The sequence below is a fragment of the Thermoclostridium stercorarium subsp. stercorarium DSM 8532 genome, assembly GCF_000331995.1.
Classification (GTDB): Bacteria; Bacillota; Clostridia; order DSM-8532; family DSM-8532; genus Thermoclostridium; species Thermoclostridium stercorarium.
The window spans coordinates 2,420,334-2,535,676 of record NC_020134.1 but is presented as its reverse complement, the minus strand read 5'-3'; the positions used below and the strand labels follow the sequence as shown (position 1 = coordinate 2,535,676).

The 115,343-nt window shown below is 42.2% G+C and carries 111 protein-coding genes and 3 riboswitches (1 of these 114 only partly in view); of the genes, 83 read left to right on the top strand and 28 right to left on the bottom strand.

Features of this window, described 5'->3' with window-relative positions; genetic code table 11:
• Positions 1-178: 178 nt before the first annotated feature.
• The gene (locus CST_RS10965) at positions 179-892 is read right to left on the bottom strand and encodes a DUF434 domain-containing protein (RefSeq protein WP_015359980.1); all 714 of its coding nucleotides are present in this window, start codon (positions 890-892) and stop codon (positions 179-181) included.
• A 427-nt stretch (positions 893-1,319) separates the two neighbouring features.
• Between CST_RS10965 and CST_RS10960 the strand changes: the two genes are divergently transcribed.
• The 5 genes from CST_RS10960 (at position 1,320) to metK (ending at position 6,651) form a co-directional block, all read left to right on the top strand.
• Entirely contained in the window at positions 1,320-1,604 is a 285-nt protein-coding gene (locus tag CST_RS10960; RefSeq protein WP_015359979.1) for a co-chaperone GroES, read from the top strand.
• Between the two features lie 17 nt (positions 1,605-1,621).
• On the top strand, positions 1,622-3,232 hold the full coding sequence (gene groL, locus CST_RS10955) for a chaperonin GroEL (RefSeq protein ID WP_015359978.1): 1,611 nt from the start codon (positions 1,622-1,624) through the stop codon (positions 3,230-3,232).
• Between the two features lie 149 nt (positions 3,233-3,381).
• The gene (locus CST_RS10950) at positions 3,382-3,969 is read left to right on the top strand and encodes a TetR/AcrR family transcriptional regulator (RefSeq protein WP_015359977.1); all 588 of its coding nucleotides are present in this window, start codon (positions 3,382-3,384) and stop codon (positions 3,967-3,969) included.
• A 131-nt stretch (positions 3,970-4,100) separates the two neighbouring features.
• The gene (locus tag CST_RS10945) at positions 4,101-5,483 is read left to right on the top strand and encodes a radical SAM protein (RefSeq protein ID WP_015359976.1); all 1,383 of its coding nucleotides are present in this window, start codon (positions 4,101-4,103) and stop codon (positions 5,481-5,483) included.
• A 13-nt stretch (positions 5,484-5,496) separates the two neighbouring features.
• Positions 5,497-6,651: a methionine adenosyltransferase gene (metK, locus tag CST_RS10940; RefSeq protein WP_015359975.1), complete on the top strand. Its 1,155-nt coding sequence runs from the start codon at positions 5,497-5,499 to the stop codon at positions 6,649-6,651.
• A gap of 357 nt (positions 6,652-7,008) precedes the next feature.
• On the opposite strand, the gene CST_RS10935 is transcribed toward metK, so the two are convergent.
• Positions 7,009-8,235, bottom strand: a complete 1,227-nt coding sequence (locus tag CST_RS10935; protein ID WP_015358103.1) for an IS256 family transposase — start codon at positions 8,233-8,235, stop codon at positions 7,009-7,011.
• An 888-nt stretch (positions 8,236-9,123) separates the two neighbouring features.
• On the opposite strand from CST_RS10935, the gene CST_RS10930 reads away from it, so the two are divergent.
• The 3 genes from CST_RS10930 to thiC all read left to right on the top strand — a co-directional run bounded on the left by CST_RS10930 (position 9,124) and on the right by thiC (position 13,725).
• On the top strand, positions 9,124-11,013 hold the full coding sequence (locus CST_RS10930; protein ID WP_015359973.1) for a putative Ig domain-containing protein: 1,890 nt from the start codon (positions 9,124-9,126) through the stop codon (positions 11,011-11,013).
• A gap of 239 nt (positions 11,014-11,252) precedes the next feature.
• Positions 11,253-12,143: a nucleoside hydrolase gene (locus CST_RS10925; RefSeq protein WP_015359972.1), complete on the top strand. Its 891-nt coding sequence runs from the start codon at positions 11,253-11,255 to the stop codon at positions 12,141-12,143.
• Between the two features lie 73 nt (positions 12,144-12,216).
• Positions 12,217-12,322, top strand: a riboswitch (TPP riboswitch).
• A gap of 104 nt (positions 12,323-12,426) precedes the next feature.
• A complete protein-coding gene (gene thiC, locus CST_RS10920) occupies positions 12,427-13,725 on the top strand; it encodes a phosphomethylpyrimidine synthase ThiC (protein WP_015359971.1) in 1,299 nt (432 codons plus the stop codon).
• A 20-nt stretch (positions 13,726-13,745) separates the two neighbouring features.
• On the opposite strand, the gene CST_RS10915 is transcribed toward thiC, so the two are convergent.
• On the bottom strand, positions 13,746-14,693 hold the full coding sequence (locus CST_RS10915) for a DUF1848 domain-containing protein (protein WP_015359970.1): 948 nt from the start codon (positions 14,691-14,693) through the stop codon (positions 13,746-13,748).
• Between the two features lie 136 nt (positions 14,694-14,829).
• Positions 14,830-16,593 carry a pyruvate kinase gene (pyk, locus tag CST_RS10910; protein ID WP_015359969.1) on the bottom strand — a complete coding sequence of 588 codons (1,764 nt, stop codon included), beginning with the start codon at positions 16,591-16,593 and terminating at the stop codon, positions 14,830-14,832.
• A gap of 313 nt (positions 16,594-16,906) precedes the next feature.
• Between pyk and CST_RS13570 the strand changes: the two genes are divergently transcribed.
• Complete coding sequence (locus CST_RS13570; protein ID WP_015359968.1) at positions 16,907-17,047, top strand: hypothetical protein; 141 nt, start codon at positions 16,907-16,909, stop codon at positions 17,045-17,047.
• 234 nt (positions 17,048-17,281) lie between these two features.
• The gene (locus CST_RS10905) at positions 17,282-17,989 is read left to right on the top strand and encodes a M48 family metallopeptidase (RefSeq protein ID WP_015359967.1); all 708 of its coding nucleotides are present in this window, start codon (positions 17,282-17,284) and stop codon (positions 17,987-17,989) included.
• On the opposite strand, the gene CST_RS10900 is transcribed toward CST_RS10905, so the two are convergent.
• Positions 17,976-18,467: a helix-turn-helix domain-containing protein gene (locus tag CST_RS10900; protein WP_015359966.1), complete on the bottom strand. Its 492-nt coding sequence runs from the start codon at positions 18,465-18,467 to the stop codon at positions 17,976-17,978. The two genes, CST_RS10905 and CST_RS10900, sit on opposite strands and share 14 nt — an antisense overlap.
• A gap of 100 nt (positions 18,468-18,567) precedes the next feature.
• On the opposite strand from CST_RS10900, the gene CST_RS10895 reads away from it, so the two are divergent.
• Positions 18,568-19,167, top strand: coding sequence for a vWA domain-containing protein (locus CST_RS10895; protein ID WP_015359965.1), 600 nt, complete (start codon positions 18,568-18,570; stop codon positions 19,165-19,167).
• Positions 19,168-19,280: 113 nt separating this feature from the next.
• Here CST_RS10895 and speE read toward each other — a convergent pair whose 3' ends face one another.
• Entirely contained in the window at positions 19,281-20,141 is an 861-nt protein-coding gene (gene speE / locus CST_RS10890) for a polyamine aminopropyltransferase (protein ID WP_015359964.1), read from the bottom strand.
• 29 nt (positions 20,142-20,170) lie between these two features.
• The gene (gene speD / locus CST_RS10885) at positions 20,171-20,926 is read right to left on the bottom strand and encodes an adenosylmethionine decarboxylase (RefSeq protein ID WP_015359963.1); all 756 of its coding nucleotides are present in this window, start codon (positions 20,924-20,926) and stop codon (positions 20,171-20,173) included.
• A 456-nt stretch (positions 20,927-21,382) separates the two neighbouring features.
• On the opposite strand from speD, the gene CST_RS13855 reads away from it, so the two are divergent.
• The 4 genes from CST_RS13855 to CST_RS10875 are packed head-to-tail and all read left to right on the top strand — an operon-like array spanning position 21,383 to position 23,182.
• Positions 21,383-21,505 (top strand): hypothetical protein, encoded by a 123-nt coding sequence (locus CST_RS13855; protein WP_015359961.1) that lies wholly within the window; start codon positions 21,383-21,385, stop codon positions 21,503-21,505.
• Positions 21,506-21,554: 49 nt separating this feature from the next.
• On the top strand, positions 21,555-21,695 hold the full coding sequence (locus CST_RS13850; RefSeq protein WP_081594899.1) for a Type 1 glutamine amidotransferase-like domain-containing protein: 141 nt from the start codon (positions 21,555-21,557) through the stop codon (positions 21,693-21,695).
• A gap of 28 nt (positions 21,696-21,723) precedes the next feature.
• Positions 21,724-22,077, top strand: a complete 354-nt coding sequence (locus tag CST_RS10880) for a Type 1 glutamine amidotransferase-like domain-containing protein (protein ID WP_144050608.1) — start codon at positions 21,724-21,726, stop codon at positions 22,075-22,077.
• A 1-nt stretch (position 22,078) separates the two neighbouring features.
• Positions 22,079-23,182 (top strand): prephenate dehydrogenase, encoded by a 1,104-nt coding sequence (locus CST_RS10875; RefSeq protein ID WP_015359959.1) that lies wholly within the window; start codon positions 22,079-22,081, stop codon positions 23,180-23,182.
• Between the two features lie 12 nt (positions 23,183-23,194).
• On the opposite strand, the gene CST_RS10870 is transcribed toward CST_RS10875, so the two are convergent.
• Genes CST_RS10870 through CST_RS10860 form a run of 3 tightly spaced genes read right to left on the bottom strand, consistent with a single transcriptional unit; the run spans position 23,195 to position 25,879 of the window.
• Positions 23,195-24,064: a cell division protein FtsX gene (locus tag CST_RS10870; RefSeq protein ID WP_015359958.1), complete on the bottom strand. Its 870-nt coding sequence runs from the start codon at positions 24,062-24,064 to the stop codon at positions 23,195-23,197.
• Positions 24,061-24,738 (bottom strand): cell division ATP-binding protein FtsE, encoded by a 678-nt coding sequence (locus tag CST_RS10865; protein WP_015359957.1) that lies wholly within the window; start codon positions 24,736-24,738, stop codon positions 24,061-24,063. The genes CST_RS10870 and CST_RS10865 overlap by 4 nt, the downstream gene beginning before the upstream one ends.
• Before the next feature lie 22 nt (positions 24,739-24,760).
• Positions 24,761-25,879 (bottom strand): coiled-coil domain-containing protein, encoded by a 1,119-nt coding sequence (locus tag CST_RS10860; protein WP_015359956.1) that lies wholly within the window; start codon positions 25,877-25,879, stop codon positions 24,761-24,763.
• A 291-nt stretch (positions 25,880-26,170) separates the two neighbouring features.
• On the opposite strand from CST_RS10860, the gene CST_RS10855 reads away from it, so the two are divergent.
• The 3 genes from CST_RS10855 to CST_RS10845 are packed head-to-tail and all read left to right on the top strand — an operon-like array spanning position 26,171 to position 29,834.
• Positions 26,171-26,674 carry a nitroreductase family protein gene (locus CST_RS10855; protein WP_015359955.1) on the top strand — a complete coding sequence of 168 codons (504 nt, stop codon included), beginning with the start codon at positions 26,171-26,173 and terminating at the stop codon, positions 26,672-26,674.
• A 46-nt stretch (positions 26,675-26,720) separates the two neighbouring features.
• Positions 26,721-29,198, top strand: a complete 2,478-nt coding sequence (locus CST_RS10850) for a glycosylhydrolase-like jelly roll fold domain-containing protein (protein ID WP_041746676.1) — start codon at positions 26,721-26,723, stop codon at positions 29,196-29,198.
• A 33-nt stretch (positions 29,199-29,231) separates the two neighbouring features.
• The gene (locus CST_RS10845; RefSeq protein ID WP_015359953.1) at positions 29,232-29,834 is read left to right on the top strand and encodes a DNA-3-methyladenine glycosylase family protein; all 603 of its coding nucleotides are present in this window, start codon (positions 29,232-29,234) and stop codon (positions 29,832-29,834) included.
• Here the strand turns inward: CST_RS10845 and CST_RS10840 are convergent.
• A complete protein-coding gene (locus CST_RS10840; RefSeq protein WP_015359952.1) occupies positions 29,829-30,527 on the bottom strand; it encodes a PrsW family intramembrane metalloprotease in 699 nt (232 codons plus the stop codon). The genes CST_RS10845 and CST_RS10840 overlap by 6 nt on opposite strands.
• A 163-nt stretch (positions 30,528-30,690) precedes the next feature.
• Here CST_RS10840 and CST_RS10835 point away from each other — a divergent pair, with 163 nt between their 5' ends.
• Genes CST_RS10835 through CST_RS10825 form a run of 3 tightly spaced genes read left to right on the top strand, consistent with a single transcriptional unit; the run spans position 30,691 to position 33,452 of the window.
• Positions 30,691-31,737 carry a DNA-deoxyinosine glycosylase gene (locus tag CST_RS10835; protein ID WP_015359951.1) on the top strand — a complete coding sequence of 349 codons (1,047 nt, stop codon included), beginning with the start codon at positions 30,691-30,693 and terminating at the stop codon, positions 31,735-31,737.
• A 55-nt stretch (positions 31,738-31,792) separates the two neighbouring features.
• Positions 31,793-32,710, top strand: a complete 918-nt coding sequence (hslO, locus tag CST_RS10830; protein WP_015485128.1) for an Hsp33 family molecular chaperone HslO — start codon at positions 31,793-31,795, stop codon at positions 32,708-32,710.
• Between the two features lie 4 nt (positions 32,711-32,714).
• Positions 32,715-33,452: a TIGR03915 family putative DNA repair protein gene (locus tag CST_RS10825; RefSeq protein ID WP_015359949.1), complete on the top strand. Its 738-nt coding sequence runs from the start codon at positions 32,715-32,717 to the stop codon at positions 33,450-33,452.
• A gap of 12 nt (positions 33,453-33,464) precedes the next feature.
• Here the strand turns inward: CST_RS10825 and CST_RS10820 are convergent, their stop codons facing one another.
• A complete protein-coding gene (locus tag CST_RS10820; protein ID WP_015359948.1) occupies positions 33,465-34,169 on the bottom strand; it encodes a TlpA family protein disulfide reductase in 705 nt (234 codons plus the stop codon).
• A 31-nt stretch (positions 34,170-34,200) separates the two neighbouring features.
• The gene (locus CST_RS10815) at positions 34,201-34,872 is read right to left on the bottom strand and encodes a cytochrome c biogenesis CcdA family protein (RefSeq protein ID WP_015359947.1); all 672 of its coding nucleotides are present in this window, start codon (positions 34,870-34,872) and stop codon (positions 34,201-34,203) included.
• 287 nt (positions 34,873-35,159) lie between these two features.
• Here CST_RS10815 and CST_RS10810 point away from each other — a divergent pair, with 287 nt between their 5' ends.
• From CST_RS10810 to CST_RS10795, 3 genes are all read left to right on the top strand, one after another.
• A complete protein-coding gene (locus CST_RS10810) occupies positions 35,160-36,449 on the top strand; it encodes a class II aldolase/adducin family protein (RefSeq protein ID WP_015359946.1) in 1,290 nt (429 codons plus the stop codon).
• A gap of 313 nt (positions 36,450-36,762) precedes the next feature.
• Positions 36,763-37,530: an imidazole glycerol phosphate synthase subunit HisF gene (hisF, locus tag CST_RS10800; protein WP_015359944.1), complete on the top strand. Its 768-nt coding sequence runs from the start codon at positions 36,763-36,765 to the stop codon at positions 37,528-37,530.
• 199 nt (positions 37,531-37,729) lie between these two features.
• On the top strand, positions 37,730-38,389 hold the full coding sequence (locus CST_RS10795) for a redox-sensing transcriptional repressor Rex (RefSeq protein ID WP_015485126.1): 660 nt from the start codon (positions 37,730-37,732) through the stop codon (positions 38,387-38,389).
• Positions 38,390-38,410: 21 nt separating this feature from the next.
• On the opposite strand, the gene CST_RS10790 is transcribed toward CST_RS10795, so the two are convergent.
• The 3 genes from CST_RS10790 to ispF all read right to left on the bottom strand — a co-directional run bounded on the left by CST_RS10790 (position 38,411) and on the right by ispF (position 41,272).
• Positions 38,411-40,015, bottom strand: a complete 1,605-nt coding sequence (locus CST_RS10790) for an ABC transporter permease (RefSeq protein ID WP_015359942.1) — start codon at positions 40,013-40,015, stop codon at positions 38,411-38,413.
• Positions 40,016-40,018: 3 nt separating this feature from the next.
• Positions 40,019-40,726, bottom strand: a complete 708-nt coding sequence (locus CST_RS10785) for an ABC transporter ATP-binding protein (RefSeq protein ID WP_015359941.1) — start codon at positions 40,724-40,726, stop codon at positions 40,019-40,021.
• Positions 40,727-40,798: 72 nt separating this feature from the next.
• Positions 40,799-41,272: a 2-C-methyl-D-erythritol 2,4-cyclodiphosphate synthase gene (gene ispF, locus CST_RS10780; RefSeq protein WP_015359940.1), complete on the bottom strand. Its 474-nt coding sequence runs from the start codon at positions 41,270-41,272 to the stop codon at positions 40,799-40,801.
• Positions 41,273-41,572: 300 nt separating this feature from the next.
• Here ispF and metG point away from each other — a divergent pair, with 300 nt between their 5' ends.
• From metG to CST_RS10720, 12 genes are all read left to right on the top strand, one after another.
• Positions 41,573-43,528 carry a methionine--tRNA ligase gene (gene metG, locus CST_RS10775; protein WP_015359939.1) on the top strand — a complete coding sequence of 652 codons (1,956 nt, stop codon included), beginning with the start codon at positions 41,573-41,575 and terminating at the stop codon, positions 43,526-43,528.
• Between the two features lie 54 nt (positions 43,529-43,582).
• Positions 43,583-44,353, top strand: a complete 771-nt coding sequence (locus tag CST_RS10770) for a TatD family hydrolase (protein WP_015359938.1) — start codon at positions 43,583-43,585, stop codon at positions 44,351-44,353.
• Between the two features lie 56 nt (positions 44,354-44,409).
• Complete coding sequence (locus CST_RS10765) at positions 44,410-45,162, top strand: hypothetical protein (protein WP_015359937.1); 753 nt, start codon at positions 44,410-44,412, stop codon at positions 45,160-45,162.
• A 218-nt stretch (positions 45,163-45,380) separates the two neighbouring features.
• A complete protein-coding gene (locus CST_RS10760) occupies positions 45,381-46,568 on the top strand; it encodes a 3D domain-containing protein (protein ID WP_015485124.1) in 1,188 nt (395 codons plus the stop codon).
• A 111-nt stretch (positions 46,569-46,679) separates the two neighbouring features.
• On the top strand, positions 46,680-47,537 hold the full coding sequence (gene rsmA, locus CST_RS10755; RefSeq protein ID WP_015485123.1) for a 16S rRNA (adenine(1518)-N(6)/adenine(1519)-N(6))-dimethyltransferase RsmA: 858 nt from the start codon (positions 46,680-46,682) through the stop codon (positions 47,535-47,537).
• An 84-nt stretch (positions 47,538-47,621) separates the two neighbouring features.
• On the top strand, positions 47,622-48,608 hold the full coding sequence (locus tag CST_RS10750) for a hypothetical protein (RefSeq protein ID WP_015359934.1): 987 nt from the start codon (positions 47,622-47,624) through the stop codon (positions 48,606-48,608).
• A gap of 202 nt (positions 48,609-48,810) precedes the next feature.
• Entirely contained in the window at positions 48,811-49,386 is a 576-nt protein-coding gene (locus CST_RS10745) for an ECF-type riboflavin transporter substrate-binding protein (RefSeq protein WP_015359933.1), read from the top strand.
• 27 nt (positions 49,387-49,413) lie between these two features.
• Positions 49,414-51,132 (top strand): ABC transporter ATP-binding protein, encoded by a 1,719-nt coding sequence (locus CST_RS10740; RefSeq protein ID WP_015359932.1) that lies wholly within the window; start codon positions 49,414-49,416, stop codon positions 51,130-51,132.
• On the top strand, positions 51,122-51,955 hold the full coding sequence (locus CST_RS10735) for an energy-coupling factor transporter transmembrane component T family protein (protein ID WP_015359931.1): 834 nt from the start codon (positions 51,122-51,124) through the stop codon (positions 51,953-51,955). The genes CST_RS10740 and CST_RS10735 overlap by 11 nt, the downstream gene beginning before the upstream one ends.
• A 52-nt stretch (positions 51,956-52,007) precedes the next feature.
• Positions 52,008-52,850, top strand: a complete 843-nt coding sequence (locus tag CST_RS10730) for an SAM hydrolase/SAM-dependent halogenase family protein (protein WP_015359930.1) — start codon at positions 52,008-52,010, stop codon at positions 52,848-52,850.
• Between the two features lie 32 nt (positions 52,851-52,882).
• Complete coding sequence (locus CST_RS10725) at positions 52,883-53,725, top strand: SAM hydrolase/SAM-dependent halogenase family protein (RefSeq protein WP_015359929.1); 843 nt, start codon at positions 52,883-52,885, stop codon at positions 53,723-53,725.
• Positions 53,726-53,892: 167 nt separating this feature from the next.
• Entirely contained in the window at positions 53,893-55,989 is a 2,097-nt protein-coding gene (locus CST_RS10720; RefSeq protein WP_015359928.1) for a glutamine synthetase III family protein, read from the top strand.
• A 6-nt stretch (positions 55,990-55,995) separates the two neighbouring features.
• Here the strand turns inward: CST_RS10720 and CST_RS10715 are convergent, their stop codons facing one another.
• Positions 55,996-56,838 carry an AraC family transcriptional regulator gene (locus tag CST_RS10715; RefSeq protein ID WP_015485122.1) on the bottom strand — a complete coding sequence of 281 codons (843 nt, stop codon included), beginning with the start codon at positions 56,836-56,838 and terminating at the stop codon, positions 55,996-55,998.
• A gap of 172 nt (positions 56,839-57,010) precedes the next feature.
• Here CST_RS10715 and galT point away from each other — a divergent pair, with 172 nt between their 5' ends.
• The 8 genes from galT (at position 57,011) to CST_RS10670 (ending at position 65,031) form a co-directional block, all read left to right on the top strand.
• Entirely contained in the window at positions 57,011-57,982 is a 972-nt protein-coding gene (gene galT, locus CST_RS10710) for a galactose-1-phosphate uridylyltransferase (protein ID WP_015359926.1), read from the top strand.
• A gap of 94 nt (positions 57,983-58,076) precedes the next feature.
• Entirely contained in the window at positions 58,077-59,261 is a 1,185-nt protein-coding gene (locus tag CST_RS10705; RefSeq protein WP_015359925.1) for a galactokinase, read from the top strand.
• A 1-nt stretch (position 59,262) separates the two neighbouring features.
• Entirely contained in the window at positions 59,263-60,249 is a 987-nt protein-coding gene (galE, locus tag CST_RS10700) for a UDP-glucose 4-epimerase GalE (RefSeq protein ID WP_015359924.1), read from the top strand.
• Positions 60,250-60,361: 112 nt separating this feature from the next.
• Positions 60,362-60,562, top strand: coding sequence for a 50S ribosomal protein L31 (rpmE, locus tag CST_RS10695; protein ID WP_015359923.1), 201 nt, complete (start codon positions 60,362-60,364; stop codon positions 60,560-60,562).
• A 169-nt stretch (positions 60,563-60,731) separates the two neighbouring features.
• Positions 60,732-61,646: a YitT family protein gene (locus CST_RS10690; protein WP_242823552.1), complete on the top strand. Its 915-nt coding sequence runs from the start codon at positions 60,732-60,734 to the stop codon at positions 61,644-61,646.
• Positions 61,647-61,854: 208 nt separating this feature from the next.
• Positions 61,855-62,712, top strand: coding sequence for a transketolase (locus CST_RS10685; RefSeq protein WP_015359920.1), 858 nt, complete (start codon positions 61,855-61,857; stop codon positions 62,710-62,712).
• A 44-nt stretch (positions 62,713-62,756) separates the two neighbouring features.
• Positions 62,757-63,689 (top strand): transketolase family protein, encoded by a 933-nt coding sequence (locus tag CST_RS10680; protein ID WP_015359919.1) that lies wholly within the window; start codon positions 62,757-62,759, stop codon positions 63,687-63,689.
• Positions 63,690-63,924: 235 nt separating this feature from the next.
• Positions 63,925-65,031, top strand: a complete 1,107-nt coding sequence (locus CST_RS10670) for an RtcB family protein (protein ID WP_015359917.1) — start codon at positions 63,925-63,927, stop codon at positions 65,029-65,031.
• A gap of 1 nt (position 65,032) precedes the next feature.
• Here the strand turns inward: CST_RS10670 and CST_RS10665 are convergent, their stop codons facing one another.
• The gene (locus CST_RS10665; RefSeq protein ID WP_015359916.1) at positions 65,033-65,701 is read right to left on the bottom strand and encodes a GTP pyrophosphokinase; all 669 of its coding nucleotides are present in this window, start codon (positions 65,699-65,701) and stop codon (positions 65,033-65,035) included.
• Positions 65,702-65,885: 184 nt separating this feature from the next.
• On the opposite strand from CST_RS10665, the gene CST_RS10660 reads away from it, so the two are divergent.
• Positions 65,886-66,233, top strand: a complete 348-nt coding sequence (locus tag CST_RS10660; protein WP_242823551.1) for a YcxB family protein — start codon at positions 65,886-65,888, stop codon at positions 66,231-66,233.
• Positions 66,234-66,369: 136 nt separating this feature from the next.
• On the opposite strand, the gene CST_RS10655 is transcribed toward CST_RS10660, so the two are convergent.
• Entirely contained in the window at positions 66,370-67,074 is a 705-nt protein-coding gene (locus tag CST_RS10655) for a histidine phosphatase family protein (protein WP_015359914.1), read from the bottom strand.
• Positions 67,075-67,141: 67 nt separating this feature from the next.
• Positions 67,142-67,990 carry a helix-turn-helix domain-containing protein gene (locus tag CST_RS10650; protein WP_015359913.1) on the bottom strand — a complete coding sequence of 283 codons (849 nt, stop codon included), beginning with the start codon at positions 67,988-67,990 and terminating at the stop codon, positions 67,142-67,144.
• 185 nt (positions 67,991-68,175) lie between these two features.
• Here CST_RS10650 and CST_RS10645 point away from each other — a divergent pair, with 185 nt between their 5' ends.
• Entirely contained in the window at positions 68,176-71,481 is a 3,306-nt protein-coding gene (locus tag CST_RS10645; RefSeq protein ID WP_015359912.1) for a DUF5107 domain-containing protein, read from the top strand.
• 59 nt (positions 71,482-71,540) lie between these two features.
• Positions 71,541-73,871 (top strand): beta-galactosidase, encoded by a 2,331-nt coding sequence (locus CST_RS10640; RefSeq protein ID WP_015359911.1) that lies wholly within the window; start codon positions 71,541-71,543, stop codon positions 73,869-73,871.
• Positions 73,872-73,939: 68 nt separating this feature from the next.
• Here CST_RS10640 and CST_RS10635 read toward each other — a convergent pair whose 3' ends face one another.
• The 3 genes from CST_RS10635 to argF all read right to left on the bottom strand — a co-directional run bounded on the left by CST_RS10635 (position 73,940) and on the right by argF (position 77,005).
• A complete protein-coding gene (locus CST_RS10635) occupies positions 73,940-75,193 on the bottom strand; it encodes an HD-GYP domain-containing protein (protein ID WP_015359910.1) in 1,254 nt (417 codons plus the stop codon).
• 339 nt (positions 75,194-75,532) lie between these two features.
• Complete coding sequence (locus tag CST_RS10630) at positions 75,533-76,063, bottom strand: GNAT family N-acetyltransferase (protein WP_015359909.1); 531 nt, start codon at positions 76,061-76,063, stop codon at positions 75,533-75,535.
• Positions 76,064-76,075: 12 nt separating this feature from the next.
• Positions 76,076-77,005, bottom strand: coding sequence for an ornithine carbamoyltransferase (gene argF, locus CST_RS10625; RefSeq protein ID WP_015359908.1), 930 nt, complete (start codon positions 77,003-77,005; stop codon positions 76,076-76,078).
• 265 nt (positions 77,006-77,270) lie between these two features.
• Here argF and CST_RS10620 point away from each other — a divergent pair, with 265 nt between their 5' ends.
• The 3 genes from CST_RS10620 (at position 77,271) to CST_RS13565 (ending at position 79,191) form a co-directional block, all read left to right on the top strand.
• Complete coding sequence (locus CST_RS10620; protein WP_015359907.1) at positions 77,271-78,077, top strand: motility protein A; 807 nt, start codon at positions 77,271-77,273, stop codon at positions 78,075-78,077.
• Between the two features lie 20 nt (positions 78,078-78,097).
• Complete coding sequence (locus tag CST_RS10615) at positions 78,098-78,883, top strand: OmpA/MotB family protein (protein ID WP_015359906.1); 786 nt, start codon at positions 78,098-78,100, stop codon at positions 78,881-78,883.
• A 140-nt stretch (positions 78,884-79,023) separates the two neighbouring features.
• Positions 79,024-79,191 carry a hypothetical protein gene (locus tag CST_RS13565; protein WP_015359905.1) on the top strand — a complete coding sequence of 56 codons (168 nt, stop codon included), beginning with the start codon at positions 79,024-79,026 and terminating at the stop codon, positions 79,189-79,191.
• 63 nt (positions 79,192-79,254) lie between these two features.
• Here CST_RS13565 and CST_RS10610 read toward each other — a convergent pair whose 3' ends face one another.
• Complete coding sequence (locus CST_RS10610; RefSeq protein WP_015359904.1) at positions 79,255-79,461, bottom strand: DUF378 domain-containing protein; 207 nt, start codon at positions 79,459-79,461, stop codon at positions 79,255-79,257.
• Positions 79,462-79,752: 291 nt separating this feature from the next.
• Here CST_RS10610 and CST_RS10605 point away from each other — a divergent pair, with 291 nt between their 5' ends.
• From CST_RS10605 to CST_RS10595, 3 genes are all read left to right on the top strand, one after another.
• Positions 79,753-79,980 (top strand): transcriptional coactivator p15/PC4 family protein, encoded by a 228-nt coding sequence (locus tag CST_RS10605; protein ID WP_015359903.1) that lies wholly within the window; start codon positions 79,753-79,755, stop codon positions 79,978-79,980.
• 112 nt (positions 79,981-80,092) lie between these two features.
• Positions 80,093-80,857 carry a DUF6873 family GME fold protein gene (locus tag CST_RS10600; RefSeq protein ID WP_015359902.1) on the top strand — a complete coding sequence of 255 codons (765 nt, stop codon included), beginning with the start codon at positions 80,093-80,095 and terminating at the stop codon, positions 80,855-80,857.
• Positions 80,858-80,873: 16 nt separating this feature from the next.
• Positions 80,874-81,263 carry a hypothetical protein gene (locus CST_RS10595; RefSeq protein ID WP_015359901.1) on the top strand — a complete coding sequence of 130 codons (390 nt, stop codon included), beginning with the start codon at positions 80,874-80,876 and terminating at the stop codon, positions 81,261-81,263.
• On the opposite strand, the gene CST_RS10590 is transcribed toward CST_RS10595, so the two are convergent.
• On the bottom strand, positions 81,264-81,752 hold the full coding sequence (locus tag CST_RS10590) for a DUF2752 domain-containing protein (protein WP_015485120.1): 489 nt from the start codon (positions 81,750-81,752) through the stop codon (positions 81,264-81,266).
• Positions 81,724-82,218: a CD225/dispanin family protein gene (locus tag CST_RS10585; RefSeq protein ID WP_015359900.1), complete on the bottom strand. Its 495-nt coding sequence runs from the start codon at positions 82,216-82,218 to the stop codon at positions 81,724-81,726. The genes CST_RS10590 and CST_RS10585 overlap by 29 nt, the downstream gene beginning before the upstream one ends.
• A 365-nt stretch (positions 82,219-82,583) precedes the next feature.
• Between CST_RS10585 and CST_RS10580 the strand changes: the two genes are divergently transcribed.
• The 7 genes from CST_RS10580 (at position 82,584) to CST_RS10555 (ending at position 89,743) form a co-directional block, all read left to right on the top strand.
• Complete coding sequence (locus tag CST_RS10580) at positions 82,584-83,375, top strand: alpha/beta hydrolase (RefSeq protein WP_015359899.1); 792 nt, start codon at positions 82,584-82,586, stop codon at positions 83,373-83,375.
• A gap of 342 nt (positions 83,376-83,717) precedes the next feature.
• Positions 83,718-84,680 carry an adenylyl-sulfate kinase gene (locus CST_RS10575; protein WP_015359898.1) on the top strand — a complete coding sequence of 321 codons (963 nt, stop codon included), beginning with the start codon at positions 83,718-83,720 and terminating at the stop codon, positions 84,678-84,680.
• Positions 84,677-86,389, top strand: a complete 1,713-nt coding sequence (locus CST_RS10570; RefSeq protein WP_015359897.1) for an alpha-amylase family glycosyl hydrolase — start codon at positions 84,677-84,679, stop codon at positions 86,387-86,389. Before CST_RS10575 ends, CST_RS10570 begins: the two co-directional genes overlap by 4 nt.
• A 188-nt stretch (positions 86,390-86,577) precedes the next feature.
• Positions 86,578-86,829, top strand: coding sequence for a hypothetical protein (locus CST_RS13135; RefSeq protein ID WP_052327935.1), 252 nt, complete (start codon positions 86,578-86,580; stop codon positions 86,827-86,829).
• The gene (locus tag CST_RS10565) at positions 86,790-87,950 is read left to right on the top strand and encodes an ABC transporter substrate-binding protein (protein ID WP_148290582.1); all 1,161 of its coding nucleotides are present in this window, start codon (positions 86,790-86,792) and stop codon (positions 87,948-87,950) included. The genes CST_RS13135 and CST_RS10565 overlap by 40 nt, the downstream gene beginning before the upstream one ends.
• Before the next feature lie 81 nt (positions 87,951-88,031).
• Positions 88,032-88,916: a carbohydrate ABC transporter permease gene (locus tag CST_RS10560; RefSeq protein WP_015359895.1), complete on the top strand. Its 885-nt coding sequence runs from the start codon at positions 88,032-88,034 to the stop codon at positions 88,914-88,916.
• Positions 88,916-89,743, top strand: a complete 828-nt coding sequence (locus CST_RS10555) for a carbohydrate ABC transporter permease (RefSeq protein ID WP_015359894.1) — start codon at positions 88,916-88,918, stop codon at positions 89,741-89,743. The genes CST_RS10560 and CST_RS10555 overlap by 1 nt, the downstream gene beginning before the upstream one ends.
• 34 nt (positions 89,744-89,777) lie before the next feature.
• Here the strand turns inward: CST_RS10555 and CST_RS10550 are convergent, their stop codons facing one another.
• Positions 89,778-90,431 (bottom strand): substrate-binding domain-containing protein, encoded by a 654-nt coding sequence (locus tag CST_RS10550; RefSeq protein ID WP_015359893.1) that lies wholly within the window; start codon positions 90,429-90,431, stop codon positions 89,778-89,780.
• Entirely contained in the window at positions 90,425-90,757 is a 333-nt protein-coding gene (locus CST_RS10545) for a LacI family DNA-binding transcriptional regulator (protein WP_015359892.1), read from the bottom strand. Before CST_RS10545 ends, CST_RS10550 begins: the two co-directional genes overlap by 7 nt.
• A gap of 304 nt (positions 90,758-91,061) precedes the next feature.
• Here CST_RS10545 and nusB point away from each other — a divergent pair, with 304 nt between their 5' ends.
• The 23 genes from nusB to CST_RS10430 form a co-directional block, all read left to right on the top strand.
• Complete coding sequence (gene nusB / locus CST_RS10540; protein WP_015359891.1) at positions 91,062-91,481, top strand: transcription antitermination factor NusB; 420 nt, start codon at positions 91,062-91,064, stop codon at positions 91,479-91,481.
• Between the two features lie 2 nt (positions 91,482-91,483).
• On the top strand, positions 91,484-92,680 hold the full coding sequence (gene xseA / locus CST_RS10535) for an exodeoxyribonuclease VII large subunit (protein ID WP_015359890.1): 1,197 nt from the start codon (positions 91,484-91,486) through the stop codon (positions 92,678-92,680).
• A gap of 24 nt (positions 92,681-92,704) precedes the next feature.
• The gene (xseB, locus tag CST_RS10530; protein WP_015359889.1) at positions 92,705-92,938 is read left to right on the top strand and encodes an exodeoxyribonuclease VII small subunit; all 234 of its coding nucleotides are present in this window, start codon (positions 92,705-92,707) and stop codon (positions 92,936-92,938) included.
• Complete coding sequence (locus tag CST_RS10525; RefSeq protein ID WP_015359888.1) at positions 92,935-93,831, top strand: polyprenyl synthetase family protein; 897 nt, start codon at positions 92,935-92,937, stop codon at positions 93,829-93,831. The genes xseB and CST_RS10525 overlap by 4 nt, the downstream gene beginning before the upstream one ends.
• Positions 93,832-93,847: 16 nt before the next feature.
• Entirely contained in the window at positions 93,848-94,288 is a 441-nt protein-coding gene (locus CST_RS10520; protein ID WP_015359887.1) for a divergent PAP2 family protein, read from the top strand.
• A 177-nt stretch (positions 94,289-94,465) separates the two neighbouring features.
• Entirely contained in the window at positions 94,466-96,367 is a 1,902-nt protein-coding gene (gene dxs / locus CST_RS10515) for a 1-deoxy-D-xylulose-5-phosphate synthase (RefSeq protein ID WP_015359886.1), read from the top strand.
• Positions 96,368-97,165: a TlyA family RNA methyltransferase gene (locus CST_RS10510; RefSeq protein ID WP_015359885.1), complete on the top strand. Its 798-nt coding sequence runs from the start codon at positions 96,368-96,370 to the stop codon at positions 97,163-97,165.
• 76 nt (positions 97,166-97,241) lie between these two features.
• Positions 97,242-98,117 (top strand): NAD(+)/NADH kinase, encoded by an 876-nt coding sequence (locus CST_RS10505; RefSeq protein WP_015359884.1) that lies wholly within the window; start codon positions 97,242-97,244, stop codon positions 98,115-98,117.
• A gap of 77 nt (positions 98,118-98,194) precedes the next feature.
• Positions 98,195-98,653, top strand: coding sequence for an arginine repressor (locus tag CST_RS10500; RefSeq protein ID WP_015359883.1), 459 nt, complete (start codon positions 98,195-98,197; stop codon positions 98,651-98,653).
• A gap of 3 nt (positions 98,654-98,656) precedes the next feature.
• Positions 98,657-100,363: a DNA repair protein RecN gene (recN, locus tag CST_RS10495; protein WP_015359882.1), complete on the top strand. Its 1,707-nt coding sequence runs from the start codon at positions 98,657-98,659 to the stop codon at positions 100,361-100,363.
• A gap of 26 nt (positions 100,364-100,389) precedes the next feature.
• Positions 100,390-100,977: a ribosome biogenesis GTP-binding protein YihA/YsxC gene (gene yihA / locus CST_RS10490; protein WP_015359881.1), complete on the top strand. Its 588-nt coding sequence runs from the start codon at positions 100,390-100,392 to the stop codon at positions 100,975-100,977.
• Positions 100,978-101,015: 38 nt separating this feature from the next.
• Positions 101,016-102,260 carry a competence/damage-inducible protein A gene (locus tag CST_RS10485; protein WP_015359880.1) on the top strand — a complete coding sequence of 415 codons (1,245 nt, stop codon included), beginning with the start codon at positions 101,016-101,018 and terminating at the stop codon, positions 102,258-102,260.
• A 16-nt stretch (positions 102,261-102,276) separates the two neighbouring features.
• Positions 102,277-103,920, top strand: coding sequence for a murein biosynthesis integral membrane protein MurJ (murJ, locus tag CST_RS10480; protein WP_015359879.1), 1,644 nt, complete (start codon positions 102,277-102,279; stop codon positions 103,918-103,920).
• 214 nt (positions 103,921-104,134) lie between these two features.
• Positions 104,135-105,973 (top strand): sensor histidine kinase, encoded by a 1,839-nt coding sequence (locus CST_RS10475; RefSeq protein ID WP_015359878.1) that lies wholly within the window; start codon positions 104,135-104,137, stop codon positions 105,971-105,973.
• A complete protein-coding gene (locus CST_RS10470) occupies positions 105,951-107,516 on the top strand; it encodes a response regulator transcription factor (RefSeq protein ID WP_015359877.1) in 1,566 nt (521 codons plus the stop codon). The genes CST_RS10475 and CST_RS10470 overlap by 23 nt, the downstream gene beginning before the upstream one ends.
• A 187-nt stretch (positions 107,517-107,703) precedes the next feature.
• Positions 107,704-109,068, top strand: coding sequence for an ABC transporter substrate-binding protein (locus CST_RS10465; RefSeq protein ID WP_015359876.1), 1,365 nt, complete (start codon positions 107,704-107,706; stop codon positions 109,066-109,068).
• Positions 109,069-109,217: 149 nt separating this feature from the next.
• Positions 109,218-110,150: a carbohydrate ABC transporter permease gene (locus CST_RS10460; protein WP_015359875.1), complete on the top strand. Its 933-nt coding sequence runs from the start codon at positions 109,218-109,220 to the stop codon at positions 110,148-110,150.
• The gene (locus tag CST_RS10455; protein WP_015359874.1) at positions 110,150-110,998 is read left to right on the top strand and encodes a carbohydrate ABC transporter permease; all 849 of its coding nucleotides are present in this window, start codon (positions 110,150-110,152) and stop codon (positions 110,996-110,998) included. The genes CST_RS10460 and CST_RS10455 overlap by 1 nt, the downstream gene beginning before the upstream one ends.
• Before the next feature lie 213 nt (positions 110,999-111,211).
• Positions 111,212-112,249, top strand: coding sequence for a recombinase RecA (gene recA, locus CST_RS10450; RefSeq protein WP_015359873.1), 1,038 nt, complete (start codon positions 111,212-111,214; stop codon positions 112,247-112,249).
• An 87-nt stretch (positions 112,250-112,336) separates the two neighbouring features.
• Positions 112,337-113,020, top strand: a complete 684-nt coding sequence (locus CST_RS10445; protein WP_015359872.1) for a regulatory protein RecX — start codon at positions 112,337-112,339, stop codon at positions 113,018-113,020.
• A 158-nt stretch (positions 113,021-113,178) separates the two neighbouring features.
• A riboswitch (THF riboswitch) is annotated at positions 113,179-113,279 on the top strand.
• Positions 113,280-113,383: 104 nt separating this feature from the next.
• Positions 113,384-113,923, top strand: coding sequence for a folate family ECF transporter S component (locus CST_RS10440; protein WP_015359871.1), 540 nt, complete (start codon positions 113,384-113,386; stop codon positions 113,921-113,923).
• 42 nt (positions 113,924-113,965) lie between these two features.
• Positions 113,966-114,367 (top strand): putative signal transducing protein, encoded by a 402-nt coding sequence (locus CST_RS10435; protein ID WP_015359870.1) that lies wholly within the window; start codon positions 113,966-113,968, stop codon positions 114,365-114,367.
• 76 nt (positions 114,368-114,443) lie between these two features.
• Positions 114,444-114,621, top strand: a riboswitch (cobalamin riboswitch).
• 129 nt (positions 114,622-114,750) lie between these two features.
• Positions 114,751-115,343, top strand: partial view of an ABC transporter substrate-binding protein gene (locus tag CST_RS10430; protein ID WP_015359869.1) — the 5' portion only. It continues 397 nt past the right edge of the window; only the first 593 of its 990 coding nucleotides appear in the window; the start codon lies at positions 114,751-114,753; the stop codon falls past the right edge of the window.

The following is a 115,343-nucleotide window of genomic DNA, read 5'->3' as shown; positions in this document are numbered from 1 at the left end:
AATTCCAAAAGGACGGTCTTTTTTTGGAAAGACAAAGAAGAGAAATAAGTTAAAATAATACTTCCACAGCTTTATTTTGAGAAACAAAACTGAATTTGCGCGACAAAACGCAGTTTGCACTTTTATATTTTAATAATAGCGTTGCACCGACCAGAAAGCCCGTAACCGACGGCATATTTTAAGTCAGGTCTACAATCCATGTATTACTTATATAATTCTCTATTATTTCCCTTGCCAGGTTAAACCATCCCGTGCAGGAATCCAGGATTATAGCGTCAGACGTGACAACCCTGTTCATTTTCGAAAGCACCGTATCGGCATTCGGTACAAGTTCAACATCGACAGGAATATTCCAGTCATAAGAACATTCAATTATTTTTCTCCCAAGACGTCCGGAGTTTGAAACAGGGGCATCAAGATAAAAAATCGCTGCCTGTACCGAAAGGGCATTCAGACTTTTTCCAATCAGTTTCAGTGCCGTATCGGTCTTGTCTATTATCCTGTATGTTCCGTGAAGACCGGCAAGATCCCTCATAACTCCGTCCCTTCCCAGAATCACCGGACTTCCGGAAAGCGCAACTTCTAGCGTTATAATCAAATTAAATCCATCAATATAAATGCAGCCGTCTTTTGCGGTTTCAAGTGGGAGCATTGATTTTTTCCTTTTTTCAAATTTAACCGAGCTGGAAACAGATCTCTGAAGGGCAAGCCTTTGTCTTGCCGAAAAAAGGTAATGATTGGATACAAAAGGCAGCACCGTATCAAATTTGTAGCCTCTGTCAAGAAGCCACTGAATTTCATCCTGGGCTTTTTTAAGTTTTTCAACGGCTTCGTCTGAAAACCATCTGAAGTCGTTGGGATCAAATCCTCTTCTGGTTGTTTTTTTGCCCAAATTCATTTTCTCCTGATTTATTCAGAAAACATACCGGTTATAAATATAACATTTTAATTTTAAGTATAACTTAGTAGCCATTATTTAAGCAACTATGATGAATTGAACACTTAGAAAATTTTGCATAAATGGCATAGCATTATTTAGAAATCAAAAGATTTTTAAAAAAATCCCCAGATATTTAGGATAAATCCCCAATTTTCAGGTCCATTATTTATTGACTATGGGAGTTTAAAAAATACAATTATAGTTGTTAGCACTCGTTATGAGTGAGTGCTAAAAATTATAAAATTATCCGAATAAGTCCTTCTAATCCTCCTTTAAGGTTTTCCCCGTCTGTTTTATGAAAGGGGCGTTCAGTGTCTTATAGCAGCGAGGTAATACCTCACTCATAACAATAATAAGTTAAGAAGGAGTTGATTGGATTATGACCTTAAAGCCTTTGGGAACAAGGGTTGTATTAAAGGAGACAGAAGCCGAAGAAACCACAAAAAGCGGAATTGTTCTCCCCTCTAAGGCAAAGGAAAAAACATATATTGCAGAGGTAATTGCGGTAGGTCCCGGGGAGGTTAAGGACGGCAAAGAAATCAAAATGCAGGTGAAAGTCGGAGACAAAGTTCTTTACAGTAAATACGCGGGAACCGAAGTAAAAATTGATGACGAGGAATATTTGATTGTCAAACAGGATGATATTTTGGCAATTATAGAATAAAGGGAAGGTGACTTAATATGGCGAAAATCATAACATTTGATCTTGAAGCAAGAAAGGCTATAGAAGCCGGTGTAAATAAACTTGCAAATACCGTTAAGGTAACACTTGGGCCTAAGGGAAGAAACGTAGTTTTGGAAAAGAAATACGGAAGCCCTGTTATCACAAATGACGGTGTTACAATTGCCAAGGAGATTGAACTGGAAGATCCCTATGAAAATATGGGGGCTCAGCTTGTAAAGGAAGTAGCAAGCAAAACCAACGATATTGCCGGTGACGGAACCACAACGGCTACTTTACTTGCTCAGGCAATTGTAAGGGAAGGAATGAAAAACCTTGCTGCCGGTGCAAATCCGATTATTCTGAAGAGAGGAATTGACAAGGCAACCGAAAAGACCGTGGAGGTACTGAAGAACAACAGCAGAAAAATACAGGGCAGAAATGACATGGCTTATGTAGCTACAATTTCTTCCGGCGATCCTGAAATCGGAAACCTTATTGCAGAGGCAATGGAAAAGGTTACGGCAGACGGGGTTATTACAATAGAAGAATCCAAGACATCCGAAACATACATTGAATATGTAGAGGGAATGTCTTTTGACAGAGGCTACATTTCCCACTACATGGTGACCGACAGTGAAAAAATGGAAGCAGTAATTGACGATCCTTACATTCTGATAACCGACAAAAAAATCAGCAGTGCCCAGGATTTGCTGCCTGCGCTCGAGCTGATTGTTAAAAACGGCGGAAAACTCCTGATAATTGCCGAAGATGTAGAAGGAGACGCTCTGGCGACACTTATTGTCAACAAGTTAAGGGGTACATTTACCTGCGTTGCCGTAAAAGCTCCGGGCTACGGCGACAGAAGAAAGGAAATGCTACAGGATATTGCAATTTTGACAGGCGGACAGGTAATATCCGACGAACTTGGTTTGTCGTTAAAGGACATTAAGCTTGAATGGTTTGGTAAGGCAAAATCAGTAAAAGTTCAGAAAGAAAACACAATTATAGTTGACGGTGCAGGAGATCCGAAGAAGATTAAAGACAGAATTGAATCCATCAGAAAACAAATTGAGGAAACAACTTCCGAATATGATAAAGAGAAACTGAGCGAAAGACTGGCTAAACTTGCCGGCGGTGTTGCTGTAATCCGTGTAGGTGCCGCAACCGAAACAGAAATGAAGGAAAAGAAGTACAGGGTTGAAGATGCTCTTAACGCAACAAGAGCTGCAGTGGAGGAAGGTATTGTAGCCGGCGGCGGAACGGCACTTATAGATGCAATCCCTGAAGTTGAAAAATTTGTCAATACTCTTGAAGGTGACGAAAAGACAGGTGCAATGATTATTCTGAAGGCTCTTGAGGAACCCCTCCGTCAGATAGCTACAAATGCTGGGTTGGACGGTTCGGTTATTGTTGAGAGGGTTAAGAAGAGCGAAAAAGGCGTCGGCTTTGACGCAGTAAAAGAAGAATTCGTTAATATGTTTGATGCTGGAATTATAGACCCAGCTAAAGTTACCCGCAGCGCTTTGCAAAATGCTTCTTCAATCGCATCCATGATTCTGACAACCGAAAGCGCTGTTGCCGACAAACCCGAACCAAAGAATACAACTCCGGCAATGCCCGAAGAATAATGTATAGCACCTCCATAAATTGAGGCCTTGTTATTATAGTGGCAGGTTTTGCTTCGGCAAAACCTGCTATATCTACAATATGAGATTGTTCATACGAGGAAATTTGGTTTTTATTTAAAGAAGGTATTACCCGGTTCAGGAGAAAGATAATGGCGCGGTTTACACGGAAAGCAATAATACAGACGTTCCGTGAAATGCTTGAAAAAAGTCCGCTGGACAAAATCACGGTAACAAATATAATAGAGAGATGCGGAATCAATAGAAATACGTTCTATTACTATTTCCGTGATATATATGATCTGCTTGACTCTTTTTTCAAAGAGGAACTGGAAAAGGTTATAGAGGCAAATGCAAATGAGCCCCTGCAGAATTTGCTCAAGGCTGTTATGGAAATGGTAAGAGAAAACCGGCAGATTGTGTATCATATATTCAATTCACTGAACCGTGACCAGCTGGAACGTTATTTGTTTGATTCGACGAACAGACACATGTACGATCTGGTAAAAAAGGAAGCAGAGGGCCTGAATGTAACCGACGAAGATATCAGATACGTGGCCGAGTTTTATCAGTTTGCTTTTATGGGGCTGTTTCTCAAATATCTGTGGAATGATATGAAGCCCGATGTAGACGAGTACATAGACAAATTAAGTACAATTATGGAAGGAAATATACGGCGTGCCCTTGAGAACTGTTCAGACAAAAATAAGAATTTGTCTGAAAATCAGACAGAACTGTAAAAATGTTTAAAGTTTATTCAAAAGGGGAATTTTGTTCGATTTTTGAACAAAATTCCTCTTTTGTCTGTTGAGGGAGCAATCTTTAGCGGTTTAAACTTTATTTAGAGAAAATATATCAGGGAGGTACTGGTATGAATTTATCCGAAAAAGCGATAAAATTGGGCATGAAGGCAGTTTATAGTTATCTTGACAGAGATCCTACCGCAAATATTCCGAAAATATTGGACTGGCTTCTGGAACATGATATAGGCAAGGGAGTCACGAAACAGGTTGTCGCAGTCAAGGAAGCCATCGCCGATCCCAACAGCAACTGGTCAAAATTAATTAAAAGCCTGTGGACGGATATTGATGCCGGGCAACGCAAGGTACTTTTCGAAAATTTTGTGGTCAACGGTTCAATGATAGGCACGCCAATTCAGACTAAAGTTTCAGAGCAATATGATTGCAATGTTCCGTGGGCAATTCTGATGGATCCAACCTCGGCATGTAACCTTAAATGCACCGGATGCTGGGCCGCCCAGTATGGAAACAAAATGAATCTTTCCTTTGACGAGCTGGACAATATAATTAATCAGGGAAAAGCGCATGGTACATATGTTTATCTCTATTCCGGCGGCGAGCCGCTTATTCGAAAAGACGATATAATTAAATTGTGCGAAAAACATAATGATTGTGCATTTCTGGCGTTTACAAACGGAACACTGATTGACGAAGAATTTGCAAAAGAAATGCTTCGGGTTAAAAACTTCGTACCATGCATAAGTGTTGAGGGATTTGAAGACGCAACTGACTTCAGGCGCGGAAAAGGCACATATCAGAAAATAATCCGAGCGATGGACATACTGAGGGAACACAAGCTGGCATTTGGTATTTCTTGCTGCTACACGAGCAAGAACGTAGATGTTATCGGCAGCGAAGAGTATTTTGATGAAATGATTAAACGAGGCGCGAAATTTGCATGGTTCTTTACATATATGCCGATAGGTGCCGATGCAGTACCTGAATTGATGGTTACTCCCGAGCAGCGTAAGTTCATGTATCACCAGATTCGTAAATTCAGAAAAGAAAAACCCATATTTACTCTTGATTTCTGGAATGACGGCCAGTTCGTAGGCGGATGCATTGCAGCGGGAAGAGCATATATTCACATTAACGCAAATGGCGACATTGAGCCCTGTGCCTTTGTACACTACTCTGATTCCAATATCAGAGAAAAAACACTGCTTGAAGCTTATCAGTCACCTCTGTTTAAGGCATATCGCGCAAGGCAGCCGTTCAATGACAATATGCTGAGGCCTTGCCCTGTTCTGGACAATTATGGCCGATTGGCCGAAATGGTTGAAGAGACCGGAGCGAAATCCACTGATCTGAAATGTCCTGAAAATGCCCGGGATTATTGTGATAAATGTAAAACTGCCGCGGAAAAATGGGCTCCCGTTGCGGATGAATTATGGAAGGAGATTGATTACAAACCGATTACCAGCGGAAAACTGAAACCGCATAAGGTCATGTGAGGCAGGGAGCACCATGAAAACGTACTTTACCTCCGAGTCAGTAACAAGAGGGCATCCGGATAAAATTTGCGACCAGATAGCCGATCGCATACTGGACGAAATTCTTATCTATGATCCGGACGCCCATGTAGCCTGCGAAGTTACCTGCACAACCGATCAGGTGCATATTTTCGGTGAAATTACCACAACGGCCAGGGTTGATTACGAGGAAATTGCCAGGCAGGTTATAAGGGAAATAGGTTATACTGAACAGGGGCGCGGTTTTGACGCCGACACGTGTAAAATATATGTCAATTTGCATGAACAGTCCCCGGACATTGCAAAATGCGTAATCAGAAAACAGGATGAGCTGGATATGGGGGCAGGGGACCAGGGTATGATGTTCGGTTTTGCCTGCCGTGATACGGAGTGCTTTATGCCTCTGCCCATCGAGCTGGCCCATGCTCTTACAAAACGACTTGAACAGGTACGTAAAACCGGAGATTTACCGTATCTGTTGCCCGACGGAAAGGCCCAGGTAACCGTTCAATACAGAAACGGCATTCCTGCAAGAGTTGCGGCAATTGTACTGTCATGTCAGCACAGGGAAGAGGCAAAAACAGAAACTTTGCGCAATGATGTGCTTAATCGCGTAATTTATCCTGCTCTTCCTGAAGAGCTGATTGATGATGATACACAGATATTTATAAATCCTGGAGGAAGATTTGTAATAGGCGGACCTGCGGCCGACTCGGGTCTTACCGGAAGAAAAACGATTGTAGATACATACGGCGGATTTTCACGGTTTGGCGGAGGTGCGCTTTCAGGTAAGGATGCATCAAAGGTTGATCGCAGCGGAGCGTATATGGCCAGGTACCTGGCAAAAAATATTGTGGCGGCAGGTCTTGCAGATAAATGCGAAGTCCAGTTAAGTTATGCCATCGGGCTTACCGAGCCCATCTCTGTTATGGTGGATACTTTCGGTACAGGTAAGGTATCCGATGAAGAACTGTGTAATTACATTATACACAATATTGATCTCCGTCCTGCGGTGATTATCAGAAAGTTTGGACTGAATAACCCTATATTTTCAAAAGTTTCATGTTACGGACATTTTGGCAGTAATGCGATTAACATGCCGTGGGAACGTGTTGATCTTGCAGAAACGCTGAGAAGGAATCTTTCATAAAATAGCGGGTATTAATAAGAAGTGGTAGGAGCGCGAAGGTGGTTTTCCTGAGTTACATTACGGACGGAAAACCACCCTTGTGCTTTTTTTGTTTTTAATGCCGGAGAGCGCTTTCCCTTTACATTTCAATTACCATTGTTTTTATTCAGAGCTTCTGAATGCCTATAATCCCATCTATTGACTAATATACGGATTTCAGAGGCAATGTGGTAGAATATTCATACGACACTGTTGGAAACTTAATTGCGTTAACCTATCCTGGTGGAAGGATTGTAAGGTACGAATATAATGAGATCAATAAACTGGTAAAAGTTACAGACTGGAATAACAGGATAACAAGATATGAATAGAGAGTTGTCAAGAATTTTGTGTCTGATTAAAGTAACGTAACTGGAAAATTTGTTGTATTTCATAAATGTGAGCATTTATCATTGGTACCGCTTTTTTCCATTTTGTCCGCCTCAAGTTCTCCCTCTGTAAATATATGTTAATTTCCAATACTTCGACAGAGTTAAAGTAACCACCCGATCTTATCCGAATTTTTTCAACTAGACTGTTGATACTCTCTACACTGTTGGTAGTATAAACATGCTTCCTCAAGGATTCGGGGTATTTAATGAAAGCCATATAATGTTCTGCTTTCTCCATGAGAATGTTCATATATCGGCTATATTTACTCTTAAATTTACTGCAAAGGTCATAAAACTTTTGAACAGCTTCATCAAAGGAAGAAGCAAATTTTATTTTATCGAGTTCTTTATTGAATTCTGCGGCATCAGCTTTGGTCATGTATTTGCGGATATTTCTCTGAAGGTGTACAAAACAGAGCTGATGATCAGCATATGGATATACAGCTTTGACGGTCTCGATAATACCTGGGAAATCATCACTTACAACCACTAAAACTCGTTTAAGACCGCGGTTTATCAAGTCTTCAAAGACCTTGTTCCAATCGGCTCTGTTTTCTTTGCCGAAGAAGGTGTAAAGGCCAAAGATGTCTTTCTTACCTTCCATATCAACGCCAAGGATTATGTAGCATGCGGCTTTCTTCACTTTTGAGCCGTCTTTTATCTCACAATGATAAGCATCGATTAATAAAGCAAACACCGATTCGGGTAATTCCCGTTGTTTGAAAAGGTCTAATTCACTTTTTAGGTCATCTTTGATTTTGTTGAGTTCATCATCAGAGTAAGGAAGGTTGAGGCTTTTGAGGGTATTTAAGAGAGAAGATTCTGAATAACCGTTGACAACAAGGGACATAAGAAGGTCTGTATAGGATTCATCCACCCTTTTATACGGTTCAGGTAGGATGTGGGGTCTGAAATCGCCAGTGCGAGTTCTTGGGACAGAGATGTCCAGGTTACCCATAGGTGTACCAAGTTTTCTATCATAAAAGCCGTTGCCTTTGTCGTTCTCGTTTTTCAAGAGATAGATTTGGCGTTCAGACAACATAAACCAGTCGAGCAAATCCTCCAGCAACTTTTTGAGGGCAGGGCGTGATGGATCTGAATCAGAGCAATACTGGTTTAATACTTTTTCAACCGCCATATTTTTGACTGTTTCATAATAGGTATTTTTATCCATAATTACCAGCCTCCTTTGTGATTTTATTATACACCAGACACAATTTTATTTTAACACCCTCAGCCGATACCAGCCAAATCTTCCAGTGAAAAAGCATTACCATGGTAATACTATATAAGCCAATATGAAGAGAATTATCGACGTACTTAAAGAATCAGATGCTTTGAGATTTTGCAATAACCCTATGGAGTTTATACAGCATTTAGAAAGTGCAAATTAATCGACTATGATGGTTGGAATAGACATATCGGTAAAATACAAAGTGCTAAAACAGAATTTAGTTTAATAGTTGTATGGTCACGTAGTATAAAGCTGGTGTGATCTTTTATTACAACACAGAAAGAGGATTCAAAATATATATACAGTTGTGTAATAGAGTTCTTTAGGTAAAAACACGCTTAATGTATGTCAAAATAGTTCTTAATATTTTGGTACATCTGTTATTTTTATTATAATTTATACATCAGGAAATTGAGATATAGGTATAAGGGTTTTATGAATGAAAAAGAGTGCACTATTTTATATAATCTACTTACTTGATAAATATATATAAAAATATTTATAAAAAAGCTTTAAAAATTATTCTATAAAAGAGAAGGTATCAATGGGCAAATATACTGATCGTTGTTGCTGGACATTTCGGTGAAAGTGTTATATGGTATGACTTTACAGGTATAAAATAACATGTTATACTGATATTAGATAAAATGTTCCCTACTGGAGTATGTCTATAAAAAGGAATTTGTTTACAACCCGCAAGGCATAATTTTATAAGCCTTAATTGTAATATTACATGTTGACTGTTTTGTTTGTAATCTCTGCAGATAAAGATTTTTGACGGCGATGTACATCTGAATTTTAATGTTCGGCGCTTATGGGGTGGGTAAAATGAACAGCATTAAAACATCTTTTTTTATATTATTTTTGCTTATTACCACATTAATGTATATCTCAGGCAGTTTTGCGGTTACATACAAATATGATGATTTAGACAGGCTTGTGGAAGTGGTATACGATGACGGCACAACGGTAAAATATACATACGACGCCGCAGGAAATATACTGAAGGTGGAAGTAACCGAACCGCTTAAACTTCAGCCGATAGGGGACAAAACGGTTAATGCCGGTCAGTTACTGACTTTTACGGTAAGTGTTACAGGGAATGATAATAAAAAAGTAATTTTCGCGGCATATAATTTACCGGAAGGTGCAAAGTTTGACACGGAAACGGGAGTATTTTCATGGACGCCTGCTCTTAAACAGGTAGGAGTTCACAAGGGCATCAGGTTCGAAGCTTTAGTAGGCGATATTGTTCTTGTTGAAGAGATAACTATTACGGTAAAAGGAGTGAATACTCCTGTTGGTGAAAATGTTGAAGTTATTGATGAGAACAGCGGGACGACAGTTATTTTTGAAAAAGTGCATACACCGGGTGCTACAACCGTTACAGTTCATAATGAACTGCCTGCCGGCATATCTTCGATAGTGAATACGTTCCCTGTATATTATAACATTGAAACTAATGCCGGATTTACAGGTAAGGCGCGGGTAAAACTTAAATATGACATAAGAGGATTTGAGGAAAATGAAAATGATATAAGGCTATACCAGTTCAAGGACGGTAAGACAATAGACATAACCTCTCCGGTAAACCCGGGGGTGGGAGGTAACCCTGACACAAAAGAGAAAACCATAGAAGGGGCAGTTGAACATTTTTGTTTCTTTGGAATAGGCATTCCGAACAGGGCTCCGGTTGCAAATGCAGGAGACGATAAAACATTTGAAACCCGTTCCGATGATGGTGTAAAAGTAACGCTGGACGGCTCGTTGTCGTATGATCCGGACGCTTCTTTAAAAGGATTAAGGGAACCTGATCTCAACCCTGACGGAAGAAACATTGTGAGATACAAGTGGACAGGCCCTTTCGGGGAAGCGGAAGGAGTCAAACCTAATGTAGTCATGCCCCCGGGGATATGGGAATGCAGGCTTATCGTAAGTGACGGGTGGCTTGAATCAGAGGATACGGTTATTATACATGTCAAAAAGATAACGGAGAATGGTAGCAGTAGCGGGGACAGTGGGAAGAGTAACAACAATAATGACAGCGGTGATAAAAATATCGGAGAAAAAGAATGGGACATTGGTAAACAGGACAAGGTTTACAGCAGTTTCCCTTATGCCGTGTTTTCGGGAAGCGGTAAAATTCCCCTTTCAGTATACGGTTTGGACATAGAAATATCCGGAGATATCCACACAAACAATAATTTTCTGTTCCATGGCTTTAATTTTTCGGTGGACGGTATTTGCAAAGCAGCTGGTGAAATCGTGACATTAGGGAAACACATAAACGTTAAAAACAGGCAGGCCGGTGCGGAATTTATTGGAATGCCTGAATGGGCGGATGATATAAAATCAGAAATATTGAAAAACGGAATACGTTATTTTGCAAATAAGAGCTATAGCGGCAGTCGGGCAAGTATAACAGCGCCTTTGGCTGTTGACGGGGATGTAACAATTAATTGTGAGTCGTTAGATATCTCAGCAGGAATTTTTGCAACCGGCGGCATATCTTTAAATGTCTCCCGGCTCAAAGGCATTGAAGGTGGGAAAATTGTAATATGTTCTGAAAAGGGAAACATTGAAATAAATGCTTCGAAATTTGAGTTAAACGGGCTGATTTATGCACCGAAGGGAACGGTTGTAATAAATGCAGGAGAGTTCATACTGAGCGGACACATCATTGCGGACACCATAATTAAAAACGAAATATCAAAATAATAGGAAAAGGCTGTTTTTTGAAATCTGAGAGTATGGAGACAGAGCCGAAGTCTGTTTTGGTTTTATCGCAGGAAGTAATATTAAATATAAAAATTTATAGTCACAGTAATAAATAGAAGGTCTATAGTCGTATAAGTATTATTTTCGATTGAGTGTCAATGGTTTGACTAAGCAGGTATAATATTATATTCTGGATATAGCTGCACTGTAATTTTTTATGAAAAAGGGGTGGGGGGCAATTGAAACACCGGTTTGACATTCCCGATACCAAAAAAATAAGGCTGATTATTGACACCGATGCCAAAAACGAGGCCGACGACCAGTTTGCCATTGTGCATGCGTTACTTACGCCGAGATTTATTGTTAAAGGTATAATTGCGGCTCATTTTGGCACTCAGCGCACGGCGAAATCCATGCAGGAAAGTTATGAGGAATGTGTTAAAATACTTGAACTTATGGATTTGACCAGTGAGGTTAAAGTATATCACGGGGCCGAAGCAAAGATCCCCGATGAACATACGCCAATGCCTTCGGAAAGTGCCGACCTGATTATCCGCGAGGCCATGTCTGACAGTGATAAGCCGTTATATGTGATATTCCTCGGCCCGCTAACAGATTTGGCTTCGGCTTACCTGAAAGAGCCCGCCATTGAAAACAGGCTTACGGCGATATGGATTGGTGGCGGTGCGTGGCCAAATGGCGAAAGGGAATTTAACCTTGGCAATGACATCGACGCCGCAAACGTTGTAATGCGTTCAAACATACCGTTATGGCAGGTACCGCGTAATGTTTACACCACAATGAGGGTAAGCCTGGCGGTGAAGGTAAAGCCTTACGGCAAAATCGGCGAATATTTATTCCGGCAGCTTTATGATTTGAATTTTAAATTGAAAGACAATATGCGCTTTCCAAAAGGAGAAATGTGGAGTCTTGGAGACTCGCCGGCGGTAAGCCTGCTTTTGGATCCGCACGAGTATCATTATGAAATGAAGCCTGCGCCGCGAATAACGCCGGACATGCGGTATGTGCATTACCAGAATGAACGGTTTATAGGTGTTTATAATTACGTCGATCCGCGCTTTACACTGGAAGATTTTTTTGCTAAGCTAAAGTTGCATTATGGGGAATAAAACTGAAGGTAATTTTGAAATTTGATAAAGCACCGATAAGATCAAGGCAGAATAGTTTAGAAACAGAATAAGGCATTAAAGCTGGGGGTGCCTTCAAAGGCTGAGAAAGAGGATTATCCTCTTAACCCTTTGAACCTGATGCGGTTAGTACCGCCGGAGGGAAGCTGACTTTTATAATTATTGACATTCACGCTTACCTTCGAAGGTAAGCGTTTTTATATATTTAATGGGGTACAAAAAAGGCTTAAATCGTTAAAAAAAGAAGCAGGAGGGAAACTGCCAAATGTATACGACGCAAATGGACGCTGCCAGAAAAGGTATTATAACCGACGAAATGAGAACTGTTGCAAGAAAAGAAGGGGTGTCTGCCGAAAAAATCCGGGAACTTGTTGCCTGCGGAAGGGTGGTCATACCTGCGAACAGAAATCATAAAGGCCTTGACCCGGCAGGGATCGGTGAAGGGCTTAGAACCAAAATAAATGTTAACATAGGTATTTCGCGGGACTGCCGTAATTTTGACATTGAGCTTGAGAAGGCAAGAACGGCGATTGATTTAAAAACCGACTCAATAATGGATTTAAGTTCCTACGGCAAAACGCATGAATTCAGAAAAAAACTTATAGAAATGTCTCCGGTAATGATAGGAACGGTGCCTGTATATGACGTGACAGGCTTTTACAATAAGGAACTTGATAAAATTTCCGCCGACGAATTTTTCAATGTGGTTGAACAGCACGCAAAAGACGGTGTGGACTTTATGACCGTTCATGCAGGAATAAACAGGGAAACGGCGCGGCGTTTTAAGCAAAACCAAAGGCTTACAAACATTGTATCAAGAGGAGGGGCATTATTGTTTGCGTGGATGGAACTGACCGGAAGGGAAAACCCGTTTTATGAGCAGTTCGACAGGCTTTTGGAAATATGTGAAAAGTATGATGTAACAATTAGTCTCGGTGATGCGTTAAGGCCAGGAAGTATAAATGATTCAACTGATGCCGCGCAGATTCATGAACTTATTGTCCTGGGAGAGCTGACGAGAAGGGCATGGGAAAGGAATGTGCAGGTAATGATTGAAGGGCCTGGGCATATGGCAATGAATGAGATTGCACCCAATGTAGTTCTGGAAAAAAGGCTTTGCCATGGTGCGCCGTTTTACGTCCTTGGCCCGCTGGTCACTGATATAGCGCCCGGATACGATCACATCACCGCGGCAATTGGAGGGGCAATTGCGGCATCATGCGGTGCGGACTTTTTGTGTTATGTCACTCCTGCCGAACACCTGCGGCTTCCGGATATTAACGATATGAAAGAGGGTATTATTGCTGCAAGAATAGCAGCTCATGCCGCAGACATTGCCAAAGGTATAAGTGGGGCAAGAGAATGGGACTATAAAATGAGCGAGGCAAGGAGAAACCTTGACTGGAATTGCATGTTCGAACTTGCCCTGGATCCCGAAAAGCCGCGGAGATACAGGGAAAACTCAATCCCTGAGAATGATGATACCTGTACGATGTGCGGAAATATGTGCGCGGTAAAAAATATGAACAGAATACTAAAGGGTGAAAATATCGATATCCTGTAAAATCAATTTTTTTTACATTATCATATGAACTTTAACTGTTCAAAGTTATGTCGTGTGGAAAGGTTACTTGTTATTTTTCGTTCATATATGACGTCCTGCGGTCCTATATCACCGTACAGAACGGGGGATTTGGGATTATGCCCTGAGTAATTTTTCAACGCTGTTTTGTGGTTGTGAACCGCATAGCAGTAAACGCAGGAATGGAGGCATGTGTCATAAGCGCCGATGTCAACGCTCTCCACGCATCCGCATTCAGGGCGCTGGTTTTTGTCTTTTTTTAAATTAACAGGTTTTCCTGTTATTTTTTCAATCAGTTTGCTGTCAATGCAGCTTCCGCGTTCTATGCCAAAACGCGAGAGGTCGAGTTTCTCAGCACATGTCTGAATCTTTATGTTTTCGGTTGCGGCAATTCCGGAAAAGGCTTCGGCAATTCTGCACATTTCATCGGTGGTTATTTCTCTTAATTTAAGGTCTGACGAATTTCTGAGCGTGCATTTGTATAAATCAACAAAGCTGATTATACACCTGCCGGTATACCGGCTTAAATTTTTCGCAAGACGGCCGAAGTAATCGGCTTGAATGTCAGTGGTTATACCGTCGTTTAGAATTATAGGATCATAACGCCATATTACCCTGTCGGGACCTATCATGTCAGACAGCGCCTTAAATGTGTCTATTAATTTCCTTTTATCAGGTATGTTTCTTTCAATACTGTTATCATACGGAGTCAGAGTAAAAAGAAAGTAGTAATTATAATCTTTTAACAGGTACATTTTGGGCAACATTTTTTCAGGGTTTTTTGTCATGAAAACGAAACAGTCAACAACTTCGGGATTAAGTTCAATCCTGCTTATCCGATGATAGTTCATCGGATTCCTTACAAGCACGTACCCTTCCTTAAGCCTTTCAAAAAACCACTCGCTGTAAAAGGCAGGAATGTCTGTTCGACGGCTTACACTGACTATCATAACAACCCACTCCGTTACTCATTATATTTATTATTGCCGACACTGTAAACAGCGAAAATAAATAAACCTAAACAGAGACATTCAATGAGAACGGCTCTGTTTAGGTTCAGACAGCAGTGACTTATTAACCCTGCATTTATTCCAGACTGCATGGCATTAAGTTTTCGTTGTGAACAATTCCGCGTTCTGCGTCTACGGTAACTACACATCCGCTTTTCAACAGGCTTGTGGCATTCTGTGCACCTACAATAACCGGTATGTCCAGTGCCAGACCGACGATAGCGGCGTGATTGTTTGTGCCGCTTTCCTCAACAATTAGCGCTGAAGCGCTTTTTATCATCGGAAGCATTTCATTTGTGGTATACGGCACTACAATAATGTTGCCTTTTGCGTATTTCCTTTTCAGTTCATCGGCAGTTTTGGCAACGCATAACTCGCCGGTAATCACGCCTGTCCCAATACCCGTTCCTTTCACAAGTACTTTGCCTACAAGCTGTACTTTCAGAATGTTAGTCGTACCGCTTACTCCTATGGGCACACCGGCAGTTATTACGGTCAGGTCGCCGTGTTTTACAAGACCTGATTCCAAAGCTTTCTGTACGCCTGTATCAAACATCTCATCGGTGGATTTCGCTTCGCTGACCAGGAACGGAACCACGCCCCAGCACAGAGACAGCTGGCGTTGAACCTTTGGGCTGACGGTAGTGGCAATAATGGGACATTCGGGCCTGAAACGTGAAATCATGCGCGCGGTATGTCCTGATTTTGTTACCGTAATAATTGCCGATGCTTTCAGATCCATCGCGGTTGTGCATGTGGCATGGCTTATTGCGTTGGTAATCGTAGGGAGCATTTCATGCTGCGTGTTCATGAAACGCTTCCAGTAGTCTATTGAACTTTCTGCTTTTTCGGCTATTTTCGACATCGTTTTAAGAGCTTCAACCGGGTATTTTCCTGATGCGGTTTCTCCCGAAAGCATAATTGCGCTTGTACCATCGTAAATGGCATTGGCTACGTCACTGGCTTCCGCACGGGTGGGTCTTGGGTTGCGTATCATCGAGTCAAGCATTTGAGTGGCGGTAATAACAGGTTTACCGCTGCGGAAACATTTCTCAATAAGCATTTTCTGGACAACGGGAACTTCTTCCACGGGGATTTCAACGCCCAAATCGCCGCGGGCAACCATAATTCCGTCCGAAGCAAGAAGGATTTCGTCGATATTGTTTACTCCCTGGCGGTTTTCAATTTTGGATATGATTTTAATATCCTGACCGTTGTATTTATCCAGGATTTTTCTGATTTCAATTACATCATCGGCTTTGCGTACAAAAGAAGCAGCAATAAAATCAACGTCATTTTCAATACCAAACTTGATGTCCTCTATATCCTGCTGGGTAACGGACGGAAGGTTAATATCCACTCCCGGGACATTGATTCCCTTGTTATTGCCCAATACGCCGCCGTTTAAAACAACACAGTGAATGTCCTTCCCTGTAATGGCTGTTACTTCCAGTTCTATCAGCCCGTCATCTATAAGGATTCGGTCACCTTTTTTAACATCCTTGTACAATCCTTTGTATGATACCGATACCTTATGCTCGTCACCAAGGATATCATCATGGGTCAATACAAAGCTATCCCCTTCGGAAAGGGTGGCAGAGCCGTTTTTAAACTTACCCGTGCGAATTTCAGGCCCTTTTGTGTCAAGCAGCAACGCCACTGGACGTCCTGTTTCTTCCCTGATTTTTTTCAGCATGTCAATCCTGCGTTTGTGTTCCTCATATGAGCCATGGGAAAAATTCATCCTGGCTACATCCATGCCCGCAAGAACAAGCTCACGTAAGATTTCTTCACTTTCGCATGCGGGACCAAGGGTACAAATAATTTTAGTTCTGCGCATGTATATTTAAACCCCCAAAATAAAGTATGCTTATTTAATTTATTTTGCTGCACATAAAATGATAATCTATCACAATGAGATGCATTTATCAAGCATTTTTATGTTCAGCACCCGATGCAGAAAAAAATATGCATTATCGGCATCGGATTTTGGTCTGCCGGTTCCTGTAACATGGAAGCATACATGGGAATACCTACTGTTTTAAATGTTACAGGAAATTAACCGTTTTCAATAGTACCATATATTTTTTTGCCGGTAAAGGGGAAGGCAAATCTTTATGGAAAACTAACGGGTGAATTTACTTTTTTAATTTGTGACGCTGAAGGCGTATACGATAGGCGGATATAACTATTTTAAGCTGAGAGACATTGCGAAAATATTTGATATAGGGGTAGTGTGGGAAGGCGAAACGTCAACGGTGAAAATTGACACCGGCATTGGTTACGAGGATTAAATAAAACCGGTGGGCTGTTAAAAAAGGAACAGGATACATGAAACAATGTATCCTGTTTTTTTGCTTTTCTTTATGTTTTTTTCCGACAAATCGGTTTAAATCCGGTCGGGGAAAACATTCATGGGAGCGCCATCCCCGAATTATGCGAAAATTTTTATGGCAAAGGTTAAAAAGGTACCCTGATTGATGTATAATAAAGCTATTATTATTTTTAAACAGGGACAATATTAAACCATGAGCAATATTAATATTGACGGGATTGAAATTGAAGTAATAAGGAAAAAAATTAAAAACATGCATTTGTACGTGCTGCCGCCCGACGGAAGGGTACGCATTACTGCGCCTTTAAGGGTGAAGGAAAGCGTCATCAGAAATTTTGCGGTCTCAAAACTTAACTGGATAAAAAAACACCGTGCAAAATACCGGGAGTACAAAGCAGGTCCCCTTAAAAGATTTGTTTCAGGAGAAATACATTATTATCAGGGCAGGGAGTATTTTCTGAACGTTATATATACGAACAACAGGCAAAGAGTTGAGTTGTGCGAGGAAAAAGGGGAGATAAATCTTTACGTCCGCGAAAACAGCAATGCTGAACAGAGAAAGAAGATACTCACCGAATGGTACCGGAACAAGCTTAAAGAACGGCTTCCGGATTTAATCGCCAGGTGGGAAAAAGTAATGGGGGTTAATGTCAGGAGTTTTGGCGTTAAGCTGATGAAAACCAGATGGGGAACGTGCAATCCCGCTACAGGCAGGATATGGATTAATCTTGAACTGGCAAAAATGGCCCCTGAATATCTTGAATACATAGTGGTACATGAAATGACACATCTTATTGAAAGATACCACAATAAAAGGTTTTATGCATTTATGGACATGTTTTTGCCCGGATGGCGGAAATTAAGAAAGGAACTGAAGGCTTTACCGGTTATTTCTCAATAACACGGCCAATGGGCTTTAATCCGAAATGCATAAGAGCCTCGTTTATGTCTTCTATTTTGTATATCTTTTTTTGTATGCAGAAAAGGATTATAAGATCCGACAGTTCGCTTTTCGATAAGGAATATCCCGCAGAAGCCAGCAGTTCGTTGGTTTCGTTCATGTTCAGCTCAAGGGCTAACGCCAGGCAGATAACCGTGTTTTTGCCTGGTTTGTATTCATTATTTGAGCGTATTTTTGAAAAATGTCTGCGATCAATGCCCGCTTTTCTGTAAACCTGGGAAGCGGTCAGTCCCTTTTTTTCAATAAATTTCATAAGTGTCTGACTGAAAGAAGGTTTTATGTTTTCCTCAATAAAGTTTTCCAGTTCCTGATGAAACGGTTCTGACACTGTATATGGCACACTTTCGGAAACCTTAAATGATTGGAAGTTTTTGTATATAAATGACTGCAGTTCATCAAGCACTTTTTCGGAAAGCATATTAAACCTCTGAAAATGTCGCCTGCCAGGCGACCATTTATTTTTTGTGATTTTTTATTATTATAGCATAACACAAAAGCGTTTAAGGGGGTTGAGTGTTGTGAACAAAGATTTGACCGAAATAATTTTTCTTCTTGACAGAAGCGGTTCCATGGCAGGCCTTGAAAGCGAAACAATAGGAGGTTTCAATGCTTTTATTGAAAAACAAAAGGAAATACCGGGAGAGACGATTATAACGGCGGTACTGTTCGACGATCGGTACGAAATTCTTTGGAACGGAGTGAATATAAAAGATATAAAGCTTACCGACAAGGAGTATTATGTCAGGGGAATGACCGCGCTGCTCGATGCCGTCGGAAAAACAATTTTGGATGTTCACAACAGAATCTTAAAAACCAAGAAAAGCAAACGCCCCGGAAGGGTGATTTTTGTCATTACAACTGACGGTATGGAAAACTCAAGCAGGGAATTCACGTACGAAACGGTAAAACAGCTTATTAAGCGGCAAAGGGAAAAATACAACTGGGAATTCATATTTCTTGGCGCCAACATCGACGTGGTTAAGGAAGCGGGCAGTATTGGGATTAACCGCAATGATGCGTATGGCTTTGAAGCTTCTCAGAACGGTATAAAACAAATGTATGAGGTTGTTAATGAAAAAGTGAGAAATAAAAAGAAAAACTCCAACTATTTAATTTAATAAAAACAATTATTTATTTATGCTTTCGGGTGAAAAAACAGACACAGCGGCCGTGGCAACCGCTACCGGACCGCTGTGGCCGCTTTAATACGCGTTTGATATATCATTTGACTTTAGACTTCGTTTTCCGCTTCCTTAAGTAATTCCTTCACATAGTTTGGCAGTGCAAATGCGCCGATATGCAAGTCGGTATTGTAGTATTTCGTTTTTATGCCGAGGGAGTTCCATCTGTCGGCATTAAAATCCCTTGTCGGATGGTATTTTTTCGATGCAAATCCAAACAGCCAGTGCCCTGAAGCATATGTAGGAATATGTGCCTGATACACTTCACTTATGTCAAAAACCCTGTATATTTTTTTATGCGCCTTTTTCATTCCGGCGACATCTATGGGATAAAACGGGCTTTCATGTTGGTTAACCATTATGCCGTCATCTTTTAGGGCTTTATAACAATTTCTATAAAAATCTTCCGTAAATAACGCTTCCCCGGGGCCCACAGGATCGGTGGAATCCACGATTATGAGGTCGTATTGATTTTGGCAATATTTTACATATTCCAGCCCATCCTGGATATGAATATTTACCCGGGCATCGTCGAATTTAGACGCGATCTGCGGGAAAAACTCCCTGCAAACCTTTATAACCATTTCATCTATTTCAACGAGGTCTATTTTCTTAACATAATCATAACGGGTCAGTTCCCGTACTATTCCGCCGTCGCCGGCTCCAATGACAAGAATTTGTTCAACCTTGGGGTGGACTGCCATTGGAACATGGACCAGCATTTCGTGATAGATGAATTCGTCCTTTTCTGTAAGCATCAGGTAATCGTCTATGACCAAAATCCTGCCAAGATCGTCGGAATCATATACATCTATTTGCTGAAATTCACTTTTTACGCTGGCAAGCTGTTTGTTTACCTTTATTGAAAAAACAACACCATCAGCATAGTTTTCACTAAACCATAAACTCATTCTGATCTACCCTTTCAAATAATTAAATGTTATTTTTTCTTTATTTCACCCCAGAATATTTCCTCCATTTCGCGTTTTATGCTGTTTATAATTTGAAGGCGGGTTTCTTCGGACAATTCATTTTCATCGGTGTGCAACAGGTAATTGTTCAGGTTAATGTTCTTAATCATCATCCGTGTGTGGAACAGATTGCATTCGGGCATATTAAAGTCCACCGATTCATATTTTTCAAGTGTCTCTTTGTTTATATAATCCCTGATGGACGAGATGGTGTGATCCATAAAGAGTTTGTTTCCGTCAATATCCCGCGTAAAGCCTCTGATCCTGTAATCCATTGTAATAATGTCCGAATCAAAGCTGCTTATTAAATAATTCAAAGTATTCAACGGGGAAATTTCGCCGCAGGTTGAGACATCTATATCAACACGGAATGTCGCCAGAGAGGATACCGGATGACATTCGGGATATGTGTGAACGGCAATATGGCTTTTATCCAGATGAGCGAGGGTTTCGCTGCCATGAAAATTATTTTCCGCAATTAGAACGGTTGCACTTGCGCCTTGGGGTTCATAATCCTGTTTGGACACGTGCAAAACCTTGGCACCTATCATATCCGAAACGTTAAGCAATATATTGGTAAGCCTTTCGGAATTGTACTGTTCATCAATGTACTCGACATATTCTTTCTGATCCTGTTCCGACATGGTATAACAGACGTCGAAGATATTGAAGCATAAGGATTTTGTTAGGTTGTTAAATCCGTAGAGTTTAATTTTGTTTTTCACCCCAATACCCCCTTCTTTTAGATTTATAATATTACGGACAAAATCTTTGGTTCACAGCCAAGAAAACCTAACATAAGATTATTAATTTAATATTAAATCAAATGGTATTACCAAAAAGGCCAAGGAAAAAAGTAAAAAAGATTGTAAACCTTTTGTTAAGTAATAATAATCCGTTAAGGCTAAACCCCAAGAACATAGTAAATTCTACATTCAAAAATAAGTATTGTCAACACCGGTATTATGAAAATAGTTAATTAATTAACAACTTCGGATTTATATTTGTAAGGCGTGATTCCCGCAGCAAATATTGAGTATTGGAATATTTTGTTATATAATGAGTAAAACGATATTGGCCGAAAAATTTATAAATACAATTGAATTGCTGAAAAACACAAGGAAACTGAAAATCTTCCCGGTGTAACACGATGGGGTTTTTCCGGCGTGGGAGGTTCAATTATGGGGAAGATTGTTGCCATTGGCGGCGGTGAACTCAGAAAAGGTGAAACACAGGGATTAACAGATTTATTGTTGAACTGTCGGGAAAGGCAAATCCGAAATTGCTTTTCATACCCACCGTAAGCAGAGACGCAGAAGAATATATTGAGCTGGTTAAAGCAGATTCGGAGAACTGGGCTGCAGTGCGGACGCATTATGCCTTGTGTCAAATACATACAGTGCCGGGCAGATCAGAGACATGATTCTTGGTTCTGATATCGTTTATGTAGGTGGCGGTGACACCGTAAGAATGCTGGAAACATGGCGTGGATAAATATCTGAAATAAGCATACGAAAAGGGGATTGTGTTGTCTGGTTTAAGTGCCGGGGCGATTTGCTGGTTTGTGTTTGGACACAGCGACAGTGATTGGTTTATAAACCCAGAACAGTGGGATTATGTGCGCGCATACGGGCTGGGGCTGATACCTGCCGCGCATTGCCCTCATTATAATGAAGAGGGAAGGGAAAGTTTTGATGAAATGATGAGAAACGAAACCATCCCGGGAATAGCGCTGGAGGATAGAACGTCATTGGTCGAGACAGACGGCCGTTACAGAATATTGAACGAAGACAGGGGAAGGAAGGCATATTTGCTGAAAGTATCGGACAATAAATTAATAAAAATAGAACTGGAAGAAGGAGAATTTGTTTTGTAATATGGGAAGCTCAGTTAAAAAAATAGGTGTTATAGGTCTTGGAATAATCGGCGGTTCGCTGGTCAAGGCAGTAAAAAGAAAAGGATTGTGCGAAACGGTTGTTGCCTATGACCAGAATGAAAATACAATGGAGCTGGCATTAAAGGAAGGCACTATCCATAAAGCGGCACAAGGCATTGATGAAACCTTTAAAGGCTGTGAAATGGTTTTTATATGTGTGCCGGTAAAGAGCATACCCGAAATAGTGAAACAATTGGACAAAATAGTGGAATCAGACTGTATTCTGACAGACGTGGGCAGTACGAAAGGCAATGTTATGGAAACGGTGAAAAAATTGAAACTTTCCTGCCCGTTTATAGGCGGACACCCTATGGCGGGTTCCGAAGAATCGGGATACAGGGCTTCAAGACATACGCTGTTTGAAAACGCGTATTATGTTTTAACTCCTCTGGAGGGAACTGATGAGGTTTACATAAATAAACTTTCTGAATTTCTTAAATTATTGGGGGCGCTGCCGGTAATAATTGATCCGCATGTCCATGATTATGCCACCGCGGCCATCAGCCATGTACCTCATGTAATAGCCAGCGCGCTGGTTAATACAATAAAGGGGCTGGACGGCAGCGACAGACTGATGCATACGCTGGCTGCCGGAGGATTCAGGGACATTACAAGGATTGCTTCTTCCGAGCCGGCGGTATGGGAAAGTATCTGCCTTACAAACAAAGATAATATAATCAGGGTTCTTGGGGAGTTCGCAAAAAATATCAATTCTTTCGTTGAAGCATTAAACAGCAATGATGATAGAAAGTTGAGGCAATTGTTTAAGGACGCAAAGGAATACAGGGATTCTTTCTCCGACAGAAGAGTCGGGGCTTTGATAAAAACGTATGACATTACGGTGGATGTGGAGGACAAGCCCGGCGTTATTGCATCCATAGCAAGTGAGCTGGGCAAACACCGGATTAACATCAAAAACATAGGCATCAATAACAGCCGTGAAATGGAAGGCGGGGCGCTGGCTATAAGTTTCTATGATCGCGAAAGCCAGGAAAGAAGTTATGAAATCCTGAAACAAATGGGCTATTCGGTGTATTACAGATAGTTTATATATGCCCTAACTCTTCTTTGATGTGGAAACACCGAATAAACTGCCCAGTATTCCAAGGGATGCGCTTACCGAAAGGAGGAATATGCTGAGCCCGTAAACCAGCTGGTTCCTGGGCGGCAGCGGTATGAAGGGGATAGTGCTGCTGAGCCTTGAATATCCCTGATTTATTAATATGTTGATAAATACCGTTGCAACGATTCCTCCACAGAAGGTGAGCAAAAAACCAAGCAATATGTAAGGGAAATTGATAAAATTGTCGGGAGCTCCCAAAAGCACAAGGGTCCGGATTTGTTCGCGGTTTTGATAGATACCCTGTCTTATCATATGGGATATAATTATCAGAGTGGTTATACTTACCGCTGCTATGACCAGATAGCCGAGAACCTCAAAGGCTTTCGTTATCCCTTCAATTCTTTCAAGGACCTCCCTGTTTTCCCGTACGTAATTTATCCCGCGAAGGGAGGATATTTGAGTGAAAACGGAATCCAGCTTTTCGAGCTCAATTTTCACCTCAAAGTAGGCTTCAAAGGGATTTTCATCAAACAGGTCAAGTATACCCGACTCTTCGCCCAAAATTTTTTCCATGCGTATTTTGGCTTCTTCCTCGCTGACCAGCCTTACTTCCCGTACTCCGTCAATTTGCCGGATTAAATTAAGCAGTTCCTCGGTATTTGCAGCAGCCTTGTTAAAATATGCATTAATTTCGGCCTCATCCCTAAGCATTCTGGTCAACTGGCTGCTTATGCTCCAGATGGCTATAACGAGGGCAAGCAAAAACAGAATAAGGGCGGTTCCCAAAAAGGAAAACAGGTTTGAAAGCTTATTGGTAAGGACTATCCTTATGGCTTCTTTTAAAAAGTATGAAGCGTTTTTCATATGTGTTCACCCCGGCGTTCAACGGTAATATTGCCCTGCTCAACACGAATGACTGTGGCATCTTTGTAATTTCCGATTAAATGCGTTGCATGGGTTGTGACAAGTACGGTGGTGTTTTTATCTTTCAACGTATAAAAAAGGTTCATGATATTGATTGCATTATCATAATCCAGATTGCCTGTAGGCTCGTCGGCAAGAATCAGCGAGGGCTTCCTGGCCACCGCTCTTGCTATTGCGACCCTTTGGGCTTCCCCGTAAGAAAGCTTATCCACCATTACCGAAGCCTTGTGCCCAAGCCCTACTTTTTCAAGAGAGTTTTTTGCATTATCCATCATCTGGCGTTTCGGAATATCCAAGAAACGCATGCCTATCAATACATTATCAAAGGCCGTTCTTCCCGGAATAAGCCTGAATTCCTGAAAAACCGGCCCAATTTTCCTGCGGAGTTTCCTTATGTTTCTGATTTCACTTTTTGCCATAAGCTGATCCATTACATAAAGGGAGCCCGACGTAGGAAACTCCATACCCATTAAAAGCTTGAGCAGACTGGTTTTTCCCGAACCGCTGGGCCCTACAATGTAAACAAATTCTCCCTGTTTTATTTTCAGGTTTACATCGTGAAGGGCAAGGGTGCCGTCGCCATATCTTAAAGAAACATTGGTGGCCTCAATCATACCGCTATCCTCCATGCATTTGTCAAAAGCTTGGTGTTATTACGAATTCCAGGTATCCGTCAAAAACTTCAACAGATTCCAAAGTCACGCTTCCCGCCATTATTTCTTCGAAATTTATAACTATCTGCCCGTTTTTAAACAGTTCCGCAATGGACGCCTCGGTAAGGGGCATACCGCAAAATGTGCCTTCTTCCACTTCAAATTTTAAAAGGGTTTTATTTTCAATTTTAAAAATCCCGCGGAGGGATAACTGTTTTTCCGGAACGTTAACCCATATTCCTTCGGGTCTGAATTCAAACACCATTTTGGGGAGATCGGACTGTTTTTCCCAAATCGAGTTCAGTGTCTGATCATATATTTTACCTGATATTTTCGGAAAACTGATTTTCAGATTCAGAGCTTCAACCGGGAAGTCTCCCCTTTTTGCTATTTCGGTGAAATATTCCACGATTTCCGAAAACAATACTTTTAAGTCATTCCACTCCTGCTGAAGGCGCTGCAATTCGTTTTGATACATCTCCCTGGCCTCGCCTACGGAATTGAGTATTGTTTCCTGTTCCTCCCTTAATGCGTACATTTCATCCAAAGTATTCTGAAGCTCGGCAATATACTTTTCCAGTTCTTCTTCCTTTGCTTTCAGTTTTTCATTTTCGGAAACCAGTTCCTTTTTCCTGCTTTCCAGCCTGTTCAGCAGTTCATCTGTATTTCGGCTTATTTGACGTATGATATTCAAACTTTGAATGAAATCCGATAGATTTTCCGATTTCAGAATTGTTTCGAGAAAAGACGCGGGGCCTTTCCTTTGGTAACTTACGAGCACTTTTTTAAGGACATTGAGCTGGCTGTTGTATGTATTTTGCTTTTCTTCAATTTCCTTTGCAAGTTTTTCTGAATCGCTCCTCAACCGTTGAACTTCCGCAGAGATTTTTTCCTTTTGCCTTTCGGTTTCCTCTATTTGCTGGGAAAGGGTAAACAGATTTTCAAGCACGGTTTTTTCAATTTCGGAGATATCCTGAAGCTTTTCTTCGACCTCGGTTATTGGCTGGACCTGGCTTAAAACCTGACCGGAAAGAATATTTGCGGAAATTAGGGCTATTATGACGGCAATTATAATGAAAAAACCAAATCTTTTTGCCAGCACAACACTACAACCCCCGGAAAGATAATGCTTACTGATTACCCGCATGCTTTACTTAAAGATCCTAAAGAGCCTCGACCTTACGACACCGCTTAAAAGCCGTTATAAAACAAATAATGCTCATGTAAGAAATTATATCATGTTGCCCGAAAATCTTCCACTATGAAATTATAAAGACGAAATCTTCAGGCTCCGGGATGTAAATTGACATTTTGGGGTATATAAAATATATTCGATTATGACGGAATAAATTAATCGTAATTGGTCAGCTGCATATAAAAAGGAGGTTTGATTATGGATTTTTTCGATGTGATTAACAGGAGGTACAGTGTAAGATCCTATCTCCCCGATGAAGTTGAAGCTGAAAAAATACAGAAAATACTTGAAGCTGCAAGGCTTGCACCAACAGCTTGCAATTTGCAGGCATTTAAGGTGGTGGTGGCCAAAACCGAAGGCCGAAAGGAAGAGATTAGGAAAATATACCCCCGGGGCTGGTTTGCCGAGGCACCCTATATAATTGCTGTCTGTGCCGAAAAAGGCAAGGGCTGGGTAAGGAGCGATCAGAAAAGTTTTGCAGATGTCGATGCCACAATCGTTATGGATCACATAATTCTTGCGGCGACGGCGTTAGGCCTTGGTACCTGCTGGATTGGAGCGTTTGATCCGAAGGCCGCTGCCGAAGTCCTGGAGCTTGGAAACAATTTGGAACCCATTGTATTAACTCCGCTGGGATATCCTAAGGGAGAACAGACCCCCAGAAGGAGAAAGGCTCTTGAGGAACTGGTCATTTACAGATAAGTTTTCTTGGTTCGGCAATAAAAAAAATAAAGGACAGGTTATGTGTATGATCAAAGCGCTTAAGGAAAAATTTCTGCACCCGGACGACGAATTCACCCCAATTCCCTTCTGGTTCTGGAATGATTCACTGAATGAAGAGGAAATAAGAAGGCAGATTCATGATTTCAGGGAAAAGGGCGTGATGGGTTTTGTAATACACCCGAGAATAGGAATACCGAAGAATATTGAATACCTTTCCGACAGGTTCATGCAACTGGTCAGGTTCGCCGTTGCCGAAGCAGCACGGCTTGGAATGAAAGTGGTTCTCTATGATGAAGGCATGTATCCGTCAGGTTCCGCCCACGGACTTGTGGTTAAGAAAAATCCCGAGTATGCCTCAAAAGGTTTAAGCATGACCGAATATCCGCTGGATGATATTGACGAAATAGAATTTCCCATTCCCAATAACGAGAGGATTGTTTCAATTCTTGCCGTAGAAAAGAAGTCTGCCGATTCCTTTGTTTATGAAAGCACCAAAAAACTTCATGCGGAAAATGGAAAAGTGCGCTTTAAGGTGCCGAAAGACGGAAAATGGTCACTGGTGGTTTTTACGCTGTGCTTTTCAGGAGGCACAATAAGGGGAATTCATTTCGGCGAAGACGACGGAGAACCCTTTGCACCGCCTTCTGCAGATCTTTTAAACCCCGATGCTGTTGCAGCTTTCATAGAAATTACCCATGAAAGATATTACCAGGTGTTGAAGAAGTATTTCGGAAACACGGTAATTGCAATGTTTACAGATGAGCCGTGCATTCTTGGAAGAAACCATAGAAAAGGACTGATACCGTGGACCGATGATTTCCTGGAATGCTTTATATCGGCTGGTAACGAAGAAACAAGCCTTCCCGCGTTATGGTGGGAATGCGGCGGGAAAACCGAAGAAATCCGAAGGAATTACAGTAATGCCGTAAATCTCAGACTTGAATGGTCCTATTACAGGCAAATTTCCGAGTGGTGTGAAAAACACGGCATTGCTTTAACAGGACACCCCGAAAAAAGCGACGAGATCGGTCTTTTGAAATATTTTCACATACCCGGGCAGGATATTGTATGGAGATGGGTTGCCCCCGAGAATAACAGGGGAATTGAAGGAGAACACAGCACAATGGCAAAGTGCTCTTCAGACTCCGCGCGGCACCGGGGCAGGCGCAGAAACTCGAACGAATGCTTTGGATGCTGCGGCCCTGAAGGCATTCACTGGGCATTTTCGATGGACGACATGAAATGGTATATGGATTGGATGTTTGTGCGGGGTGTGAATCTGCTGTATCCCCATGCCTTCTTTTACTCAATTGAAGGTGAAAGGCGTTTCGGAGAAAGGCCGCCCGATGTCGGGCCCAATAATGTATGGTGGAAATATTATAATTTTGTTTCCGACTATATTAAAAGAATGTGCTTTATTATGACCGACTCGGTAAATCAGACGAATGTCTGTATTCTTTGCGGAAGCAGCGGTCTTCCGTGGAAAGCGGCAAAACACCTTTACCGGAACCAGATGGAGTTCAATTACCTTGAAACCGAACTTCTGCTTTCCGAAAAATGCAAAATTGAAGGCGGCAGGATAAAAATTGAGAAACAGGAATATACGGTAGCGGTAATAGAGGAGCCAGACATCCTTTCAGATGAGGTGAAAGATAGGCTTTCGGTGTTTATCCGTCAAGGCGGGAAAGTCGTTGTCTATAATGACGGCGCCAACAAAGATAATTTGCTGGGATTTGAGTCTGTAAGCAGCCCGGAAGAGTTTATAGAATTTATCAAAGAGCACGGGGGATATGATTATTCCTTTGAACCCCGTCATCCCGATTTAAGGGTTAGCCATGTGGTAAAGGGCGGGTGCCACCTTTATGTCCTCACAAACGAAGGCGAAAACACAATCAATACTGTGCTCCGGACCAGAATAACGGGGAGGGCTGAGCTCTGGGACGCGTGGAGGGGTGCGGTGACCGAAATTGATCCGATAGCTTGCGGTGAGAATGATATGAGCATTGAAATAAGCCTTCCGCGGAGAGAAAGCCTTGTAGTCTGCATTGATCGGTCCGAAAAAGCCGTGCCTGGAGTCAAAGGTTTCGCCCGAAAGGTGCAGAAGCAGGAACTTCAGCTGTGCTGGAGCATTTTTGACAACCAAAGGCTGATTAAAGAAAGGGAAAACAGTTTGGTTTCATGGACCGAATGGCCGGGCATGGATGCTTTTACGGGAACGTTGATTTACGAGACGTCATTCATTCAGAGTGAAAAAGGCAACTGCAGGTATCTGCTGGATCTGGGAGAGGTACATGAAATAGTCCGGTTGTATATTAACGGACACGACGCAGGTGTAAGAATGTGGAAACCTTATGTTTTTGACATTACACGCTGGATGAAATCGGGCGTGAACACCGTCCGTGCAGAAGTAACAAATTCCATGGCAAACAAAATCAGCGGGGCGAAACTTAAATCAGGTCTGATTGGCCCCGTTTGCCTGGTCAAGGTATATGAAACAAACTAATTTACCGAAAATTGGGGTATATGGTGATCAACGGTGTATTTCGAATATGGGGAAAAAGAAACAGAATATTTGAAGGAACGGGATAAAAAGCTTGGAGAAGCGATTGACAGGATTGGTTTCGTTAAGCGCCGGATTATTCCCGATCCCTTCCGGGCCCTTGTTTACAGCATAGTCGGACAGCAGATTACAGGAAAGGCGGCGGATACCGTGTTCAACAGGCTGGTCGCCAGGGCGGGAGAAATAGCGCCCGAAAGGCTGGCCGAGCTTGATATTTCAGAGATTAAGGCCTGCGGTATGTCTTTAAGAAAGGCTGAATATATAAGGAAAATTGCAGAGGCCGCTGTAAACGGAACAGTTGACTTTGGCGGCCTTAAAGCCAAACCCGACCGGGAGGTGATAGACATTCTTACAACCCTCCCGGGCGTTGGTATATGGACTGCGGAAATGCTTTTGATATTTTCCCTTGCCAGGCCGAATGTTTTAAGCTTCAGCGACTTTGGTATCAGGAAAGGGCTAATGAAACTCCATGGCATTGACAGGCTCACAAAAGAAAAATTTGACGAATACCGATCCCTTTATTCCCCGTATTGTACGACGGCTTCCATATATCTGTGGGAAATTGCGAAGGAGTCATAGGTCAAATTTGTTCCAGACCTTTGACTCCTGATAATACTTGTTCAGTTTCCTTAAGTTTGTTATCCACATGTAAATGACAAACGGTATGAACAGAAACATAAGCATATGGTTCTGTGAGAGGAGAATAAAGTTAAAGGTTCCGTGTAAGAGCATAGGCATAATAAGTGACAGTGAATAGTATCTTTTTCGGTTTATTATGTCAGGGCTGAATTTTGCCAGCGACAGGTAATAACCCATTGTGATGGCAAACAGCATATGAGCGGGAACACTTAAGATACCGCGGTACCATCCAATGTAAGGATCTGCGTCATACCCCGAAAAAACATACATAATATTTTCAATTGTTGCAAAGCCAAGGGCCGAGTATGCGCAGTAAATAATTCCGTCAAGTTTTTCGTCAAATGAGACATGATAATAAGCCAGGCGCATGACCACAAGGCGCTTGAAGTATTCTTCAGTGAAACCTGCCACAATGTATGCCGTCCAGACTGCGGAAAATATACCGCTGAATATGTTTATATTGCTTAAAAATCTTTCCACGAATATTGTCGGAACAGCAGCCAGCATTCCGTGGAGAAAAAGCCTTACAAGAAGCCCTACCGGCTCTCTGTCGTATCTGTCGGTAAGGTATAACCCCATTGCAAGGGCAATTCCGGGTGTAACCGCTATTACGAACAACCGTAACGGATCCATAAGTAGTTCCTTCCGTTTCACCTTTTTCAAAATCTGGCAGTTTTGCGACAAATTCATATATTTAAAGCATGATCATTATATGGTATATTATATGTTGTGTCAGTTGAAAAACATCTGCTAATGATTATATTTCCTGTTTGCACGTTTTTATAACGGAATTTTTATGAAAGGCGGAAAAATGACAAACTTTGATGATTCAAATTTAATATTGAGATCCTTTGACCCGATTGCGGACAGTCAAAGCAAGGTTTTGATCCTCGGTACGATGCCCGGCGCCGAGTCTTTAAGAAAGCGGCAGTATTATGCTCATCCAAGAAATCTGTTCTGGCCGCTTATTTACGGTATATTTGATGAAAATCCTGATGCCGATTATAATAAAAAAATTGATTTTCTGAGAAGCAAAAAGATTGCGCTGTGGGATGTTTATAAGTCATGCAGGCGTAAAGGAAGCCTTGATTCAAACATCTGCGATGAAATTCCGAATGATGTCGCCGGGCTATTGAACGCATACCCGAACATAAAATACGTTTTCTGCAACGGAGAAACATCCGAGAAACATTTTAGAAGGCATGTGCTGCCTGAAATCAAGCGGGAAATTTATTTTCTAAGGCTGCCGTCCACAAGCCCGGCGAATGCTTCGGTTCCGCCGGAAGAAAAAATGCGTATGTGGCGCTATATAAGGCATACTTTGGAAAACCGGGTAAAATATAAATCGGTGGCAAAAACTGAGATTGGCGAAATCATTGTCCTTGCGGATGACCGGGTTGTAACCGGAGTGTTTTTGCCCGGCAGTGAGCCGGAAACTGATGGTTTTGCCTTATTTTCGGGAAACAGGATTTCAGAGCTGGCTAAAAATCAGATTGAAGAATATTTCAAGGGAAAAATACGGTCGTTTGACATTCCGTTTGAAATACGGGGAACAAACTTCGAAAAAAATGTATACAATGCCCTTTTGAAAGTGCCTTACGGGTGCACGGTAACGTACCGGGAGCTTGCTGAAATGGCGGGGAACAAGCATGCTGCAAGAGCGGTCGGGCAGGCCCTTAAGAAGAACCCTTTGCCTTTGATTATTCCGTGTCACCGTGTAATTGGGTCAAAGGGCAGATATGTGGGGTTTATGGGAATTGGCGGCAACCCCCTTCAAAAAATGCTTATTGAGCTGGAAGCTGAATATTCCGGAAAATATTCCTTTGCTGAAAGTGCGGATTGATAGTTTCAAAAAATATAATTACTGCGGAAAATTCAAGAGGAGTGATTATTTTACGATGGAAGATTATATGCTCAGGGCGATGACGAAAGACGGACAGATACGTATATACGCCGCTGTTACCACTAATACCGTTGCGTATGCCAAAAAGGTTCACGATCTGTTTCCCACTCCGGCGGTGGCTCTGGGAAGAACTTTAACCGCAGCGGCTATGATGAGCGGCACGCTGAAAAGTGAAAAAAGCACTATTACAATACAGATAAAAGGGGACGGGCCTCTGGGCGGTATTCTTGCAGTGACTGATGCCCGTTCAAATGTAAGGGGTTATGTCCATAACCCGTACCTGGATATGCCGTTAAATGACAAAGGCAAGTTTGACATAGCGGGCGCCGTGGGGAAAGGTTACCTGGACGTGATCACCGACCTTGGTTTAAAGGAACCATATATAGGCCGTGTGAAACTGGTATCGGGGGAAATTGCCGAAGATATAACTTACTATTACGCCGTTTCGGAGCAGACACCAACCGTAACAAGCCTTGGGGTTCTTGTTGACAGGAACGGCGATATTGTGAACTCCGGCGGGATTTTCATACAACTGATGCCTGGGTGCAGCGAAGAAGACATTTCATGGCTTGAGAAATGCGTAGAGAAAATGCCGCCTATAACGAAAATGCTTGCACCTGACAGAACGCTGGAGAATATCCTCGACGAGGTACTGCCGGGGAAAGAACTGGTATATCTGGATACCAGACCGGTCAGGTTTAAATGTACCTGTTCAAGGGAGAGGATGGAAAGAAACTTGCTTAGCCTTGGTATTAAGGATTTGGAGGAAATAGCCGCCGATAATAAGGAGACAGAACTTGTATGCCATTTCTGCAGATCGAAATATGTGTTCAGCCCGTCGGAGATTAGAGAAATTTTTGAGCGTGCGAAGCAGGAAAAGAATACTGAAGGGAATGAACAGGTGAAAGAGTGATTTTATGGTTTATCTGTTCGACGGCAGTTTTGAAGGCTTGTTAACCTGCGTATTTGAAGCATATTCATCAAAGGAACGGGATGTGTCAATTAAAAACAAAGCGACCTACATCCCGTCCTTTCTGGATGAGGTTAAGGAAATTGAAACCGATATGGGCAAGTTTGAGCGGGTGTATTTGTCCATTCCAAAAAAAATATCCCAAAGGGCGCAGGAGATTGTTTACCGTGCATGGCTGAGTGAAGATGAAAATGCGCCCGATTTGATTTATTATTTTTTGAGAATTGGCTACAAAATGGGCGGAAGGGTTACCGACTATCTGCAGGATCAAAGAATAAGCAAAATAATTGACCTCGACAGAAAAGTGGGAAGGGAAGCCCACCGATTTCTCGGGCTTCTGAGGTTCAAGGAAGTTACAGAGGGAATTTTCTATGCAGGATATGAGCCTGATTATAACATTACCATTTTAATTGCGCCTCATTTTGTGCGAAGGCTTTCAATGCAGTCCTTTATAATTCATGACAGAAAGAGAAACATAAGTGCGGTTTTTGACGGCAGCGAACTGGTGATAACCGACAAGGTTCCTCAGGTCGGTGATGAAAAAACCGTCGAAGAAGATGAATATGCAGCTCTTTGGAAAGCCTTTTTCAAATCAATAGCAATAAAAGAGCGCAGGAATCCCCGCGCCCAGATGCGTTTTATGCCTAAAAAATACTGGAAAAACCTTACTGAAATGCAGGACTGAATTTTCTGCAAACTATTCAAGAAGTAAGTCAATTCCTTTCTGAAAAAGTTCCTCGGTCAGCATTCCGCGATGGTATGCCTTAAGATATCCGTCCCTGTCGATGAACACGGTTGTAGGCAGGGAATAAGCCTGGTATGTAGCAGTTGCGTCAAGATCGAGGTCAAAATAAACAGGGAAAGTGTAACCGTTATCATTTATGAATTTTTCCCCCTTTTCCTTTGTGTCTTTTATTCCGTCAATGCTTTGCACCATCATAAAGTGAATGTCGTCTTTGTATTTACTGAAGCCCTGTTCGAAAAGAGGCATTTCCTGTATGCAGTACGGGCACCACGTGGCCCAGAAATTTATAATTATAGGTTTTCCGAAGAACTCCGAAAGGTTAACTTCTTTGCCTTCACTGTCATATACGGTAAAATCAAAGGCTTTATATTTCTGTTCCTCGCTCTGCTGTTTTTCATCTCCGGACTGCATATCCTCGTTTTTTCCCGGTGCACCGGTATCTGAATTGTCGGTGGTATCGGTGTTTTCATTGTTTCCGGAGATATCGGTTATTGTTTCGCCCGACGTGCTGTTATTCGCCTGCCCTGTTTTGCCTGCGCCGGGGACTGTGATATCAGGTTGGTTCATCAGGCTTAATTTGTTGTAGGCTATATATGCTCCGGCTAAAATAACGGCTAACAAAAGCATTCCGGTTATTGTTCTGACTTTTGAGCTCATAGAAACCTCCAGTGGTTAAATGTTATTTATATTATGACGACAGCAGTGAAACAAATTTTCCCATAAGGCCGGTTGCCATCAGAATGCCGATCAGCACAAGCAGCGATCCCGATAATGTGTTGATAACGCGGTAATTTCTTTTTATGAAATCAAAGGATGTTTTTAACCGGTCTATTAATACCGCACTTATGACAAACGGAATACCGAGCCCCAGTGAAAAGCACAACAGCATTAATATTCCTTTTAAACTTTCTCCGCCGTAGGCCGCTAGCATTAGTGCCGAGCCGAGAAATACGCCTACACAAGGCGTCCAGCTGATTGAAAATACCAGGCCGAAAAGCACGGTATGAAGAAACTTGGGATCATTATTTGATAAACCCAGAATCCTTGTACGGTTAAGCAGTGGAATGTTCACGACACCCAAGAAGTTTAAGCCGAAAACAATCACAATCAGCCCTGTAATCAGGTTTACAAACACCTGATTTTTTCTCAGAAAACCTCCCACCGAACCTGCGAGTGCTCCCATGATAATGAAAATTATTGTAAAACCGACCACAAAACCCAGGGCGTTTATTAATGCTTTTTTCCTGTCGCCCTTTGAATCCTGCCCTGCGAAATATGAAATGTAAACCGGCAGCATAGGCAGCAGGCATGGAGAGATGAATGTTATTATTCCCTCAAGGAATGTTAGAAAATAATCCACTTTACCACCCCTGCGCACAAGAATATATTTTTATATAACCACATTTGTATTGGTCAAAACATTAAAATTTTTCTTTCAATTATGTTAAGCTTTTGTTAATCCGAAATCATAAATTTGTGCTATTATATTATTTAAACTGCCGAATGATATTTGAATGCTGCTGACAGTGCAGTGCATGCTTAAGATATATAATATTTAATTTCCGGCTCCTGTTCAAAATTGTAATAAAGTTCCGGAACCGAGAATTTCCGAGACTGTCGGGGGTCTTATGAAAAGGAGTGTATTTTATGAAATTTGAATTGCTGCATCCGGCGGAACAGATTGTTATGATAATGGAAAGGATTTATGGGTACGGGATGACCACGACATCAGGAGGGAATTTATCAATTAAGGACGAAAACGGAGATGTTTGGATAACCCCTGCCGGTATAGACAAGGGTTCACTTACAACAAAGGACATTGTCCAGGTGAAACCCGACGGAACAATCATCGGAAAACACAAGCCTTCCAGCGAGCTTCCGTTTCATCTTTCCACATATAAGCAAAGACCCGATGTCGGCGCGGTTCTGCACGCCCATTCGCCTGCGCTGGTATCTTTCAGTATTGTAAGAAAAATTCCTGATACAAGGCTCATACCCGATGTTAATCTTATCTGCGGGGAAGTTGGTATGGCTGAGTATGGTCTTCCCGGAAGTGATGAGCTCGGCGAAAAAATTGCAAAAGTACTGAGGCAGGGAATAAACACGGTATTGCTTGAAAATCACGGCGCAGTTGTGGTGGGAAAGGATCTGTTCCAGGCATTTATGGCATTTGAGACCCTTGATTTCAGTGCGCGCCTGGAAATAAACGCCCGGAGAATAGGAAATCCTGTTTCGCTTACTCCAAGATATGTGGAAATTTCAAAGCAAAAGAGACATGTTGAAATGGAGGAATTTGTCCCGAAAGGCTACAGCAGTTACGAAAGGCTTGTAAGAAAGGAAATGTGCGATCTTATACACAGGGCTTACAATCAAAGGCTGTTCACCAGCACTCAGGGGACATTCTCCACACGTCTTGATGAAAACTCTTTTGTCATTACTCCTTACAACGTGGATCGCAAATACATCGACGTTGATCAGCTTGTACGCATAGAAAACGGCAGGAAGGAAGCTGGAAAAACTCCGAGCCGTTCGGTTTTGTTGCATAAGTATATATATGAAAAGCATCCCCACGTTAACTCGATTATAATTGCTCACCCGTTCAATATAATGACGTTTGCGGTTACAGACGTGCCTTTCGATTCAAGGACCATACCCGAAAGCTATATTCTGCTCAGGGATATTCCTAAAATACCGTTTGGCTCAAGTTTTATGCAGCCCGCAATGGTGGCAGATTTATTTGTGCCACAGACACCGATAGTCCTTGTGGAGAATGACTGTGTCATTGTAACGGGAAACTCGCTGCTGAATGCGTATGACAGGCTTGAGGTTGCGGAATTCAGCGCTAAAGCCCTGATTGCCGCAAAAAGCATAGGGAATGTTGTTGAAATCAATGATCAGCAGATTGATGACTTGAAAAAAGCTTTTCATCTTGATTGAAAAGCATGGGGACAATTCCCCGTTTTTTCTTGTCAGAACGTTACATGAAAAGACTGACAAATTTGCAGTGTGTTTTGAGTCTGATACGAGTTTTAATGCTTTTTTATAACGATAAAAGACCGGGAAAATTTCATCCCGGTTTTTTGTTGATCCTTAAGTTTTCAGAGGCACAGTCGCTTTTTGTATTAAAAATTTTGTCGGCAGCAGTATGTTTGGTTTTGTATATAACATGGCAAACCTAAGTGTAAAAAGGTGTTGCTATCGGCGTAAGGAAAAGGTTATAATATTCCATAAATCAAGCGGGGTTGATGGTATGTCGGTAAAAAGGGTTATTCCCTGTCTGGACGTTCATAACGGACGCGTTGTTAAGGGCGTGAATTTTGTGAATCTGATTGATGCCGGGGACCCGGTGGAATGCGCAGTGGCATATTCGAAGGCAGGAGCGGATGAGATTGTTTTTCTTGACATTACGGCAACCACTGAAAACAGAGGCATCGTTACAGATATGATTTCACGCATAGCGGAAAAAGTACGTATACCGTTGATTGTAGGGGGCGGTATTCGCTCTGTAGACGATTTCAGACGCGTTCTTTTGGCAGGAGCCGATAAAATTGCGATAAATTCTGCGGCAATGAAAAATCCTGAGTTGATTTCCGAAGTGGCGATGAATTTCGGCAGCAAGTGCGTAATAGCGGCAATTGATGCGAAAAGGCGGAATGACTCATCAGGCTGGGATGTTTATATTAACGGCGGCAGGGTTAATACCGGACTTGATGCCGTTGAGTGGGCGAAAAAACTTGAATTGCTGGGAGCAGGCGAAATACTTCTTACCAGCATGGACAGGGACGGTACAAAAAGTGGCTATGACATAGAATTGATACGCCAGGTTGCAGAAGCGGTGAATATTCCTGTAATTGCCTCAGGAGGGGCAGGAAAACTTGAACACTTCCGTGACGCATTGACCATAGGAAAGGCCGATGCGGTACTGGCGGCGTCGCTGTTTCATTTCGGGGAAATAAAAATAATGGATTTAAAACTGTATTTAAGAAGCATGGGGCTTGAAGTAAAGATACCTGAATAAAAAACCGGCACTCAGGGTACGCTCTGAGAATGGGGAATTTCTGCCTAATAACAAAGCTTGACAAAAAAATCACAAAGGTGCTATAATAAATCCAGACATTTACAATTTATTATATAATTATTTCCAGCCGGCCGGTTTAAGAACCGAGTGCAGCTAAATGTCTCAATGCAGTTATATGAAATACAGGAGGAGTTTAAATATGGGAAAGAAAATCTCCATGGCCGTTATAAGGAGGCTTCCCAGGTATTACCGATATCTGGCCGACTTATTAAGAGTGGATATAAAAAGAATATCGTCAAAAGAGCTCAGTGAAAGGATGGGAATCACGGCTTCGCAGATACGTCAGGATTTAAACTGTTTCGGAGGCTTTGGGCAACAGGGTTACGGATATAACGTCGAAACCCTTTATAAAGAAATAGGTAAAATACTTGGCGTGGAAAGACGGTTTACAACTATAATAATCGGCGCGGGTAACATGGGTAATGCTCTGGCAAATTATGAAAATTTTAAAAAACGGGGTTTTGATCTTATAGGGATCTTTGACATTAGCCCCAACCGGGTTGGGCAGTATATAAACGGGATTGAAATTATGCATATGGACAGGCTTGAAGAGTTTATGAAAACTCACGTGGTTGATATAGCAATACTCACCGTTCCAAGCCACGCAACCGCAGAAGTTGCGGAGAAAGTCGCAGAACTCGGCGTTAAGGGTATATGGAATTTCTCGCCTCAGGATCTTAAACTTTCTCACAATGTGGTGATTGAAAACGTGCACCTGAGTGATGGTCTGGCGGTTTTGGGCTATCGGATAAAGGAAATGGAGGAACAGGAGCAGAAAAAAAAGGATAAACAAAATTAGAGTACCGCGAGGTACTCTTTTTTATTGCCCAAGATTGGCCCAAATCACGCTTCCCTTCGTTTTAAGGTATCGGTACATCCAAAGGCACAGTGCGCTGAATATGATTAAGCAAATAAGCATGAAAATTTCCGCCGGCATTATCCGGGCGAGCAGGAAAGCGTACAGTAATATGGGAAGAATTATGAAAGCCACGGCAGCGAGCGACGCTACACCGGTACTCATGCTTTGTTTTATAACAACTGTTTCATTTATCCAGTCAAATTTCGGGAAGTGAAGGTTTATAACCACTCCAAACATTGCGCAGAATACCGTAATGACTGCAGGAAGCGTAAGTATCAGGAAAATTTGTACCGGTGTCATTTTAGCCGCAAATATGCAGATCAGCGATGCGAAATACACGGCCGGCAGGCAGATTACGATATGCAGCTTTGCCTTCGCAATCAGTACATCGGCCCCGTCTACCGGTAATGACTGCATAATCCAAAGACTTTTACCTTCAAGGGATACGGAAGGTGCGGATATAATGTTCGTTGATGATAAAAGACAAATAATTGCAATAAGCAGTGGATTAATGAATGTTTCGGACCCGGAAAAATTTTCGGTTATTAAATCCGGCAAATTGGGATAAATAATCAGTATTACGGCAAAGGCAAGGATTAATACAACTCCGAAAGAAGCATTCAGGATATATGTCGGACTGGATGAAAAACGCCTTAGCTCCTTCTGCAGTAATGCGGACTTTGGACTGCTTACCTTAAGCCGATGTCTTTTGTATTTTATTCTGGCAAGTCCCTTTCTGGCTGTGGCAATTCTGATAAAATTATGCGCCAGTAAGGCATAAATTGCGGCGAAAGGAACGAAGGCCCATAGAATGAATATTATCAGGTTATATATATTCTTATTTTCCAATGCCGCTCCGAAAAGGTATACCGGCAACACAAAATTTTTGATTTTAATTCCGATGGAGCCTGCATTCCGGATCAAAGCTTCGAGATATTTATTAATCTGTGCCATGAAATAGATGTATAAAGCAAGGCAGATCAGTGACAAAAGTGTAACGATAAAGGATTTGTAACGTACTCTTTCACTTATAAACGCGAGCAGCCAGCCTGAAATGCAGGACAACGTCAGCGGTATAAGTGGAAGGAATAAAAATTCAATTAAGAAGAAAACTACACCGGTCGTCGTTACTTTATATTTTATGCAGTAAACGGCGCCTGCAGGGACCAGCACAAACAGTTCAATGACATAGTTCAGAAAAAGAAGTGCAAGAATTCTGCTAAAAAGAATATACCCCGGTGGTATTGGCATGCTCATCAGAAGCTCATTGTCCTGAGCTTCAAACAACTGTCCTTTGGTTAAAAACACGCTTCCGATAAAACATAAACTTATCGCCGTAGTTGCAGCAATACCAAAATACAGCCATGTAAAGCCTGAACTTACCATCGGCTGGCAAATGCCGGAGAAAAAAGCGCTGAACATAAAAACGAAGCTTGCAATGACATACAGGGAAAAAAAGGCAACTATTATTTTTAGACCGAAATTACGCTTCTTACTTGATACCGGTTTGTGGAAAAAGGAATTATATAAAGCATGAAGCCGTGTGATTATCAAAGCTTTAAGCATATCCTATTCTCCCTCCAGTTCAAGAAAGATGTCTTCAAGGGAGTCGTTGCCTTTAACTTCTTCCATGCTGCCCGATATCACAAGTTTTCCGTTTTTAATTATGGCAACCTCGTCGCAAAGCTTTTCAGCAACTTCAAGAACATGGGTGGAGAAAAATACCGCCCCTCCGTTGCTGCAGATTTCACGCATTATGTTTTTTAAATGATGAGTGGCTTTGGGATCAAGACCCACAAAAGGTTCATCCAGTATTACAAGCTTTGGGTCGTGAATTAGCGCCGATATAATTGCCAGCTTCTGCTTCATGCCGCGGGAGTAAGCTGAAATTGGAAGGGGAAGATCGGCGGTGAGTTCAAATAAATCAGCATATCTTCTTATTTTTTCTTCCCTTTCTGTTTGCGGGATAGCGAAAATATCCGCGATGAAGTTCAGGTATTTTATGCCTGTGAGAAATTCGTATAAGTAAGGATTATCCGGAATATAGGCTATTTTACGTTTGCAGCCGAGGGGATCTTCCTTAATGGATACTCCGTCAATATAAATTTCACCGGCATCAAAATGCAGTATACCGCAGCAGCATTTAATAGTGGTTGTTTTTCCGGCACCGTTATGGCCGATGAAACCATAAATCAGTCCTTTTTTGACATGCAGCGAAAGGTTGTCAACCGCCGTCTTGTTACCGTATTTTTTTGTCAGGTTTTCAATACGAAGCATTTCTCAGACTCCTTTGAATGGTATGGTGATTTTCGGTAAACTTAAAATCACCGCTCATGGTAAAAAGGCCGGTTATTTTACCAACGCTGTAAGTATACAGAAACACTGAATTCCCAAACCCTTTCCAAAGTCTGTCAGACCTTCGCCCGTGGTGGCGGTGATTCCTATATTTTTTTCATCAATATTAAGCAATCGGGCAATGGATTTTTTCATGTCGGGAATTTTAGGACTTATTTTCGGTTTTAAGCATTCAACAGAAAAAGATACATGGCAGATTTCTCCGTTTAAATATTTCAATGCTTCCCTGACATATACGCTGCTGTCGGTTATGCCTTGTTCCAGACAGAGCCTGTCGGCTGTTTCGCCCAATATATTAACCCCGGTTATTCCCGATATTGCGTTCGTTAGTGCATGGAGCACCACATCAGCGTCGCTGTTGCCCTTAAGAGGCGGACCATCAAAAAAAACCCCGCCGAGCACAAGCTTCTTGTCATGATTGTCAAAATCAAATCTGTGGCTGTCCTGACCTATCGCAACCTTGAACATGTAATCACCTTTGTTTTGTTGACTGGTAAGAATCACCGGCATTCGGATATATACGCGAATCATGTATATCTGATGCCTGAAACTGCTCTTACCATGTATAAGAATATAGCATTATGGCAAAAACTTCAAGGTATAGTTGTTTTTTTGGCTGTAAACCCCTGACTTGAAAAAAACAGTGGATTAAGATAGTATTAAATACATAAAAAAGACTTTACAGGCCGCTGTGAATACCGACACCACCCCGTCATTTTTGTGACCGGCGGTGGAATTTCAGTATAGAGTGAAAATGGAGGATTTAACGTGGAAGGGAAAAATTTAAATCGAAAGACTTATTATATCACGACACCGATTTACTACCCAAGCGGAAAGCTCCATATAGGCCATTCATATACGACCGTTGCTGCAGACGTAATGGCCAGGTATAAGAGGCTTCAGGGATACGACGTAATGTTTCTTACCGGCACTGACGAGCATGGCCAGAAAATAGAAAGGATTGCAAAAGAAAAGGGCGTATCCCCGAAAGAATACGTTGACGGAATTGTGGACGGAATAAAGAAGCTGTGGAAACTGATGAAGATTACCAATGATAAATTTATCCGTACAACCGACGATTACCATGTCAAAGCTGTACAGAAGATTTTCAAAAAGCTGTATGATCAGGGCGATATTTATAAAGGCGAATATGAAGGCTGGTACTGTACCCCGTGTGAATCGTTCTGGACCGAAACTCAGCTTAAAGACGGCAAATGCCCTGATTGCGGCCGCGATGTGGAATTAACGAGGGAAGAAGCTTACTTTTTCAGGCTTTCAAAGTACCAGGATCGGCTGCTTAAATACTATGAGGAAAACCCGGATTTCATTCAGCCTGCATCCAGAAGAAACGAAATGATCAACAATTTTATCAAACCCGGGCTTGAAGATCTCTGTGTATCAAGGACCTCCTTCAAATGGGGTATTCCGGTGACATTTGATGAAAAGCATGTCATTTATGTCTGGATTGACGCCCTGTCAAACTACATCACCGCGCTTGGATACTTGTCGGACAATGACGAGGATTTCCGGCGTTACTGGCCTGCCGATGTACATCTTGTAGGTAAGGAAATTGTCCGTTTCCATACCATTATATGGCCGTGTATGCTTATGGCCCTGGGCTTGCCGTTGCCGAAACAGGTTTTTGGACATGGCTGGCTTATCCTTGAAGGCGGAAAAATGTCCAAATCCAAAGGTAATGTGGTTGATCCCGCCGTTCTGGTTGAGAAGTACGGTCTTGACGCCATCAGGTATTTCCTGCTGAGGGAAGTACCGTTCGGTTCTGACGGCGTGTTCTCAAACGAGGCTTTAATAAACAGGATCAATTCGGATCTTGCAAACGATTTGGGCAACCTCGTAAGCAGAACGGCTGCAATGATTAAGAAGTATTTTGACGGAATTATCCCTGAAGAAAGGCAGTCAGACGATATTGACAACGATTTGATACAAACTGTCATAAATACCCCTGCAGCCGTTGAAAAGCTGCTGGATCAGTTACAGTTCAGCACCGCACTGCAGGAAATATGGAAAGCAGTTTCCAGAACGAACAAATATATTGACGAAACTACGCCGTGGATACTTGCAAGGGATGAAAAGAACAGGCCGCGTCTGGCCCAGGTTTTGTTTAACCTTGCTGAAAGCATAAGAATAGTTTCGATACTGATACAGCCGTTTATGCCCGATACCCCGCAAAAGATTTGGGAACAGTTCGGAATTACCGAAGAAATAAGGACTTGGGAGAGTGCCAAAACATGGGGTTTGTATAAATCCGCAGGAGCTGTGGAAGAAGGGGAACCTTTGTTCCCGAGAATAGACCTGGAAAAGGAAATGGCTGAACTGGAAAGAATGAACAATAATACAGCCAAGAGCGCAGAAAATTTAAAGGACATTCCGGGGATACTTCCGCAGGTCCTCATTGATGATTTTGCAAAGCTGGATTTGCGGGTTGCAAAGGTAATTTCCTGTGAAAAGGTCAAGAAATCCGAAAAACTTCTTAAACTTGAGCTGGATATTGGCATTGAAACCCGCCAGGTTGTTTCGGGCATAGCCAAGTATTATAAGCCTGAAGATCTTATAGGCAAAAAGGTTGTTATGATAGCAAACCTCAAACCGGCAAAATTAATGGGAATTGAGTCGCAGGGAATGATACTGGCCGCCAGCAATGAGGATAAACTTGTTTTGGTTACTGTTGACGGTGATATTCCCGCCGGCAGTAAGATAAGCTGAACTTATTCAGTAAACCGGATAAAATTTTAAGATATAAGGCAGAAGAGGGTAATTATGATAGTTGATTCCCATGCTCATTATGACGATGAACAGTTTGATACCGACAGGGACGAGGTATTAAACAGCATACGGCAACAGGGCGTGGTACGGGTTGTGAATCCGTCAAGCAATCTGGAATCTGCCCGCAAATGTATAGAACTTTCCGAAAAATATGATATTTTATACTGCGCCGTGGGGATTCATCCCCACGACGCCAATGAATTTTCAAAAAATGCTCTGGAAAGCGTCCGCAAACTGGCTTCTTTCAAAAAAGTGGTCGCCATAGGCGAGATCGGTCTGGATTATCACTATAACTTTTCGCCGCCGGAACTGCAGAAAGAATGTTTTGCCGCGCATATTCAACTGGCTTTGGAACTGAAGCTGCCTGTAATTATTCATGACAGGGAGGCACACAGGGATACCCTCGATATTATCAGGGCTGAAAGAGGGTATATGGCGGGCGGAGTTTTTCATTGCTTTTCGGGAAGCGTTGAAATGGCGAAGGAAGTGCTTGATTTGGGCTTTTATATAGCACTGGGCGGTGCTGTTACTTTCAAAAACGCCAAAAAACCTGTTGAGGTTGCAGGGTACGTGCCCCTCGACAGGCTTCTTGTGGAAACCGACAGTCCTTATATGGCACCGGTACCCTACAGGGGCAAGCGTAATAATTCCGGATATCTGCATGAAATAATCAGAAAAATCTCAGAGATTCGGAACGAAGATTTCAATGTTATCGCCGAAACAACGGCCAAAAATGCAAATATTTTGTTCGGACTTGGTTTATAGCAAAAAACGTCCCTGTTGATGTGGTGGCATTGTTTTTTTTAGCAGGAGGATGGGATATGAAACGCTTTGTTGCGATAGTTACTTCTTTGTTTATTATTTTTGTTTTTATTGCCCTCAATTATCTTTTGTGGGACCGGGAAAGCCTTGTAAACCTGAAAGAATCCAATCAGGCCAGTATTGATGCGTTGAGCCGCATAAATATGAATTTGAGCGAAGAGAATAGCAAACTAACCCGGCAGATAGAAGAAATGCGGGCGCAAATAGAGGAACTTAATGAAAAAATAACTGAACTTGAAAACGCCAATTCCGAACAGCAAAATGTTATCAATGAAATGAATCAGTTCATTGTTAATCTTAAGTCTCATATAAATCCCGAACCAATTATATCAGAAGCTTATGAATGGATAAATTCATTATCTGAAAAAAATTTTGACAAGGCACTTCCTAAATTTTCAGCTCTGTGTACTTTTTGGGGAAATAACTGGTCACCGCGTATGTTTGCGAATTATATTGTGCATAATGTAAATTATATACGGCCCGTATTGGACACGGATACCAGTAAACCATTGATTGAAATAATTCCATATCAGACACCCGATTTTAACGTAAAGGCCGTTATTAAAGTTGAAGTTGATTTGAATGAAAAGGGTATTACCGAATATCTGAAAGACGGATTAAATATTATTGAATTAGATTTTACATATAACGACAGGCTTGAACAATGGATTATTACGTCTGTGACTTCCGAGTCTGCTGAAAATTCCGAATCAGCTGAAAAAGGAGATGGTAATTCTTCAACAGGGACATAAAATAATTTTCCGTAAATGGTATATAATGTTATAAAATTTGACAATTCATGGGTAATGGTTTATGATTATATGGCTTAAGTTTACCAGGGGAGGTAATGTGAGGCAAGAATAATCCCGTAGAATGCCCTTGCTGACTGAGTTAGAGGTTCTTCGTCAGGTACGGAAACGGAAAAATCAGAAAGAAAACCGTAATTCTGGACAAAAAGGAGGAACCGGCTGTGAGACAGAATGGGGTAATGTCTTACAGGGAAAACGAAAGGAAGTCGATAATGGGAAATCCAAACGCGAAACAACGCCTGCCCCGGCAAGGAACTCTTACGATAAGTATTGTAAGATTTGTAAAAAGCCATGTAAGTGTTTTTATACTGCTCGTTATCATGGGTGTATCGGTCCTGGTTGGTTACGGAATATATGACAGGCTGAAAAAAGAACTGAAAATTGTGGACGGAGACAGCGAGGTAATTGTCAGCACAATGGGTGACGATATAGAAACGGCTTTAAACCAGTTGGGGGTTTTGGTTGAATCGTATGATTACGTCAGTGCGCCCCTTTCTACAAAGCTTACGAATGATGTTATTCAGGAGGTATTTATAAAACGGGCGGTACCGGTAACGATTACAATTGACGGAAAAACAACCGAGGTGATGACTTATTATGATACGGTGGGCGAAACGATAAAAAATAACGGAATAGTTTTAGGACCGCTGGACAGGATAGAGGGACTTGATTTGGACGATCCGATACAAATGGGTATGAATATAAAAATTGTCCGGGTCCGCGAAGAAGTTTTAACAGAAACAGAAAAAATTCCATATGCAATAGAGGAAATACCCAATGAGAAAATGAACAAAGGAGAAAAACGCGTCATTCAGGCCGGCGTTGAAGGAACGATGGAAAAATATTATAAATTAACTTATGAAGACGGCAGAATAGTATCACGTGAATTCCTGAGCGAAAAGGTAATAGAAGAACCTGTAACCGAAATAGTTGAATACGGCACAGTTCCGAACTTTGTAACCTCCCGTGGTGAACTTGTTAGATATAAAAAAGTGATTGAGATGCGTGCAACAGCTTATACTTCATCTTATGAGGATACCGGGAAAAATCCCGGCGATCCTGATTTCGGAATATGCTATACCGGCTTGAAAGCAAGGGAAGGGATTATAGCGGTTGATCCGAATGTAATCCCGCTTTATACTAAAGTTTATGTTGAAGTGATTGGAAACGAACCCGATTATGGTTTTGCCATAGCCGGGGATATAGGAAGCGCGGTAAAGGGTAATACGATTGACGTATACCTGGACACAAGAGAGGCCGTAAGGAAATGGGGCGTAAAAAAAGTAAGGGTTTATATCCTCAACGAGCAGGATGACGACAGGTGGAAAAAAACCGACTATACCAAATAAGCGGGGTTAAAATGTAAAATGAGGTCATCTGTATACCGGAACATGAACTGTTCCGGTATAATTTTTACACAGGGGGCATATTTTGCTTTTATTTTAAGGGGGAGTGGCTTTTTGATAAATACAAATGAAATTTTAAACAAATACAATATCCGTTTAACAAAGACCCTGGGGCAGAATTTTCTTACCGATGCAAACATAATACGAAAAATTACCGATGCAGGTGAATTATCCGAGAAAGATCTTGTTGTTGAAGTAGGGCCCGGAATAGGAGCGTTGACGGTTAATCTTGCCCAAAAGGCGGGCAGGGTGATTGCCGTAGAAATAGACAAAAAACTTATTCCTGCCCTGGAAGAAACCACGGGTGGGTTTGACAATGTAACGCTTGTAAACGCCGATGTTTTAAAGGTTGACATATATGGGCTTATTGACGGCTGGCACGGAAATGTAAAGGTCATTTCGAATTTGCCTTATTATGTAACCACTCCGATAATTATGATGTTTCTGGAAGGAAATTATCCCATTGAAAGAATGGTTTTGATGGTTCAGAAAGAAGTGGCACAGAGAATGACGGCCAAACCCGGGACAAAGGATTACGGGGCACTGTCGGTGGGAATACAGGCTGCAGGGATACCAAAGATACTTTTCAGTGTTTCAAGGAATTGTTTTATCCCGAAGCCGGAAGTTGATTCGGCGGTTGTAAGGGTTATTATTACCGACGAATACAGAAAGAGAATATCGGACCGTAAAATATTTCATGAATGTGTGAAAGCCGCATTTTCTCAGCGTAGAAAGACACTGGTGAATTCCCTCGGGAATTCTCCGTTTTTTAAAATTGATAAGGAAATGGTAAAGGACATGCTATCTGCCCTTAACCTGAAGGAACAGGTAAGGGGAGAGGAGCTCTCGGTGGAACAGTTCATTTTACTTTCAAATATGGTCGCAGAAAAGATTCGGTGCGGTGGTATTTAACTGTTAACGGGTTCCATTTTTTTCGTTTTTATTTTAAATTCCTCTGCATATATATTTATGAAGAAATATGCAGGGGGTATGTTCATGGAACGGCCAGGTTATTTCAGGAAATATGTTATTTTTGAACAGCTGGATCCGGGTTTTGGCGCACACAGATCACCTGACGGTTTCGCCCGCCTTGAAGGATACAGGGACGGGGTTGCCCTGGCACTTCAGATAAGATTTTTGAAAGACGACGGTCTGCCTTACACGGTTATTCTGATATACGACAAGGACAGCGGGCTTGGAGTTTTCAGAGTGGGAACGCTTCAGGTTGTTTCAATGGTCGGAAGCTTCCGCAAATTCCTGGATAATCCCACCCTTAAATCGCTTGAGCTCAAACCGGAGAAAATCAAATATATCCTGATTGCGTCGGAGCAGAAAGATAAAATTTACATACCGCTGATTGCCTGTTGCAAAAAGGCTGAACAATGGGATGAATCTCTTCGCGACCGGCTTCTGCACAGGGAGAAAACGGCTGAAGACAGGGAAGATAGGAAAGAAAAAGACAAAAAAGGAGAACACAAAGAAAATAAGGAAAGCAAAGAAAATAAGGAAAACAGGGAAAATAGGCAGGCTGAAGCCGAAACGGCAAATCACAGGGATAATAATGGTACAAAAAGTTCAAACAATAAAGTGGACGACGTTAAACTTGAGAAGATGCTAAAAGATACTTTTGAGGCCATGGATCCGTTTTCCAATCCCCGGCATGACTATTCATGGTATAAAGTAAATGACATAGCAAAGCTGAGCAATATACTGTATACATGTAACTTGACAATACCGCTGTTTGCAAATCCGAAAATCCTGGTCGGTCTGTTCAAATACAGGCATTTGCTCGCGGGCTTTTACCGTTCGGACATAAATAATCTGACCTATTTTGTCCTGGGAGTGCCTGCAAAGGATGAAACCGACGGGAAACCCTTTGAAAACGTATGCAGATGGGTTTCGGTTGAAAATTCTGAATTTGGTGACATGACCGGTTACTGGCTTGTATATATCAGTTTAAGGGACGGGGAATTTGTAAGTTAGGATACTGACCCAAAATGTTAAATTAACATGAAAGGCCGCTGTTTCAGCAATTGACAGGCTTTTGGGATATGTTATAATATTGGTGTCGATATTGCTTGGGGGAATTTTGATATCGGCAGAGTCATAAGGCGTGGAAACTCAGTTATTATGGGCAGTTCTGCCCTGATAATAAATTCCAATACATAGAAGGAGAGTAAAAAATATGAAAAAACATGCAATTGCGGAAAAATTTGAGGTGAGCACAAAAACCATTGTTGCCACAGGGCTTGGTGCGGCCATTTTTACACTGTTGTTCATGTACGTAAAAATACCTTCTCCCATCCCTGAGACGAGTTTCCAGACAGCCTATGGAGTAAGTGCGTTTTTTGCAACGCTGTTCGGTCCTGTAGCCGGTGGATTGATTGCGTTTATTGGACATGCCATAAGTGATGCTGTCCAGTACGGCTCACCGTGGTGGAGCTGGGTTATAGCGAGTGGAATTTCAGGTTTTGTGTTTGGCTTTGCATACAAAAGCACGAAGGTTGAAGAGGGCGAATTTAAAGGCAAGGATATTCTGAAATTTAATATTATTCAGATAATCGGTAATATTATTGCATGGATTGTTGTGGCTCCCGTACTTGATATCGTTATATATGCCGAGCCTGCAAACAAGGTGTTTGCGCAGGGGGTTGCTGCAGTCGTGATGAATTCCATCAGCACGGGTATCATAGGTACGCTGCTGCTGATTGCATATGCCGCAACGCGGACAAAGAAAGGAAGTCTTACGAAAAAGGTCTAATACATCTTGAGAAACCGGAGTTTGGACATGAAGGAAAATCCGATAATCGAATTCACGAATTTTACTTTTCAGTATTTCACTCAGGCAGAACCAACGTTATATGACATCAATCTGAAAATTTATCCTGGTGAAAAAATATTAATCGTCGGGCCTAGTGGAAGTGGTAAAAGTACACTAGGCCACTGCATTAATGGGCTTATTCCGTTTGCCTACAAGGGCGAAATAAAAGGTACGCTGAAAATAAAAGGGTTGGTTGCCGCCGAACAGAATATATTTAAGCTTTCAAAAATTGTCGGAACGGTTCTTCAGGATTCCGACGGACAGTTTGTAGGGCTTACCGTGGGCGAAGACATAGCCTTCGCGCTGGAAAACGACAATGTCCCCACCGAGGAAATGCATGAAATTGTCCGCAGAGTGGCGACAATGGTGGGAATGGAAAAATTCCTTGACTCTTCGCCCTATGAACTTTCAGGCGGGCAAAAGCAGAGAACGTCGCTGGCCGGGGTTATGGTGGACGATGTGGATGTGCTGCTGTTTGACGAGCCTCTGGCCAATCTCGATCCTGCCACCGGGAAAACGGCAATAGAAATAATTGATGATATTCATAAAAAAACAAAGAAAACAATCATAATTATTGAGCACCGGCTTGAAGACGTCCTGCACCGCGATGTGGACAGGATCATTGTAATAAACGAAGGGCGGATTATAGCCGATATGTCTCCCGACGACCTGGTATCGTCGTCAATATTATCCGAGATCGGTATTCGGGAGCCTTTATATATTACCGCGTTAAAATATGCCGGCATAACCGTCCGCAGCGACATGAACCCCAGTAATCTGGACAGGCTTAAAATGGATACCGTTGCCGGACGTTTAAAGTCATGGCACAAATCCATTGAAAAACCGGTGAAAGAGGAGGAAAGACCTGCAATCCTTACCGTTGAGAATCTGACCTATTCATATGACGGCAGGCGAAAAGCGCTTGACAACGTCAGTTTTACTATCAGGGAAGGTGAAATGGTTTCGATTGTGGGGAGAAACGGCGCGGGCAAATCCACGCTTTCAAAGGTATTGTGCGGGTTTGAACGGCAGGATTCCGGAAACATATATTATTATGCGGAGAACATCAGGGATAAAAGCATAAAGGAAAGGGCAGAAATCATCGGGCTTGTAATGCAGAACCCCAATCAGATGATATCAAAGGCGATGATATATGACGAAGTCGCCCTGGGGTTAAGGCTGCGCAACGTTCCCGAGGAGGAGATAAAGCAACGTGTGGAGAAGGTGCTGGAAGTATGCGGGCTTGCGCCTTTTATAGACTGGCCTGTCTCGGCTTTGAGCTATGGCCAGAAAAAACGGGTTACAATAGCGTCAATACTGGTGCTGGAACCCAAAATAATTATTTTGGATGAACCCACTGCGGGTCAGGACTATTATCACTATACCGAGATTATGAATTTTCTTGAAAAACTCAATAAAATGGGTGTTACGATAATCATGATTACCCATGACATGCACCTGATGCTGGAATATACGCCAAGGGCAATTGTAATGTCCGACGGGAAAATCCTTGCCGATGCCAAGGCTTCTGTTGTATTGACCGATCCGGAATTAATTAGGGAGGCCAATCTTAAAGAAACATCTCTTTATTTTCTTGCCGAAAGGGCGGATATTGAGGATAAAACCGCATTTGTCCAAAGTTTTATTGATTACGAAAGGGAGCTAAGGAAAAACAATGAAACTTAAGCTTTTCTCATATAATGTTTTAGACACGCCGATACACAGACTGTCGGGCCTTACAAAGCTTATTTGCTTTCTTCTTCTGACCTTTGCGGTAATGTATTCATATGATATCAGGTTTATACTTTTTGTGACGGTGTTTTCAATTGTAATTTTAAAGATTTCGAAAATAAAATTCTCGCAGATAAGGCTTATGATCATTTATGTGGTGATTTTTATTGCCGTTAACTTTGTTCTGACTTTTCTGTTTGCCCCGGAATACGGGGTGGAAATCTACGGCACACGGCATGAACTGCTCAGAATTTCCGGCCGTTATAATGTCACCATTGAACAATTGTTTTATCAGATTACGAAAGTATTTAAATACGGTTCGGTCATCCCGCTGGGAATCATATTTTTGTTAACAACCAACCCGAGCGAGTTCGCTGCGTCTTTAAACGGTGTGGGTGTTCCGTATAAAGTGGCATATGCGGTATCGCTGACGCTGCGTTATTTTCCCGAAATTCAGAGGGATTACCAGAATATAAGCCAGGCCCAGCAGGCGCGGGGCCTGGAAATGTCCAAAAAAGCCAAATTCATGACCAGGTTTAAAAACTCACTGATGATTATCATACCGCTGATTTTTTCAACCCTTGAGCGAATTGAATATATCAGTAATGCCATGGATTTGAGAGGCTTTGGAAAGCTGAAGAAAAGATCGTGGTACAGTAAAAAGAAACTGACGGTGCATGACTATATCGCCATTTTGCTGGCGGTGGTTATATTCACCGCATCCATACTGATTTCGGTGTTTATAAACGGAAGCAGGTTCTACAATCCGTTTATCTGACCGTTCGTTATTTTAAAATTCAAAAATGTTTTGCGAAAGGAAGCTTGGTTTTATGAAACCAATTCTTGTGTTTCAGACCGATTTCACATATAAAGAAGGCGCTGTTTCCGCGATGTACGGCGTTGTTAAAAGCGTTGACCGTGAGCTGGAAATAATGGACGCCACCCATGAAATACCGAAATATGACACGTGGAGCGCCTCATACAGGCTTTACCAGTACATGAGATTCTGGCCCAAAGGGACGGTTTTCGTATCGGTGGTGGACCCCGGGGTAGGAACAGGCAGAAAAGCGGCGGTCGCGAAAACGTGCGACGGATACTATGTGGTGTCACCCGATAACGGTTCCTTAACCCATGTTAAAAGGAAAATCGGTATTGCAGAGATAAGACAGATTGATGAAACGGTGAACAGGCTAAAAGGAAAAGGAACCGAGAACGTCAGTGTTTTTCACGGACGGGATCTGTTTGCATACTGTGCCGCAAGGCTTGCCAGCGGTATTATAACCTTTGAGGAGGTAGGGCCGGCATACAGCGTGGACGAGATTGTCGAACATCCGATTTTGGATCCGGATATCAAGCCTAATCATGTAAAAGGCATATTTGAAATTAACGATCCCAATTTCGGGAACCTTTGGACGAACATACCTACCGCCGAATTTGTTAAAGCCGGGTTCAACTACGGTGATTATGTTTATGTAACCGTCAGACATGACGGCGAAGTAAAATTTTCCGGGAAGGTTCTTTTCGAGAAATCCTTCGGTTTCGCCAAAAAGGGAGATGTGATTATTTACAACAATGAGCTTATGAATATTGCAATGGCGGTAAACCAGGGAAGTTTCTGCGAAATATACGGCTTGTCCTATGGTCCCGCATGGGAAGTTGAGTTTGAGAAGTGAACTTTCTTAGGATAGATCGGAGAAGTGATATTATGCGGAAAATACTGGTTTTTCAGAGTGATTTCGGTTTGTCCGACGGTGCCGTTGCGGCAATGTACGGAGTGGCTCTTGACGTGGATCCCGAGCTTAAGATTTTCGACCTTACCCATGATATAACGCCGTATAATACCTGGGAGGCGTCATACAGGCTTTTTCAGGCAGCCACTTTCTGGCCCGGCGGAACGGTTTTCGTATCGGTGGTGGACCCCGGTGTCGGAACCGACAGAAAGAGTGTGGTTGCTTTGACAAAAAAGGGACACTATATTGTAACCCCGGACAACGGTACCTTGACGCATATAAAAAATTACGTCGGAATAACCGAAGTCCGTGTAATAGATGAATCCAAGCACAGACGTTCGGGCTCGCTGTATTCCAATACATTTCACGGCAGGGATGTTTTTGCCGTCGTCGGTGCAAAACTGGCGTCGGGAAAGATTGGCTTTGACGACATCGGTGAAAAAACCGGCGTGGACAATATCATTGGGCTGGAACTGAGTGAGGTTACATATACCGAAAACGGCATAAAGGGATGCATTGATATTCTGGATGTAAGATTCGGCAGCCTCTGGACAAATATCAGGCGCGAAGACTTTGTAAAAATGGGGTTTAAATACGGGGACAGAATTGAGGTGGTAATCAAAAACGGCCCAACTCTTGTTTACAATAACAGGGTAACGTACGGAAAATCTTTCGGCGATGTATATGTTAGTGAGCCGGTTATTTATGTTAATTCGCTTGACAGAATGGCCGTGGCAATTAATCAGGGGAATTTCGCCAAGGCATACAGCATTGGCACGGGCAGGCACTGGACGATAGAGTTCAAAAAAGCCGATTGAAATCTTGCAGAAGAAATATAATTAAAGACAATAAGGAAGTATTTGGAAAAATAGATATAATAAGTTGAAAAGTGCAGTAACATTCTGTAAAATATAAATTTGCACTGCAATATATATTTAGCGGATATTTTCTTTATAAGTTTTCCGTACAAAGAGGAGCTGTTAAAATGTCTGAACTTTCAAAAATATCCGGGTCAAATGTTTTTACCGACGCGGTAATGCGGGAAAAACTTCCTACTGCTGTATATGACGCATTCAGGAATATAATTGACAATAATCTGACGTTGGATCCCAATCTGGCTGAAATTGTGGCAGGCGCCATGAAAGAATGGGCAATGGAGCGGGGAGCCACTCATTACTGCCACTGGTTTCAGCCCATGACCGGACTGACTGCGGAGAAACATAATTCCTTTATTTCAACATCAAAAGAAGGGAAAATTATTACCGAATTCTCGGGGAAGGATCTGATAAAGGGTGAATCAGATGCGTCGTCCTTTCCGAACGGAGGTATTCGCGCCACTTTTGAAGCCCGCGGTTATACTGCGTGGGATTTTACTTCCCCGGCTTTTGTGAAAGATAAAACCCTTTACATACCTACCGCCTTTTGTTCATACAGCGGTGAGGCACTGGATAAGAAAACGCCCCTGCTGAGATCGATGGATGCGCTGAACAGAGAAGGACTGAGGGTCCTGCGTGCTCTCGGCAATAAAACCGCCAGAAAGGTCATAGCCTATGTAGGCGCCGAACAGGAATATTTTCTTATAGACAGAGAGCTTTTCATGAAAAGAAAGGATCTTATATTTACAGGGCGCACCCTTTTCGGTGCAAGGCCTCCGAAGGGGCAGGAAATGGGTGACCAGTACTACGCGTCCATAAAGACAAGGGTTCTGAATTTTATGCAGGATTTGGACGTAGAGCTGTGGAAACTGGGCATCCCCGGGAAAACGAGGCATAATGAAGCAGCACCCGCCCAGCATGAGATTGCGCCCATATATAATGTTGTCAATGTCGCAGCAGACCAAAACCAGCTGATGATGGAAGTAATGAAAAAGGTTGCCGCGCGGCATGGCCTGGCCTGCCTGCTGCACGAAAAACCGTTTGCCGGCGTAAACGGCTCGGGTAAGCACAACAACTGGTCAATAGGTACCGATGACGGGGTCAATCTGCTTGATCCGGGCCCTGAGCCCCATAAGAATACAATATTTCTGCTTTTCCTTGCTGCAATAATAAAAGCCATTGACGTATATGGCGACGTTATAAGAAGTTCGGCCGCAAATGCAGGCAATGACTACCGTCTTGGCGCCCATGAGGCTCCGCCGGCTATTGTTTCGGTTTTTCTGGGGGATCAGCTGACCGACATTATTGATCAGATTGAAAAGGAAGGCGAGGCTAAGAAATCCATCTGCTCCACCAAACTGGAAATGGGCGCGTCAGCGCTCCCGGTTTTTGCACGGGATATAACCGATAGGAACAGGACTTCCCCGATTGCATTTACCGGTAACAAGTTTGAATTCAGAATGGTTGGCTCGTCGGCGTCCATAGCCGGTCCGAATTTTATCATAAACACCGCCGTTGCGGATATTCTTCACGACGTGGCGGACAGGCTTGAGGCGTCAGGCAATCCCGAAGAAGAGGCAAAGAAAATTATACGGGAATATTTTCATGAGCATAAACGCGTTATTTTCAACGGCGATAATTATTCGGAAGAATGGGTTAAGGAAGCCGAAAGAAGAGGATTGCCCAACATTACGAATTTTGTTGACGCAAAAAGAACGCTCATTGCTGAAAAAAATATCAGGATGTTTGCTAGAATGGGCGTTCTTTCGGAAAAAGAATGTCTGTCCCGTTATGAAATTTTGATGGAAAACTACAACAAGACCATAAAAATTGAAGCCCTTACGGCGATAGACATGGTTGAGAGGGATATTCTCCCGGCGGTTTACCGGTATATAAAAGAAATAGCCGAATGCATAAATCAGGTGAGGGCGACCGGAATACACATCATCCTGGAAAAACGGGAAAAACTTTTGAAAGATCTGTCCACGCTGGCGGTGTCGGCGGAAGAAAAGGTGGCAAAATTAAAAGAAGCGGTAAATGAGGCTTCTTCAATTGGAGACGTTACTGCTCAGGGAATTGCGTACAGGGATAAGGTTATTCCCGTTATGCAGAGTCTCCGCGAGGATATAGACACCCTTGAGACCATGGTGGATTCAAAATACTGGCCTATACCTACTTACGGCGAGATGTTTTTTGGCATGGAATAACGCCGCTCAGTTTTTTTGCGGTTCGGAATTCTGCATCTTTCTGAACTGATTTGGAGATATGCCTTTAACTTTCTTAAAAATTTTAGAAAACTGAAGTCTGTCTTCATATCCTACCGAACGGGCGACGTCGCCTATTGTAAGATCCGGATTTCTCAATAGGCTTACCGCCCGTTCAATTCTGTAATTTATCAGATATTCCTGGGGCGACATTTTCATTGTTTTCTTAAAAATTATATATAAATAGCTTCTGTCAAGGCCTATACTTCGGGCAATCTCGGATATGGATATTTTTTCGGAATAATTTTTTGATATAAATTCGATAACTTTCTTAACGTATTTCTCCTGATTCATGTACCGGGAGGTATTTTGCAGGGTTTTGTGATTGTTTTGTATAAGAATTGAAAGGAAAATGTACAAATGCCCGAGAAGCATAAGTTCAGACACGGTATTCCGCCGCGCTTCGGATATCATATCGCTTAGGCAGTCTCTAAGCCTGTTGTCGGCGTTATAGGTGAAAAACGGGGATTCACGGTAAATGCCCGCCTTGTTAAGAAATGTCTCTGCCTTGAGCCCGTGAAAGCCCACCCACGAATACGTCCACGGATTTTCCGGGTCCGCCGAATATGTGACCAGGCAGTCGGGAAAAACGACAAAACCATCACCGGGGAACAGCTTTTTCTGAATTTTTCCGTTTGAAAACATACCCGTGCCGTCCAGTATGTAATGGACAATGAAATGGTCGCGAATACCCGGTCCCCACGTATATCCCGGTTTGCATTCCTGTATGCCGCATCGATATATATTCAAATCGGTCTGGTCGGACTGGTGAAAATAATATTTCTCAATCATAATTGCCCATACAACAAAAACACATATCCCAAAAACATTGTACCATTTACATTGTCCCGCGGCAATAATACAATAAAAATGAAATAATAACATAAGTACTGGTTTACTGGTTTTGGAACAATCGGCTTTTTCGGCCTTATGGGTTAAAAAGATTACCGAAGGGAGAATTGTTATGGCTGAATTACGCTGGCATCCGTTTATTAAGGACTGGGTAATGATTGCATCCCACAGGCAGAACAGGCCTCAGATGCCTAAGGACTGGTGTCCGTTCTGTCCCGGTTCAGGCAAGGTGCCCGATAATTATGAGGTGCTGAAATATGACAATGACTTTCCGGCTTTGATGCAAAACCCGCCCGAACCCGATCCGGTGGGCAATGATTTCTTTAAAGTGAAAGAAGCATATGGGAAATGCGAGGTTATTTTGTATTCCCCTGAACATACCGTCACATTGCCCGAGCTTCCTGAAGAACACGTGGAAAAGCTGGTGGAGCTCTGGACACAGCGATTTATCGAACTTTCAAAGGACGAAAAAATAAAATACGTTTTTATTTTTGAAAACAGGGGAGAAGTGGTTGGCGTAACAATGCCCCATCCCCATGGCCAGATATACGGTTATTCCTTCATACCGAAGAAGATACAGCTGGAACTGGAGGCGTCGAAGGAGCATTTTGAGGAACATCACGAATGCCTGATGTGCAGGTTTTTGAAGGAAGAACAGAAATTTGGCAAAAGGGTTATTTTTGAAAACGAGGACTTTTCGGTTGTGCTTCCGTTCTTTGTTGAGTACCCGTACGGAGTGTATATTGTTTCAAAACGCCATTTTCAGAATCTTGCTCAGATGACTGAAAGGGAAAAACGGAACCTGGCGAAGGCTGTCAGGGAAACCGCAGGAATGCTGGATGCGTTATTTGACATGCCTTTCCCGTATATGATGTGCATGCACCAGAATCCCGTAAACAGTGAAAACACAGAAGATTATTATCATTTCCATATCGAGTTTTTCCCGCCGATGCGTTCAAAGGACAAACAGAAATTTAACGCGTCCAGTGAAACCGGTGTGTGGGCTCACTGTAATCCCACGGCGCCCGAAGAAAAGGCGGAGGAACTGAAAGTCGCATACCGGAAGTTTGTATCAACGAAATGACTTGTTTATGAGCTCAGAAAAATTTTAAGGTATGCTTTTGTATGTCATGAAAATTAAGACCGGTATACCGGGATAAAAACAGGGGGTACAGTTTATGATTAATGTGCTTGTTGAAACCTTTATTAAATATTTTGGCGGCACAAGTGAAGGGATCAGGGTATTCAAAGCTCCGGGCAGGGTGAACCTCATAGGCGAACACACCGATTATAACGGCGGCTTTGTTTTTCCTGCGGCGCTGACAATGTGCACGACCGTACTGGCAAGACCGAGAAGTGACAGAAAAATCAACTTGATTGCAACAGATCTGAAACAAATGGTAAATGCCGATTTGGATAACCTGGATCAATACAGGGATTTGAAATGGGGAAATTACCAGCTTGGTGTTGCGGACGAGCTTCAGAAAGCCGGTTATCCCCTGTGCGGCTGTGATTTGATGTATTATGACAAAGTACCCCTGGGCAGCGGGTTGTCGTCTTCTGCGGCAATAGAAATAGCCACCGCGCTGGCGCTGGTAAGCCTGGGTTTTGCGGCAAACGGCATAAACCGGGAAATTGACATGGTGGAACTGGCATTGATATCGCAGCGGGCCGAGCATAACTATGTCGGCGTAAAATGCGGAATTATGGATCAGTTTGCATCGGCAATGGGCAAAAAGGACATGGCCATTTTCCTGGACTGCAGGGATTTGAAATATGAACTGGTTCCGCTGAAAATGAATGATTATAAGCTGGTTATTTCCAATACAAACAAGAAAAGAAGCCTTGGCGAGGGCAAATACAATGAAAGAAGACGGGAATGCGAAGAAGGTCTTTTGATGCTTCAGAAGGCCTTACCCGGCATTACCTGTCTCAGAGAGGTATCGGTTGAGGACTTTGTAAAGTATGAAAATCTTATTACCGACGAGACAATCAAAAAACGCGTAAAACATGTGGTATATGAAAACCAGAGGGTGCTGGAATCGGTGAAGGCACTCAAGAATAATGACTTGACTGCATTCGGAAAGCTTATGAATGAGTCCCATGATTCACTGAGGGATTTGTATGAAGTAACAGGCAATGAGCTTGATACGCTGGTTAACGAGGCAAGAAAGATAAACGGGGTTTTGGGTTCGAGAATGACAGGAGCCGGTTTTGGCGGATGTACCGTAAGTCTGGTTCATAAAGACAGTATTACTGAATTTATCGATAAGGTCGGAGAGGCATACGAAAAGAAAATAGGATACGCTGCAAGCTTTTATATTTCGGAAATCGGTGACGGAGGACGTGAGGAGGTAATATAAGATGGCTATACTGGTTCCCGGAGGGGCAGGATACATAGGAAGCCACACCGTTCTTGAGCTTCTTGAAGCAGGCGAAGAGGTTGTGGTTATTGATAATCTTTTCAAAGGACACAGGGAAGCCGTACTGGGCGGCAAGTTTTATCAGGGCGATTTAAGGGACGGCGAGTTTCTGGACAGGGTTTTTTCGGAAAATGAAATTGAAGCCGTTATTGATTTTGCCGCCTTTTCACTCGTGGGCGAAAGCGTAAGCGAGCCGCTGGCTTATTATAACAACAATGTGATGGCAACAATGGTACTCCTTGAAAAAATGAGAGACTACGGTGTTCGTTATATTGTTTTTTCATCCACGGCGGCTACATACGGAGAGCCTGAGAATATTCCGATTATGGAAACCGATAAAACCGAACCTACAAATCCGTACGGAGAGACTAAACTTGCCGTTGAAAAAATGCTCAAGTGGTGCGACAAAGCCTATGGAATTAAATACACATGCCTCAGATACTTTAACGCCGCAGGAGCGCATGAAAGCGGCAAAATTGGTGAAGATCACACACCCGAAACACATCTTATCCCGATAGTTCTCCAGACGGCGCTGGGGCAGCGGGAAGCCGTTTATGTTTTCGGTAATGACTATGACACACCCGACGGTACGTGCATAAGGGATTATATCCATGTTACCGATTTGGCTGACGCCCATATTCTTGCCCTGAACCGGCTCAGAAACGGAGGGGAAAGTACGGTTTATAATCTTGGAAACGGAATGGGCTTTTCTGTTAAGGAAGTGATTGAAACGGCAAGAAAGGTAACAGGGAAACCAATACGTGAGGAAGTAACGGGCAGACGACCGGGAGACCCTGCGATCCTGGTGGCCTCATCAGAAAAAATAAAGAAGGAGCTTGGCTGGTCACCAAAATACACCACCCTTGAATCAATAATTGAATCGGCGTGGAAATGGCATTCATCGCATCCTAACGGGTATAAAAAATAGTTTTTCCCTTGATATGGCCGAGACGTTATGCTATAATTACACTCAGCGCTTTTTCGGAAGGGCATGTAAGCATATGTGAATAGATAATTAGCTACTAAGAGAGGTGATAAGCATGAAGGAAGGAATCCATCCAAATTACGGAAAGGCAATTGTCAGGTGTGCCTGCGGCAATACATTTGAAACAGGCTCAACAAAACCCGAACTTCGTGTGGAAATCTGCTCACAATGCCATCCGTTCTTTACAGGGAAACAGAAATTTGTTGATTCAGGCGGACGTGTAGACAGATTTAAGAAAAAGTACGGTCTCAAATAAATTATGCCGTTGCGGACTGGTGTGTTCAAAAACGCTGCTAAGCGCAATAAACCGGGTAAAGCCCGGTTTTTCTTTTGTTCATTTGATACGATGTGTTATAATTATCCTGTATTTCTGAGTATTAGCCGAATGATTGCCGAAGTTTTGAAGGAAACTATCTATAACAGTTGTGCAAAGGGTGTTGTGCGTGAAGTTTTCACATTATAAAATCACTTCATTGTTACAGATTTTTTTTGGTTCAATAATTCTTGCTCTTGCGATGAACATTTTTCTTATACCGTATAAAATCGCGCCCGGCGGTGTTTCAGGCATTGCCACCGTCATTTACCACGTTTCCGGAGAAAGAATACCCGTCGGTTTTACGATGCTTGCAATAAATATCCCGTTATTTCTCGCGGCCATGAAAATCAAAGGCAGAAATTTCATTATAAAATCGACCCTTGGCGCAGTATTCCTGTCGGTAATAATTGACATTACCGAGCAGGGAATATCCAGGTTGCGTGAGCTTGTTCTCGCTTCGGCGGATTACAGCTCCGCCGACATATTGCTTTTTGCGCTGGCAGGCGGTTTTGCGTCGGGAATCGGGCTTGGCTTTGTTTTTAAGGAGGATGCCACTACAGGCGGTACTGACATGGCCGCTTCGCTTCTGAACAAGGCCTTTCCATGGATTCCTGTCGGAACTTTGCTCATGATCCTGGACGGGTTGGTTATTCTGATTGCAACGGTGGTGTTCAAAAGCTTCAGGCTTGGCTTGTATTCTGTAGTTGCCCTGTACGTTTCCGCACGGACATTGGACAGGTTCCTCGAAGGACTTAATTATGCCAAGTCGTTGATGATTATTTCGCGGGAATCGGAGAAAATTGCCAGGGCCCTTATGGAGAATATTGACAGAGGGGTTACGGGTATATACGGAAAAGGCATGTATACCGACAATCCGTATATGATATTGTTATGTGTGGTTAAGAAGGAAGAAATTCACAGGGTTAAAAACGAAGTAAAGAAAATAGATCCCAACGCTTTTGTATTGCTTACCGATGTCAGGGAGGTTTTAGGCGAGGGATTTACTTCGCATCATGTAAGTTAGGAAAATATGGCTATGTATTTCGGATATTTGATCTGTTTTAATTTTTATATTAAATATATTAAAAAGTGGACGTACTTTTATTTTTAGGTTATACTTTTTATTGATTTATGAATACCAAAATACATACTATATCGGCGCTTTGCTTGATTTAACAAGTAAGTAATTGGGAATTTATATACTATAATTCATAATAGAAAGGATTGTGCGTATGGACAAGAAGGAAATTCTCCGTCTGAAAAGAATAGCCACAAATATACGAAAGAATATTTTAAGAGCAACCTGTGCGGCCGGCAGCGGTCATCCCGGAGGTTCCTTATCGATAGCTGATATTATGACTTATTTATATTTTAAGGAGATGAATATAGACCCTAAAGATCCGCGCAACCCGGACAGGGACAGGTTTGTAATGTCAAAGGGGCATTGTGCGCCCGTGCTTTACGCAACCCTTGCTGAAAGGGGTTTTTTCCCGAAAGAGGATTTGATTACGCTTAGAAAAACCACAAGCTACCTTGAAGGTCATCCGAACATGAAGAGCACGCCGGGTGTTGACATGTCTACCGGTTCTCTGGCGCAGGGGTTGTCTACGGCTGTTGGAATGGCACTGGCCGGAAAACTGGACGGGAAAAATTACCGTGTATTTGTAGGAATGGGCGATGGCGAGCTTGAAGAAGGGCTTGTCTGGGAGGCGGCAATGGCTGCTGCCCACTATAAGCTGGATAATCTCATCTGTTTCGTTGATTACAACGGGCTTCAGATAGACGGAAAAATCACCGAGGTTATGAATCCTGAACCAATAGCTGATAAATTTACGGCCTTTGGCTGGTATGTTCAGTCAATAGATGCCCATGATTTCAATCAGATTGAGCAGGCAGTGGAAAACGCAAAGAAGCAGAAAGGCAGACCCAATATGATTGTTGCCCACTCCATAAAAGGAAAAGGCGTATCTTTCATGGAGAATCAGCCGGGCTGGCATGGAGTGGCTCCGAAACCTGAAGAATGTGAGAGAGGTCTGGCGGAACTGGATGCGTACCTGGCATCGCTGGATGCGGAGGAGCAGGCTCTGTAACTTTGAGTTAATTAAGTTTACAGAAAACGGAGGTTGAACGATTTATGGCAAATATAGCAACTCGTCAGGCATATGGAGAAGCTTTGGCCGAATTTGGAGCAGATGAGAGAATTGTCGTGCTTGATGCGGACTTATCGAAATCCACGAAAACCGATCTGTTTAAGAAAAAATACCCTGAAAGGCATTTCAACATGGGTATAGCCGAAGCCGGTATGATGTGTACCGCGGCGGGCCTTGCAAGCTGCGGAAAGATTGTTTTCGCAAGCTCATTTGCGGTTTTTGCCGCCGGAAGGGCTTTCGAAATGATAAGAAATTCAATCTGTTACCCGAATTTTAATGTAAAAATAGGTGCAACCCACGCAGGAATATCTGTGGGTGAAGACGGAGCCTCTCACCAGGCGATTGAGGATATTGCGCTGATGAGATCCCTGCCGAACATGTCGATTATAAGCCCGTGTGATGCTGTGAGCACACGTTTTGCGGTAAAGGCAGCAATAGAGAAGGAAGGTCCTGTGTATTTGAGGTTCGGAAGGCTTGCAGTTCCTCAGATTTACGATGAAAACGCCACTTTCGAATTCGGGAAGGGAGTCCTTCTCAGGGACGGCACCGATGTGACCATTATAGCAAACGGCTTAATGGTTCAATACGCCCTGGAAGCAGCCAAAATTCTCGAAGAACAGGATATCAGCGCAAGAGTCATTGATATTCATACAATAAAACCGATAGACAGGGATATCATATTAAAAGCCGCAAAAGAGACAGGATGCATTGTCACTGCCGAAGAACACTCGGTTGTAGGCGGGCTTGGAAGTGCCGTTGCCGAGGTTGTATGCAGCGAATATCCTGTACCGGTAAAAATGGTCGGAATTCAGGACCAGTTCGGTAAATCGGGGAACCCGTATGAATTACTTAAAATGTACGGACTTACCGCTGAAAACATAGCGGCAAAAGCAATTGAAGCCATGCAGATGCTGTAAAAATAACATGAAATGATATTTGGCTGAGCAGGCGGGGGAATGGCAACCGCCTGCCCTCTGAATTTTTTACCGGCGTTTTTTAAAAGACAAACCTTTGTATCAAAGGCTTGTCTTTTTCTTAAGTTGCAAAAATTTCTTGTTCCCGTTTTCAGCCTTTACTGCCTTGTCCTTAATGTAACCGCCGATTTTGTCAGCTTCTCAGCGACAGTCCGATACCGAAATAAAGGGTGAAAAGATGATTCTGGTAAAAGGAAAATACAATACCGCCAAAATATTTACATGCAATGTGGAAAGCGGAGCATTGGATCAAATTAAGGAATTGTGTGATCAGGAATTTGTAAAGGACAGCATAATAAGAATTATGCCTGATGTGCATGAGGGCATTGGCTGTACCATTGGTACCACGATGACAATTACCGATAAAATTGTGCCCAATCTGGTGGGTGTGGACATAGGCTGTGGAATGGAAACGGTAAAACTTAGGCAAAGAAACATCGATTTTAAAAAGCTTGACAGAATAATTTATGATTATATACCTTCCGGTTTCGATATCAGGAAAAAACCTCATAAATACGCTGAATATATTGATCTGAGCAGACTTGCCTGCAAAAATCATGTCAATCTTGACAGGGCAAGACTGAGTATAGGAACGCTTGGCGGCGGAAACCATTTTATAGAAGTCAACAGGGACAGCCATGACAATCTGTACCTGGTTGTCCATACAGGCAGCAGGCATCTTGGAAAACAGGTGGCGGAATATTATCAGAAACTGGCGTATGAGGAGCTTAGAAGGAAAGACGTTAATGTAGGCAAGCACCTGGCTTATGTCCATGGGGAGAGTTTCCGGAATTACCTCAATGACATGAAAATAGTTCAGCAATATGCCGTGTATAACCGCAAAGCCATTATTGATGAGATTTTGACAAGAATGGGTCTGGAGGAGGAAGACAGGTTTACTACAATCCACAACTATATTGATCTGGATGGCATGATTCTAAGAAAGGGCGCCATATCCGCCAAAAAAGGCGAAAGAGTGTTAATACCCCTTAATATGAGGGACGGAAGCCTGATCTGCACAGGAAAGGGCAACAGGGAATGGAATTATTCGGCACCCCATGGCGCGGGACGGATTATGAGCAGAAGAAAGGCAAAGGAAACCATAAGCCTTGAGGATTTTAAAAAAACCATGGAGGGCATATATACCACCACCGTCAATTATGACACTCTGGACGAGTGCGCTCTGGCGTATAAGCCAATGGATGAAATTATTGACAATATCCGGGATACGGTTGAAATAGTCGACATCATACGCCCGCTTTATAATTTTAAAACCGCGGAATAAATTACAATTGCCATAATTGCCTGTAAATATCCCGGATTTTCATATCAATGGCATTCACTGCATCGGCGCATTCTTTTAATTGTTCCTTAATGTTATCGGGCAACGGTCTGGAGGATTTGTAGATTAAATTGTGTTCAAGGCTGGCCCAGCAGTCCATCGCAATGGTACGGATTTGAACTTCCACCGGAACATGTTCCTTCCTGTCGGACAAGAACACGGGTGTAACAACCACAAGGTGCAGACTGCGGTACCCGTTTTCTTTCGGGTTGGCTATGTAGTCTCTTTTCCGGACTAATGCAACATCATCCTGTTTCAGTAACAAATCCGCGATTGTGTAAATATCGTCGATGTAATTACATATAACACGGATACCCGCTATATCCATAATATTTTTCCTGATTGATTCCAGACTTAATTCATATCCTTTGCGGTTCAGTTTTTCAATAATGCTTTGAGGGGTTTTCAGCCTGCATTCAATATGATGTATCGGATTGTGGTTATACCTTACCTGAAATTCCTCGCCCAGGATTTCAACTTTGGTTTTGACTTTTCTCATTGCTGCATTATACAGTTGCCTTAACTCAAGAAAATCCTGAATTTGGTCGGCTATATCCACCTGACGCCCTGCCACCACGAGCTGTGTATTGCTTTGCCTTTTCCTTTTTAACATATCTTCACCTTTTATATTCTGATTTTATATGGGTTTGACTTTGCCTTTTCTTGTCCTTCATTATAGTTGGCAAATATGAACTTAATTTAAACAAAAGATTAAAATTTTTGTTGCACTGCTTGGCGGTTTGGTTATTGTTTTTGACAACGGGAATTTTAGCGCGGTAAAATTCATTTTAGGCTGGGTGTTTTTATATGCCGTTGCGGTATTAACCGTAGTACTGAAGGTTGAGAGGGTAAACGCAAAACGGGTGAAAACCGACAAAACCGGGACTTTTGACAACGTAAATACTTTAAAATTTTATGTCGACAGGATTGTTTTTGAAAATGATGCGCTCAGGTCAAAAGGAGAATTGAAATATAATCAGTTTTATGCCGTATTGGAAAGCAAAGACTGTTTTATTTTATATTTAACGGCAAACCAGGCTACATTAATAAGAAAAAAGGATGTGGAGAACCTTAATCTGTTTAAGGATTTTTTGCTGAAAAATTCAAGGAAATATATAAAGCGGTATAAACTCCGTTTTACATAAAAAGTTCCGCTTACTCATAATGAAAGCCTTATATTTTTATAGTCCGTTTCTGTGTAATCGGAGTGATAATTTCCTTTAAACAAGATTGCAATTAAGAGGGATGGATATTTGGGTTTCTCCATCCCCGTTTCCGGAATTAATAAAAGTTTCTGATTATGCCGCTTGGCTTTTCCTGCAGCCCGGCGTGATACAAATGAGAAATGTCCCCTACATACAGACACCTCGGAACAGCCCACTCATCTGAGCGTTCATCAAAAAGAACGGTGGTCACCGACGTCGGAGCAAGCCAGAACCCCGACCACATTAATGTCAAAGGAATTTCGAGAAGATGGGCAAGCCACGTCAGAGCAAGGCCGTTATGACAGAAGACCGCAATTTTGTACGTGTTCCGTTTTAAAATTCTGTACCTGCCACCGATTCTCTCATAGCCCAGACTCTTCAGAAAATCATCCGAACCTTTTTTTACTTTTTCAAAAGCTTCGGAAATAATTGGCTGGTTAAAAAACTCCTCCTTCATCCATGTTTCATGGTTTGGCATTGTGTCGCGGCTTCGTATGAATTCACCCGGAATATCCCATGTCATCGACGGGCCCCATGGGGTGTTTTCAAACCATAATTCATGCAGTTCCCTGGTCCAGTCCAGGATTTCATAGTCCATGCCTAAAGCATCGGCGGTATATTTCATTGTTGCCATTGCCCGTCCCAGCGGTGAACAGAATATTTTGTCGAGCCCTGTCCTGCGCATCCGCTCTGCAAGAGCCCTGGCTTCCAGATGCCCGTCGGGGGTTATCGTATCGTTTTCGTAATCAGGATCAGCATGGCGTATAATATACAGTCGCATTTTTTCATCTCCCTGATGACAGTAGTTTATAATCATTATAATATACTTTTTAGTTTAGGCAACCTGCTTAATTCCCTTTCATTGTCCTGTATTCGGTGGGAGTTACGCCCAGGCGCCTTTTAAAGGCGCTGCAGAAGACACTTTCACTGGAGAATCCCGTGGAATAACAGATATCCTTTACCGAAAGGCGGGAGTTTCTGAGCAGATATTTCGCCGTATTGATGCGCACGTTGACAATGTATTCATACGGCGTCAGGCCTGTTTCTTTCTTAAATATCCTGATAAAATGGTACGGGCTGAATCCGGTCCGTTCAGCCAGGTGTTCAACGTTAATGTTCCGGGCAAAATTCTTGTTGATATAGGAAATGGTTTCCTCCACTACGTTTATATAATCCCGGGGCAGTACACTGTTGGGGGTATACAGGTGAAAGGCCGTCAGAATATCGTTAAGGTACTTGGACATAAGGGGTTCTTTGATGACATCACCCGAATAAAAAGTGTTATATATAGCCGACAGCTTTGATAACACCGGATAGGGATCGGGCATAAAAAATGAATTTCCGAGGCGGGAAACAATACTTTCATAGTGTGCTCTTGCAGTTACGCCGTCAAAGTGGCACCAGAGCGATTCCCAGCCGGTATCTGAATAATAGGCGTGCGGCTTATAGCAGTCTATAAATACAAAGTTACCTGCCGTTACATCCTGTGTACGGCCTTCGTATTCAAGAGTAAGTTTTCCTTTCTGGATATACATGATTAAAAAGCTGTCATAGGAGTTTCTCCTCAGTGAATAACCGCTTTTGTATATAAAATATCCGGCGTATAGGGGATAGAGAAACATCTTTTGGGCGGTTTTGCTGGGATAATAGATGAAATACTCCGATTCGTGCGCGACAAGCTCTTCGCAGGACTTCATAACATGCACCTCCGGAACCGGTTTGTACCAATATTTTAAGGGACTGACAAGCAAACAGGCAATAGCAAAAATTCTAAATAACTCAGCAATTATAAATAATGTTTCATCTTTGGGCATCGTTTATATTAAAAGTGACATTAGGAAAAGCCATGACAATAAAAATAAATTTAAAAAGGTGATTGGTTATGAACGGTGTTAAGGCTTGGGTTGAAAAAGTTATAATACCCACTTATGGCACAGGGGAACCTGAAAAAGTTCCAATGTTTCTTGAAAAGCGGGTTTATCAGGGAAGCAGCGGAAAAGTGTATCCGTACCCGGTGATTGAAAAAATCTGCGATGAAAAGAAAGACAAGGAATATACCGCCGTCTTTCTTGAAAATGAATATCTGAAAGTTATGGTTTTGCCCGAGCTGGGCGGCAGAATACAGCGGGCATACGACAAGACCAACGGTTTTGATTTTGTTTACCACAACAGGGTAATAAAACCCGCGCTGGTAGGACTGTTGGGCCCGTGGATTTCAGGGGGCATTGAATTCAACTGGCCACAGCATCACAGACCAACCACTTTCCTTCCGGTGGACTTTATTCTTTTTGATAACGAAGACGGGAGCAAGTCGGTGCTGTTGCATGACGTGGATCAGATGTACGGCACAAAGGCAATTGCAAAAATCACCCTTTACCCCGGAAAGGCTTATATTGAAATTACAGGACAGCTATACAACCGCACGCATCTTCCGCAGACTTTTCTCTGGTGGGCAAATCCCGCTTTCCCGGCAAATGAAAATACCCAGTCAATTTTCCCGCCCGATGTTCACGCCGTTATGGATCACGGCAAGAGGGATGTTTCACGTTTTCCGGTTGCCACAGGAATTTACTATAAGAAGGATTACAGTGAGGGTGTGGATATTTCCCGTTATAAGAATATTCCGGTTCCCACTTCATTCATGGCCGAGAAATCCAAATATGACTTTATTGGCGGTTATGATCACGGGAAAAAAGCGGGAATACTTCATGTAGCCGATCATCACATTTCACCCGGAAAGAAACAATGGACGTGGGGTTGTGGAGATTTTGGAAAGGCGTGGGAGAGGAATCTGACCGATGAGGACGGGCCATATATCGAACTGATGACGGGCGTTTATACCGACAATCAGCCCGATTTCAGCTGGCTAAAGCCTTTTGAAGAGAAAACCTTCAGACAGTATTTCATGCCCTATAAGGAGATTGGACAGGTTAAAAACGCTACAGCAGAAGCCGCAATAAATTTAAGCTGTAATGATGAGGAAATATTCATTGCCGCTTATGCCACCGGTATTTATGAAAATGCCGAGGTAGTATTGACTTACGGCTTGATCGAAATTTTCAGGGAAAATGTTAAGCTTTCACCTGTGGACGTTTATAAAAGGATTTTAAAGAAAAAGGAATTAGGTCTGGGGAAAGCGGAGGATGAGAAGCTGAAACTGCGCGTTTTTGCCGATGGAAAATGCCTTGTGGAGTATCAGCCGGAACCTGAGGAAATTCAGAAGATGCCCGAACCGGCAAAGGCTGCAAAGGATCCCACCGAGATTATGACGAACGAGGAATTGTATTTAACCGGACTTCATATTGAACAGTACAGGCATGCTACGTATCTGCCCGATCCGTATTATCTGGAGGGACTGAAGAGGGATCCCGGAGACATAAGAATTAACAACGCTTATGGTCTGCTGTTAATGAGAAGGGGCGATTTTGCAAACGCAGAAAAACATTTCAGGACGGCATTGAAACGATTGACCGAAAGAAACCCCAATCCATATAACAGCGAAAGCTATTATCTTCTGGGTCTGGTCCTCTTATACCAGGGCAGGGACGAGGAGGCCTATGACGCTTTCTATAAGGCGACGTGGAGCAACGAACAGCAGGAAATGTCGTATTATTTTCTGGCGGCAATCGATGCGAAAAAGGGAAATTTCACAAAGGCTTTGGAACACGTGGAAAGGGGACTGGTTAAGAACTCCCACAATATTAAGGCAAGAGGCCTGAAAGCATATATACTCAGAAAACTGGGACGGATAAATGAATGCAAAGCGCTGATAGAAGAAAATCTCAGGCTGGATCCGTTCGATTTCGTGTCGGGAAACGAGAAAGTTATTATAAACGGTAACAGTGCCGAACTTAGAGTGGAATTGAACAGAAGAATGCGAAATTTCCATGAAAACTATCTTATGACAGCAAGGGATTACGCTGAGTTCGGCGCTTATGAAGAAGCAGTGGCGTTACTTAACGAATGTACGGGCAAATACCCGATGCTGAAGTATTATGAAGCATACTACAGGCATTTAACGGGAGAAAGCGATGACAATGTTCGGGAACTTATAAATGAAGCCGAAAGCCGCCCGACAGACTATTGTTTCCCGAACAAACCGGAAGATATTGCGGTGCTCCGTTTTGCCATTGATTTCGGAAACGGGGTCAGAGCGAAATACTACCTTGGGAATCTCTATTACGACAAGCTGCAGTGGCAGAAGGCGGTTTTGCTGTGGGAAGAAGCCGCTGAAGCAGAACCTGATTTTTACATAATTCACCGGAACCTGGCGGTAGCCTATTACAACAAACTGAAAGCCCGGGACAAAGCCAAAGCGGAAATGGAAAAGGCGTTTCGACTGAATCCCCGTGATGAGCGGGTATTTATGGAACTGGATCAGTTGTATAAAAAACTGGGAATGAGTTTTGAAGAACGTCTGAAAAATTATGAAGCACATAAGGAATTGATTGAAAGACGGGATGATTTATACACCGAATACGTAACTCTGCTTAACATGTGCGGTTATTATGAAAAGGCCTACGAATGCATAATGGGGCACAGGTTCCATCCATGGGAAGGCGGGGAAGGCAAAATTGCAACTCAGTATAAGCTGTCCCTTCTTGAGATGGCAGCAAAGGCGAAGGCTGAAGGACATTTTTGCGATGCGGAGAGATTACTGAGGCAGGCCCTTGTATATCCCGAAAATCTGGGCGAAGGCAAACTTGAAGGAACGAAGGATAACCACATTTATTATAATCTTGGACTGGTGCTGGAGGCGCTGGGAAAAATCCAGGAGGCAAAGGAATGTTATGAACGGGCTACAGAAGGAAATTACGAACCTAAAGGGATTATGTATTATTACGACCAGCCTGCCGATATGATTCTGTATCAGGGATTGGCTTATCAGAAACTGGGAAGGATCGCAGAGGCAAAATCCCGGTTTTACCGCCTGATTGATTACGGTGAACAGCATTTGGACGATGAAGTCAAAATTGATTACTTTGCGGTTTCACTGCCTGATTTCGGAATTTTTGAGGAGGATTATACAATAAGAAACCGTGCCCATTGCTTTTACCTGATGGCCCTTGGTAATATAGGACTGGGTAATTTTGAAAAGGCGAAGAATTTCCTTGACGAAGCGGTAAAAATTGAGCCTTCTCATATGATGTGCAGGGTTTACCAAAGGTACCTTGCAGATAGAACTTAGCGCTTATTTATTAAAAAGTATGCCTTTGCCGGAATTCATAAAAAGGAAGGGGTATGGGTATGGCGGTTTATCATTTGGATTTGTCAAATTATGAAGACAAAAGAATATTCCCTCTTTCCGAAAAATTCCGTGGAACCGATCCGGACGGAAACGTGATTTCGTTTACGAACTATTATATGGAATTCAACGGCAGGCCTTTCTTTGCGATAAGCGGCGAGTGCCATTATTCAAGAGTACCTGAAAGTCGATGGGAAGATACCATTCTAAAAATGAAAATGGGCGGTCTTAATATCGTATCCACATATTGCTTCTGGATTCACCACGAGGAAGAAGAGGGAGTATTCAATTTCAGCGGAAACAGAAATATACGGAAATTTCTTCAGCTGTGCCACAAGCACCAAATGTACGTAATAGTGCGAATTGGGCCTTTCTGCCACGGCGAGGTCAGAAACGGCGGCCTGCCCGACTGGCTGTACGGAAAACCCTTTGAAGTGCGAAGCCTTGATCCCGATTTCCTTGAATATACAAGGCGTATTTACCGAAAATACGCGGAACAATTTGAAGGGCTGTATTTTAAGGACGGGGGGCCGATTATCGGCGTACAGATAGAAAATGAATATATGCATTCCGCGGCGCCGTGGGAGATGACCACCGGTACATCCAATGAGTGGATTCCCGGAGGCCATGACGGTGATGAATACATGATTAAACTGAAACAGATTGCCCAGGAAGAGGGAATTATCGCACCTTTTTATACGTGCACCGCATGGGGAGGAGCGATTACCCCCACCGGGGAAATGCTTCCGTTATGGGGCGGATATGCGTACTGGCCGTGGATATTCTACAATTACGACGGGGAACACCCCGCCACGCCGGAGTATATATACAGGGATTATCATAATAATAAAGTACCTAAGACATATAATTTTGAGCCAAGATACGCCCCGGAGAGCTTTCCGTATGCGTGCTGCGAAATGGGCGGCGGCATGACCTGTTTTTATAATTACAGATTCCAGCTGCCCTATGAAAGCGTGGATGCAATGGCAAACATTAAGCTGGCGGGGGGCTGTAATTTTCTCGGATACTATATGTACCGCGGAGGAAGCAATCCGAAAGGAACCAGACTGCCGTATTTAAATGAGCATCAGTGCCCGAAAATATCCTACGACTACCAGGCGCCAATCGGAGAGTTCGGGCAGCTCAGGCCCAGTTATTTCAGGCTTAAGGCACTGCACATTTTCGTACGGGATTTTACTGAAAGTTTTTGCAGAACTTTCACAATACTGCCCGAAGGCTCGCAGGACATCCGGCCCGAAGACGTGGATACGTTGAGATATGCCGCAAGAACCGACGGAAAAGGCGGTTATCTGTTTATAAACAATTTCCAGGATCATGTTGAATGCAAGCCAAAAGCTGACGAAACAGTGGTAATCAAATTACGCGACGGGGAGATTGAAATACCCGGTATTTCCCTTGCAGCGGGAGAAGAGGCAATATTGCCTTTTAATCTGGATGTGGGGGGATACAGACTTATTTATGCAAAGGCGCAGTTGTTGTCAGTAATCCGCGATGAAAAGGCGCCTGTATATTTCTTCTTTGTCCCTGAAGGCATGGAGCCCGAATATGTGTGGGACGGCGGTGAAATTGAAAGTATTGACGGCAAGGGCGTATCGGAAAAACTGATATCGGTCAGGCCCGAAAACGGAAGAATGTCTTCGTTTGTCATCGGCGGGAAACACGGTGAGGTCCGGATAGTTACACTTACAAGGGAACAGAGCCTTATGTTTTATAAGATAGAAGCCGGGGGCCGGGAAACCGCAGTTTTATGTAACAGCCCGCTTATATATGACGGAGCTGAAATACGTATAGAAAACAGAAGCATGAACGGACAAAAGGTTAAATTGCTTATGTACCCCGCACATAATTTGAAGCGTATTGATACAGCAGGTAGTTGCCGTGAAGTGGAAGAGGGAATATGGAAAGGTGTGGAGATTGAATGGACCGAAGAGGAGGAGAGAATTGTCTCTGTTCCGGTAAAACAGTTGGGGAAATTCAGATATGAAGTGGAAATACCGGAAAGTTATGATGACTGCAAGGAAGCCCTGATTCAGATTGAATATATGGGAGACATAGGGAATGCTTTTGTCGACGGGGAACTTATTTCCGATAACTTCTATAACGGATCGGTCTGGGAAATTGGCCTGAAAAGTGCATGGAATCCGGGTAAGGGTAATAAAATAACTTTTGTTCTGAACCCCGTAAAAAAGAATGTAAAAATAGATGTATCGTCAACGATGGCAGGAAGGCTTGAAAAAGCCGAAGAGGCGATGGCCGAGCTCCGAAGCGTCAGAATTATACCCATACATGAAGCAGTTTTTAAAATAATGTAAAACTAAAAACTGCCGGACGGTTTTTGCAGGCATAAATCGTCCGGCAGCTTTATAAGCAGAAGGTTTTATCATGCCACCAGTGTCTTATCATAAAAATGCTTTGCGGCGGCCTGTTTTTCCCTGACATGAGTATAGACGGCGTCAAAATTGTCAAACAGCAATTCGGTGATTTTCCTGTCCAGTTTGTTATTGTCCGCCATGGATTTTATCGTTTTATAAATCTGGTTTGTTTCCATACCTTTTCTGTAGGGTCTGTCCTCAAGAAGTGCGGTAAATATGTCGGCCACCGCCATAACTCTTGCCCCCGTGCCGATTTCATCGCCACTGTACCGGAACGGATAACCGCTGCCGTCAAGCCTTTCATGGTGATAGCCCGCCCATTCGGCAATTTTTTGCAAGCCGCCGACGGAATTAAGAGTTCTGTATGTATAGTAGGAATGGCATCGCATTATGGCATATTCACGGTCGGTTAATTTCCCGGGCTTCTCAATGATGCTGTTGGGAATCAGAAGTTTCCCGATATCATGGAAGTTTCCGGCTATTTTCATATCCCTTATGTCAAGTTCGGCAAATCCTAAAAATTCAGCAAGTTTTGACGCGCATTCCGCAACGCCTGTGGTATGCGTTGCGGTATACGGTGACTTAAAATCTATCAGGTCGCGGTACATGCCGGAAATCAGCATGATATCATGCATATCAATAAAAACACTGTTAAAGGGGCCATTATGCAATAATATCGATGACAGCGAGGGAGAGACCAGATTCAGCCAGAAAGCTTCTTTTTTTGAAATATCAATAAAGTGAGCTGCGAGTTTTTCACAGACTTTATTCTCTTTTTGCAGTTTCCGGACGGCCTCTGTTATATCATCGGTCTGATGCAAAATGTATCTGTTCCTGTCAATTAGTCTTTCAACCTGATCTGACAGATAAACAATTTGCGAGGATAAAACCAGAGGATTTTCAAGTCCTTCATTCCAGTCCTTCCAGTCTCTGTGATGAAATCTGACTATTTCTGAAATATCCTTCAGCCACGGTATCTGGCTTAACAGAATCGCTCCGCGAATGGTGTGAAGTTCTTCGTTTTCGGATTCGTTATTATGGAGCAGTATTTTTTCTTCCACCGTAAGAGCACCTATATCATGCAGCAGGGCGGCTGTAAAAATGCTTTCAAGCTGCTTGCCTGTGATACCGGCGTTTTTTGAAATCTCCAGTGCTATATACGCTGTTCTGTGCTGATGCTGGTATACGAGAGGGTTGGATAAATCCATGGTTTCGGATAAAGTAATAAGCAGATTTCCCAAATTAACGATATGCTGTTTCATTTTTGCAACGCCCCTAAGGATTTTTATGTTAACACAGAAATTCTACCATAAGTTCATATGACAGTCTATAATTAAGGGGAAAACGGGTTTGTACGGCGGATTTAATTATCCCTTTTACGCCCCAAGAAAGGTTTTACGGAGTTAAAGGAATTTCGCAGACGTTTTTTTTGAAGTTAATGGTAAACGGATCCGGTATGAAATTACCAAAATAGGAGTGAATAATGGCTGACGTAAATATGTGTAAAAAACAGCCTGGAATAGACAAATGACGAAAGGAAACAGAAAAAGAAAAAAGGGCATTCAGCCTACATAAGTGTTTTTTTACGTAAACGGCTTATTTTAACGAAAAGAGTTTATCTGACTGTTATGGCAGGAGCAAAGTTCCTCATCGGTATCGATATTCCGGTATTCCTTGATCATCCTGGCTCTCGGGTAGCCTCTTTCATGACTGACCGAATCAATGTAGAATCCCCTGCCGTAATAAAAACGAACCAGGTTAGGGTTGTTCGAGGCGGTGTACAGGATTGCTTTTTTTACACCCTTTGACTGAAGAAACCTGTCAACGAGATTTATAAGGGATTCTCCCACGCCCATGTTGCGGTGAGGTTTGCTTACGGCAAGTCTGCTGATATACGCTTCATCACCCGATATCCGGACACGTATTGTTCCGATAATACAACCGTCGGCGATTGCAACAAATACGGTATTATTCTTTATTTCATATTCTACGTCCTTTATGGATTCATTTAACGCCTCAAGTTGGGTTACGCCTATAAATTCTGCGTATTCCCTAAAAGCCTCCTGTAACAGGACATGAATTTCAGCGGCATCAGAAACCACTGCATGCCTTAAAACAAAGCAATTTTCCAAGAATATACCTCCTCAGGCGTAATCAGCCATAAGTTTCACCATTACCGCCTTTTGTGCATGAAGACGGTTCTCGGCCTCGTCGAATACAACGGAATTGGGGCCGTCTATTACATCTTCGGTAACTTCATACCCCCTGTATGCCGGAAGGCAGTGCATGAATATTGCATCGGGTTTTGCGAGTGAAAACAGTTCCCTGTTCACCTGGTAAGGAGCAAATACTTTAACGCGTTTTTCTTTTTCGTTTTCCATACCCATACTGACCCATGTATCGGTATATACGATGTCAGCGTCCTTAACGGCGTCCTTCGGATTAGTAAGTATTTCAACCCTGCTTCCGGTCTCCAATGCGATTTGTTTTGCTATGTTGACATACTTGTCCATGCATGTATATTCCTCAGGTGTTGCCACTGAAATATCAACCCCGGTCTTCGCACAGCCTATCATCAGCGAATGAGCCACATTGTTTCCGTCGCCGACATAGCAAAGTTTAAGACCTTTAAGCTTACCCTTCTTTTCCCGTATTGTCATTAAATCGGCAAGTATCTGACATGGATGCAGCTCGTCGGTTAACCCGTTTATTACTGGAATATCGCCGTATGCCGCCAGGTCTTCCACGTCTTTTTGTTTATATGTGCGGATCATAATGCCGTCCAGATAACGGGACAGTGTTCTGGCGGTATCGTGAATTGTTTCACCCCGCCCGAGCTGTATGTCCGAAGCGTTTAAATACAGGGCGTATCCGCCTAACTGGTGTATTCCTACTTCAAAGGAAACACGGGTGCGGGTTGACGACTTGGAGAAAATCATACCCAGCGTTTTACCTCTCAGATAGTGATTATGGGCAATCCGGTTTTTGTTTTCATATTTCAGCCTGTCGGCCAAATCCAGCACTTCAACTATTTCTTCTGAAGTCCAGTCACTTAAGCTTATTAAATGTTTCATAACACACCTCCAGGGGGAATGATTGTATAATTATACATTATAACGAATAAAAATTCAATACTGTTATTTGATTTTTTATGGAAATTGTTCGGACAATTAAGAAATTAAGGCTTTTATGATTTTCTCAATGCGGCTTTTGAACAAAGAATGGATGTAAATGGTGTGTTGTTATTAAGTTAAATGAAAAAATTTACGATATATCCTTATAGAAAATTTACTACAAAATAAGACAAAAAATTTAGACCGGAAAATAGGAGTATTGGGTATGGATCTTGCAACACTGATAGGACTTATAATAGGAATCGCATGTATTCTTTGGGGTATGTACGACGGAGGAAACCCTTCGGCATTCTGGAGTTTAAGTTCACTGGCGGTTACTTTCGGTGGTGGACTTGCTTCTACCATCATTGCATTTACGCTGGATGATTTCAGGAATCTTTTAAAAGTTCTTCCCAAGCTTTTTAAAAGAAAGGAACAATCGCCGTATAAACTTATTCAGCTGCTTGTGGAATTATCCCAGAAAGCGAGAAGGGAAGGCTTACTGGCCCTGGAATCAAACCAGGAGGAAATTGAAGATGAATATTTGAAAAAAGCCCTTGAGCTTGTTGTGGACGGAGTCGAGCCTGAAATCATCCGTGATTCAATGCAGCTCGAGCTTGATAACATGAGCATCAGACACGGAAAGTGTATTTCAATTTTTAAGACACTGGCTGCTGAGTTCCCTGCATGGGGTATGATAGGAACTTTGCTCGGATTGATAAACCTTCTGAGGTCTATGGATGATCCTTCCCAGATCGGTGCGGCTATGTCTCTGGCGCTGGTAACCACTTTTTACGGAAGTATACTGGCAAACATGATTTGTGTTCCAGTAGCCACAAAATTACAGGAACTCAGCACTGAAGAAATAAGAATTAAGGAAATGATAATTGAAGGGGTTTTATCAATCCAGGCCGGTGAAAACCCGAGAATTATGGAACACAGGCTGAAGACATTCCTCTCGCCCGAACAGAGGGAAGATTATGAGAGAATGATAGCCGGAGGAAGTAGTTTTCAGGCAAACAGGCTTCAGTAATTTATAGGCGGTGAAAGGGAATGGCTCGAAAAAAAGGAAATCAAGAGGGTTTGGACTTCGGCGGCAACTGGCTGACTACATACAGTGATTTGGTTACCAATCTCCTTTGTTTTTTTGTAATGCTCTTTTCAATGTCGGTAATTGATGCTCAAAAATTTGAAACTTTTTCGAGATCCATAAGAAATACGTTCATAAAATCAGGCAGCGCCGGAACTATTTTGTATCATAATATGGGGAAAAAGATACTTACAGTAAATTTTATAAATCCCGATGACACTGGTAAAAAAATAGTTGACAACGAGCGTTATATCCAGACTGCTGAGGGAATTATCCTGGACGACCGGGAGAGAATAAGGGAAGAGAAATTTGAAAAAGCCAAAGAGCAGCTGAAACAGGATATCTCCGAGTTGGGGATTTCAAATCAGGTGGATCTTATAGAAGAAAAGGAATATATCCTTATAAGACTGAACGAAAAGGTATTGTTTAAACCGGGAAGCGCAGAAATTCTTGAGGACGGCAAAAATACACTCAAAACCCTTGGAGAATCGCTGAAAGCTCTGGATGGCGAAATTATTGTAGAAGGGCATACCGACACCGTACCGATAAATACCCCGTTGTTTCCCACAAACTGGGAATTATCAACACGAAGGGCGACAAATGTGGTCATTTACCTGGTAAACGAGATAGGAATTGCCCCTTCAAGGTTAACGGCCGCAGGATGCGGGGAATACAGGCCGATAGCGGATAACAATACTGCGGAAGGCAGAAGTAAAAACCGGAGAATAGAGATTAAGGTAATGAAATAATGATATTGTTACGCAGGAGTTTTCCTTACGGGTTTGCTTATTACAGGTAAGCCTTTTGTTTTCTTGGGAAATAATATAAAATAAAAGCAAAAATAAGGAATTTTTTATCTGATCTGGTTTTGTGCAGAGGGGTCTTTCCCATGGAAAAAACAATTACAGTCGAAGTCCTTGAAAAACTTATCAGGAAAGACATGAACGAAGCTTTAAAGCCCATGGACCTTAAAGTGGAAAAAATTGAGTTTGTATTTGACAAAAGAATGTTACTGACTATTAATTTTAGGTCCGCAGGCTCAAATTTATACGTGTAACATTTAAAAAAAAGGCGCATATTCAATGCGCCTGATTTTAGAACCGTTCTGTAAATGTGTGAATTATTCGGAAGCAGGAGCCTCCCTGAATAAAAGGCTTATGCTGTAAATTCCTGCAATGCCCACCAGCGTATAAATAATCCGGCTCCACAGGGCGTCCACTCCTCCGAATATGGCTGCCACAAAATCAAAACTGAAAAGTCCCACCGTCAGCCAGTCTAATGCGCCCACAATCAGAAGCAGAACTGCTATTCTGTCAAATGTTCTCATACCGACAACTCCTTTTACAGTAGAGTACAATCTTTTTACAGCCGGAAACCTTCGGATCCCGAAATAATAAAAAATGCAAATACGGGATCTCGAAATTTAGTATGACCTTTATTAAAAAAAATACTCCAAATGTTTAAAGAAAATTTTGTAAATTCAATTTTTCAGTAAGCTAAACCGGTATTTTTATTGATTGTTGAAGTACCTGGTTTTGCTGTGATATAATGATCGCACTTGGACATGTTTTACAGTCAAAACAAAATGGCAAACTGGATTTTAAAAGGAGATAAAAGTATGAGCTCTTTTTGGGACAGTGAAGAACTGCTGGGGAAACTGCCGAAAAACAGCCGTGAAGAAATACATATAAAGCAGGTTGTGAAAAACGGAAAGGAATATTTGGATATAAGAACATTCTGGTATGATCCTGCCGACGATACCTATAAGCCCAGTCAAAAAGGCGTAACCATACCCTTTGAGGTTATTGCGGAATTAAAAAGTATTATCCAGAACATAAAAGAATGAATGCCGCACCCCGGTAGCAGGATGCGGCGCTCTATCTGTAAAGCCTGAAGGTTCCGGGCCCTGAAACCTTTGGCTGTATTATCATATGCAAAGTATCGGGAAGGTGTGCATATTGGGTTTTTTAAAACAAACGCTGTTGCCGAAAAATAACGTTTCACTGATGGCCGTCGATGCACGCATGGAAACCCGGATGAAAAATACTCTGAAGGATTACGGAATTGAACTGATTGAAATACCTCCCTGCAGCGGGCTTGCGGAACCTGTAGCCGGGCACGTCGATATGCAGTTAATACACGTCGGTGATAATGTTTTGGTGTGTCAGCCCGGATTACCGTCGGATATTCTTAAAAAACTGAAAGAGTACGGATTTGATGTGTATACCGGAAATACGTTACTGCAAAAGGATTACCCTCTGGATGTGGCATATAACGTCGCAATAGTCGGGCAGGTGGCGTTTCATAACACAAAATGCACCGATAAGGTGGTTGCCGAATTTCTGTCCCGGTTCAATATCCGCCTTGTCCATGTTAACCAGGGATATGCGAAATGTTCTGTCCTGCCTGTATCGACCGAAAGCATTATTACCGATGATCCGTCAATTGCGAAAGCTGCGCGTAAAGAGGGGTTTAATGTACTTCAGATACCGCCGCAGAAAAACATACTCCTACCCGGATACAGTTATGGCTTTATTGGCGGTGTTGCAGGGTTTATAGACAAAGATTTGATTGCTTTCGCAGGCAATATTGACATGTTGGACAGCAGTGACGAAATAAAGGATTTTTTAAAGGAATATGGCGTAAAGTGGGTAAATCTGGACAGTAACGGCATTCATGATTACGGAAGCCTGATCCCGCTTTATGAAAAAGATACGATTTAAAACGGGGGGACACGGAATGAATGGAAAAATGAACGGAAATGGCAATGATGTGCTGGACGAGCTTATTGAGAGTGAGTTAAAAGCTACGGAGGGAGTAAAGAGCAAAAAAGAGAGCAGTGAAATGCAGGACAGGCCTGCAGAAAAGAAAAAAGATGCCACCGGCCCTGTTTCCGGCAGAAATTTGAAAACACTCAGTGTTGGAGAGTGGATGCTTGTTATTTTTGCAATGATAATACCGGTTGTTAATATTGTTTTTATGGCAAAATGGGCTTTTTCATCGGAGGGGAACATTCACAGGAGAAATTTTTCAAGGGCGGCAATGCTCTGGCTCATAATTATTTTGATTGCATGTGTGGTGGTACTGGCGGTTACAGGTAATCCCCTCAAAAATTTGTTCAGTAACTGATTACGGCGCCAGCAACGTAAACGGATAAACAGGAATATTTCTTAAAATCCAGAATGCAAAAAGGACGATTATAAACACGTAAGCCGCCGCCGAATATCTTTTGAGAAACCTGTTAAACGGGTTGAACGGACATTTACCCGTCACCAGGAATGAAAACCACATACCGACGGACATCAATACAAACATGGTAATGAGAGGCCACAGCAGGTTATATGAAAAAGCGTCGGAAAACCTTAAATTCAGCGCAGCATGCAATGCGCGCGTCATTCCGCATCCCGGGCAATACAGGCCTGTGAAATAACGAAAGGAGCACGGAGGTGTAAGGGGAACCTTTGCCGGGTCTATTCTGTATACTATAACGCAGCAGGTTATTATAACCGCACATGAAAGCACCAGCATTATATAACGGATAAATGGCTTACCGAAAAAAGTAAGCCATTTTTTTAATTTTTTATGTATTTTATTGGAAATTGTAATAATAGTATTCATACTGCTTCATGAACTCATTCATAAATTCCTTGTATAATCCGCTGTTCATAAATACAATTGCAAACACAATACTTATTGCTATTGAACCCAAAAGTATACCAAAGCTTGCCCAGCACCATTTTTTTGTATTTTCCGAAACCTTACGGGCGTATTCATAATTTCCGGCAACAATATGAGCTTCGATCTTGTTGGAGTTAACAAGGGCAATTATGGCAAAAGGCAATGCAAGTATGGGAAGACAAAAAACACAGCATAATATGGCACTGAATACGATAAGGAGTATGGACTGTACTTTATAGTCCGGTATATCCTGAATTTTCGGCATACCCTCAGGCTGTTGCCATCCGTAGTTTGGCTGGGAAAAGGAATTCACCGTGTCATTATTCCTGTTTTCCAGCAGCTCCCCACAGGACGGGCAAATGACCATATGCTCTCCGACCTCGTGCCCACACTTGGGACAATACATAAGAATCCCTCCTGAAAAATAAAAAACTTCCACCCAGCCTTTGTGACATTTCTAATGCCACTAAGCGGTAAATCATGTAAATTTGTGCTAAAAAGTCATACCTATTATACAGTAAATATTCCCGATTGACAACAAAAATTCCGGCTTTTTCGATATATTAATAAGCTTGGATGTCTGTGGACTCTCAAAGATGAACTACAGTGAATGAAAAACAAGAAAAAAACGGCTTTTGCCACCGGTACCGGAGCACGGTTTAAATTATTTGCAGTACCCATGGTTTATTGTTATTTGGATTGCCTGTAACCATGTGCTATAATTAGGAAAAATATTCTAAGAGCCATGTAATTGAAAGGGGGAGCCGGAAAATGGCCTATCTGCAGGTTAATTTTTTTTCAAAGGCGCTGAAAAGATTAACGGTTTTTAACGCTTTTATACCGCTGGATTATATGGAGGCACGCAGCGGGGGAAATTCGTCTGGACAGCCTTTTAAAGCTCTTTATTTGCTGCACGGTTATCACGGAAACCATATGGACTGGGTTTGCAACAGTAATATGCAGCTGTTTTCGTCAAAGTATAATATCGCTGTTTTCATGCCGTCCGGGGAAAATTTCTTTTATTTGAATGATACCGACAGCGGAGCAATGTATTCCGAATATATTGGTTGCGAACTGGTTGAGTTCACACGCAAGATGTTTCCCGTTTCAGATAAAAGAGAAAACACGTTTATCGGCGGATTGTCAATGGGCGGGTACGGAGCCATCAGAAACGGGTTAAAATACTCAGAAACTTTCGGGCGTATTATTGCGTTGTCATCTGCACTGATTGTGGACAAAATAGCAGGAATACCCGTTGATTATAATGACGGTATTGCAGATTACAAATACTACTCAAGGGTGTTTGGCGATGTCAATAAGGTCAAAGGCAGCGACAAAGACCCGGAAGCCCTGGTGCTTCAGTTAAAGGAGGAAAAGAAACAGGTTCCCGAAATATTCATGGCATGTGGAACAGAGGATTTTTTACTGGCTGAAAACAGAAAATTCCATGAGTTTCTTCTGTCCGAAGGAATAGAACATACATATGTGGAAGGGCCGGGAAGCCATGACTGGAAATTCTGGAATGAATACATTGAAAAGGGGATTGAATGGGCTGTAAAATAGGACGTAAAATCCCAATATCACCGTTCCAATTATAAAAATCAGACGATGATAAATTTATTAGGCATATATAGTTAATAAAGTTCTGTTTCCGTGATATGATGCTGAATTGTCTGAATAAAGCGTTAAAGCTGCAGGAGGTTTTAGGACTTCCTTTTTTTTTAACCGGAAGTCAGTTTAAAAAAATACAAGAGTTATATACATTTCTAAGGAACCGGCACTTCTGAAAAATCAAAAAAGTAAATTTGAATTATATTATATGTCAAACGGTTGACATGTATTTGTTTTATATTTTATAATGTTTCTGATGAAAAACAAAGAAATACAAGGAACGGTGGTTTTATAATGGGTGATAATATATTTGACAAATTCAAGAATATTGAAGAATTAAACAGTATACCAAAAGGAGACATGCCGGGGGATAAAATTCAGATAAATTTTACTCATCTCACCAAAGCGAAAGCCATAGCCCCGGTTTTGATGGATTTGCTTACGCCTATGATTGAGAAGCATGCTCATAACAAGGCAGTTGTATCTGTATGCGGCGGTTCAGGGACGGGTAAGTCCGAAATTGCATCTCTTCTGTCTTACTATCTTAATCAGACGGGCATAGGCAGTTATATCTTATCGGGAGATAATTATCCTCACAGAATTCCTGAATACAATGACGCCGAACGGCTTAGGGTTTTCAGGCGAAGCGGGCTGAAAGGGCTTATTGCCCACGGAGAGTATACGGAAGAAAGAAAAGAGATTCTTAATAAGCTGCAAAGCAATTGTGATGATACCGATCCAAGGTTTATAAGCGATTACCCATGGCTTGAGATTTATCACAGTGAAGGAAAACTGGGACTCAGAAATTATCTGGGTACTCCGAACGAAATTGATTTTTGTGAACTCAACGAAATAATTTCACAGTTTAAAAACGGTATAAGCAAAATATATCTCAAACGCATGGGAAGAAAACCTGAAGAGATTTGGTATGAAGAGGTTGATTTCAAAGACGTCAGGGTATTGATAATAGAATGGACCCATGGAAACAGCCATTATCTTAGAGGCATTGATATTCCGATTTTGCTAAGCAGTACACCACAAGAAACTTTGGAATTTCGTAAACAGCGTAACAGGGACCGGGGAGTGGACAGCCCGTTTACCGCGATGGTACTGGAGATAGAACATGAACTGTTAATATCGCAGGCTGTAAAAGCCAAGATTATTGTTTCATCCGACGGCAGGATTATAACGTATAAGGAATTTTTAAAGGCAATGACTGAAGGGAGCCACGTAAATTCAGGGGAGGGTAACGGATGAATAAAGCGCCTTGTAATAAAATTAATGCCGGACCCATGTTTAATGCATATCCTGACAGTCTGGGCGGAACGTTATCGGACATACTTAAGTTTCTTCAAATGGATGAACTTAAAAACGTATTTCAGTCTTTTTACATACTTCCCAGTATTTTTAACACCGATTTGGATCGCGGTTTTTCGGTCATTGACTATGAACTTAATGAACAACTGGCAACGGCTGAGGACCTGGAGAAACTCAAAAATTTAAATATTGAGCTGAAACTTGATTTTGTTCTGAATCATTTGTCGGTGCTTTCGCATCAGTTCAGGGATATTTTGAAAAAAGGTGAAAATTCTGAATACAAAGATTTCTTTATTGACTGGAACAAGTTCTGGGAAGGCTGCGGCCGAATGACCGGTGAAGGCTATATAATGCCTGAAGAGGATTTGATAGAAAACATGTTTTTCAGAAAACCTGGGCTTCCCATTCTCTTCGTCAGGTTTCCTGACGGCAGGGAAGTTCCTTACTGGAATACGTTTTATCAGGAAGTAAGATACGATAAACTGGATGCAATAGATCTGGTATACGCCTTGGATATTCAGTATCCTACGGCTCAGAAGCTGACGGACAGAATAAACGCCGAAATTTCTTCGGGGAAAAAACCAAAAGAGATCGATTTCGGAGAATTTTCACGTTATAAGGACAAAGTGGTTGATTTATTGGAATCAAGGCGGAAATACCTTGGACAAATGGATTTAAACGTTCGGTCTCCGAAAGTATGGGAATTCTATGAGGAAACACTGGGTAAATTATCCCGGTACGGTGCAAAAATTGTAAGACTTGACGCATTTGCCTATGTATCCAAAAAACCGGGGCTTAGAAATTTCTTCAATGAGCCCGAAACGTGGGAGCTCCTGGAAAAAATAAAGGAAATTGCAGACAAATACGGACTTGTGCTTTTGCCCGAAATTCATTCAAAATATGAGGAAAAAATACATGAAAAGCTTGCCGAGAAAGGATATCTGACCTATGACTTTTTCCTGCCTGGGCTTATTATAGATGCTCTGGAGAGGCATACCGGCGAATATTTGGTAAAGTGGTTCAGAGAATTACAGGAAAAGGAAATAAGGGTTGTCAATATGCTCGGATGTCATGACGGAATTCCGCTTTTGGATTTAAAAGGCCTATTGCCCGACCGGTATATAGATAAACTGATTGATACGCTTGTAAAACGCGGTGGTTATATAAAAGATCTGCACGGAAGAAAAAATATGTATTACCAGGTTAACTGCACGTACTACAGCGCCCTGGGTGAAAACGACAAAAAGATGCTGCTGGCGAGGGCCATTCAGATTTTTATGCCTGGTAAACCTCAGGTGTGGTACCTGGACCTGTTTGCAGGCAAAAATGATTATGAAGCCATAAAACGGGGGCATAAGGAAATTAACCGGACGAACCTCACATGGGAACAGATTTATGAGGGCATGAAGAAAAAGATAGTAAGGCAGCAGCTGTCATTATTGAGATTCAGAAATACATTCCCTGCTTTTGATTTTGATTCAAAGATTACTGTTGACAATACCGATGAACAGATTCTGATAATAAATTGGGTTAAAGACGGAAATATTGCTAATCTTGTAGCCGATTTGGCGACTTACGATTTCAGTATAAAAGCCATAAACAACGAGGGTGTTAACGTTTTTTCATTCAGTTCAAATGATAGGGATTAGTTGTTCTCTATTGTCAAACGATTATTATAAACTAAAACTTAATAGTTAAAGCAGAGATAAAGGATTTTATAAGTCTTAAAATGGCATTTATATGTTAATGGGTTGACATACGTGCATGGTTATAGTAATATAAAATCAGCCCAGAATTTACTGGGAATACATTTTATACAGAAAAAGGAGGTAAACTTATGAAAAAAAAGATATTCTCAATTCTGCTGATTGTTGCCGTTCTTACCACATTACTGGCTGCGTGCGGAGGAAAGACTACAACAGGTAACAGCAGCAGCGGTACAGGTCAAAGCACTTCGGACACCGGCACTTCTGGAAAAACGGAAAGCAAAAAGACAGTAACAATTACATACTTTAACACTTCCGCAGAAGTTAATGAATGTTTGAAAAAATGTTCAAAAGATATAATGAGCTTAATCCCGATGTTGTAATTGAATTAATTCCGACCGGTATCGGAGAAGGACAGCAGGAAAAACTGCAGTCCCTTTATGCATCCGGAAATGCACCGACCTTTATGAATGTAGACCCGGCCAACGTAATAGAATATCAGGATCATCTTCTTGAGTTCACAGAAGAGAATGCACCCTGGTTAAGTTATGCCGAAGAGGACGCCATTGCCTCAGGTACATTTGACGGCAAAATACTTGGAGCTCCGTGGAGTGTTCAGGGGTATGGCCTGCTCTATAACAAGAGAGTGGTTGATGAAATATTCGGCGAAGGGAATTTCGATCCTAAAAGCATTAACACAAGAGATGCGTTGGAGGCATTTTTCAAAAAATGTGAAGAAGCCGGTGTGCCTGCCACAATGCTGCATGGCGCAAACTGGTCGTTAGGCGGACATTATCTTACTCTTGTTTATGCCGTACAAGGCCGTAAAACCGAAGACGGTGTTAACTTTATAGAAAAAATAAAGTCAGGAGAAATAGACATAGCAGACGATCCGATTTTCCAGGGGTATATGGATACATTTGATTTGCTTGCCAAATATAATTACAACAAAGCCGATCCGCTGGTGGCAGACTTTAACAGGGACGCTCAGGCTTTTGCCGAGGGCAAGTGTGCAACGTTCTTTATGGGTGACTGGCTGTGGACCACACTTGTGACTATGGAAAACATTGATACCGAATATGGTTTCATACCCGTTCCGTGGAGCAATGATCCGAACGCTTACGGTAACTCCGAAGTTGTAATGGTATTACCCAAATTCCAGTGTATCAACAAATCCCAGAGTACAGCAGAACAGCAGGAAGCTGCGCTGAAGGCTCTCGGGTGGATGCTTACCGATCCCGAAGGGCAGCAGTTCTTCCTTGATCAGGGTTTTTATATGCCTTACAAGAATGTCAGAAAAGATATAACATATAACTCAATGACAACTTCTATAGCCGAATATGCACAGAGGGGCAAAACAATCAACCTGGGCGTTTTCTCCTATATTTCCGGAGACGTCTGGACCGAAACCGGTAATCTGATGTTGAAATATTTAGCAGGAGCAATTACAAGAGAGGAACTTGCAAAAGGAATTAACGAATACTGGAGGTCAACAAATAAGTAAATATAATATTTAATATAAATTCAGAACGGATAGCGGCAAAAGTTTTGCCGTTATCCGTTCAGGGGGACTGGGGTTGTTAAAATGAATGGTAACAGGAAACTACTAAACAAAATAGGTAGTTTTGTTTTGTTTATGGGACCTTCGCTTTTTGCATTTACATGTGTATTGTTAATACCGCTTGTATACGGTATTTATCTGACGTTTACCGATTACAGTCCGATAAAAATGTCATACGAATTTGTAGGAATAAACAATTTTAAGGCTGTTTTTTCCGACAAGGAATTCTGGCAGCAGTTTGGAAAAACACTGAAGTATGTCCTGTATTCAACCATATTCTGTAATATATTGGCTTTTTTGCTGGCATTTCTTCTGACAGGCAACATAAAAGGACGAGATTTTCTCAGGGCAGGTTTCTTTACACCCAATCTTATAGGAGGCATAGTGCTCGGTTACATATGGAAGTTCCTTTTTTCAAATGTGGTTACTAAACTGGGGGAAATCTTGGATTACCAGTTTCTCAAAACTTCATTCCTCACTCATCCTGAAAGAGCTATAGTCTCGATGATTATCGTTACGGTATGGCAATACGCGGGTTATCTGATGATAATTTATATAGCCGGCTTTGTAAGCATACCGCAAGATGTTGATGAGGCGGCTGAAATTGACGGAGCTACAGGTTTCCGAAGGCTATGGCATATAACAATGCCGTTGATGGTACCGTCGTTTATTATATGTTTCTTTATAATTATTTCACGGGGATTTATGACTTATGATCTCAATCTCGCACTGACAAACGGTCAGCCATATGGTTCCACCAGGCTTGCAGCTATGCATATATACCAGAAAGCCTTCCAGGCAAATGAATATGGTATTGGACAGGCTGAAGCGATTATATTCTTCGTTACAGTGGCAATTGTAGCGGTAACCCAGGTTCTTTTAACTAAAAGATTTGAGGTGGAGGCATAGTGAAAGAAAGGAAAGGCAAATTAAAATACATTAGATACGTTCTGATATATTTAATGCTGATAATATTCATAATGCCGTTTTACCTGATGGTAATCAATTCATTTAAAACCACGCAGCAGTTTGTTACAAATCCTTTCGCGTTGCCTGAGAAAATAGGATTCGGCAATTATGTAAATGCTTTTAACAAGATGAATTTTCTGCAGGCAATCGGAAACAGTGTGGTTATCACTGTTATCAGCATTATTCTGATACTGCTCACATCATCGATGGCAGCCTATTTCCTTGTAAGGCATCCGTGGAAGATAAACAAGGTAATATTTGCAATACTGGTGGCTTCGATGATTGTTCCTTTTCAGGCAATAATGATACCGCTGGTAAGCATTTACGGCAGCCTGAATTTAATGAACAGCAAATGGGTTTTAATTTTCATGTACATGGGGTTTGGACAGGCATTTGCGATATTCATATTCCACGGATTTATAAAAAATATTCCTGGGGAAATGGAGGAATCGGCGCTTATTGACGGATGCAACAAAATTAGACTGTTTTTCCGGATTGTATTTCCGCTTTTAAAACCCGTGCTTGTTACGGTATTAATATTGGACGTTTTGTGGATATGGAACGACTATTTGCTGCCAAGCCTTATTTTACTGTCGCCCGCGGAAAGAACACTGCCGTTGTCCACATACAACTTTTTCAACACATACAGTGTTGACTATGCACCGTTAATGGCGGGCATTGTATTGACCATTATACCCATTCTTGTTGTTTATCTGTTTTCGCAGAAATATATTATAGAAGGTGTAGTTCAGGGAGCGATAAAGTAGAAACAATTTTTGTTACAAATTTAAAAGGGAGATATCAGGTTGTCTCCCTTTCTATTAATGTTACGGGGAATATGATGCATGACGGAATGGGTTTATTGTTTTCAACTTTGGATATTATGCTTTCAACGGCATACATGCAAATATCGTCAATTGACTGACGAATTGTGGTAATTGCCGGATTATAGATTTTGCACAGATCAATGTCATCGTAGCCCACAACCTTGATTTGTTCGGGGACTTTGATGCCGCGTTTGCTGCATGTTGTAATCGCCTGAGCGGCTATAATGTCATTGGATGTGAATATTCCGTCCACGTCAGGATGATTATCCAGCAGTATATTTATTATAGATTCATAGTTCATTGAAAGGAATTGTTCCTCGGTGGCATCGATGAGTACATGAGGGATTCCTTTTTTTTCACACACGTCCCGGAAACCGTAGTAACGTTTGTTTGCATCCATGTTCAAATGTATGCTCCCGCTTATATGTGCAAGCTTCTTGCAGCCTTTGGAAATCAGATGTTCGGCTGCAAGCACTCCGCCCTGGTAATTGTCTGAACATATAGCCGGTATGTCAGGCGAAATGATTCTGTCTATGGAAATCACAGGAGCATCAATGTTTATTTTTTTGTCCAAATTCTGAGTGTGGCTTGCTATAATTACTCCTGCAACTTTATTTGCACTCAGCATGTCAAAATATTCGAATTCTTTTTTGGTTCAAGATTTGACGTGCAGAGCAGCAATTTGTAACCATGTTTTGAAACCTGGCGTTCGACGCTGTCAATTACCTTGCTGAAGAACATATTGCTGGCAGACGGAACAATCAGGCCAATGAAGTTGCTTCTCTGCAGCGATAATGCCCTGGCAAATTCGTTGGGGCGGTAGTTTAACTCCTTCATGGCTTTAAGGATTTTGTTCCTTGTTTTCTCACTGACATAACCCCTGTTATTAAGCATACGGGAAACAGTTGTTACTGTAACACCGGCTTTTTCAGCCACATCCTTAAGCGTACTCATAACACAACCTCATACATTTACTCTTTAGTAGTCCGAAAAAAATTATGTAAATAAAGTAAGTCATTATTCAGGGATTTAAAGAAACTGATCTTTGAAAATGGTATTTCCAGGTTCATACGGGCAAATGCCGGCATCTTCAAAGAATGATACTTCTGAGCAATTATACCACACGGTTTGGCGTATTGTAAAGCGGTTACAGGCAGCGGAGTTGTTTTAACATGACCCTTGCAGTGTTAACCTTCAGTGGTTATAATAGTGAGGAAAAAAGCACTCTTATATCGTTAATTAAGGTAAGGTGGACAAATTGAGCAGAAGAATAACCCGAGAGAATGCAATGAAACTTCTGTATCAGATCCAGCTCAGGGATGACGACATAGAGGAACAGATAAGGATGTTTCTTGAAGAGAACGAAGATCTGGAGAATTTGGACAGGGAGTTTTTTCTTGACGTTATTCATGGCGTTATAGACCATAAGGAGGAAATAGACAATTTAATTCAGGTCCATTCAATCGGCTGGCGGCTGGAAAGAATGCCAAAAGTGGACCTGGCCATAATGCGCCTTGCCGTTTATGAACTTAAATACCGTAAGGATATTCCTGTAAACGTTTCAATAAACGAAGCCGTTGAGCTGGCCAAAAAATACGGTACCGATCAGTCAAAGAATTTTATAAACGGTGTACTTGGCAAAATTGCGGCCGGGCTGAAAGCCGATGAGGAGCAGTAAAAATGCAGGAAGTTATTACCGTAACTCAGCTTACAAGATATATAAAACGTTTGTTTGCGTACGACAGTATCCTGTCTGATGTGTGTGTAATGGGAGAAATCTCAAATTTCAAGCTGCACTCGTCCGGTCACATGTATTTTACGCTTAAGGATGAATCCAGTGTAATCAGATGTGTAATGTTCAGATCGCAAAATCAGATGCTGAAGTTCAAACCCAAAGACGGCATGAAAGTAATAGTCAGAGGATATGTATCAATTTACGAGGCAGGCGGTTCATACCAGCTTTATCCTGAATATATGGAGCCTGCCGGATTGGGGAATTTATACCTTGCCTTTGAGCAACTGAAACAGAAACTTGAAAAAGAAGGTTTGTTCAGGCCGGAAATAAAAAAGAAAATCCCATACCTGCCCCGGAGTATAGCCGTTGTTACTTCTCCTACCGGCGCAGTTATAAGGGATATCATAAATATTCTTTTCAGAAGGTTCCCCAACGCGGTTCTGAAGCTGTTCCCCGTGCAGGTGCAGGGAGAAGATGCGGCAAGGCAGATAGCGTATGCGCTGGATTTTATTAACCGGCACAAAGCAGCAGACGTGATTATCCTGGCACGGGGAGGAGGTTCGCTGGAAGAACTTTGGCCGTTTAATGAGGAGATTGTAGCATGGAGTATCTACAGGTCCGAAATCCCGGTTATTTCAGCAGTGGGGCATGAAACCGACTTTTCCATCTCTGATTTTGTCGCCGATCTCAGGGCGCCAACACCTTCCGCGGCAGCAGAGCTGGTTATTCCTGAAAAGGAAATGCTGGTTAAAAATGTTATGGATTTGAGGCTGCGTTTGAAAAAAGCCATAACCAACAGAATTCAGTGTGAAAGACTGAAACTGGAACAACTGATGAAAAGCCCGTCCATGAGACATCCTCTGGACAGGGTAAATCAGAAAAAAATGGATCTGGAAATTATTAGGAAAAACATTGCTGACGCAATGAAGCGAAGAATTGAAAAGGAAAAGGGAATGCTTTCTGTTTTGTGCGGAAAACTTGACGTGCTTAGCCCGCTTACCGTTCTGGCCAGGGGTTACAGCATTACAATGAAAAACGGTAATATTATAAAATCGGCAGAGCAGGTACATAACGGAGACAAACTGGACATAATTCTTGCTGACGGCAAGATAAAATGCGTGGCCGAAAAAATGGAAATATAACAATAAGGACAAGGGGAAAGGAAAATGGAACTGAATTTAAGTTATGAAGAGGCCGTAAAGCAACTGGAGGAAATTGTTAGGCTTTTGGAAAACGGGGATATCCCTCTGGAAAAATCTCTGGAACTCTTCCAGAAGGGCGTTGAGTTATCGGCATATTGCGCCAAAAAGCTTGATGAGACCGAAAAGAAAATTGTAAAACTTATCGATGCTAACGGCGAGTGCAGGGAAGAACCTTTTTCACCGGGGGAAGAACAATGAATTTTAAGGAAGAAATGAGGAATTTAACCACGCTGGTTGATGATTATTTGGTTAAGTATTTTGACAGACTGAATAGAGAAGTGCCCGAAAAAAGGCTTGTAGAATCCATGAGCTACAGTGTAATGGCGGGTGGAAAAAGAATAAGGCCTGTTTTAATGCTGGCCGTGACAAAAATGTTGTCCGGGGATCCTCAGGAAGTGATGCCTTTTGCCGCGGCCATTGAAATGATTCATACTTATTCGCTTATACATGATGACTTGCCTGCAATGGACAACGATGACTACCGCCGCGGAAAATTAACAAATCATAAGGTGTTCGGCGAGGCCATGGCAATTCTTGCCGGTGATGCATTGCTGAATGAGGCGTTTTCCCTTCTTTTTGAGGCTTCGGCAAATGCGGGGGACAAAATGGAACACTGGGTTAAAGCCTCATGTATAATTGCCAGGGCCGCAGGCCGGGACGGAATGATTGCGGGTCAGGTCATTGACATGGAGTCTGAAGGCACGCAGGTTTCTGCCACGAAGCTGAAAACCATGCACAGAAAGAAGACAGGGGCCCTGATTACGGCAAGCGTAATTGTTCCGGCTGTTTTTTTAGGACTTTCGGAGGATAAAATAAAAGCCCTGACCGAATATGCAGAAAATATCGGCATCGCATTCCAGATAAGGGACGATATCCTTGATGTGGAAGGCACAATCGAGGAGCTGGGCAAACCCGTAGGGAGCGATGAAAGGAACAGGAAAACAACCTATGTGTCGCTGTATGGTCTGGACGGGGCAAAGGAAATGCTTCGGGAAGTTACGAGGAAAGCCGTTGAGTCTTTGGATGTGTTTGGGGAAAGAGCATGGTTTCTTAAGGAAATTGCTTATTATATCGCCGAAAGAAGAAATTAGCCTGATGAGGTGAGCGATGCTGAAATTTTTCACCGATGTTCTGAGTAACAGAGCCATTACCACACCTGTACTGACTTGGTTTTTGGCCCAGAGCATTAAATTTTTTCATAATTATGTTAAAACCCGAAAGCTTGATTTCAGAAAATTGATAGGCTCAGGCGGAATGCCGAGCTCTCATACCGCTTTTACTGTGTCGCTGGCAACCATACTGGGCATACATAACGGGTTTACGTCGGATATTTTTGCACTGGCGGTTGTTTTTTCACTTGTCGTTATGGCCGACGCAGCCGGGGTAAGAAGGGCGGCGGGCAAGCAGGCCGAAGTTCTGAACAAGCTTGTAAATTCCCATGAGAACATACAGCTTGATAAACAGTTAAAGGAACTTTTGGGGCACACCCCTATCGAGGTAGTTGCCGGAGCGGCATTGGGAATTATAACCGGCATAATTTTAAATTAGCTCAGTAATTATATTTAGCTTATTTTCATCTTCTCAGAGTGACCGTCGCAGAATCGTTTCTCATGTTCCATTAAATGGCAGTAAAGAATTGATTTAACTTTTATCCTTTAGTAAAATATACAATTACGGAACTCGCAAATTTGCTTCGGATTTTAAGGTTGAAAGAAGGAAACTCAATTGGACGGAAAAATTTGTTTGTGTTCGGCGGGAGTCCTTCAGAACATAAACGGGCCTGAAGATTTGAAGAACCTGAAAATGTGCTGCCTTCAAACCCTTGCCGGGGAAATAAGGAGTTTTTTAATCGAAAAAATATCCCAGACGGGTGGGCATATTGCTTCAAACCTTGGCGTGGTTGAACTGACCATTGTTTTACATACCGTTTTCCAGTCGCCGAGGGATAAAATAATATGGGATGTAGGCCATCAGACCTATGTGCATAAGATATTGACCGGAAGAAGGGATCAACTTGCTACCATCAGACAGATGGGCGGCATTTCGGGTTTTCCAAAAATAACCGAGAGTGAGCATGACTGTTTTAATACCGGTCACAGTTCAACGTCCATATCGGCGGCTCTTGGTATGGCCAGGGCAAGGGATCTGATGGGGGATAATTACAATGTCATTGCGGTAATCGGCGACGGGGCGCTGACAGGAGGCATGGCCTTTGAAGCGCTGAACGACGCCGGAAACAGTAAAACAAACCTAATTGTTGTTCTGAACGACAATGAAATGTCCATATCAAAAAACGTCGGGGCTTTGTCGCGTTACCTCAGCCGAATACGGACAGAACCCATTTACTATAAGGTGAGAACCGATTTCCAGACCCTGGTAGATAACATACCCGCTATTGGTAAATCGGCCAGAAAGGTTTTGCATAAGGTAAAAGGTTCTTTGAAATATTTGTTACTTCCGGGTGTCTTCTTTGAAGAACTGGGGTTTCATTATTACGGACCGCTGGACGGACATAATATATCGGAAATGTACAGGGTTTTCCAGAGAGTCAAAAACCTGAAGGAACCAGTTCTTATACATGTTTGCACCAAAAAAGGCAGAGGTTATTCCCCTGCTGAGGAGAAACCGCAGAAGTACCACGGCGTTTCGCCGTTCGACGTGGAAACGGGCAAGGTGTTGTCTGAAAGCAACGGAAGTTTTTCCAAAGTTTTCGGCAAAAAACTTGTGGAACTGGCCGAAAAGCATAAAGAAATTGTGGCTATAACGGCTGCAATGCCTGAAGGAACAGGGCTTAGTCTTTTCAGTGAGAAATTCCCGAAACGCTTTTTTGACGTGGGGATTGCCGAACAGCATGCCGTCACAATGGCCGCGGGGCTGGCCATCAGAGGACTGAGACCCGTTGTGGCAGTTTATTCATCTTTTCTGCAAAGGGCTTATGACCAGATTATACACGATGTTTCACTGATGAATCTTAATGTTATTTTTGCCGTTGACCGGGCGGGAATTGTGGGTGACGACGGGGAAACCCATCAGGGTATATATGATATAGCGCTGTTTTCAACACTGCCGAATATAACCATAATGTCACCCGCCGATTATGACGAACTGGAGAAAATGCTCGAGTTTGCGGTGGAGGATGGAAAAGGGCCGATTGCGATCAGATATCCGAGAGGGCAGGGGAAGAGAAATCTGGCGCCCGACATTCCTATAGAGTTTGGAAAGGCCGTCAAGATTATGGACGGAGGAGACATTACCATCGCAGTCACCGGGCATATGCTGGAGATAGCCGTTGAGGCGGCAAAGGAACTTGAAAAATACGGAATACACAGTGATGTTTTGTACTATCGTTTTATAAAACCTTTTGATACCGGGTTGCTGTGTAAATCGCTAAAGAAAACCTGTCTGCTTATGACGGTTGAGGACCATATAAAAAGCGGAGGTTTTGGGAGCATAGCCCTGTTTAAACTTAACGAAGCGGGAATGAACATCCCCGTTGAAGTGGCTGCGTTCCCGGACATACCGATAGAACACGGAAAGAGGGAACTTTTGTATCATAAGTATGGCCTTGATTCCAAAAGTCTGGCGGAAAGGGTTCTTAAAAGGCTGAAGAGCAGAGGAGATATGTAAATGGCAAAGGAGAGGCTTGACATACATCTTGTTAACAAAGGATATTTTGACAGCCGCGAAAAAGCGCGCAGGGCAATTATGGAAGGTCTTGTGCTTGTAAACGGAGTGGTTGAGGATAAGCCCGGTTTTCAGGTTGATACCGAAGCCGAACTGGAAATAAGGGGAAACCCTATTCCTTATGTCAGCAGGGGCGGGTTAAAGCTTGAAAAGGCGCTCAGTGAATTCGGCATTGATCTGACCGGAAAGGTATGTATTGACATAGGAGCTTCGACCGGAGGCTTTACCGACTGCATGTTAAAAAACGGTGCGGTCAAGGTTTATGCCGTTGACGTGGGGTACGGCCAGCTTGCGTGGAAGCTGAGAAACGACAGCAGGGTGGTGGTGATGGAGCGGACAAATTTCAGATATGTCAAACCTGAAGATATTGGTGAGTTCGTGGATTTTGCCACTGCTGACGTGTCGTTTATTTCACTTACCAAAATCATACCTCCCGCAAAGCAGTTGCTGAAACACGGCGGAAGCATGGTCTGCCTTATTAAGCCACAGTTTGAAGCGGGCAGGGAAAAGGTTGGGAAAAAAGGGGTTGTAAAAGATCCTGCCGTTCACATGGAAGTTATTGGGAAAATAATTGACTTTTCAAAAGAGCTTGGTTTCACAGTAAAAGGTCTTTCATATTCGCCAATAAAGGGACCTGAAGGCAATATAGAATATCTTCTGTATATCGCCAGGAGTTTGGAAGAGCATGATTTTAAGCCTGTTGATGAGGTTGTTAAGGCAGCCCATGCCGAACTTAAATGAACCCTCGTTTTATTCTGTTGTATTTTTATTCGGGTTAACTGTATAATAGAATTAGTCAATAGAGGAGAAACTGCCAATGGGACGGAAGAACATCGGTTTGTTTGTAAACAGAAAAAAGGACAAAGAGCTTAAAATTACAGGTAAAATTGTTAATTTAATCCTGAAATACGGAATGACTCCCCTTTTGCCCAGATCAATCTCGGACGATTTGGGACTGCGTGAGGGGTATACGGAGTCAGAAATGCTGGGGATGTCCTCTTTTTTAATTTCCATTGGTGGGGACGGAACGCTTCTTAATATGGCGAGGACTTCATATAGCCATGATATTCCGCTGTTCGGAATTAATCTTGGTACTGTTGGATTTCTCGCAGACGTGGAGATTAACGAAATAGAAAAGGCGGTTAAGCGGCTGGCCGATGAAGACTTTGAAATTAAAAACCGTATGGTGCTTTCGGCAACGGTCTTTCGGGATAATTCAGCCGTTTTTGAGGGTATTGCCATTAATGATGCGGTGGTAAACAGGGACGGGCTGTCGAGAATTATAAGGCTTCATGTGTTTGTAGACGATCAGTTTGTGGATTCTTTTCCGGGGGATGGTGTTATTGTGTCGACGCCGACCGGTTCAACGGCTTATAATTTGTCGGCCGGCGGCCCCATTGTCCAGCCTGACATGGAAATGATGATTACAACCCCCATATGCCCGCACATACTGTATTCGCGCTCTTTTATCACAAGCCCCGACAGAAAGCTGCGAATTATAATTAACGACGATTACGCCGACAGCGCAATTTTAACAATGGACGGGCAGGAGGGATTCAGAGTGGCGGCGGGGGATGAAATTGTCGTTACCAGGGCCCCGAAAGATATTAAATTTGTTTCTTTTAAGGATATTAATTTCTTTGATGTTTTACGAGCCAAGATTCATGATCCGGTTTTAAAGCCAATCCACTGAATGAAACAGTTTATGGATATAAAATTTGCCAATTTGTAAAATCCAGGTTATTTCAGTAAAGATGAAAGGAGAAGCCTATGAAATACAACAGGCACGCTAAGATTCTTGAAATAATTGAAAATTATGATATTGAAACCCAGGATGAACTTGTGGCAAAACTGAAGGAATACGGTATGGACGTTACCCAGGCAACGGTATCGAGGGATATCAAGGAATTGCGGCTCGTAAAGGTTACAAGTCCCGACGGGAAGGCCAGGTACAAGGCAATGAGCAATGACTCAAGCGTAATCAGCGACAGGCTTTTGACAATACTTCGGGAAGGGTATGTTTCCAGCGATTATGCCAATAATATCCTTGTTGTTAAGACCTTACCCGGAATGGCCCAGGCGGTGGCTTCCGCAATTGATTCTCTGGGCTGGCCCGAGATTGTCGGTACAATTGCCGGAGATGATACGATTATGGTAGTGACCCGTGCTGAAAGAATAGCCGAGGAGATGCAGGAAAGGTTTACCTCTCTTTTAAAAAAGGGGGATTAACTGATGCTTGTCCAGCTTTCGGTTGAAAATGTAGCAATTATAGAAAAGCTTACGATGGAGCTGGAGGACGGGCTTAATATACTGACCGGCGAAACGGGGGCGGGAAAATCGATACTGATAGATGCAGTTAACATCCTTTTGGGAGGTAGGGTATCGAGGGACATTATTCGCACCGGTGAAGAAAAAGCGAAGGTCGAAGCGGTTTTCCAGGTCCCCGAAAGGCTTTGTGGGGTGTTAAACAATATGGGAATAGACGGCGGGGAAGACGGTATGCTGATTGTTTCCCGCCAGTTTACTACTTCAGGCAAAAACATCTGCAGGGTTAACGGCAGTCTGGTAACGGTGGCACAGCTTAAGGAGATAGGGGAGTATTTAATAGACATTCACGGGCAGAATGACAACCAGTCGCTTTTAAGGAATCAGGCGCAGATTGATTACCTGGACAAGTTTTCAGGCGGCGGGCTTCTTAAGGAAAGGGAGGAATACCGGGAGCTTCTTGAAAAATACCGGGAAATTGAGAAAAAAATTAGCGAGCTTACGGAAAAGGAAAAGGAACGGGCACGCCTGGAGGACCTTTACAGGTATCAGGTTAACGAGATAGAGGCTGCGAATTTGAAAAAAGGGGAAGATATTGAGCTTTTGCAGCAGAGCAAGCTACTTGCAAATGCTGAGGAAATAATTGAAGCTTTTAACAGTGCTTACACGTGTCTTGCCGGTGAAGACGAGCTGGTGCCCGGCGCCATTGAGCAGGTTCAGAAAGCTCAGGCGGCACTGAACAATATTGCCGATCTTGATCCCGATTTCGGAACAATATCCGAAACCCTTGTGGAAATTTCTGACAGGCTTGAGGAAATAGCGAGAAAAATAAGGAATAAGAGGGAGGAAATAAATTACGATCCTGCGCTGCAGCAGGAAGTGGAGGAAAGGCTTGCGCTTATTGAAAATCTGAAAAGAAAATACGGAAACACCGTGGAAGAGATTATCCTGTACATGGAAGACGCGAAGAAAAAGCTGGAAGAGGTATCTGACGTGGAAGGCCGGCTTGCCGAACTGCGCAGGCAAAAAAACGAGCTGGATGATCTTTTGTATAAAAAAGCTCAAAATATACATAATATGAGGGTTAAGGCTGCAGAAGAACTAAAAGTCAAAATTACCGAACAGCTTAAGGATTTAGAAATGCCAAAAGCCGAGTTTTTGGTAGAAGTAAGATTTGACGATTCACGGAATTATACCGAAAACGGACTTGACGCAATAGAATTTCTTATCTCTCCAAACCCCGGGGAAGGGTTAAAACCATTGAGCAAAATTGCTTCGGGCGGCGAAATGGCGCGAATAATGCTTGCCATTAAAACCATTCTCGCCGACGTTGATGAAACCGGCGTACTGATATTTGACGAAATTGATACAGGTGTAAGCGGAAAAGCGGCTCTGAAAGTAGGTGAAAAGCTGCTTGAAATTTCGGCAAAACACCAGGTGATATGTATAACGCACCATGCGCAGATTGCAAGCCTTGCCAAGGCTCATTACAGAATAAGCAAGGAAACGATAGGTGAAAGAACCGTTGCGAGGGTGGAAAAGCTGGACGGCGCAGGCAGGGAAAAAGAAGTGGCAAGGCTTTTAAGCGGTGACGAAAGTGCAAATACCGCCAAACTTGCAAGGGAAATGATAAAAAAGGGTATGGATTTGAGAAAAAAGCAGAATGCAGGATAGGAAAGGATTTGGGGTGACATCAGGGTATGAACGTTAAAAATGCTGAACATATCGCTACTGCGGTGAGTCCCGAAGGATATCCGAACGGAAACCTTCCCGAAATAGCCATGGTTGGAAGATCAAACGTGGGAAAGTCTTCACTGATCAACTTTCTTACAAAATCGAAATCCCTTGCAAAAGTGGGGAATACTCCCGGAAAAACAAGGGTGATTAATTTTTTTAATGTTGAAAACAAGCTGATTTTGGTTGATCTTCCGGGCTACGGTTATGCAAAGGTTTCGGAAAGTGAAAGGAAAAGGTGGGAAAAAATTGTTGAAACTTATCTGAACAATCGAAGCCAGCTGTGTGGTATTATAATGCTGGTGGATATCAGGCATCTGCCGACTGAACTGGACGAAATCATGTACCGTTGGATAATCACAATGGGAAAACCCCATATTATTGTTGCAACAAAGGCCGACAAAGTTTCCAGATCACATCATCAAAGGCTTATTAACGAAATACGCCGGACTTTGGATTTGGCGCCGGGCGTTCCGGTCATTCCTGTTTCAGCAACCAGGAAAATGGGTTATTCCGAAGTCTGGAGTGAAATAAAGAAAATATGCATGATTTAATACGGCAATGAAACAATGCACATAGAAGGTGATTATCTATGACAGCCGAAATACTTGCGGTGGGAACCGAGATTTTAATGGGTCAGATTGCGAATACAAATGCCCAGTATATATCAAGAAGGCTTGCGGAACTGGGAATAAACGTATATTTTCATACCGTTGTCGGCGATAATGCCGGAAGGCTGGAAGAAACGCTGAAAAGAGCACTGAGCCGTTCGGATATCGTTATTACCACAGGAGGTCTCGGACCCACAAAGGACGACCTTACGAAAGAGACAATTTCGAGGGCGTTAAACCGAAACCTTGTCCTTCATGAGGATATTCTTGAAAAAATCAAAAATTATTTTGAAAAAAGAAACAGGAAAATGTCGGAGATAAACATTAAACAGGCGTATTTGCCTGAGAATTCCATTGTAATTCCCAACCCGAACGGGACGGCTCCCGGCTGCATAATAGAAGACGGCGGAAAGATGGTTATAATGCTTCCCGGACCGCCGAAAGAAATGCAGCCGATGTTTGACGAAACGGTTTTCAATTATCTTAGGCAGAAAACTGGAATAATGCTTGTATCAAAAATGCTGAAAATTTTCGGCATAGGGGAATCGGATATTGAAACCCGGCTGATGGATTTAATTGAAAATCAGAGTAACCCGACGATAGCTCCATATGCTTCACAGGGCGAAGTTACAATAAGGGTTACGGCCTGCTGTTCGAATCATGACGAGGCTGCGGCGTTGCTGAGCCCTGTGGTTGGCGAAATTAAATCAAGGCTGGGGGACTTTGTCTATTCTGAGGACGGAGAACCGTTGGAAAAGGTAGTATTTAACCTTCTAAAAGAGAACAGGCTGGTTTTGGCAACGGCAGAGTCCTGCACGGGAGGCCTCCTGGCGGGTAAAATTACCGATATTCCGGGTTCGTCCGAGGTTTTTGAGCGCGGTTACGTCACATATTCAAACCGGGCAAAGGCTGAGGATTTAGGGGTTTCATGGGATACGCTCAATAAATACGGTGCGGTAAGCCGAGAGACTGCGGTGGAAATGGTTACCGGGCTGAAAAATAAAACCGGAGCGTCGGCAGGCGTTGCAATAACCGGAATTGCAGGACCGGGAGGTGGCACGGAAGAAAAGCCTGTGGGCCTTGTTTATATTGCGGCATACGTTAATGATAATATTGTATGCAAAAAGCTTCAGCTGTCGGGAAACAGGGAACGGATCAGAAATGATTCATGCCTGAATGCACTGGATATGCTCAGAAGGCTGATACTCGGCATGGAGCAGAGATAAGAAGGAGGACTGCGGATTGGGAACTGGTGAAGAAAAACGCCTGTCAAGAACTGCCGCGCTGGTTATGTTTGCGACATTTCTCAGCAGGATAACAGGTTTTTTACGCACGGTACTGATTAAAAACATAATGTCGCCTAAAGGATATTCGGATGAGTTCCTCGTAGCGTTTTCCCTTCCGGACCTTACCTTTGAGCTTCTGGTAGGCGGTGCTATTGCGGCTGCAATAATTCCGATACTGTCATCCAGCATTTCAAAGGGCAACGAAAAAGACGGATGGAAAGCTGTAGGAACCTTTCTGAACATAACAATCATTTCATTCTTTTTATTAAGTATTATTTTTTATGTTTTCACGCCTGCGTTTGTAAGCCTTGTAGCTATAGGATATGAACCGGGAACCGAAAAGTTCAACCTGGTTGTAAAGCTTACGAGGATCCTTTTGCCGTCCTCCCTTTTTATGATGCTTGCGGGACAGTGCAACGGGATTCTGAATGCCTACAACAGATTTGCCGCGGCTTCCTTTGGCCCTGTCTTGTATAATTTGTGCGTCATGCTTAGCATTATTGCTTTTGGGGCAAGAAGCGTGGAGCTTACTACCGTAGGGGTAATGATAAGTTCATTTATTTATTTTTTAGTGCAGCTGTTATGTATATGGGAACATTTCAGGCTTTACAGACCTAAACTGTATTTGAAGGATGAAACTTTCATCAGACTTATAAAGCTCGCCATTCCGTCCCTTGCAGCATCGGCGGTTGTTCAGGTTAACGCCATCATATCAAGAAGTTTTTCCACCCGGTTTGCGCAGAACAGTGTGACAATGATGAATAATGCAAACCGGACATGGCAACTGCCGCTCGGCATTTTTGCCCAGAGCCTTGGCGTAGCAATGCTACCCACGCTGTCATCCCAGTATGCCCTGGAAGAAAAAGAGAATTACAAACGGGTTTTAAATACTGGATTAAGGACGGTAATGGCGTTATGCATTCCCAGTACCATGGTTTTAATTGTTCTCAACAGGGAAATAATGCAGATATTGTTTAAATGGGGATATATGTCGAACTATGAAGTGATAATGAACGGCCTGGCTCTTCTGGCATATGCTCCTGCATTGCTGTTCCAGTCGGTTGTTGTTATCCTTAACCGCGCATTTTATTCCATACAGAATACCCGCGTGCCCTTGCTTGTAGGTTTGGGGACAATAGGAGTAAATATATGCGCCAATTTATATTTTGTGAATTATACCGACTACGGCGCCATAGGAACTGCCATGGCCTACGTCATTACGGTGATGATTAACGCTTTTCTTCTGATTATTATGTTCTCCAGAAAAACCGGGATTGAGCTTATTCCGGAGAATATCACATTCCTTGCAAAAACTGCGGTAGTTACGGTAATATCAGGCATTACGTTATGGATTTGCAAGCTTATAATTCCCTTTCCCACCGCTGAAAGTTTTTCAGTGGGAAGGAAAATATTGGAAATACTGTCGTTATGCGCAAGAATTATTCCTGCCTTTCTGGTTTTTATTGTAACCTCTGTTTGGCTTAAAATTGATGAGATCAGAAAAATTCTGGCTTCTGTGATCTTACATGCTGCAAAATTCTTAACGAAGGGTAAAAATGTGAGATTCAGGATAAAGAATATTAAGAAAAGAATTGTTTGAAAACTTGAGAAAAAAGATAGACCTTTTGTTTTTTTATAATCTTATTGCAGTTATCAGCAATATTGAATGATTTAGAGTGAACGACTATAATAATGGTGGGTAAAAAACAACAAACAGTCTTTTTATGATTATATGTGAATAAGAGAATTAGCTGTCTTATTCCATGTCTCTTCCGCCCTTTAATGTGTTAGGGTTTAATAAGGGGGGCACCTGAATGCCGGACATAAAGCAGGAAAATGACTGTTGTAATACAGCGGGCTATTTTTTGAGATTCAAAAAGTATTATGAAAATTTTAAGTCAATAATCCGGAATCTGAAGATTAGAAAAAAAATATTCATCATTCTGTTTGTAGAGGTTTTCATTGCTTTATCCATAGGTATTCTCATCATGCAGGTTACATTTAATATTTATAACGGTCTGGTGTATTCCCAGGCGGCACAGGTCTTGAATCTGTCCACAACCAGCATAGAAAAAAAGATAAGGGAGATTGAAACATTAACCTATAATATTGCCACTGATTCCAATATACAGGAAAATGCAAATATGATGATGCATGCTTCTTCCGATTATAATAGGAGTGAACACTTAAGTAAACTTTTAGAGCAATTGGTGACATATTCATTTCAGGACAACAATATACAGAGCGTTAGTTTTGTAGATACGCAGAATCGGCAGTATAACCGCGGAGCTTCCCCTTTCGGAATTGACGAAAAGGTTAAAAATCTTGTCATTGAAAAGGCTGTTGCGGCTGAGGGTAAGAGCGTTATATTAAAACCCCCGGATGATGAAAATTGTATTATGATTGCAAGAATTATCCGCAAAATTCATGCACTTAGTTTGGAATACATGGGAACGGTAATTATAAGGTACGACATCGGAGACATAGCAAATGAATATCTATCCTCATCCAAAGACAACGAGCCGATACTTGCAATTATATCAGAAGAAGGTTTGATTTTCTCCTCCAAAGAATTATCGGATAATGAAATAGACATGATGACTTTTAAATCGGATTCCGGATATGAAATAAAGAAAATAAACGGCGAGAAACTTTTTTTGGCGCATAACGTCTCGGACTATACCGGTTGGACATATGTCAGTATTATTCCGTATGATAAGATTTTTAAAAGTTTGATATTTATGAGAACAATTGTATTGCTTGTGTATTTTCTTATTTTTTTATTGACAATTATCGCAGGGAGAAAGCTTGCATGGAATCTGACAAGACCATTGGAAATACTGACGCAGGAGATAAAGCAGATCGAGAGCGGAAACTTTAAGATACCCGATAATGCGTTTACCGAGCCGGAAAGGCATGATGAGATCGGCCAGCTGCATCGTGATTTTGAAATTATGATTAGGAAAATTGATGCACTGATTGAGGAAAACTATATTAAGCAAATCGTATTGAAAGATGCCCAACTGAGGGCATTACAGGCTCAAATTAATCCTCATTTTCTGTATAATACGCTGGAAACTATAAATTGGATGGCAAAAGTAAATCACCAGGAAGATATATCCAGAATGGTTGAGGCATTGGGAACCCTTCTCAGAGGAGCTATTAGCAAGGAAAGTGTTATACGGCTGGAAGAAGAAATAAGGCTTCTTGAAAGCTATATCGTCATACAAAAGTTCCGTTATGATAAGAAACTGGACTTCCAACTGTATGTTCCTGATACACTGAAGGATCTAAAAATACCTAAACTGACACTGCAACCCATTGTGGAAAATTCGATCAATTATGGTCTTGAGAAAATGTTGGGAACTTGCTGTATAAGGGTTTCTTTTGTTCAGATGCCCGATTTTTTGGATATCACTATTGAAGACAACGGTCCCGGGATTGATCCGGAGACAGTAAAAAAAATGAATGAGGGACAAATAAAGCCGAACGGATTTGGAATTGGGCTGAAAAATATTGATGACAGGATAAAACTTCTTTTTGGCAACCGGTACGGGGTTCACATTTCCAGTGAAGTTGGAAGGGGTACGAAAGTTCGAGTTACTATTCCGTATACAAGGGGGGACGTGGATGTACAAGGTGCTGCTGGTTGACGACGAACGGATTATCAGGGAGGGAATAGCGTCGTTAATTAATTGGAAAAATTGTGGGTTCGAGCTGATTGGAGCGGCTGAAAGCGGAATTGAGGCATTGCATATGATAAAGACATATAAGCCGGAAGTGGTTATTACAGATATAAAAATGCCTGCACTTAACGGACTTGAATTGATGGCGGAAGTGAAAAAGGATTATCCGGAAACAATTTTTGTCGTATTGTCAGGGTACGGAGAATTTGATTATGCAAATGAGGCGATGAAATACGGAGTACGGCATTATCTGCTTAAACCGTGTAATGAAAACCAAATTATGGAAGCACTGAGTGATGTTCACAGTGAACTGGAGAAAAAAAAGAGATACAACGAGTTCTTAAGACGGAATCAGGAAAAGCTTGAAAAAGTTCTGCCACTTGTAAAAGAACAGTTTTTGCGTGACTTTATTATGGACAGGCCATACACCACAGAAGAAATGGATTATTACTGCGATCTGCTTAAAATTGATAGGAAAAAGATGAGGCTAATACTGTTTCAGCTGGAGGGGAATTACTCATTTGCTGAAGTTCTGGCTTTAAGTAATACCATCAACGAGCATGGCGGAAATGAAATGGTATATTTTAGCACGATAATTGATGAACGGGTGCTGGTTCTGGTTAATGATGTCAGTATTGAAAAGATAATTGAATTTATTAATACCGTAAAAATTTTTTACTGCTACTATGACAGAAGGGAAATAACCGTTTCATACAGTGATGCTGTGAACTTTGAAGATATCCCGTATGCATATAAGGATGCGCTCGAATGCTTGAAGTACACATTTTATTTAGGTGAAGGAATAATTATAACAAAGAATGATATCAGGGAAGATACAGAAAAAGGTTGTAATTACGAACTTAAAGACCTCATTTTCAATTATGATAAAATTAATATAGCGGTAAAAAGCGGAAATACAGAAGAAGTAAAGGACGAAATAGGCAAATTCTTTGATAAATTAAGAAGTAGTAAAATAAATGTAAGTGTGGCGAAAACATATTGTATGGAACTCTATCTGTCGCTAATTCGTCAGCACCGGAATCCTGAGACGGAAATAAATTCCAAAGGAATTTTGAAAATCGGGAAAATGGACACTATTGATCAGATCCAGAAATATATTACGGAAACTGCTGAGAGGCTCAGTCAGGAAAATTACAATGGTATTATAAGAAGGCATAATCATATTGTAAAAAAGATGATAAAACTAATATATGAAAATATTGACAATAATAATCTGAGCCTTAAATGGCTCGCGAAAAATAAATTGTTCATGAATGAAGGGTATCTCGGAAAGCTTTTCAATAGGGAAACAGGCGAAAAATTTTCCCAGTTCGTTATGAGAATCAGAATGGAAAAAGCAAAGGAACTGCTGGATCTTTATCAGAACGACAAAGTATACGAAGTAGCCGAAAAAGTAGGACTTGGAGACAATCCACAATATTTCAGCCATGTATTTAAAAAGTATACAGGACTTACCCCTACGGAATATATAAATCGGCCGAAAAATTAAAAAAAGCACTGAATACCACTTATCGTCGATTACCCCCCCTCCGTTTTCGAATGTCTGAAAAGCTATAACAAACACTATTTTTTAAACAAATTTGACGTTTTTTTTTATTAAATGATTTATCAATCCTTTCTAAAATATAATCGCACCTGGTGCTATAAAAACAAAAAAAACAAAGGAGATGAGTAAAATGAAAAAGACTGCGGTGATTATACTTGCAGTGCTTATGCTGGTTTTAACTTTGGCGGGATGCGGCGGTTCCGTTCAGAGCGACCAGAGCAGTTCAACGGTAACTACTGCTCCTGGAGGTTCGGATGAAAAGGCAAAAGATGAAGGGACCAAAAATATAGAACTTAGAATTGCGTGGTGGGGAAATCAGACCAGGAACGAAGGTACACTGAAGGTTATGGATCTTTATCATGAGAAAAATCCAAATGTAACACTGCAAGGGGAATATGTCGACTGGAGCGGCTACTGGCAGAAGCTCGCAACGCAGGCATCAGCAAACAGCCTGCCGGATGTCATTCAGATGGACTATGCCTATATAGATCAGTATGTAAGCAAAAACCTGCTTTTAGACCTGAAGCCATATACCGAAAACCGATTGCTGGACGTATCTGATATCAGTGAAAGTATTCTTGCAAGCGGAAGAATTAATGACGGCCTGTACGGTATTCCGCTCGGGTCTAATGTGCTGAGTTTGTATTATGATCCTGCGGTGTTTGAAGCGGCAGGTGTGAATCCTCCGGATTCGTCATGGACGTGGGATGATTATAAGAATATTTTAACAAAGGTTCATGAAGCCACAGGCAAACAAGCTGAATCGCTGTTCCATACCGATCCGCAGTTCCTGATAGAATATATCGCAAGACAAAAAGGATATTCAATGTACAGTGAAGATAAAAAATCCCTCGGTTTTACAGATTCTTCAATTCCGGAATTTGTTTTCAGTCTTGTATATGAGTTGACGAAATCAGGAGTATATATCTCGCCTGATAAGATTCCGACAGGTACGGCTATAGAAGATTTACCGTTCACGAAAGGTGAGGCCTTCATGGGTTCGGGCTGGAGTAACCAGTTTGTTGCTGTAGCTAATGCCGCCGGAAGAGATGTTGAATTGATAAGTCTGCCCTTGAGTAAAGAAAGTTCAGAAAAGATGGGACTGTATAATAAACCTTCGTGTTTCTTCTCTGTAACTCAAAGTTCCCAGAATAAAGACGAAGCAGTAAAATTCGTTAGTTTCTTTATAAATGATCTGGGGGCCAACAAGATTCTGCTTGCAGAACGCGGCGTGCCTGTGGCCGGAAAGGTAAGGGATGGAATTGAGAATGACGTTTCTGAAGCTGTGGCAAAAACTTTTGAATACATAAATAAAGTTAACAATGTTGATAAAATTACCAGCCCGATAGATCCTCCTGATCCTTCTGCTGCAAGCCAGGTTAAGACTCTTACGAAAAACCTGTTTGATCAGGTTGCCTTTGGAAAGCTTGATCCGAAGAGCGCGGCAGAACAGTTTATGAAAGAAGCAAATGAAATTCTTGCCAAAGGAGAGTAATACCTCAGGTTCAATCGGGTAGTTTAGGGTAAGCCGGCTATTATGTCTGTAACAGAATAATAGCCGGCGATAAAATACTTATCTTAAGGTAAAGTTGGTTTAAGAATTATAGTTTCGTGATCATAAAAAACAAAGGGGTAAACTGAAATATGAACACAGCGCAGTCAAAAAAAGAAAGGAAACTCGGGAAAATAACTGACAATGACAATGTGGTCGGGTATATATTTATCCTGCCGTTTGTTATCGGCTTTCTCGCTTTTACGCTTTATCCGATTATTTCATCTTTCTATTTTTCTTTTACCCGTTATGATCTCCTTTCATCACCCAGGTTTATAGGGTTGGAAAATTATAAGGAGATGTTTATTGAAGATCCGAAATTCTGGCATTCTTTCGGGATTACATGCCTTTATGTAGTTGTTTCGGTGCCGCTGCGACTGATTTTTGCATTACTGGTAGCCATGATTCTTTCGAAAACAACGAAATTAACCGGACTTTACCGGGCCGTTTATTATATACCGTCTCTTCTTGGAGGAAGTGTGGCTGTTTCAGTACTGTGGAAAAGAATATTCAGCGATACCGGAGCGGTCAATGCCATATTGAGGCTTTTTGGAATCTATTCGGATACCAACTGGATAGGTAATCCTGATACGGCTTTATTAACGCTTATTTTATTGGCAGTATGGCAATTCGGATCATCCATGCTGATTTTTCTTGCGGGATTGAAACAAATACCAAGAACTTATTATGAAGCGGCTGATGTAGATGGTGCAAAACCCGTGCAGAAATTTTTCAAAATTACGTTACCCATGCTTTCACCGGTTATATTTTTTAATCTTGTTATGCAAACGATAACAGGATTTATGACATTTACACAGACTTTTATTATTTCCAACGGATCGGGAGCGCCTCTTGACAGTTTGCTGCTGTATGCCTTGTACCTGTATCAGCAGGCCTTTGGATATTATCGTATGGGCTACGGATCGGCTATGGCTTGGTTTATGCTGGTTATTATCGGTGCTTTGACGGCATTGGCTTTTAAGACGTCTTCATCATGGGTTTATTATGAGTCTAAGGAGGAATAATGTTCGTGAAAAAAAGGGCAATCGTCTTGAATGCAGTTTACCATTTTTTTGTAAGCATATTCGGCCTATTTATGCTATATCCGATAATCTGGATGTTTTTTGCATCCTTCAAGAATAATCATGAGATATTTAGTCTGACTGCTTCTTTGATTCCGAAAACTTTCAGATTTGAGAACTATGTAAATGGCTGGAATGGTTTTGGTACGTTAACTTTCGGGCATTTTATCGAAAATTCGCTTATAGTGAGTATTATTTCCACCATTGGCGCAGTAGCTTCATCGGCACTGGTTGCTTACGGACTCGCAAGGATTAAATTTAAAGGTAAAAAATTTTGGTTTGCTGTGATGCTTATTACAATGATGCTGCCTTATCAAGTCTTGATGGTTCCGCAATTTGTTTTATTCCACAGGCTGGGATGGGTTAACACTTATCTTCCTATCATTGTTCCACAGTTTCTTGGACAGCCGTTTTTTATCTTTCTGATGATACAGTTTATTCAGGGAATACCGGCGGAACTTGATCAGTCGGCAAAAATTGACGGTTGCAACCGTTTTTCCATATTTTTCAGGATTATTCTGCCTTTGATGAGACCTGCGATTATTACTTCAACGATTTTTTCATTCTGCTGGAGATGGGATGACTTCTTTGCAGCACTTTTGTATTTGAATCAACCGAGACTTTATACGGTTCCGCTGGCGCTCAGAATGTTTTCGGATCCGGCAGGTTCTTCTGATTGGGGCGCAATGATGGCAATGGGTACAATATCGCTTTTGCCGCTTATAATGGTGTTTATATTCTTCCAGAAATATCTTGTTGAAGGCATAGCAACTACCGGTTTAAAAGGATGATTTGAATTTGACTTGTTAATTTGTCCCCCGGAAAAGTGGGGGCATTTTTTATTTATATAGTGTATATATTCTGCAGTTAATCAACTTCTGAAAAATTTTACAATAACTAATGGAATCCTATTGATTTTTATATAAATATACATTATAATAAAGAACAGATGTTCGGCGAAAGGGCTGGGAGCAGTTCTTTTGCCTCCAATGGGAGGTTATATTATGGCAAGTGAGGAAAAGAAAAAGGCTCTTGAGATGGTTTTCAGCCAGATAGAGAAACAGTTTGGGAAGGGCGCCATAATGAAGCTTGGTGAAGCCGCCCATATGAATATTGATGTAATACCAACCGGCGCATTGGGGCTGGATATCGCTTTGGGGGTCGGCGGTCTGCCAAGAGGACGAATTGTTGAAATTTTCGGTCCTGAGTCATCAGGTAAAACCACCGTTGCGTTGCATGTAATAGCAGAGGCACAAAAAGCCGGCGGCGAAGCAGCTTTTATAGATGCCGAGCACGCGCTGGATCCGGTTTATGCAAAAGCGCTGGGAGTAAATATAGAAAACCTTATTGTTTCACAACCCGATACAGGTGAACAGGCGCTTGAAATCGCGGAGGCATTGGTACGCAGCGGAGCCATAGACGTTATTGTTATAGATTCGGTTGCGGCGCTTGTTCCGAAGGCCGAAATAGACGGTGAAATGGGAGAACAGTATGTGGGGTTGCAGGCAAGGCTGATGTCGCAGGCGTTGAGAAAACTATCGGGTGTCATAAGCAAGTCCAGAACAGTTGCCATTTTCATCAACCAGTTACGTGAAAAGGTAGGCGTTATGTTTGGAAATCCCGAAGTTACGCCTGGAGGACGAGCCTTGAAGTTTTATGCTTCCATACGCATGGATGTCAGAAAAGTCGAAACGTTGAAAGAAGGCGGCGAACCGGTAGGAAACAGGACGAGGGTTAAGATTGTCAAAAACAAGGTGGCTCCTCCGTTCAAAGAGGCTGAGTTTGACATAATTTACGGTGAAGGTATTTCTAAAGAAGGAAATGTTTTGGACATAGCTGTCCAACTGGATATTATCAAGAAAAGCGGTGCCTGGTTTTCCTATAATGACCAGCGGCTTGGTCAGGGACGTGAAAACGTTAAAAAGTTCCTGAAGGAGAATCCTGAAATTTGCAGGGAAATAGAAGCCAAAATCCGCGCTCAGTATGACAAAGCTTTTATACAGAGCATAGGATCCCACGCGGCGGATGATGATGAGGTGTAAAATAAACGATATTACCTGAGCTTTTATTGACCGCAGGCAAAAAAGTTTGTCTTTAAGACAAGCTTTTTTTATTGGAGTTTTGTAAGTTTGCGGGGGTTTGTTTACATATGGTATAATTTCTACAAAAAACAGGGTGAGGTTGAGATGACAATTACCGCTGCGATAAAACATAAAAACAATCCTGGAATGATACAGATTTACATAGATAATTCCTATGCCTTTTCCATTCCGGAAGAAGAATATTTCAGGCTGAATCTGTATGAAAAACAGGAAATAACTCCTGAAGAAGTAAAAAAGATCCGGGAAGAGATTAATGTCAGGCTTGCAAAGCAGCGCGCACTGAGAATGCTTGCAGTAAGGGAAAAAACAGAATATGAAATCAGGACGAAACTTATACGGCTTGGTTTTGATGAAACTGTGGTGGAAAATGCGGTACTGGAGCTAAAATCAATGGGATACATAAACGACAGAATTTTCGCCAGCAAGTATATTTCCGACCGCCTAAAACTGAAACCGAAGTCTAAAAAGGCATTGGCTTATGAACTTGAAAGAAAGGGAGTTGAGCCCGGTATTATAGAGGAAGTACTGTCCGAATTCGAAGTTGACGAATCCCTTATTGCCTATCGCCTTGCAAAAAGGAAATTTGGAAAATATGATATCACCGATCCCGAGATACAGATGAAAATAAAATTCTTTCTGGCTCATAAAGGATTTTCAAATGACATTATTAAGAACACACTGAGAGAAATGCTTGAAACAATGGAAGAATAAAACCATTCTGGTTTTAAAAGTGATTTCCGTTTTTTTGCGGAAATCACTTTTTGCTTTTAGGCGACAATTTATACATTTTGTGTATTGAAAAGTGAAAATAAAAGTTTTATAATTGACGCAAATAATGAGGTAATAAATTTAATAACGGGTCTCTCGTTAGCAGAGTAGGCGTTTGTGCGTTAAGTGCCGGGTGAACGGGGAGTTGACACCCGGACGAAAAGCCGGAAGGCTTGCGGTACAGGCGCCGCATCCCGCTGCTACATGAGGGATGAAATCCTCTTCATGTAGCAAATTTATCTACCTCGTTAGGTCGCCGGGAAACCGACGGCCGGAAAGAAAAGCTATTCATGAGGAGGTTTTTTTATGGAAAAAAAAGATGTTTTTTCTTTTCTGAAAGATGTTTATTCCCTGGTTTTGGTGGCATTATTTATAGCTATCTACGGAGTCCTTTCACTGCTCAGAATTTACATTATCCCCAATCAGCTCAGAATCAGCTTTACTTTTATGCCGGTAGCATGGGCGGCGATGCTGTTTGGCCCTGTAGCAGGCGGGTTAACCGGAGCCCTTGGCGATGTGATAGGCTGGGCTATAAACCCGGTGGGACCGTTTTTTCCGGGCTTTACCTTAAATGCTTTTATTGTTGGTTTTATGTATGGCATGTTTTTCTATAAAAAGGAAATTACGCTGAAACGGGTTATTGCTGCTGTCGTTACGATAACCCCTGTTGTAGATTTAGTGCTAAACCCGGTATGGCTGAGCATTATGACGGGTGAGGCTTTCAAAGTGCTTGTATTTACGCGCATTGTCAAATCTTTGATAATGCTGCCCGTTAAATGCCTTATTTTATACACTTCGGGGGTTTTAATGAAAAAGTTCGTGCCTTCACGCATACGCCGTGTATAATTTGTAATTATATTGAAAAAACTGCATTTGCAGGTGAAATTTATGAAAACGGTACCGTATGACAGAAAACAAAAACAGAACAGGGAAGTGTATTTGCTAACGGCAGCGGATGAGCGTGAATATGACGTGTACAAATCCCTGCTGGATGCCTATGGCATACCGGTTCTGAAAAAACATAGAGAAGCCGGCGGATATCTTAATATATCCATGGGAATGAATATTTACGGCGTGGATATTTATGTTCCGGAAGAATGTTACAAAGATGCTTTGGAGCTTATAAACGATAAGAATACCGGTGAAAGTGATGACGCCACCGCGAAAGAAATGGAAAATGCGGCGGAAAATTTTCAGAACAGGCGTCTTGCATACATTTGGATACTGATTGCCGTATTTTATTTTCTCCCGCTTTTAATCTGGCTTGTATATTCAATGGTAAAAAATTAGAAACAATGGTTTACATGCGGTGACATTTTATTTATAATAAAATTAAAATTTTACAGCTTACATGATAAAATGACAAATCAATATATGTATTGCAGGTGTGCGTACAGCACTTAATAGGGAACCGGGTGAAAATCCCGGACGGTCACGCCGCTGTGAGGATGAGGGTGCATTCACAATGCCACTGTCGAAAGATGGGAAGGCGAATGCATCCGATGATTCCAAGTCAGAAGACCTGCCTGTAATAGGTGTGACGGGTACTACGAGCGATGGGCCCCGCTACGGTCTGCAGTGACGTACTGCAATTATGTGCCTTTCCTTGCGCTTGTGGGAAAGGTTTTTAAATTTTTAAGGGCCTTTATCATAATCTGAAGGAGGTATCAATTATGAAAAAAGGTCTTATTTTATTGTCTTTTCTGCTGACTATATTCCTGACAGCTGGATGCGGAAAGACAAATAATTCCGGAAGCTTGAACACAGCAATGCCCACTCCTGTGGAAATGGCAGGGGAAAGCCTGCAGCAAACACCGGAGACTGAAAATAACACGGTATATCCGCTGGAGATAACCGATTCTAAGGGAAATACCGTTAAATTCGGTGAAGAGCCGAAAAAAGTGGTTTCGTTAAGCCCCAATATCACCGAAATTATTTATGCGCTGGGTAAGGGGGACAGGCTGGTGGGAAGGACAGCCTTGTGTGATTACCCGGAGGATGTGAGTAATGTAACTGTTGTAGGGGATTTTTATGAATGGAATTTTGAAACAATACTGTCCCTCGAACCCGATGTGGTTTTCGCTTCCTCGCTCAACACCGAAGAAAACGAGAAAAAACTCAAGGAGCTTGGTGTTAATGTGGTATTCCTGACGCAGGTGCAGTCGTTTGAAAGCACATATGAGATCATTGAGCTGATAGGCAAAATCCTTAATGCAGGCGAAGAGGCGGAAAAAGTCATAAACAAAATGAAAGAGACAGTTTCAGC

Coding starts and splice junctions, on each gene's coding strand:
- CST_RS10960 (WP_015359979.1), top strand. CDS start 1,320: ATGACCTTAAAGCCTTTGGGAACAAGGGTTGTATTAAAGGAGACAGAA.
- groL (WP_015359978.1), top strand. CDS start 1,622: ATGGCGAAAATCATAACATTTGATCTTGAAGCAAGAAAGGCTATAGAA.
- CST_RS10950 (WP_015359977.1), top strand. CDS start 3,382: ATGGCGCGGTTTACACGGAAAGCAATAATACAGACGTTCCGTGAAATG.
- CST_RS10945 (WP_015359976.1), top strand. CDS start 4,101: ATGAATTTATCCGAAAAAGCGATAAAATTGGGCATGAAGGCAGTTTAT.
- metK (WP_015359975.1), top strand. CDS start 5,497: ATGAAAACGTACTTTACCTCCGAGTCAGTAACAAGAGGGCATCCGGAT.
- CST_RS10935 (WP_015358103.1), bottom strand. CDS start 8,235: ATGGATAAAAATACCTATTATGAAACAGTCAAAAATATGGCGGTTGAA.
- CST_RS10930 (WP_015359973.1), top strand. CDS start 9,124: ATGAACAGCATTAAAACATCTTTTTTTATATTATTTTTGCTTATTACC.
- thiC (WP_015359971.1), top strand. CDS start 12,427: ATGTATACGACGCAAATGGACGCTGCCAGAAAAGGTATTATAACCGAC.
- CST_RS10915 (WP_015359970.1), bottom strand. CDS start 14,693: ATGATAGTCAGTGTAAGCCGTCGAACAGACATTCCTGCCTTTTACAGC.
- pyk (WP_015359969.1), bottom strand. CDS start 16,593: ATGCGCAGAACTAAAATTATTTGTACCCTTGGTCCCGCATGCGAAAGT.
- CST_RS10905 (WP_015359967.1), top strand. CDS start 17,282: ATGAGCAATATTAATATTGACGGGATTGAAATTGAAGTAATAAGGAAA.
- CST_RS10900 (WP_015359966.1), bottom strand. CDS start 18,467: ATGCTTTCCGAAAAAGTGCTTGATGAACTGCAGTCATTTATATACAAA.
- speE (WP_015359964.1), bottom strand. CDS start 20,141: ATGAGTTTATGGTTTAGTGAAAACTATGCTGATGGTGTTGTTTTTTCA.
- CST_RS13855 (WP_015359961.1), top strand. CDS start 21,383: ATGGGGAAGATTGTTGCCATTGGCGGCGGTGAACTCAGAAAAGGTGAA.
- CST_RS10875 (WP_015359959.1), top strand. CDS start 22,079: ATGGGAAGCTCAGTTAAAAAAATAGGTGTTATAGGTCTTGGAATAATC.
- CST_RS10870 (WP_015359958.1), bottom strand. CDS start 24,064: ATGAAAAACGCTTCATACTTTTTAAAAGAAGCCATAAGGATAGTCCTT.
- CST_RS10865 (WP_015359957.1), bottom strand. CDS start 24,738: ATGATTGAGGCCACCAATGTTTCTTTAAGATATGGCGACGGCACCCTT.
- CST_RS10855 (WP_015359955.1), top strand. CDS start 26,171: ATGGATTTTTTCGATGTGATTAACAGGAGGTACAGTGTAAGATCCTAT.
- CST_RS10850 (WP_041746676.1), top strand. CDS start 26,721: ATGATCAAAGCGCTTAAGGAAAAATTTCTGCACCCGGACGACGAATTC.
- CST_RS10840 (WP_015359952.1), bottom strand. CDS start 30,527: ATGGATCCGTTACGGTTGTTCGTAATAGCGGTTACACCCGGAATTGCC.
- CST_RS10835 (WP_015359951.1), top strand. CDS start 30,691: ATGAAAGGCGGAAAAATGACAAACTTTGATGATTCAAATTTAATATTG.
- hslO (WP_015485128.1), top strand. CDS start 31,793: ATGGAAGATTATATGCTCAGGGCGATGACGAAAGACGGACAGATACGT.
- CST_RS10825 (WP_015359949.1), top strand. CDS start 32,715: ATGGTTTATCTGTTCGACGGCAGTTTTGAAGGCTTGTTAACCTGCGTA.
- CST_RS10820 (WP_015359948.1), bottom strand. CDS start 34,169: ATGAGCTCAAAAGTCAGAACAATAACCGGAATGCTTTTGTTAGCCGTT.
- CST_RS10810 (WP_015359946.1), top strand. CDS start 35,160: ATGAAATTTGAATTGCTGCATCCGGCGGAACAGATTGTTATGATAATG.
- hisF (WP_015359944.1), top strand. CDS start 36,763: ATGTCGGTAAAAAGGGTTATTCCCTGTCTGGACGTTCATAACGGACGC.
- CST_RS10795 (WP_015485126.1), top strand. CDS start 37,730: ATGGGAAAGAAAATCTCCATGGCCGTTATAAGGAGGCTTCCCAGGTAT.
- CST_RS10790 (WP_015359942.1), bottom strand. CDS start 40,015: ATGCTTAAAGCTTTGATAATCACACGGCTTCATGCTTTATATAATTCC.
- CST_RS10785 (WP_015359941.1), bottom strand. CDS start 40,726: ATGCTTCGTATTGAAAACCTGACAAAAAAATACGGTAACAAGACGGCG.
- ispF (WP_015359940.1), bottom strand. CDS start 41,272: ATGTTCAAGGTTGCGATAGGTCAGGACAGCCACAGATTTGATTTTGAC.
- CST_RS10770 (WP_015359938.1), top strand. CDS start 43,583: ATGATAGTTGATTCCCATGCTCATTATGACGATGAACAGTTTGATACC.
- CST_RS10765 (WP_015359937.1), top strand. CDS start 44,410: ATGAAACGCTTTGTTGCGATAGTTACTTCTTTGTTTATTATTTTTGTT.
- CST_RS10750 (WP_015359934.1), top strand. CDS start 47,622: ATGGAACGGCCAGGTTATTTCAGGAAATATGTTATTTTTGAACAGCTG.
- CST_RS10745 (WP_015359933.1), top strand. CDS start 48,811: ATGAAAAAACATGCAATTGCGGAAAAATTTGAGGTGAGCACAAAAACC.
- CST_RS10740 (WP_015359932.1), top strand. CDS start 49,414: ATGAAGGAAAATCCGATAATCGAATTCACGAATTTTACTTTTCAGTAT.
- CST_RS10735 (WP_015359931.1), top strand. CDS start 51,122: ATGAAACTTAAGCTTTTCTCATATAATGTTTTAGACACGCCGATACAC.
- CST_RS10730 (WP_015359930.1), top strand. CDS start 52,008: ATGAAACCAATTCTTGTGTTTCAGACCGATTTCACATATAAAGAAGGC.
- CST_RS10725 (WP_015359929.1), top strand. CDS start 52,883: ATGCGGAAAATACTGGTTTTTCAGAGTGATTTCGGTTTGTCCGACGGT.
- CST_RS10720 (WP_015359928.1), top strand. CDS start 53,893: ATGTCTGAACTTTCAAAAATATCCGGGTCAAATGTTTTTACCGACGCG.
- CST_RS10715 (WP_015485122.1), bottom strand. CDS start 56,838: ATGATTGAGAAATATTATTTTCACCAGTCCGACCAGACCGATTTGAAT.
- galT (WP_015359926.1), top strand. CDS start 57,011: ATGGCTGAATTACGCTGGCATCCGTTTATTAAGGACTGGGTAATGATT.
- CST_RS10705 (WP_015359925.1), top strand. CDS start 58,077: ATGATTAATGTGCTTGTTGAAACCTTTATTAAATATTTTGGCGGCACA.
- galE (WP_015359924.1), top strand. CDS start 59,263: ATGGCTATACTGGTTCCCGGAGGGGCAGGATACATAGGAAGCCACACC.
- rpmE (WP_015359923.1), top strand. CDS start 60,362: ATGAAGGAAGGAATCCATCCAAATTACGGAAAGGCAATTGTCAGGTGT.
- CST_RS10685 (WP_015359920.1), top strand. CDS start 61,855: ATGGACAAGAAGGAAATTCTCCGTCTGAAAAGAATAGCCACAAATATA.
- CST_RS10680 (WP_015359919.1), top strand. CDS start 62,757: ATGGCAAATATAGCAACTCGTCAGGCATATGGAGAAGCTTTGGCCGAA.
- CST_RS10670 (WP_015359917.1), top strand. CDS start 63,925: ATGATTCTGGTAAAAGGAAAATACAATACCGCCAAAATATTTACATGC.
- CST_RS10665 (WP_015359916.1), bottom strand. CDS start 65,701: ATGTTAAAAAGGAAAAGGCAAAGCAATACACAGCTCGTGGTGGCAGGG.
- CST_RS10655 (WP_015359914.1), bottom strand. CDS start 67,074: ATGCGACTGTATATTATACGCCATGCTGATCCTGATTACGAAAACGAT.
- CST_RS10650 (WP_015359913.1), bottom strand. CDS start 67,990: ATGAAGTCCTGCGAAGAGCTTGTCGCGCACGAATCGGAGTATTTCATC.
- CST_RS10645 (WP_015359912.1), top strand. CDS start 68,176: ATGAACGGTGTTAAGGCTTGGGTTGAAAAAGTTATAATACCCACTTAT.
- CST_RS10640 (WP_015359911.1), top strand. CDS start 71,541: ATGGCGGTTTATCATTTGGATTTGTCAAATTATGAAGACAAAAGAATA.
- CST_RS10635 (WP_015359910.1), bottom strand. CDS start 75,193: ATGAAACAGCATATCGTTAATTTGGGAAATCTGCTTATTACTTTATCC.
- argF (WP_015359908.1), bottom strand. CDS start 77,005: ATGAAACATTTAATAAGCTTAAGTGACTGGACTTCAGAAGAAATAGTT.
- CST_RS10620 (WP_015359907.1), top strand. CDS start 77,271: ATGGATCTTGCAACACTGATAGGACTTATAATAGGAATCGCATGTATT.
- CST_RS10615 (WP_015359906.1), top strand. CDS start 78,098: ATGGCTCGAAAAAAAGGAAATCAAGAGGGTTTGGACTTCGGCGGCAAC.
- CST_RS13565 (WP_015359905.1), top strand. CDS start 79,024: ATGGAAAAAACAATTACAGTCGAAGTCCTTGAAAAACTTATCAGGAAA.
- CST_RS10610 (WP_015359904.1), bottom strand. CDS start 79,461: ATGAGAACATTTGACAGAATAGCAGTTCTGCTTCTGATTGTGGGCGCA.
- CST_RS10605 (WP_015359903.1), top strand. CDS start 79,753: ATGAGCTCTTTTTGGGACAGTGAAGAACTGCTGGGGAAACTGCCGAAA.
- CST_RS10595 (WP_015359901.1), top strand. CDS start 80,874: ATGAATGGAAAAATGAACGGAAATGGCAATGATGTGCTGGACGAGCTT.
- CST_RS10590 (WP_015485120.1), bottom strand. CDS start 81,752: ATGAATACTATTATTACAATTTCCAATAAAATACATAAAAAATTAAAA.
- CST_RS10585 (WP_015359900.1), bottom strand. CDS start 82,218: ATGTATTGTCCCAAGTGTGGGCACGAGGTCGGAGAGCATATGGTCATT.
- CST_RS10580 (WP_015359899.1), top strand. CDS start 82,584: ATGGCCTATCTGCAGGTTAATTTTTTTTCAAAGGCGCTGAAAAGATTA.
- CST_RS10575 (WP_015359898.1), top strand. CDS start 83,718: ATGGGTGATAATATATTTGACAAATTCAAGAATATTGAAGAATTAAAC.
- CST_RS10570 (WP_015359897.1), top strand. CDS start 84,677: ATGAATAAAGCGCCTTGTAATAAAATTAATGCCGGACCCATGTTTAAT.
- CST_RS13135 (WP_052327935.1), top strand. CDS start 86,578: ATGAAAAAAAAGATATTCTCAATTCTGCTGATTGTTGCCGTTCTTACC.
- CST_RS10565 (WP_148290582.1), top strand. CDS start 86,790: ATGTTCAAAAGATATAATGAGCTTAATCCCGATGTTGTAATTGAATTA.
- CST_RS10560 (WP_015359895.1), top strand. CDS start 88,032: ATGAATGGTAACAGGAAACTACTAAACAAAATAGGTAGTTTTGTTTTG.
- CST_RS10550 (WP_015359893.1), bottom strand. CDS start 90,431: ATGCTGAGTGCAAATAAAGTTGCAGGAGTAATTATAGCAAGCCACACT.
- CST_RS10545 (WP_015359892.1), bottom strand. CDS start 90,757: ATGAGTACGCTTAAGGATGTGGCTGAAAAAGCCGGTGTTACAGTAACA.
- xseA (WP_015359890.1), top strand. CDS start 91,484: ATGCAGGAAGTTATTACCGTAACTCAGCTTACAAGATATATAAAACGT.
- xseB (WP_015359889.1), top strand. CDS start 92,705: ATGGAACTGAATTTAAGTTATGAAGAGGCCGTAAAGCAACTGGAGGAA.
- CST_RS10525 (WP_015359888.1), top strand. CDS start 92,935: ATGAATTTTAAGGAAGAAATGAGGAATTTAACCACGCTGGTTGATGAT.
- CST_RS10520 (WP_015359887.1), top strand. CDS start 93,848: ATGCTGAAATTTTTCACCGATGTTCTGAGTAACAGAGCCATTACCACA.
- CST_RS10510 (WP_015359885.1), top strand. CDS start 96,368: ATGGCAAAGGAGAGGCTTGACATACATCTTGTTAACAAAGGATATTTT.
- CST_RS10505 (WP_015359884.1), top strand. CDS start 97,242: ATGGGACGGAAGAACATCGGTTTGTTTGTAAACAGAAAAAAGGACAAA.
- CST_RS10500 (WP_015359883.1), top strand. CDS start 98,195: ATGAAATACAACAGGCACGCTAAGATTCTTGAAATAATTGAAAATTAT.
- recN (WP_015359882.1), top strand. CDS start 98,657: ATGCTTGTCCAGCTTTCGGTTGAAAATGTAGCAATTATAGAAAAGCTT.
- yihA (WP_015359881.1), top strand. CDS start 100,390: ATGAACGTTAAAAATGCTGAACATATCGCTACTGCGGTGAGTCCCGAA.
- CST_RS10485 (WP_015359880.1), top strand. CDS start 101,016: ATGACAGCCGAAATACTTGCGGTGGGAACCGAGATTTTAATGGGTCAG.
- CST_RS10475 (WP_015359878.1), top strand. CDS start 104,135: ATGCCGGACATAAAGCAGGAAAATGACTGTTGTAATACAGCGGGCTAT.
- CST_RS10470 (WP_015359877.1), top strand. CDS start 105,951: ATGTACAAGGTGCTGCTGGTTGACGACGAACGGATTATCAGGGAGGGA.
- CST_RS10465 (WP_015359876.1), top strand. CDS start 107,704: ATGAAAAAGACTGCGGTGATTATACTTGCAGTGCTTATGCTGGTTTTA.
- CST_RS10460 (WP_015359875.1), top strand. CDS start 109,218: ATGAACACAGCGCAGTCAAAAAAAGAAAGGAAACTCGGGAAAATAACT.
- CST_RS10455 (WP_015359874.1), top strand. CDS start 110,150: ATGTTCGTGAAAAAAAGGGCAATCGTCTTGAATGCAGTTTACCATTTT.
- recA (WP_015359873.1), top strand. CDS start 111,212: ATGGCAAGTGAGGAAAAGAAAAAGGCTCTTGAGATGGTTTTCAGCCAG.
- CST_RS10440 (WP_015359871.1), top strand. CDS start 113,384: ATGGAAAAAAAAGATGTTTTTTCTTTTCTGAAAGATGTTTATTCCCTG.
- CST_RS10435 (WP_015359870.1), top strand. CDS start 113,966: ATGAAAACGGTACCGTATGACAGAAAACAAAAACAGAACAGGGAAGTG.